Source organism: Rhodococcus sp. 11-3, assembly GCF_023704055.1.
Taxonomy (GTDB): domain Bacteria; phylum Actinomycetota; class Actinomycetes; order Mycobacteriales; family Mycobacteriaceae; genus Rhodococcus; species Rhodococcus aetherivorans.
Map to the genome: position 1 here is coordinate 5,976,737 of NZ_CP080406.1, position 113,326 is coordinate 6,090,062.

105 protein-coding genes (2 of these 105 cut by a window edge) are annotated in these 113,326 nt (G+C 69.7%); 50 read left to right on the plus strand and 55 right to left on the minus strand.

Features of this window, described 5'->3' with window-relative positions; translation table 11 throughout:
• On the plus strand, window positions 1-153 hold the 3' end of the coding sequence (locus KZJ41_RS27645; protein ID WP_065923284.1) for a DUF2786 domain-containing protein. Its footprint begins 657 nt before the window's first position; only the last 153 of its 810 coding nucleotides appear in the window; its start codon lies beyond the left edge, outside the window; the stop codon is at window positions 151-153.
• Window positions 150-665: a TIGR04338 family metallohydrolase gene (locus tag KZJ41_RS27650; RefSeq protein ID WP_006932256.1), complete on the plus strand. Its 516-nt coding sequence runs from the start codon at window positions 150-152 to the stop codon at window positions 663-665. The genes KZJ41_RS27645 and KZJ41_RS27650 overlap by 4 nt, the downstream gene beginning before the upstream one ends.
• Before the next feature lie 26 nt (window positions 666-691).
• On the opposite strand, the gene KZJ41_RS27655 is transcribed toward KZJ41_RS27650, so the two are convergent.
• A complete protein-coding gene (locus KZJ41_RS27655; RefSeq protein WP_029546723.1) occupies window positions 692-913 on the minus strand; it encodes a CsbD family protein in 222 nt (73 codons plus the stop codon).
• 292 nt (window positions 914-1,205) lie between these two features.
• Here KZJ41_RS27655 and KZJ41_RS27660 point away from each other — a divergent pair, with 292 nt between their 5' ends.
• From KZJ41_RS27660 to KZJ41_RS27705, 10 genes are read left to right on the plus strand one after another with little or no spacing between them, the layout of a single operon-like run.
• The gene (locus tag KZJ41_RS27660) at window positions 1,206-1,937 is read left to right on the plus strand and encodes a hypothetical protein (protein WP_029546724.1); all 732 of its coding nucleotides are present in this window, start codon (window positions 1,206-1,208) and stop codon (window positions 1,935-1,937) included.
• A 5-nt stretch (window positions 1,938-1,942) separates the two neighbouring features.
• Complete coding sequence (locus KZJ41_RS27665) at window positions 1,943-3,211, plus strand: SRPBCC family protein (RefSeq protein ID WP_006932243.1); 1,269 nt, start codon at window positions 1,943-1,945, stop codon at window positions 3,209-3,211.
• Window positions 3,208-3,618 (plus strand): gas vesicle protein GvpJ, encoded by a 411-nt coding sequence (gene gvpJ / locus KZJ41_RS27670; RefSeq protein ID WP_006932242.1) that lies wholly within the window; start codon window positions 3,208-3,210, stop codon window positions 3,616-3,618. Before KZJ41_RS27665 ends, gvpJ (KZJ41_RS27670) begins: the two co-directional genes overlap by 4 nt.
• Window positions 3,618-4,415 carry a GvpL/GvpF family gas vesicle protein gene (locus tag KZJ41_RS27675; protein ID WP_006932240.1) on the plus strand — a complete coding sequence of 266 codons (798 nt, stop codon included), beginning with the start codon at window positions 3,618-3,620 and terminating at the stop codon, window positions 4,413-4,415. Before gvpJ (KZJ41_RS27670) ends, KZJ41_RS27675 begins: the two co-directional genes overlap by 1 nt.
• A 3-nt stretch (window positions 4,416-4,418) precedes the next feature.
• The gene (locus tag KZJ41_RS27680) at window positions 4,419-4,682 is read left to right on the plus strand and encodes a gas vesicle protein GvpG (RefSeq protein WP_006932239.1); all 264 of its coding nucleotides are present in this window, start codon (window positions 4,419-4,421) and stop codon (window positions 4,680-4,682) included.
• Window positions 4,679-5,014 carry a gas vesicle protein gene (locus KZJ41_RS27685; RefSeq protein WP_006932231.1) on the plus strand — a complete coding sequence of 112 codons (336 nt, stop codon included), beginning with the start codon at window positions 4,679-4,681 and terminating at the stop codon, window positions 5,012-5,014. Before KZJ41_RS27680 ends, KZJ41_RS27685 begins: the two co-directional genes overlap by 4 nt.
• Window positions 5,011-5,397, plus strand: a complete 387-nt coding sequence (gene gvpJ / locus KZJ41_RS27690) for a gas vesicle protein GvpJ (protein WP_050036172.1) — start codon at window positions 5,011-5,013, stop codon at window positions 5,395-5,397. Before KZJ41_RS27685 ends, gvpJ (KZJ41_RS27690) begins: the two co-directional genes overlap by 4 nt.
• A complete protein-coding gene (locus tag KZJ41_RS27695) occupies window positions 5,390-6,178 on the plus strand; it encodes a GvpL/GvpF family gas vesicle protein (protein ID WP_065923283.1) in 789 nt (262 codons plus the stop codon). The genes gvpJ (KZJ41_RS27690) and KZJ41_RS27695 overlap by 8 nt, the downstream gene beginning before the upstream one ends.
• Entirely contained in the window at window positions 6,175-6,408 is a 234-nt protein-coding gene (locus tag KZJ41_RS27700; RefSeq protein ID WP_065923282.1) for a gas vesicle protein, read from the plus strand. Before KZJ41_RS27695 ends, KZJ41_RS27700 begins: the two co-directional genes overlap by 4 nt.
• Entirely contained in the window at window positions 6,401-6,694 is a 294-nt protein-coding gene (locus tag KZJ41_RS27705) for a gas vesicle protein K (RefSeq protein ID WP_065923281.1), read from the plus strand. The genes KZJ41_RS27700 and KZJ41_RS27705 overlap by 8 nt, the downstream gene beginning before the upstream one ends.
• Window positions 6,695-6,705: 11 nt before the next feature.
• Here the strand turns inward: KZJ41_RS27705 and KZJ41_RS27710 are convergent, their stop codons facing one another.
• Window positions 6,706-7,842, minus strand: coding sequence for an acyl-CoA dehydrogenase family protein (locus KZJ41_RS27710; protein ID WP_065923280.1), 1,137 nt, complete (start codon window positions 7,840-7,842; stop codon window positions 6,706-6,708).
• A gap of 9 nt (window positions 7,843-7,851) precedes the next feature.
• Entirely contained in the window at window positions 7,852-9,024 is a 1,173-nt protein-coding gene (locus KZJ41_RS27715; RefSeq protein ID WP_029546726.1) for an acyl-CoA dehydrogenase family protein, read from the minus strand.
• A gap of 204 nt (window positions 9,025-9,228) precedes the next feature.
• On the opposite strand from KZJ41_RS27715, the gene KZJ41_RS27720 reads away from it, so the two are divergent.
• On the plus strand, window positions 9,229-9,867 hold the full coding sequence (locus tag KZJ41_RS27720) for a TetR/AcrR family transcriptional regulator (protein WP_065923279.1): 639 nt from the start codon (window positions 9,229-9,231) through the stop codon (window positions 9,865-9,867).
• 6 nt (window positions 9,868-9,873) lie between these two features.
• Here KZJ41_RS27720 and KZJ41_RS27725 read toward each other — a convergent pair whose 3' ends face one another.
• A complete protein-coding gene (locus tag KZJ41_RS27725) occupies window positions 9,874-10,350 on the minus strand; it encodes a nitroreductase family deazaflavin-dependent oxidoreductase (protein ID WP_050036175.1) in 477 nt (158 codons plus the stop codon).
• Window positions 10,351-10,442: 92 nt separating this feature from the next.
• On the opposite strand from KZJ41_RS27725, the gene KZJ41_RS27730 reads away from it, so the two are divergent.
• From KZJ41_RS27730 to KZJ41_RS27755, 6 genes are all read left to right on the plus strand, one after another.
• The gene (locus KZJ41_RS27730; protein WP_029546728.1) at window positions 10,443-11,237 is read left to right on the plus strand and encodes an LLM class F420-dependent oxidoreductase; all 795 of its coding nucleotides are present in this window, start codon (window positions 10,443-10,445) and stop codon (window positions 11,235-11,237) included.
• A 138-nt stretch (window positions 11,238-11,375) separates the two neighbouring features.
• The gene (locus KZJ41_RS27735) at window positions 11,376-12,602 is read left to right on the plus strand and encodes an acetyl-CoA acetyltransferase (protein WP_084648699.1); all 1,227 of its coding nucleotides are present in this window, start codon (window positions 11,376-11,378) and stop codon (window positions 12,600-12,602) included.
• A 10-nt stretch (window positions 12,603-12,612) separates the two neighbouring features.
• Entirely contained in the window at window positions 12,613-14,130 is a 1,518-nt protein-coding gene (locus KZJ41_RS27740; protein WP_029546730.1) for a carotenoid oxygenase family protein, read from the plus strand.
• Window positions 14,131-14,140: 10 nt separating this feature from the next.
• Window positions 14,141-15,082 (plus strand): helix-turn-helix domain-containing protein, encoded by a 942-nt coding sequence (locus tag KZJ41_RS27745; RefSeq protein WP_029546731.1) that lies wholly within the window; start codon window positions 14,141-14,143, stop codon window positions 15,080-15,082.
• 50 nt (window positions 15,083-15,132) lie between these two features.
• Window positions 15,133-16,935, plus strand: a complete 1,803-nt coding sequence (locus KZJ41_RS27750; protein WP_050036180.1) for an ABC transporter substrate-binding protein/permease — start codon at window positions 15,133-15,135, stop codon at window positions 16,933-16,935.
• Between the two features lie 3 nt (window positions 16,936-16,938).
• Window positions 16,939-17,682: an amino acid ABC transporter ATP-binding protein gene (locus KZJ41_RS27755; RefSeq protein ID WP_065923277.1), complete on the plus strand. Its 744-nt coding sequence runs from the start codon at window positions 16,939-16,941 to the stop codon at window positions 17,680-17,682.
• 72 nt (window positions 17,683-17,754) lie between these two features.
• Here KZJ41_RS27755 and KZJ41_RS27760 read toward each other — a convergent pair whose 3' ends face one another.
• Window positions 17,755-18,381 carry a TetR/AcrR family transcriptional regulator gene (locus KZJ41_RS27760; protein ID WP_029546733.1) on the minus strand — a complete coding sequence of 209 codons (627 nt, stop codon included), beginning with the start codon at window positions 18,379-18,381 and terminating at the stop codon, window positions 17,755-17,757.
• Window positions 18,382-18,530: 149 nt separating this feature from the next.
• Here KZJ41_RS27760 and KZJ41_RS27765 point away from each other — a divergent pair, with 149 nt between their 5' ends.
• From KZJ41_RS27765 to KZJ41_RS27780, 4 genes are all read left to right on the plus strand, one after another.
• On the plus strand, window positions 18,531-20,129 hold the full coding sequence (locus KZJ41_RS27765; RefSeq protein WP_065923276.1) for a bifunctional 3-(3-hydroxy-phenyl)propionate/3-hydroxycinnamic acid hydroxylase: 1,599 nt from the start codon (window positions 18,531-18,533) through the stop codon (window positions 20,127-20,129).
• Window positions 20,126-20,989 (plus strand): alpha/beta fold hydrolase, encoded by an 864-nt coding sequence (locus tag KZJ41_RS27770; RefSeq protein WP_050036182.1) that lies wholly within the window; start codon window positions 20,126-20,128, stop codon window positions 20,987-20,989. Before KZJ41_RS27765 ends, KZJ41_RS27770 begins: the two co-directional genes overlap by 4 nt.
• Window positions 20,986-21,993 (plus strand): VOC family protein, encoded by a 1,008-nt coding sequence (locus KZJ41_RS27775; RefSeq protein WP_050036183.1) that lies wholly within the window; start codon window positions 20,986-20,988, stop codon window positions 21,991-21,993. The genes KZJ41_RS27770 and KZJ41_RS27775 overlap by 4 nt, the downstream gene beginning before the upstream one ends.
• A 193-nt stretch (window positions 21,994-22,186) precedes the next feature.
• A complete protein-coding gene (locus KZJ41_RS27780; RefSeq protein ID WP_050036184.1) occupies window positions 22,187-24,262 on the plus strand; it encodes a PhoX family phosphatase in 2,076 nt (691 codons plus the stop codon).
• A 52-nt stretch (window positions 24,263-24,314) separates the two neighbouring features.
• Here KZJ41_RS27780 and KZJ41_RS27785 read toward each other — a convergent pair whose 3' ends face one another.
• The 9 genes from KZJ41_RS27785 to KZJ41_RS27825 form a co-directional block, all read right to left on the minus strand.
• Window positions 24,315-25,034, minus strand: a complete 720-nt coding sequence (locus tag KZJ41_RS27785; protein WP_065923275.1) for a haloacid dehalogenase type II — start codon at window positions 25,032-25,034, stop codon at window positions 24,315-24,317.
• Between the two features lie 61 nt (window positions 25,035-25,095).
• A complete protein-coding gene (locus tag KZJ41_RS27790; protein ID WP_050036186.1) occupies window positions 25,096-26,391 on the minus strand; it encodes a CdaR family transcriptional regulator in 1,296 nt (431 codons plus the stop codon).
• A complete protein-coding gene (locus KZJ41_RS27795) occupies window positions 26,384-27,811 on the minus strand; it encodes an NAD(P)/FAD-dependent oxidoreductase (protein WP_065923274.1) in 1,428 nt (475 codons plus the stop codon). Before KZJ41_RS27795 ends, KZJ41_RS27790 begins: the two co-directional genes overlap by 8 nt.
• On the minus strand, window positions 27,808-29,607 hold the full coding sequence (locus tag KZJ41_RS27800) for a DUF3556 domain-containing protein (RefSeq protein ID WP_006932179.1): 1,800 nt from the start codon (window positions 29,605-29,607) through the stop codon (window positions 27,808-27,810). The genes KZJ41_RS27795 and KZJ41_RS27800 overlap by 4 nt, the downstream gene beginning before the upstream one ends.
• A gap of 87 nt (window positions 29,608-29,694) precedes the next feature.
• Window positions 29,695-31,155, minus strand: coding sequence for a class I adenylate-forming enzyme family protein (locus tag KZJ41_RS27805; RefSeq protein WP_102800241.1), 1,461 nt, complete (start codon window positions 31,153-31,155; stop codon window positions 29,695-29,697).
• A gap of 158 nt (window positions 31,156-31,313) precedes the next feature.
• Entirely contained in the window at window positions 31,314-32,798 is a 1,485-nt protein-coding gene (locus KZJ41_RS27810) for an amino acid permease (protein ID WP_029546736.1), read from the minus strand.
• A gap of 171 nt (window positions 32,799-32,969) precedes the next feature.
• Complete coding sequence (locus KZJ41_RS27815) at window positions 32,970-34,343, minus strand: cytosine permease (protein ID WP_065923272.1); 1,374 nt, start codon at window positions 34,341-34,343, stop codon at window positions 32,970-32,972.
• A gap of 155 nt (window positions 34,344-34,498) precedes the next feature.
• A complete protein-coding gene (locus tag KZJ41_RS27820) occupies window positions 34,499-36,460 on the minus strand; it encodes a hydantoinase B/oxoprolinase family protein (RefSeq protein WP_050036190.1) in 1,962 nt (653 codons plus the stop codon).
• Window positions 36,457-38,520 carry a hydantoinase/oxoprolinase family protein gene (locus KZJ41_RS27825; protein WP_050036191.1) on the minus strand — a complete coding sequence of 688 codons (2,064 nt, stop codon included), beginning with the start codon at window positions 38,518-38,520 and terminating at the stop codon, window positions 36,457-36,459. Before KZJ41_RS27825 ends, KZJ41_RS27820 begins: the two co-directional genes overlap by 4 nt.
• Before the next feature lie 111 nt (window positions 38,521-38,631).
• Here KZJ41_RS27825 and KZJ41_RS27830 point away from each other — a divergent pair, with 111 nt between their 5' ends.
• Both KZJ41_RS27830 and KZJ41_RS27835 read left to right on the plus strand, forming a co-directional pair.
• Complete coding sequence (locus KZJ41_RS27830) at window positions 38,632-40,191, plus strand: PucR family transcriptional regulator (RefSeq protein WP_006932166.1); 1,560 nt, start codon at window positions 38,632-38,634, stop codon at window positions 40,189-40,191.
• A 28-nt stretch (window positions 40,192-40,219) separates the two neighbouring features.
• Window positions 40,220-41,770, plus strand: coding sequence for a PucR family transcriptional regulator (locus KZJ41_RS27835; protein WP_050036192.1), 1,551 nt, complete (start codon window positions 40,220-40,222; stop codon window positions 41,768-41,770).
• Window positions 41,771-41,831: 61 nt separating this feature from the next.
• On the opposite strand, the gene KZJ41_RS27840 is transcribed toward KZJ41_RS27835, so the two are convergent.
• Window positions 41,832-42,113, minus strand: a complete 282-nt coding sequence (locus KZJ41_RS27840; protein ID WP_006932158.1) for a type II toxin-antitoxin system RelE/ParE family toxin — start codon at window positions 42,111-42,113, stop codon at window positions 41,832-41,834.
• The gene (locus tag KZJ41_RS27845; RefSeq protein WP_050036487.1) at window positions 42,110-42,334 is read right to left on the minus strand and encodes a type II toxin-antitoxin system Phd/YefM family antitoxin; all 225 of its coding nucleotides are present in this window, start codon (window positions 42,332-42,334) and stop codon (window positions 42,110-42,112) included. Before KZJ41_RS27845 ends, KZJ41_RS27840 begins: the two co-directional genes overlap by 4 nt.
• Before the next feature lie 354 nt (window positions 42,335-42,688).
• On the opposite strand from KZJ41_RS27845, the gene KZJ41_RS27850 reads away from it, so the two are divergent.
• Entirely contained in the window at window positions 42,689-43,843 is a 1,155-nt protein-coding gene (locus tag KZJ41_RS27850) for a hypothetical protein (protein ID WP_050036193.1), read from the plus strand.
• A gap of 112 nt (window positions 43,844-43,955) precedes the next feature.
• Here KZJ41_RS27850 and KZJ41_RS27855 read toward each other — a convergent pair whose 3' ends face one another.
• Genes KZJ41_RS27855 through gabT form a run of 4 tightly spaced genes read right to left on the minus strand, consistent with a single transcriptional unit; the run spans window position 43,956 to window position 49,153 of the window.
• Complete coding sequence (locus KZJ41_RS27855; protein WP_006932154.1) at window positions 43,956-45,071, minus strand: CaiB/BaiF CoA-transferase family protein; 1,116 nt, start codon at window positions 45,069-45,071, stop codon at window positions 43,956-43,958.
• A complete protein-coding gene (locus KZJ41_RS27860) occupies window positions 45,068-46,534 on the minus strand; it encodes an aldehyde dehydrogenase family protein (RefSeq protein ID WP_043801001.1) in 1,467 nt (488 codons plus the stop codon). Before KZJ41_RS27860 ends, KZJ41_RS27855 begins: the two co-directional genes overlap by 4 nt.
• Window positions 46,535-46,566: 32 nt before the next feature.
• Window positions 46,567-47,760 carry an acyl-CoA dehydrogenase family protein gene (locus KZJ41_RS27865; RefSeq protein ID WP_006932150.1) on the minus strand — a complete coding sequence of 398 codons (1,194 nt, stop codon included), beginning with the start codon at window positions 47,758-47,760 and terminating at the stop codon, window positions 46,567-46,569.
• A 34-nt stretch (window positions 47,761-47,794) separates the two neighbouring features.
• Window positions 47,795-49,153: a 4-aminobutyrate--2-oxoglutarate transaminase gene (gabT, locus tag KZJ41_RS27870; protein ID WP_050036194.1), complete on the minus strand. Its 1,359-nt coding sequence runs from the start codon at window positions 49,151-49,153 to the stop codon at window positions 47,795-47,797.
• Window positions 49,154-49,330: 177 nt separating this feature from the next.
• On the opposite strand from gabT, the gene KZJ41_RS27875 reads away from it, so the two are divergent.
• Entirely contained in the window at window positions 49,331-52,477 is a 3,147-nt protein-coding gene (locus tag KZJ41_RS27875; RefSeq protein WP_065923271.1) for an NAD-glutamate dehydrogenase domain-containing protein, read from the plus strand.
• Here KZJ41_RS27875 and KZJ41_RS27880 read toward each other — a convergent pair.
• The 10 genes from KZJ41_RS27880 to KZJ41_RS27925 form a co-directional block, all read right to left on the minus strand.
• Window positions 52,471-52,662 (minus strand): hypothetical protein, encoded by a 192-nt coding sequence (locus KZJ41_RS27880; RefSeq protein WP_251549947.1) that lies wholly within the window; start codon window positions 52,660-52,662, stop codon window positions 52,471-52,473. The two genes, KZJ41_RS27875 and KZJ41_RS27880, sit on opposite strands and share 7 nt — an antisense overlap.
• A 13-nt stretch (window positions 52,663-52,675) precedes the next feature.
• Window positions 52,676-52,996, minus strand: coding sequence for a putative quinol monooxygenase (locus tag KZJ41_RS27885; RefSeq protein ID WP_029546742.1), 321 nt, complete (start codon window positions 52,994-52,996; stop codon window positions 52,676-52,678).
• 106 nt (window positions 52,997-53,102) lie between these two features.
• Window positions 53,103-54,752: a chaperonin GroEL gene (groL, locus tag KZJ41_RS27890; protein WP_006932131.1), complete on the minus strand. Its 1,650-nt coding sequence runs from the start codon at window positions 54,750-54,752 to the stop codon at window positions 53,103-53,105.
• A gap of 39 nt (window positions 54,753-54,791) precedes the next feature.
• Window positions 54,792-55,817, minus strand: a complete 1,026-nt coding sequence (locus tag KZJ41_RS27895) for an NAD(P)-dependent alcohol dehydrogenase (RefSeq protein ID WP_029546743.1) — start codon at window positions 55,815-55,817, stop codon at window positions 54,792-54,794.
• On the minus strand, window positions 55,814-56,572 hold the full coding sequence (locus tag KZJ41_RS27900) for an iron-sulfur cluster assembly protein (RefSeq protein WP_006932129.1): 759 nt from the start codon (window positions 56,570-56,572) through the stop codon (window positions 55,814-55,816). The genes KZJ41_RS27895 and KZJ41_RS27900 overlap by 4 nt, the downstream gene beginning before the upstream one ends.
• Window positions 56,569-57,612 (minus strand): amidohydrolase family protein, encoded by a 1,044-nt coding sequence (locus KZJ41_RS27905; RefSeq protein WP_006932128.1) that lies wholly within the window; start codon window positions 57,610-57,612, stop codon window positions 56,569-56,571. Before KZJ41_RS27905 ends, KZJ41_RS27900 begins: the two co-directional genes overlap by 4 nt.
• A gap of 78 nt (window positions 57,613-57,690) precedes the next feature.
• Complete coding sequence (mimD, locus tag KZJ41_RS27910) at window positions 57,691-58,032, minus strand: propane 2-monooxygenase effector subunit MimD (protein ID WP_029546745.1); 342 nt, start codon at window positions 58,030-58,032, stop codon at window positions 57,691-57,693.
• Window positions 58,029-59,135 (minus strand): aromatic/alkene monooxygenase hydroxylase subunit beta, encoded by a 1,107-nt coding sequence (locus KZJ41_RS27915; RefSeq protein WP_065923270.1) that lies wholly within the window; start codon window positions 59,133-59,135, stop codon window positions 58,029-58,031. The genes mimD and KZJ41_RS27915 overlap by 4 nt, the downstream gene beginning before the upstream one ends.
• 50 nt (window positions 59,136-59,185) lie before the next feature.
• Entirely contained in the window at window positions 59,186-60,229 is a 1,044-nt protein-coding gene (locus tag KZJ41_RS27920; RefSeq protein ID WP_043801009.1) for an FAD-binding oxidoreductase, read from the minus strand.
• Between the two features lie 84 nt (window positions 60,230-60,313).
• Entirely contained in the window at window positions 60,314-61,945 is a 1,632-nt protein-coding gene (locus KZJ41_RS27925) for a methane monooxygenase (protein ID WP_029546748.1), read from the minus strand.
• Window positions 61,946-62,109: 164 nt separating this feature from the next.
• Between KZJ41_RS27925 and KZJ41_RS27930 the strand changes: the two genes are divergently transcribed.
• Together KZJ41_RS27930 and KZJ41_RS27935 are read left to right on the plus strand one after the other, a co-directional pair.
• Complete coding sequence (locus KZJ41_RS27930) at window positions 62,110-63,927, plus strand: sigma-54-dependent Fis family transcriptional regulator (protein ID WP_029546749.1); 1,818 nt, start codon at window positions 62,110-62,112, stop codon at window positions 63,925-63,927.
• A 118-nt stretch (window positions 63,928-64,045) separates the two neighbouring features.
• On the plus strand, window positions 64,046-65,503 hold the full coding sequence (locus tag KZJ41_RS27935; RefSeq protein ID WP_006932116.1) for a catalase: 1,458 nt from the start codon (window positions 64,046-64,048) through the stop codon (window positions 65,501-65,503).
• Between the two features lie 46 nt (window positions 65,504-65,549).
• On the opposite strand, the gene KZJ41_RS27940 is transcribed toward KZJ41_RS27935, so the two are convergent.
• On the minus strand, window positions 65,550-66,887 hold the full coding sequence (locus KZJ41_RS27940; RefSeq protein ID WP_006932115.1) for an amylo-alpha-1,6-glucosidase: 1,338 nt from the start codon (window positions 66,885-66,887) through the stop codon (window positions 65,550-65,552).
• Window positions 66,888-67,080: 193 nt separating this feature from the next.
• On the opposite strand from KZJ41_RS27940, the gene KZJ41_RS27945 reads away from it, so the two are divergent.
• On the plus strand, window positions 67,081-68,163 hold the full coding sequence (locus KZJ41_RS27945) for an ABC transporter ATP-binding protein (RefSeq protein ID WP_185713334.1): 1,083 nt from the start codon (window positions 67,081-67,083) through the stop codon (window positions 68,161-68,163).
• 46 nt (window positions 68,164-68,209) lie between these two features.
• Here KZJ41_RS27945 and KZJ41_RS27950 read toward each other — a convergent pair whose 3' ends face one another.
• Entirely contained in the window at window positions 68,210-68,890 is a 681-nt protein-coding gene (locus KZJ41_RS27950; RefSeq protein ID WP_100055566.1) for an HAD family phosphatase, read from the minus strand.
• 6 nt (window positions 68,891-68,896) lie between these two features.
• Complete coding sequence (locus KZJ41_RS27955; RefSeq protein WP_185713335.1) at window positions 68,897-69,700, minus strand: DeoR/GlpR family DNA-binding transcription regulator; 804 nt, start codon at window positions 69,698-69,700, stop codon at window positions 68,897-68,899.
• Window positions 69,701-70,014: 314 nt separating this feature from the next.
• Between KZJ41_RS27955 and KZJ41_RS27960 the strand changes: the two genes are divergently transcribed.
• From KZJ41_RS27960 to KZJ41_RS27995, 8 genes are all read left to right on the plus strand, one after another.
• Window positions 70,015-70,974 carry a carbohydrate ABC transporter permease gene (locus tag KZJ41_RS27960; protein WP_251549950.1) on the plus strand — a complete coding sequence of 320 codons (960 nt, stop codon included), beginning with the start codon at window positions 70,015-70,017 and terminating at the stop codon, window positions 70,972-70,974.
• The gene (locus tag KZJ41_RS27965) at window positions 70,974-71,810 is read left to right on the plus strand and encodes a carbohydrate ABC transporter permease (RefSeq protein ID WP_185713337.1); all 837 of its coding nucleotides are present in this window, start codon (window positions 70,974-70,976) and stop codon (window positions 71,808-71,810) included. Before KZJ41_RS27960 ends, KZJ41_RS27965 begins: the two co-directional genes overlap by 1 nt.
• 47 nt (window positions 71,811-71,857) lie before the next feature.
• Window positions 71,858-73,231 carry an ABC transporter substrate-binding protein gene (locus tag KZJ41_RS27970; RefSeq protein ID WP_251549952.1) on the plus strand — a complete coding sequence of 458 codons (1,374 nt, stop codon included), beginning with the start codon at window positions 71,858-71,860 and terminating at the stop codon, window positions 73,229-73,231.
• Window positions 73,231-73,980 carry a glycerophosphodiester phosphodiesterase family protein gene (locus KZJ41_RS27975; protein ID WP_185713339.1) on the plus strand — a complete coding sequence of 250 codons (750 nt, stop codon included), beginning with the start codon at window positions 73,231-73,233 and terminating at the stop codon, window positions 73,978-73,980. The genes KZJ41_RS27970 and KZJ41_RS27975 overlap by 1 nt, the downstream gene beginning before the upstream one ends.
• Window positions 73,981-74,144: 164 nt before the next feature.
• Entirely contained in the window at window positions 74,145-75,254 is a 1,110-nt protein-coding gene (locus KZJ41_RS27980; RefSeq protein ID WP_006932113.1) for an alcohol dehydrogenase catalytic domain-containing protein, read from the plus strand.
• 654 nt (window positions 75,255-75,908) lie between these two features.
• Window positions 75,909-77,639 carry a cytochrome c oxidase subunit I gene (gene ctaD / locus KZJ41_RS27985; protein ID WP_029546752.1) on the plus strand — a complete coding sequence of 577 codons (1,731 nt, stop codon included), beginning with the start codon at window positions 75,909-75,911 and terminating at the stop codon, window positions 77,637-77,639.
• 1 nt (window position 77,640) lies between these two features.
• On the plus strand, window positions 77,641-77,868 hold the full coding sequence (locus KZJ41_RS27990) for a hypothetical protein (RefSeq protein WP_006947519.1): 228 nt from the start codon (window positions 77,641-77,643) through the stop codon (window positions 77,866-77,868).
• Window positions 77,869-78,123: 255 nt separating this feature from the next.
• On the plus strand, window positions 78,124-79,359 hold the full coding sequence (locus KZJ41_RS27995; RefSeq protein WP_029546753.1) for a fatty acid desaturase: 1,236 nt from the start codon (window positions 78,124-78,126) through the stop codon (window positions 79,357-79,359).
• A 177-nt stretch (window positions 79,360-79,536) separates the two neighbouring features.
• On the opposite strand, the gene KZJ41_RS28000 is transcribed toward KZJ41_RS27995, so the two are convergent.
• The 3 genes from KZJ41_RS28000 to KZJ41_RS28010 all read right to left on the minus strand — a co-directional run bounded on the left by KZJ41_RS28000 (window position 79,537) and on the right by KZJ41_RS28010 (window position 80,734).
• Entirely contained in the window at window positions 79,537-79,824 is a 288-nt protein-coding gene (locus KZJ41_RS28000; protein WP_006947522.1) for a hypothetical protein, read from the minus strand.
• Window positions 79,825-79,961: 137 nt separating this feature from the next.
• The gene (locus tag KZJ41_RS28005) at window positions 79,962-80,252 is read right to left on the minus strand and encodes a hypothetical protein (protein ID WP_029546754.1); all 291 of its coding nucleotides are present in this window, start codon (window positions 80,250-80,252) and stop codon (window positions 79,962-79,964) included.
• The gene (locus tag KZJ41_RS28010; RefSeq protein WP_050036199.1) at window positions 80,249-80,734 is read right to left on the minus strand and encodes a hypothetical protein; all 486 of its coding nucleotides are present in this window, start codon (window positions 80,732-80,734) and stop codon (window positions 80,249-80,251) included. Before KZJ41_RS28010 ends, KZJ41_RS28005 begins: the two co-directional genes overlap by 4 nt.
• A 484-nt stretch (window positions 80,735-81,218) precedes the next feature.
• Between KZJ41_RS28010 and KZJ41_RS28015 the strand changes: the two genes are divergently transcribed.
• The gene (locus KZJ41_RS28015) at window positions 81,219-81,461 is read left to right on the plus strand and encodes a hypothetical protein (RefSeq protein ID WP_230304594.1); all 243 of its coding nucleotides are present in this window, start codon (window positions 81,219-81,221) and stop codon (window positions 81,459-81,461) included.
• A gap of 754 nt (window positions 81,462-82,215) precedes the next feature.
• Here the strand turns inward: KZJ41_RS28015 and KZJ41_RS28020 are convergent.
• From KZJ41_RS28020 to KZJ41_RS28040, 5 genes are read right to left on the minus strand one after another with little or no spacing between them, the layout of a single operon-like run.
• Complete coding sequence (locus KZJ41_RS28020; protein WP_102799878.1) at window positions 82,216-83,757, minus strand: bifunctional 3-(3-hydroxy-phenyl)propionate/3-hydroxycinnamic acid hydroxylase; 1,542 nt, start codon at window positions 83,755-83,757, stop codon at window positions 82,216-82,218.
• The gene (locus tag KZJ41_RS28025) at window positions 83,754-84,110 is read right to left on the minus strand and encodes a DoxX family protein (protein ID WP_050036201.1); all 357 of its coding nucleotides are present in this window, start codon (window positions 84,108-84,110) and stop codon (window positions 83,754-83,756) included. The genes KZJ41_RS28020 and KZJ41_RS28025 overlap by 4 nt, the downstream gene beginning before the upstream one ends.
• The gene (locus KZJ41_RS28030; protein ID WP_050036202.1) at window positions 84,107-85,996 is read right to left on the minus strand and encodes an acyl-CoA synthetase; all 1,890 of its coding nucleotides are present in this window, start codon (window positions 85,994-85,996) and stop codon (window positions 84,107-84,109) included. The genes KZJ41_RS28025 and KZJ41_RS28030 overlap by 4 nt, the downstream gene beginning before the upstream one ends.
• Window positions 85,993-86,931: a fumarylacetoacetate hydrolase family protein gene (locus tag KZJ41_RS28035; RefSeq protein ID WP_029546759.1), complete on the minus strand. Its 939-nt coding sequence runs from the start codon at window positions 86,929-86,931 to the stop codon at window positions 85,993-85,995. The genes KZJ41_RS28030 and KZJ41_RS28035 overlap by 4 nt, the downstream gene beginning before the upstream one ends.
• Window positions 86,928-88,061: a VOC family protein gene (locus KZJ41_RS28040; RefSeq protein WP_029546760.1), complete on the minus strand. Its 1,134-nt coding sequence runs from the start codon at window positions 88,059-88,061 to the stop codon at window positions 86,928-86,930. The genes KZJ41_RS28035 and KZJ41_RS28040 overlap by 4 nt, the downstream gene beginning before the upstream one ends.
• Before the next feature lie 141 nt (window positions 88,062-88,202).
• Between KZJ41_RS28040 and KZJ41_RS28045 the strand changes: the two genes are divergently transcribed.
• Window positions 88,203-88,865: a TetR/AcrR family transcriptional regulator gene (locus tag KZJ41_RS28045; RefSeq protein WP_029546761.1), complete on the plus strand. Its 663-nt coding sequence runs from the start codon at window positions 88,203-88,205 to the stop codon at window positions 88,863-88,865.
• A 107-nt stretch (window positions 88,866-88,972) separates the two neighbouring features.
• On the opposite strand, the gene KZJ41_RS28050 is transcribed toward KZJ41_RS28045, so the two are convergent.
• The 3 genes from KZJ41_RS28050 to KZJ41_RS28060 all read right to left on the minus strand — a co-directional run bounded on the left by KZJ41_RS28050 (window position 88,973) and on the right by KZJ41_RS28060 (window position 90,947).
• A complete protein-coding gene (locus KZJ41_RS28050) occupies window positions 88,973-89,347 on the minus strand; it encodes a helix-turn-helix domain-containing protein (protein ID WP_050036204.1) in 375 nt (124 codons plus the stop codon).
• 86 nt (window positions 89,348-89,433) lie between these two features.
• Window positions 89,434-90,261, minus strand: a complete 828-nt coding sequence (locus KZJ41_RS28055; RefSeq protein ID WP_050036205.1) for an alpha/beta fold hydrolase — start codon at window positions 90,259-90,261, stop codon at window positions 89,434-89,436.
• A gap of 425 nt (window positions 90,262-90,686) precedes the next feature.
• Window positions 90,687-90,947 (minus strand): four helix bundle protein, encoded by a 261-nt coding sequence (locus tag KZJ41_RS28060; RefSeq protein ID WP_043799142.1) that lies wholly within the window; start codon window positions 90,945-90,947, stop codon window positions 90,687-90,689.
• Between KZJ41_RS28060 and KZJ41_RS28065 the strand changes: the two genes are divergently transcribed.
• The gene (locus KZJ41_RS28065) at window positions 90,946-91,833 is read left to right on the plus strand and encodes a spermidine synthase (protein WP_050036206.1); all 888 of its coding nucleotides are present in this window, start codon (window positions 90,946-90,948) and stop codon (window positions 91,831-91,833) included. The two genes, KZJ41_RS28060 and KZJ41_RS28065, sit on opposite strands and share 2 nt — an antisense overlap.
• 4 nt (window positions 91,834-91,837) lie before the next feature.
• Here KZJ41_RS28065 and KZJ41_RS28070 read toward each other — a convergent pair whose 3' ends face one another.
• On the minus strand, window positions 91,838-92,866 hold the full coding sequence (locus KZJ41_RS28070) for a PHP domain-containing protein (RefSeq protein ID WP_006947543.1): 1,029 nt from the start codon (window positions 92,864-92,866) through the stop codon (window positions 91,838-91,840).
• Between the two features lie 69 nt (window positions 92,867-92,935).
• On the opposite strand from KZJ41_RS28070, the gene KZJ41_RS28075 reads away from it, so the two are divergent.
• Both KZJ41_RS28075 and KZJ41_RS28080 read left to right on the plus strand, forming a co-directional pair.
• Window positions 92,936-93,568 (plus strand): vancomycin high temperature exclusion protein, encoded by a 633-nt coding sequence (locus KZJ41_RS28075; RefSeq protein ID WP_373566456.1) that lies wholly within the window; start codon window positions 92,936-92,938, stop codon window positions 93,566-93,568.
• 9 nt (window positions 93,569-93,577) lie between these two features.
• A complete protein-coding gene (locus KZJ41_RS28080; RefSeq protein WP_050036207.1) occupies window positions 93,578-94,249 on the plus strand; it encodes an SDR family oxidoreductase in 672 nt (223 codons plus the stop codon).
• Window positions 94,250-94,256: 7 nt separating this feature from the next.
• Here KZJ41_RS28080 and KZJ41_RS28085 read toward each other — a convergent pair whose 3' ends face one another.
• The 5 genes from KZJ41_RS28085 to KZJ41_RS28105 all read right to left on the minus strand — a co-directional run bounded on the left by KZJ41_RS28085 (window position 94,257) and on the right by KZJ41_RS28105 (window position 99,664).
• Complete coding sequence (locus tag KZJ41_RS28085) at window positions 94,257-95,294, minus strand: DUF6777 domain-containing protein (RefSeq protein ID WP_082120301.1); 1,038 nt, start codon at window positions 95,292-95,294, stop codon at window positions 94,257-94,259.
• A gap of 51 nt (window positions 95,295-95,345) precedes the next feature.
• Window positions 95,346-96,632, minus strand: coding sequence for a hemolysin family protein (locus KZJ41_RS28090; RefSeq protein ID WP_231772244.1), 1,287 nt, complete (start codon window positions 96,630-96,632; stop codon window positions 95,346-95,348).
• Window positions 96,633-96,777: 145 nt separating this feature from the next.
• Window positions 96,778-97,161, minus strand: coding sequence for a nuclear transport factor 2 family protein (locus tag KZJ41_RS28095; protein WP_050036209.1), 384 nt, complete (start codon window positions 97,159-97,161; stop codon window positions 96,778-96,780).
• A gap of 126 nt (window positions 97,162-97,287) precedes the next feature.
• Window positions 97,288-98,301, minus strand: coding sequence for a hemolysin family protein (locus KZJ41_RS28100; protein ID WP_029546770.1), 1,014 nt, complete (start codon window positions 98,299-98,301; stop codon window positions 97,288-97,290).
• Entirely contained in the window at window positions 98,294-99,664 is a 1,371-nt protein-coding gene (locus tag KZJ41_RS28105; protein WP_006934382.1) for a hemolysin family protein, read from the minus strand. Before KZJ41_RS28105 ends, KZJ41_RS28100 begins: the two co-directional genes overlap by 8 nt.
• 292 nt (window positions 99,665-99,956) lie before the next feature.
• Between KZJ41_RS28105 and KZJ41_RS28110 the strand changes: the two genes are divergently transcribed.
• Window positions 99,957-100,772 (plus strand): alpha/beta hydrolase, encoded by an 816-nt coding sequence (locus tag KZJ41_RS28110; RefSeq protein WP_251549954.1) that lies wholly within the window; start codon window positions 99,957-99,959, stop codon window positions 100,770-100,772.
• Between the two features lie 30 nt (window positions 100,773-100,802).
• On the opposite strand, the gene leuS is transcribed toward KZJ41_RS28110, so the two are convergent.
• Window positions 100,803-103,682: a leucine--tRNA ligase gene (gene leuS, locus KZJ41_RS28115; RefSeq protein ID WP_251549956.1), complete on the minus strand. Its 2,880-nt coding sequence runs from the start codon at window positions 103,680-103,682 to the stop codon at window positions 100,803-100,805.
• 104 nt (window positions 103,683-103,786) lie between these two features.
• Between leuS and KZJ41_RS28120 the strand changes: the two genes are divergently transcribed.
• Together KZJ41_RS28120 and KZJ41_RS28125 are read left to right on the plus strand one after the other, a co-directional pair.
• The gene (locus KZJ41_RS28120) at window positions 103,787-104,191 is read left to right on the plus strand and encodes an SdpI family protein (RefSeq protein ID WP_006934385.1); all 405 of its coding nucleotides are present in this window, start codon (window positions 103,787-103,789) and stop codon (window positions 104,189-104,191) included.
• A gap of 121 nt (window positions 104,192-104,312) precedes the next feature.
• Window positions 104,313-105,458, plus strand: coding sequence for a response regulator transcription factor (locus tag KZJ41_RS28125; protein WP_161996586.1), 1,146 nt, complete (start codon window positions 104,313-104,315; stop codon window positions 105,456-105,458).
• 34 nt (window positions 105,459-105,492) lie between these two features.
• Here the strand turns inward: KZJ41_RS28125 and KZJ41_RS28130 are convergent, their stop codons facing one another.
• Window positions 105,493-106,146 carry a hemerythrin domain-containing protein gene (locus KZJ41_RS28130; protein WP_251549958.1) on the minus strand — a complete coding sequence of 218 codons (654 nt, stop codon included), beginning with the start codon at window positions 106,144-106,146 and terminating at the stop codon, window positions 105,493-105,495.
• Between the two features lie 134 nt (window positions 106,147-106,280).
• Between KZJ41_RS28130 and KZJ41_RS28135 the strand changes: the two genes are divergently transcribed.
• Window positions 106,281-107,234: a DUF1648 domain-containing protein gene (locus tag KZJ41_RS28135; RefSeq protein WP_072633788.1), complete on the plus strand. Its 954-nt coding sequence runs from the start codon at window positions 106,281-106,283 to the stop codon at window positions 107,232-107,234.
• Window positions 107,235-107,331: 97 nt separating this feature from the next.
• Window positions 107,332-108,720 (plus strand): glutamate decarboxylase, encoded by a 1,389-nt coding sequence (locus KZJ41_RS28140; RefSeq protein ID WP_050036213.1) that lies wholly within the window; start codon window positions 107,332-107,334, stop codon window positions 108,718-108,720.
• Window positions 108,721-108,732: 12 nt separating this feature from the next.
• Here the strand turns inward: KZJ41_RS28140 and KZJ41_RS28145 are convergent, their stop codons facing one another.
• Window positions 108,733-109,341, minus strand: a complete 609-nt coding sequence (locus KZJ41_RS28145; RefSeq protein WP_006934398.1) for a YqgE/AlgH family protein — start codon at window positions 109,339-109,341, stop codon at window positions 108,733-108,735.
• A gap of 55 nt (window positions 109,342-109,396) precedes the next feature.
• Window positions 109,397-110,092 carry a TetR/AcrR family transcriptional regulator gene (locus KZJ41_RS28150; protein ID WP_044475802.1) on the minus strand — a complete coding sequence of 232 codons (696 nt, stop codon included), beginning with the start codon at window positions 110,090-110,092 and terminating at the stop codon, window positions 109,397-109,399.
• Between the two features lie 129 nt (window positions 110,093-110,221).
• Between KZJ41_RS28150 and KZJ41_RS28155 the strand changes: the two genes are divergently transcribed.
• The gene (locus tag KZJ41_RS28155) at window positions 110,222-111,148 is read left to right on the plus strand and encodes an NAD-dependent epimerase/dehydratase family protein (RefSeq protein WP_251549960.1); all 927 of its coding nucleotides are present in this window, start codon (window positions 110,222-110,224) and stop codon (window positions 111,146-111,148) included.
• 3 nt (window positions 111,149-111,151) lie between these two features.
• Here the strand turns inward: KZJ41_RS28155 and KZJ41_RS28160 are convergent, their stop codons facing one another.
• Entirely contained in the window at window positions 111,152-112,021 is an 870-nt protein-coding gene (locus tag KZJ41_RS28160; RefSeq protein ID WP_006934404.1) for a class II glutamine amidotransferase, read from the minus strand.
• Between the two features lie 122 nt (window positions 112,022-112,143).
• Between KZJ41_RS28160 and KZJ41_RS28165 the strand changes: the two genes are divergently transcribed.
• A protein-coding gene (locus KZJ41_RS28165) for an MFS transporter (RefSeq protein WP_006934406.1) crosses the window boundary here: on the plus strand, window positions 112,144-113,326 show its 5' portion. The gene runs 95 nt beyond the window's last position; only the first 1,183 of its 1,278 coding nucleotides appear in the window; the start codon lies at window positions 112,144-112,146; the stop codon falls past the right edge of the window.

Here is a 113,326-nt window from a genome sequence, read left to right on the forward strand (position 1 = left end):
AGCACGTCCGAGGCGCGCGGCAGCTGGCGCGGGCCGGGGGTGGGGGTGGGGCACTCGTCCGACGCCCGTCGCGCGGGGGACCGGGCGGGACGGCAGGCGCGCCTGGGAACGACTCCGGAACTGCCGACTCCGGCCCGGCGGTTGCCGCGGTGACCCGGCTGCGCGACACCCAGAGGACCGCCGTCTACGAGGCGGAGTCCTTGGTACGCAAGATGTTCGACCGCGCCGACGAGCGCGGACTCCGGGTGGTGGAGCTGGCCGGGTCGCAGGTGACCCTGCCGGTGGAGCGGCGCTTCGCCTCCATTGATTCCGTCCAGGCGTACGTGGACTCGGTGCTGGCGTTGAACTGGGTGCGGGCGCGCTGGTCGCGGGCGTCGGTGCGGGTGCGCGTCCGCGCACGCGCCGGCCATGCCGCCGCTCACTACGAAAGCGATTGCGCCACAATCGCGCTCCCGGAGCACCGCGCGAACACCGCGTGGGCATTCCGCGAGCTGGTGGTGCTGCACGAGCTGGCGCACCATCTGGATGCGTCCGATCCGGACGATCCGGCGGAGCCGCCGCACGGGCCCGCGTTCGTCGACCGGTTCCTGACCCTGGTCGGCGAGATCATCGGGCCCGAGGCGGCGTTCGCCCTGCGCGCCTGCGGCTTCGCCGCCTGCGAATGACACCCGCCGGCGGCGCGCCGGGAGGCTCAGCGGAGATCGGAACGATGTGACCTGTTCTTGAATCGTCCTTGGGCATTCCTTACCGCGTGGGTGAGGTTGTCGCCGAACTGCTTGACGCGCCCGGAGACCTGGCCGCGCCTGCCCACGCTCTGCAGGTTCTTGTTTCCGGTCCGCTTGCCCAGGTTGTACCGGGTCTTGCCGACCACTTCCTCGGCCTTGTGCATCACCTTGTTGGCGAGGTGAGCCATGGTGCCCTCCTTAGCATTTCTGCGGGGACGGAGCCGCGCCCCGTCGAGGGTGGTCATACCCTCGGGGTGCCGCCGGGAAACACCTCCGGGACATACCGATCAGTCCTTTATCACACCCTGATGGTGCCGCACGCGCATTCCTGTTGATCGTCAGCGAACCGATGTTTGAAATGCGTAGTGTGGGCTACACCACATTCGAACCGCACCGCGGGCCCGACGCACCGGACCAGACATCGTGCGCAGCCGAGAACCTGCCCGCATCGCGGCCACTTGCAGGCGAAGGAGAATGGTCATGAAAGGTGGGGCACGAGTTGCCGCCGGGGTGAGTATCGGGTACTTCCTCGGTCGCACGCACAAGATGCGGCTGGCGTTGATGCTCGCGGGGGCAGGCCTGACGGGACGCCTGCCCAGCAACCCGCAGGACATCCTCAAGCGTGGGGCCTCGATGGTCGGGTCCTCACCGGAACTCGTCAAGATCACCGATTCGGTTCGTGGCGAACTGATGAGCGCCGCCCGCGCGGCCGCGGTCACCGCCGCGAGCAACCGGATCGATTCGCTCAACGATCGGCTCCAGCAGCGCGCCGCCGGACGTTCCAAGGCTGCCGAGGAGGAGCCGGAGGAAGAGGAGTACGCCGACGAGGGACCCGAAGACGAGTACGCCGAAGGCGAATACGAGGAGGAGCCGGCCGAGGAGTCCGCCGAGGAGGAGGAGTACCCGGAAGAGGAAGCCGAAGAGGAAGAGGCCGACGAGGAGGAAGAGGGCGCTCCGGAAGAGGCCGAGGAAGCCGAGGAGGAAGAAGCCGAGGAGGAGGAGGCCCCGAAGCCCGCGCGGCGGCGGCCCGCCGCCCGACGGCGTACCGCGGAATCCGCGAGCCGTCCCAAGGCATCCCGGGCCAAGTCGAAGCCACAGGAACCGGACGAGGCCGGCGACGAGGACGAGGAGCCGTCGAAGCCCCGGCGGCGCAGCACCCGCGCCGCGGCATCCGCCACCGGACGCGCTCCGGTCCGGCGGACGAGGAAGTGAGTCCGATGACGCGAACACTCGGAGAGGCCACCCGCCGGCTGGGCAAGACCGCCACGGAGACCGTGGGCAAGGCCGGCAAGACCGCCGCCGGCACCGCGGGACAGGCCGGTAAGACGGCCACCGGGGCGGCCGGCAGCGCCGGCAAGGCGGTGCAGGACCTCTCACCCACCAAGCACCTGCAGAAATCACTGCAGGGTCTGGCCGGAACGTTTGCCGAGCGTGCCCTGTCGGCGGTCTCCGACAAGGTGACCGGGACTGCCGGGCGCCTCAACGACTATGCCGAGGGCGGGGGCGGGAACCTGCTCGGAGCGGTGACCGGTGTGCAGAAGTCCGGCGAGGGCGAGTCGCGGTTCAGCGGAGCCATGGAGAACATCAAGCAGACCGCCAAGGACAAGTTCGAGGACGTGAAGGAATCCCTCGGCGGAGGCGGCAAGGGTAAGGGCGGCGGCGGCAAGAAGATCAAGCTCACCAATATCGTCGAACAGGTCGACGTCGGCGTTCCGATCCGGCTCGCCTACGACCAGTGGACCCTGTTCGCGGACTGGCCGAAGTTCATGAAGAAGGTCGAGCAGGTCGAGCAGGCCTCGGACGAGAAGCTGCAGTGGACCGGCAAGGTGTTCTGGTCCCGGCGCAACTGGGAGTCGACGATCCTCGAACAGGTTCCGTTCGATCGGATCGTGTGGCGCTCGAAGGGCGCCAAGGGCTACATCGACGGGGCGGTGACCTTCCACGAGATCACCGACAACCTGACCCGCATCATCATGGTGCTCGAGTACCACCCCAAGGGGCTGTTCGAGAAGACGGCCAACCTGTGGCGAGCCGTGGGACGACGAGCACGACTGGAGCTCAAGCACTTCGAACGCCATGTGATGACCGAGGCCGTCCTGCACGCCGAGGACATCCAGGGCTGGCACGGCGAGATCCGCGACAGCGAGGTCGTCAAGGACGACGAGACCGCCCGGCGCGAAGAGGAAGAACAGGAGCAGGAGGACCAGGAGCAGGACGTCGGGGACGAAGGCGCGGAGGACGAACTCGCCGAGGACGAGACCGAGGACGAACTCCCCGAGGACGAGACCGAGGACGAGGAGGAACTCCCCGAGGACGAACTCTCCGAAGAGGAGGACGAGGAGGAGCTCCCCGAGGATCAGGACGAGGAAGACGAGGGCCTGCAGGACGAAGCCGACGAGGAGCCGGAGGAGGAACCGGCACCCGCACGTCGACGGCGCGCGGGCACAAGCACCCGCAAGGGTGCCAGGCGAGGAGCACGCACATGACCATCCAACCCGCCGGCGGCGGCGGCGGAGGTGGCGGCGGCACGATGGCCCGCCCCAACTCCTCCGGTCTGGCCGACGTCATCGACACCATCCTGGACAAGGGACTCGTCATCGACGCGTTCGTGCGGGTGTCGCTGGTGGGCATCGAACTGCTGACCATCGACGCACGCATCGTGGTGGCCAGTGTCGATACCTATCTGCGGTTCGCCGAGGCGGTGAACCGGCTCGAGATCTCGCAGAACGAACCGAAGGGCCTGCCCGACCTCGTCGGTGACATCACCCAGGGCGGGGCGAAGCACAAGACCAAGGGCGCGCTCGAGGCCGCGGGCGAGAAGGTCATGGACTTCCTCGGCGACGTGGAAGACAAGCGGCAGACGGCCAGCCGACCGAAGAGAAGGGGGGATTGATGTCCACCGATCAGGCCGCAGAGGCACCCGAGAGCGAAGGCGGGCAGAGCACCGCGATGTACGTCTACGGCATCGTGCCGGCCGACGTGGAGCCCGAGGAGCACGCGAAGGGCGTGGGGAAGCCCCAGAGCGACGTTGCGGTGGTGCGCCACGGCGACATCGCCGCACTGGTCAGCGAGATCTCGGTCGACCGGCCGCTCGGCACGCCCGACGATCTGAAGGCGCACGCGGAACTGCTGGACGGTTCCGCGGCCGTCGCACCCGTGCTGCCGCTGCGGTTCGGGGCGGTGATGACGGATGCGGAGGCGGTGGAGCGGGAGCTGCTCGAGGAGAACCACGACGAGCTGAAGGCAGCACTGGACGAGCTCGAGGGGCGTGCGCAGTTCGTGATCAAGGGCCGCTACGTCGAGAACGCGGTCCTGCGCGAGGTGCTCGACGAGAACTCCGAGGCCGCCCGGCTGCGCGACGAGATCCGCGACAAGTCGGAGGACGCCACCCGCGACGCCCGCATGGCTCTCGGGGAGATCATCAGCCAGGCGATCGAGTCCAAACGCGCCGAGGACACCCGCCGGGTGATCGACGCCCTCGAGGCCCTCGAACCGATGGTCAACGAGCGGCAGCCCACCCACGAGGAGGACGCGGCCCACGTCGCCGTCCTCGTCGAACTCGACCGTCAGGGCGAGCTCGAGGAGGCGGTGGGTTCGCTCGCGCACGAGTGGGACGGCCGGGTCGAGATGACGCTGCTGGGCCCGATGGCGGCGTACGACTTCGTGATGAAGCGGGAACCGGAGGGCTGACACATGGGACTGATCTCGTCCATCCTCTTGTTGCCGCTCGCCCCGGTCAAAGGCGTGCTCTGGCTCGGCGAAGTCATCCAGGACCAGGTCGAGCAGACACTCCACGACCCGGCGACCATTCGGAGGGAACTCGAGGAGATCGACGAGGCGGCGGCGGCCGGTCGACTGTCGGAGGACGAGAAGGAGAAGGCGCAGCAGGCGGTCCTCGACCGCATGATCCGGCCTGGCGGCGGTACGGCACCCGCCGGGGGGAGTGAGAACCTGTGAGCGGCAGGGCGACGCCCGAGGATTCCGACGACGTCTACGACGACGACGAGCAGCCGCCGCCCCTGACGGCAGGGGAGGCCGCCGCGGCCGCCCTCGAGCACCTCGTGGAGCTGACCTCGAAGGAGCCCCAGGGGGCCACCTCGGTGGAGCCGGCCGATCACGGCTGGACCGTGGAGATCGAGGTGCTCGAGGATCGGCGCATCCCGTCGTCGGCGGACATGCTGGCCCTCTACGAGGTGGAGATCGACCTGGACGGAAACCTGCTGGCATACCGCCGAACCAAGCGCTACGGCCGCGGCAGCAGCGACATCGGCGAAAGGGCCCGGCGATGACCGTGATGGGGGGCAGCTCGTCGCCGCAGCCGTCCGGGGGCGGTCACCAGTCGACGAACCTCGGCGACATCCTCGAGCGGGTCCTCGACAAGGGCCTGGTGATCGCCGGCGACATCCAGGTCAATCTGCTCGACATCGAGTTGCTCACCATCAAACTGCGGTTGGTGATCGCCTCCCTCGAGACGGCGAAGGCCGTGGGCATCGACTGGTGGGAGTCGGATCCGTGGCTCAGCAGCAAGGCCCGCAACCGCGAGATCGATCGGGAGGACGACAAGCTGGAACTCGAGAACCGGCGGCTGCGCGAGCGGATCGCCGAACTCGAGTCCGGGCAGGGCCGCGAGGCCGTCGAGAGCGCTCGCGTGGAAGAGGAGGATCGTGACTGACGGAACCGGAGTGTGGTTGTACGCCGTGACGGACGACGGGCTCGCCGAGGAGGACCTCGGCGAGCTCACCGGCGTCGCGGGAGAAGCGGTGCGCGCCGTGACCGCCGGGGGGCACGCCGCCGTCGTTGGTTCGGTGCCGCTCGAGGTGTTCGGGGAGGAGCCGTTGCGGCACAACCTCGAGGACCTGCAGTGGCTCGAGGCGACGGCCCGGGCGCACGACGCCGTGGTGTCCGCCCTCGTGCGGCGGGGTGCGGTGATCCCGCTGCGCCTGGCCACCGTCTATCTCGACGACGCCCGCGTGCGCGATCTGCTGGACGAGCGGCGTGCGAACTTCGAGTCGGCGCTGGCCCTGGTGACCGGCCGCACGGAGTGGGGGGTCAAGGCGTACGGCGACCGGCGGGCCCTCGCCGACGCGGTGGCGGAGGCGCAGATCGCGGGCAGCGCCAAGGGCTCCGGCACCGCCTACCTGCTCCGTCGCCGCGCCCAGCTGTCGGCGCAGGAGTCCGTCGAGCGCGACGCCGCGGCCCGTGCCGACGAGATCCACTCCCGGTTGGTGCGGCAGGCCGCCGCCGGCCGGCGTCAGGCCGCGACGGATCCGGCGCTGAGCGGCCGGCGGGACTGGATGGTGCTCAACGGCACGTATCTGGTGGACGACGACCGCGCGGACGAGTTCGCGGCGACGGTCGAGGAACTCGGCAAGGAGTTTCCCGGGATCCGGCTCGAGCTGACCGGGCCGTGGCCGCCGTATTCGTTCGCCGGTGTGGAGCGGACATCCACATGAATCACGTCAGCGAGAGCGCCGACGGCGAGCGCCGCATCGCCCTCATCGACCTGCTGGACCGGGTGCTCGCCGGCGGGGTCGTCATCACCGGCGACATCAAGCTGTCCATCGCGGACGTCGACATGGTGCAGATCTCGCTGCGTGCCCTGATCTCGTCCATCAGTACGCTGTCGGTCACCGGGATCGAACCGCCCGTCCCCCGCGACGCCCTGGAGGCGCCGGATGAGTGAATTCGACGGCATTTCACCGCGTATCGACTCGGATCCCGAGTCGGTCGAGCGTGGGCTGGTCACGCTCGTCCTCACCCTCGTGGAGCTGCTGCGGCAGCTGATGGAGCGGCAGGCGCTGCGGCGCGTGGAGGAGGGGGACCTGAGCGACGAGCAGATCGAGCGCATCGGCACCACCCTCATGCTGCTCGAGGAACGCATGGGGGAGTTGCGTGACCACTTCGGGCTCACCCCCGAGGATCTCAACATCGACCTCGGACCGCTGGGGACACTGCTGCCCCGGGAGTGAGCCCGCGCCGCTCACATGCCGGCGACCTCGATGCGGTCGTGATCCGCGACGGCCCCGGCGAGGATCCGCACGTGATCCTCCACGGTGCCGAGCGTGTGCTCGATCGCGGTCAGCCGGCTCACGTAGTGGCCGACCGGGTATTCGGCGGTGATGCCGATACCGCCGTGCATCTGGATCGCCTCCTGCCCGACCTTCCGTGCCGACCGGCCCACCTGCAGCTTGGCCCGCGACCCGATGGTCGGGTCGACGATGCCGTCGGCGAGGGCCATGGTGGCGTACAGGCTCATGCTCGACGCCAGTTCGAGCAGCACGTACATGTCGGCCGCGCGGTGGGTCAGGGCCTGGAAGCGGGCGAGCGGGGCGCCGAACTGCTTGCGCTGCTTGAGGTAATCGGTCGTCAGGCGCAGCGTCTCGGCCAGCGCACCGACCGCCTCCGCGCACAGGGCGGCCTGGGCCCGTACCTGGGCGGCGGTGATCGCCGCCGTGGCGTCCACGGCCTCGCCGAGCGGCACGGCGACGGCCGAGTCGAGGACGAGTTGCGCGGCGCGGCGCTCGTCGTGGGTGCGGTACGCGGTGCGGGTGACGCCGGCCGCGTCGGCGTCGACGAGGAACAGCCCGGCACCTCCCTCGGGAAGGCGGGCGGACACGACGAACGTCTCGGCGCAATCCCCGTGCAGCACAGGGTTCTTGCGGCCGGTGAGGGACCAGGCGTCGCCGGTGCGGGCGGCGGTCGTGGCGATCTCGGTGGCGGGCCACCGGCTGCCGGGCTCGTCGTGGGCGAACGCGAGCAGCAGCGCGCCCTCGGACAGCCGCGGCAGGAGGTCCGCGCGCTGCTCGTCGGTGCCGACCTCGGCGACGAGGCCGCCCGGCAGGAACACCGCATTCAGCAGCGGTTCGGGGGCCAGGGCTCGGCCGATCTCGCCCATGACGGCCATGACCTCCACCGGTCCGGCGCCCATTCCGCCGTGCTCCTCGGCGAACGGCAGGCCGAGCACGCCGAGTTCGGCGAGCTGGCGCCACACCTCGTCGCTCCAGCCGCGGTCGGTGTCGGCGACCTTGTTACGGGTCTCGGTGTCGTAGGTGCCCGAGAGCACGTCGCGGACGGTCTTGCGGAGCAGGTCCTGTTCGGTATCGAGTTCGAAGTTCATGACAGTGGCTCACAATCCGAGGATGGAGGAGGCAATGATCGAGCGCTGCACCTCGCTCGACCCGCCGTAGATGGACACCTTGCGGTAGTTCAGGTAGGTCGGGGCGGTGTGCTGCGCCCACTCCGGCGAGTCGATGCCCGCGGCGCCGACGGGCAGCGAGTCGGGTCCGGCGATGTCGGTGAGCAGTTCGGTGACCGCCTGCTGCAACTCCGAGCCGCGCAGCTTCAGCAGCGACGACGCCGGATTGGGCTTGCCGTCGGCGGACCCGGCGACCACCCGCAGCTGCGTGAGCTCGAGCGTGAGCAGTTCGTTCTCGAGCTCGGCGAGGCGCGCGGCGAACAGCGGATCGTCGATCAGGGTGCCGGATCCGGTCCGGGTCTGCGCGGCGAGCTGCTTGGCGCGGGCGAGCCGCACCTTGGTGGCGCCGACGCGGGCGATGCCGGTGCGTTCGTTGCCGAGCAGGAACTTCGCGTAGCTCCAGCCCGCGTTCTCCTCGCCGACCAGGTTCTCGGCGGGGACCCGCACGTTCTCGAAGAAGACCTCGTTGACCTCGTAGCTGCCGTCGACGAGCTTGATCGGGCGGACGGTCACGCCGGGCGTGGTCATGTCGATGAGCAGCATCGAGATGCCGGCCTGCTTCTTCGGTGCATCCGGGTCGGTGCGCACCAGGCAGAAGATCCAGTCGGCGTGCTGGGCGAGGGTGGTCCACGTCTTCTGGCCGTTGACGATGTAGTCGTCGCCGTCGCGCACCGCGCGGGTCTTCAGGGAGGCCAGGTCGGAGCCGGCCTCGGGCTCCGAGAATCCCTGGCACCACCAGATGTCGAGGTTCGCGGTGGCGGGCAGGAAGCGCTCCTTCATCTCCTGCGAGCCGAACTGCGCGATCACGGGACCGATCATGGACGCGTTGAACGGCAGCGGATCGGGCACCGAGGCGAGCTGCATCTCGTTGAGCCAGATGTTTCGCTGCACGGGGGTCCAGTCCTTGCCGCCCCACTCGACGGGCCAGTTCGGCACCGCCAGACCCTTGGCGTTGAGGATCTGCTGGCTCCGGACGACCTCGTCGCGGTCCAGGTGCCGGCCGGCAGCCACTTTCTCTCGGATCTCGGCGGGGAACTCGGTGGTGAAGAACGTGCGCAGTTCGTCGCGGAACGCGAGCTCTTCGTCGGTGAGCTTCAGGTTCATGGGGGCCTTCCGTCACGGTTGTGCCTGTGCGAGCGCAGCATGGGACCACGGCCCGATCCCGTTTTCACGCTGCATGATTCGCGGAGGGATGGGGGCTCGTTCGCCCTGGTGCTGCGTACACCCGTACTGTAACTTGACACTGTTAGGTTGTCCAGGCCGACCCCCGGGACCGACCCCCGGACCGACGCCGAGGAAGGAGCGCCGATGGCACGACCCCGTACCCCGCTGCTCAGCCGCCCGCTCATCCGCGAGACCGCCCTGCGCCTCGTCGACGCGCACGGACTCGACGAACTGTCCATGCGCAAGATCGCCGCCGAGCTCCATGTCAGCGCGCCGTCGCTGTACAGCCACTACTCGAACAAGGACGAGCTGCTCGACGACATCGCCGACCAGGTCGGCGAGTCCGTCGACATCAGCGGATTCGACACCGAAGACTGGCAGGAGGCGCTGCGCGTCTGGGCGAGGTCCTACCGCGCCGCTCTCGCCGAGCACCCGAACCTCGTACCGTTCCTCGCGCGCAGCCCGGGCCGGCGCGAGGTCGCCCTCGATCAGGCCAACGCCGTGCACGGCGGCCTGACCCGGGCCGGGTGGCCGCCACGGACCGCGACACTGATCGGCGCGTCGATCAAGTACATCGTCGTCGGCTCGGCCATCGCCTCGTTCTCGGGCGGCTTCCTCGACGACCTCACCATCTACCGGGAGCGCTATCCCCATCTGTCCCAGGCACACCGGCTGCGCGAGCACGCGGACGAGATCGACCGCGACGGCTTCGAGCTGGCGCTCGAGTCGTTCCTGCAGGGCCTGGCGCAGCGGTTCGCGAGCCTCACCGGCGCGGACCGCTGACCGGTCTCAGGTACGGCGCAACCGCACGAACCGCAGATGCCGGCCCGCCGCCCGGTAGTCGGCCTCGCTGCCGTCGACGTCGAAGCCCATCGCCGCGCACAACCGCGGCGCGACCTTCGGGTGCCGGCGCCCGTACCGCGCCATGAACTCCGCCGCCTCCTCCGGATCGAGGAACTCCGCGGCCACCGCGACCCGTTCGCGGCCCGACTCGATCCGCGCCGCGGGATGCGCCCGCAGGTTGCGGTACCAGTCGGTCTGCTTCCCGAAGCCGACGGCCACGACGAATCCACCGGACGTGTCCTCGTGGTTCACCACCTCGAGCACCGTCTGCCGCGGCAGTCCGCTGCGCCGGCCGACGTGGTGCAGCAGCAGGAACCGGCGGCCCAGCACCCGCCCCAGCCCGATCCGGTAGAGGTGGATCGGAGCGCGCAGGAATCGGCGGCGCAGTCCGGTCGGTGGTGCGGCAGGCTCGGTGATGCGCATTCCTTCACTGTGCGCCCGATCCGTCCGCTGCACCACCGGGACGCCCACACGGATCGGCTGCGGGACCGGCGCGACGGCCCTACCGTTGACTCATGCACCGTCCCATTCGCATCGGTCTTCAACTGCAGCCCCAGCATCAGCCCGACTACGGGAAGATCCGCGACACCGTGCTCCGCGCCGAGGACGCCGGCGCCGACATCGTCTTCAACTGGGACCACTTCTATCCCCTCTCCGGGGACCCGGACGGCGCCCACTTCGAATGCTGGACGATGCTCGGCGCGTGGGCCGAACAGACCGAGCGCGTCGAGATCGGAGCGCTCGTCACCGGCGGCGGCTACCGCAATCCCGATCTGCTCGCCGACATGGCCCGCACCGTCGACCACATCAGCGGCGGCCGGCTCATCCTCGGCATCGGCGCGGGCTGGTTCGAGAAGGACTACGTCGAGTACGGCTACGACTTCGGCACCAAGGGTTCCCGGCTGAAACTGCTCGGCGAATACCTGCCCCGGATCACCGCGCGGCTCGCGAAGCTCAACCCCCCGCCGACCCGGCACATCCCGCTGCTCATCGGCGGCGGCGGACCCCGCAAGACCATCCCGCTGGTGGCGCAGTACGCCGACATCTGGCACAGCTTCGGGGACCTCGACACCCACACGGAGAAGGCGGAGATCCTCGCGGCGCGCTGCGCCGACGCCGGCCGCTCACCGAACGAGGTCGAGCGGTCCGTGCCGTGGCCCGGAACCGCGCACGCGGCCGCCTTCGTCGATGCGGGCGTCACCCTGTTCACCGTCGGTGTCGGCGGTCCCGACTACGACCTGAGCGGCCTCCTCGAGGCGATCGGGTGGCGGGACGAGAACTCCGCACCGCCGCTGTCCGGGCTGGCCTGACCGGGCGGCTCCAGGGCCGGGATGCGGCAACCGGGCGGTCCGGTTCCCGGCTGCCTGCGCGCACATCGTCGTTGCGTCCGCCTGGTCACTCTGTTTACTGTAGTTGAAGCCACGTATGGTCGACCCCCGCGGAAGGCGGTGAGCGGCGTGAACCCTGAAGGCGTGTGGATCGCCGGTGGATACCAGTCCGACTTCGCGCGGAACCTGACCCGGGAGGACCGGAACATCGCGGACCTCGTCGCGGAGACGGTGACGGAAACGCTGCGCGACGCCCGCATCGACGTCGCCGACGTCGGGGTGATCCACGTCGGCAATGCCTTCGGACAGCTCTACACCGGCCAGGGACACCTCGGCGGCATGCCGGCCTCCGTGCTGCCCGAGCTGTGGGGGATCCCGGCCACCCGGCACGAGGGGGCCTGCGCGTCCGGCTCCCTTGCCGTGCTCGCCGCGATGGCCGATCTCGAGGCCGGGCGCTACGACTGCGCCCTCGTGCTCGGCGTCGAACTCGAACGGTGCGTCCCCGGCGACGCCGGCACCCGGGTCATGAACGCCGCGGCCTGGGTGGGACAGGAAGGCGCCGACGCGAAGTACATGTGGCCGTACATGTTCGACAAGATCGCCGACGAATACGACCGCCGCTACGGCCTCGACGACGAGCACCTGAGGGCGATCGCGGAACTGAACATCCGCAACGCCCGCGCCAATCCGAATGCGCAGACCCGCAACCGGACCTACGGACCCGGCAGTTTCGGCCCGGACGAGGCCGCCAATCCGGTGGTCGAGGGACGCCTCCGCAGGACCGACTGCAGTCCGCTGACGGACGGCGCCGCGGGCATGGTGCTGCTGAGCAACCGCTACCTGAGCCGGCACCCACGCACCGTCGACGACATGTCCCGCATCCTCGGCTGGGGCCACCGCACGGTCGGACTGTCCTTGTCCGGCAAGCTCGCCCGCGACGGCGACGATCCCCTCGTCATGCCCCACGTGCGCGCCACGATCGTCGACGCGTTCGAGCGGAGCGGCATCGGCGGCGTCCGGGACCTCGACCTGATCGAAACACACGACTGCTTCACCGTCAGCGAATACCTGGCCGTCGACCACTTCGGGATCACCGCCCCCGGCCGGAGCTGGCAGGCGATCGAGAACGGCGACCTCGAAATCGGCGGCCGCATCCCCATGAACCCCAGCGGGGGCCTTCTCGGCGGCGGGCATCCGGTCGGCGCCACCGGAGTCCGGATGCTGCTGGACTGCCACCGCCAGATCACCGGCCGCGCCGGCGACTACCAGGTCCCCGGCGCCACGCGAGCCGCGACCCTGAACATCGGCGGAAGTACGACCACCACGGTCAGTTTCGTCGTCGGCTGAAAGGACATCCATGGAACTCGAGATTCTGGGACGGGCACTGTCCACCCTGCCCGCGGACGACGACCACCCGTACCGCACCGGTCCGTGGCGCCCGCAACACACGGAGCGGCGTGCCGACGACCTCGAGGTGATCGGCGACCTGCCGGCCGACCTCGACGGCGTGTACCTGCGCAACACCGAGAACCCGGCGCACCCGGCACTCGAAGGTCTCTATCATCCCTTCGACGGTGACGGCATGATTCACGTCGTCGGATTTCGCGACGGAAAAGCCTTCTACCGTAACAGATTCGTGAAGACCGACGGCTTCCTGGCCGAGCAGGAGGCCGGTGGCCCGTTGTGGGCGGGCATCGCCGAACGGCCGCAGAACTCGATCCGCCAGGACGGCTGGGGCGCCCGCGGCCGCATGAAGGATGCCTCCAGTACGGACGTCACCGTGCATCGCGGCGTCGCCCTGACCAGCTTCTGGCAGTGCGGGGACCTCTACCGCCTCGACCCGACCACGCTCGAGACCCTCGGCAAGGCGACGTGGGACGGCCGATTCCCCTCCGACTGGGGCGTTTCCGCGCATCCCAAGGTCGACGTCCGCACCGGCGAACTGCTGTTCTTCAACTACGGCACCGACGCCCCGTACCTGCACTACGGCGTGGTCGACGCCGACGATCGGCTGGTGCACTACGTCGACATCCCCCTGCCCGGCCCCCGCCTGCCCCACGACATGGCGTTCACCGAGAACTACGCGATTCTCAACGACTGCCCCCTGTTCTGGATCCCGGAGGCCCTCGCGCGCGGCAGGTACGTGCCGCGCTACCACCCCGACCTGCCGATGCGGCTCGGCGTGATTCCCCGGCGCGGCCGTCCCGACCAGATCACCTGGTTCGACGCCGACCCGACCTACGTGCTGCACTGGACCAACGCCTACGAAGACGGCGACGAGATCGTGCTCGAGGGATTCCATCAGGAGACACCGGAACCGCCGGACGACGGCACCGGACCGATCTACCGGCGGCTGTTCCGTTCGCTGGCGCTCGACCGCATGGGCACCCACCTGCACCGCTGGCGGCTGAACCTGCGCACCGGCTCGCTCACCGAGGAACGGCTGTCCGAGTCCGTCACCGAATTCGGGATGATCAATCCGCATCACGGCGGCGTCCGCCACCGCTACACCTACGCCGCGACGGGGGTGCCGGGCTGGTTCCTCTTCGACGGCCTCGTCAAACACGACGTGCAGACGGGGGCGGAGGAGCACTACTCGTTCGGCGAGGGCGTCTTCGGCAGCGAGACCGTGATGGCGCCCCGCACCGGGTCGGCCGCCGAGGACGACGGCTACCTGATCACGATCACCACCGACATGAACCGGGACCGGTCCGAATGCCTGGTCTTCGACGCGCGGCAACCGGGGGACGGACCGCTCGCGCGGATCGGACTCCCCGAACGGGTCTCGAGCGGCACCCACTCGACCTGGGCGGCGGGTTCGGACCTCCCGGGGTGGCGGGACGCGGACCGGGCAGGCGACGTCCTGAACCTATGATCAGCTGTCGATGGCAGGTTCCGGCACGGTCACCGAACTCGAGCCGGGCGGTGACAACGCGATCGCGGTCACCCTCGGCATCCTCGGCGACGAGTGGAACCTGTGGATTCTGCGGTACGCGTTGCAGGGCGACCGCCGCTACCGGGACTGGATCGAGCGGGGGGAGATCTCCAACGCGGTGCTGACCGCGCGCCTGGCCCGCCTCACCGACGCGGAACTCCTCGAGCGGGTGCAGTACCAGGAGCGGCCGGCTCGGCACGAGTACCGGTTGACGGCCCGCGGCCACGGCGTGTGGCCGGTTCTGCTCACCATGTGGGCGTGGGAACAGCAGTGGGCGCCCGATCACCGGGGACAGCTCCCGGCCAGGCGGCACGCGGTCTGCGGCGCCCGGTTCACACCGGTGCTCGTCTGCGGCCACTGCGACCGGCCCGCCGGCGCACCCGACGTGGACGCGCAGCTCGGCCCCAGCGGACAGTGGCCGCGCAGCGTGCCGGCCGCGACCGGTCGCCGACGGTCCGGCCGTGCTCGCGCGCCGGAGATCCTGCCGCACACGATGGAACTGCTCGGCGACCGGTGGTCGGCGGCGCTGCTCGGGGCGGCGTTCCTCGGCGCCACCCGCTACGGGCAGTTCGCCGAGCGCATGGGGGCACCTCCGACGGTGGTGGCCGACCGGCTCCGGCGCTTCACCGAGCTGGGCGTCCTGCAGGAACTGCCCAATCCCGACCGCCCGGCGTGGGTGACCTACCACCTCACCGACAAGGGGCGGGCGTTCTTCCCCGTCGTCGCCTGCATGATCGACTGGGGGCTGCGCTGGTTCCGCGCACCGGAGGGACCGGCGATCGTCCTGCGTCACCGCCTCTGCGGCCACACCTTCGCACCCGCACTGACGTGCAGTCACTGCAGGGAGCGGCTGCGGGCCTCCACCGTCTCGATCGAACCCACCGGCGGCTGACCCGCCCCGGCACATCCGTCGGACGGCGCGATTCGGATTAGGCTCCCACCATGCCCGAATCCGTGATGGCGAAACGGAGCACCGTGGCGGCGCTGCTCCTGGCGGTGCTCCTGGCGCTGACTGCGACGGCCTGTTCCTCAGGCGGTGGTCGACCGTCGGCTCCCCAGGACCTGTGTTCCCCGCCCGGGGTCGGCGGGGCCTCCGCCGCACCGACCAATCTCGACACGTCGGCCGCCGCCGCGGAGGACCGCTACACCACCCCGGGCGTGGTGCCGCTCGAGTCGATCGACGTTTCCGGGCTGAACCTCATCACCCCCGGTGTGCTCACCGTAGGCACGCTCTCCGACGCGCCACCGAGCATCTGCGTGAACTCCCAGGGCGAGTTCACCGGCTACGACAACGAACTGCTGAAGGCCATCGCCGAGAAACTCGGTCTCCGCGTGGAGTTCGTCGGCACCGAGTTCGCGGGCCTGCTCGCCCAGGTGGCCGGCCGGCGCTTCGACGTCGGCTCGTCGTCGATCACCACCACGGACGAACGTCGCCGGCTGGTCGGCTTCACCAACGGCTACGACTTCGGCTACTTCTCGCTGGTCGTGCAGAACGGCAGTCCCATCCGCGGCTTCGGGGACCTGAACGCGTCCACCCGCATCGGGGTCGTGCAGGGAACCGTCCAGGACGACTACGTCGTCAACACCCTCGGTCTCGATCCGGTGAAGTTCCCGGACTACAACACCGCGTACGCGAACCTGAAGACCGGCCAGATCGACGCGTGGGTGGCGCCGTCGCAGCAGGCCGAGGGCGCGATCGCGCCGGGTGATCCGACGTCGATCGTGCAGAACACGTTCAGCCTCAACAACTACGTCGGCTGGGCCGTGTCCCGGGAGAACCAGGCGCTGATCGACGCGCTCAACTCCGGGCTCGACGCCGTGATCGCCGACGGCACCTGGGCCGAGCTCTACACCGAATGGGTCCCCCGGGAACTGCCCGAGGGCTGGAAGCCCGGCAGCAAGGCCGCGCCGGAACCCGACCTGCCGGACTTCGCGGCGCTGGCCGCCGAAAACACCGCCAGCGGCGAGGAGCCGGCGGCCACGGCCCCGAAGTCCACGCTCGAACAGCTGCGCGAGACGTTCTTCTCGTGGGAGCTGTACCGGCACGCCTTCCCGGATCTGCTGAAGACCGGTCTGCCGAACACCCTGATCCTGGCGCTGACCTCCGGGCTCGCCGGCACGGTCCTCGGCATGCTGCTCGCCATGGCGGGGATATCGCGCACCCGCTGGCTGCGCTGGCCCGCCCGCGTCTACACCGACATCTTCCGCGGCCTGCCCGCGGTGGTGATCATCCTGCTCGTCGGCCTCGGCCTCGGCCCGGTGGTGCAGGGCGCCACGGGCAACAACCCGTACTGGCTGGGCGCGGCGGCGCTGGCGCTGCTCGCGGCCGCATACATCGGGGAGATCTTCCGCTCCGGCATCCAGTCGGTCGAACCGGGGCAGATGGAGGCGGCCCGGGCCCTGGGCTTCAGCTACCGCCGGGCGCTGACACTGGTGGTGATCCCGCAGGGCGTGCGGCGCGTGCTGCCCGCGCTGATGAACCAGTTCATCTCGCTCATCAAGGACTCGTCGCTCATCTACTTCCTCGGTCTGCTGGCCACCCAGCGCGAACTGTTCGCCGTCGGCCGCGACCTGAACGCGCAGACCGGCAACCTCTCGCCGCTCGTCGCGGCGGGCCTGTTCTACCTCATCCTCACCGTGCCGTTGACTCATCTCGTGAACTACATCGACCACCGCCTGCGCACCGGCCGGCCCGAGGCCACCCTCGACCCGCTCGAGCAGGAACTCGTCGTGGAGAGGGGCTGACCGATGCCGACCACCATCCGGGACAGCGTGTCCCTCACCGGGACCGGACTGCACCTGGCCTTCGGCACCAACAAGGTGCTGCGCGGCGTCGACATCCACGTCGACGCCGGCAAGACCGTCACCGTCATCGGCCCGTCCGGCTCGGGCAAGTCGACCCTGCTGCGCGTGCTCAACCGGCTGCACGAACCCGACGCCGGCGACATCCTCCTCGACGACCGCTCGGTGCTGAAGGACAACCCCGACGAGCTGCGGCAGCGGATCGGGATGGTGTTCCAGCACTTCAACCTCTTCCCGCACAAGACGGTGGCCGAGAACATCGCGCTCGGCCCCCGCAAGCTCAAGGGGCTGTCGAAGGAGCAGGCCCGCGCGCTCGCCCTCGAACAACTCGATCTCGTCGGCCTGAAGCACAAGGCCGACTCCCGTCCCGGCAACCTGTCCGGCGGGCAGCAGCAGCGCGTCGCGATCGCCCGCGCGCTCGCGATGGCCCCGCAGGTGATGTTCTTCGACGAGGCCACCTCGGCGCTCGACCCGGAACTGGTCAAGGGGGTCCTCGCCCTGATGGCCGATCTCGCGTCCGGCGGCATGACGATGGTGGTCGTCACCCACGAGATGGGCTTCGCCCGCTCGGCGTCGGACACGGTGGTGTTCATGGACCACGGCGCGGTCGTGGAAACCGGTCCCCCCGACGAACTGTTCGACGCCCCGAAGACCGAACGACTGCAGCAGTTCCTGTCGCAGGTGCTGTAGGCCGCTCCGCGGCCGGTGCGTCCTTCGGGTTGCCCCAGCCGCCCAAAGGACGCACCGGCGCGGTGCGCGAGGTCAGCCTCCTTCGGAAGTGCTCAACCGCTGCGCCGCGTCGTAGAGCGAATGGGCGTGTAGTTCGAACAGGGCGACGAGATCGACGCTGTCGCCGCCGATCTCCTTGGCGATGAACAGCCCGTCGGCGCCGGCCATCGCGTACGTGGTCAGCAGGGCGACCGAGCCGTCCGACAGGCCGGGCGCGAGGTCGCGGATTGCGTCGACGAGGCGGAGGCGTGCTTGCTCACGCACCTGCAGGAACATTGTGCGGGCGCTCGGTTCGACCGGGCGCCGCTCGAGGGTGAGCATCAGCCCCAGCCGCAGGAAGTCCGGTGAATCCAACAGCGTCTTCGCGACCTGCATCGCCAGGGCCACGATGCGTTCGCGTGGGTTGTCGCCGTCCGGTACGGTCCACCCGGACAGCCAGGTGTCGAAACTGCGCTCGATCACCGCGGCGATCAGCTCGTCCTTGTCCTTGAAATGCCAGTAGATCGAGCTCGCGGGCAGACCGCACTTCTTGCTCACCAGCGCAATGCTGGTGCCCTCGTAGCCTCGCTCGGCGGCGACCTCCACGGCGGCGTCCAGAATCCGGCGACGGGACTCCTCGCCGTTCGCGCGGCGCTGCCGGGTCCTCTTCTGCTCGTCCACGAGCGCTCCTCAGGTTGCGACGGTGTGTATTGACTCACACTGCACGCCAGCTTACTGTAGTGACCACTACAGGAACAATCCCTGATCTTCGGCGGCCGGATTCCACCCCGCCGATCGACACCCTTCCCCGCTCGACGAGAGGTCTCGACGTGACCGACATCCCGCACTACGACGTCGCCGTCATCGGCTACGGCCCCACCGGCGTGACCGCCGCGAACATCCTCGGCCAGATCGGATTGAAAGTGCTTGTGATCGAGCGCAATCCGGATATCTACGGCAGGGCGAGGGCAATCTCCACCGACGAGGAGGTGCTGCGAATCTGGCAGCAGGTCGGCCTGGCGGACCGCCTGCAGGAGGACATGCTCGCCGGCAACGCCGCTACCTTCGTCGACGCGAACGGCGCACCGTTCACGGAGATCGCACCGGTGTCCCACGGATCCGGTCACCCGCCTCAGCAGTTCATCTACCAGCCCGCACTCGAGAAAGTGCTGCGCGGCGGGGTCGAACGATTCCCCAACGTGGATGTCCTGCTCGAGCACGAGTGCCTGCGGGTCCTCCAGGACGCGACCGGGGTCGAGCTGATGCTGGCCGACCTACGGAACGACGCCTTCGAACGCGTGCGTGCGTCCTACGTGATCGCCGCCGACGGTGGCGCGAGCCCCACCCGTGCTCAGCTCGGGATCGGCTACGAGGGCCGGACCTACGCCGAACGGTGGGTGGTCATCGATACGAAGGTGCTGCAGGAGTGGCCGGGCCACGATCGGCTCCGGTTCCACTGCAACCCCGACCGTCCGACCGTGGACTGCCCGACACCGCTCGGACACCACCGGTGGGAATTCCCGGTCCGCGACGACGAGGACGAGGACGAACTGGTCACCGACGCAGCGATCTGGCGCGTACTCAACAACCAGGGCATCACCGACACGCAGGTGAAGATTCTCCGCGCAGTCGTCTACAGCCACCACGTGCGCTTCGCCGACCGCTGGCGCGTCGGCCGGGTCTTCCTCGCCGGCGACGCCGCCCACGCGATGCCGCCGTGGATCGGCCAGGGCATGTCCGCCGGGGTGCGCGACGTGGCAAACCTGTGCTGGAAGCTCGCCGCAGTGCTCGACGGCACCCTGCCCGAATCGATCCTCGACAGCTATCAACTGGAACGCCTGCCCCATGTGCGGGAGGTGACCGACCGCGCGGTCAAGGTGGGCCGGCTCATCACCCAGCGGCACGCTGTACTCGCGGCCGTGCGTGATCGGTTCTTCCGGATTGCCATGCGGGTACCGGGGATTCCCGAATGGCTACGCGACAATCGGTGGATCCCGGACGCCTTCTACCCCCGAGGCCTGCTGGCCGGCCCGAAGGCGGTCGCGTCGGCGGCGGTGGGATGGCTCGTACCGCAGCCGTGGGTGCTGGACGAGAAGGGCAGCCTCGAACGCCTCGACGACGTGCTCGGTGGGCGATGGACGATCCTGCATGTCGGCTCGCCGGACTCGTGGCCCGGCTGGCGCACCGCCGGCGTACCGACCGTGCGCCTGGCCGGTCCCGGCGCCGCCCCGGCCGCCGACACCGTCGTCGACACGAACGGCACCCTGATCCGGTGGATGCGCGCCAAGGGTGCCACCGTCCTGGCCCTGCGGCCGGACGGGGTCGTCTACGCCGCCGCCGGACCCGACACCAACCTGGCGCCGCCCCCGCCGGGAATGAAAGCCGCCCCATCCATTCGCCTTTCCGAGGAAACGGAGACCCTCGCATGACCCGCACAGCGCTGACCGAACGCACCGTGACCGTCGCCGGCAAGGACATCTTCTTCGCCGAAACCGGAGAAGGGCCGGCGGTACTGCTGCTGCACGGCGGCGGGCCCGGCGCCTCCGGGGTGTCCAACTATTCCCGCAACATCGACGAGCTCGCCCGGAAGTTCCGGGTGATCGTGCCGGACCTGCCCGGTTACGGACGCTCGAGCAAGGGCGTCGACCGGTCCGATCCGTTCGGCTACCTCGCCGACAACATCCGCGGAATGCTCGACGCCCTGAACCTCGGCCGTGCCCACCTGGTCGGCAACTCCTACGGCGGTGCCTGCGCCCTCCGCCTGGCTCTCGACACCCCGGAACGGGTCGAGAAGATGGTGCTCATGGGCCCCGGTGGCATCGGCACCACGCGCGGGCTGCCCACTCCCGGCCTGCAATCGCTGCTGTCGTACTACACCGGCGACGGTCCCTCACGCGACAAGCTCGAAGGCTTCATTCGCAAGTACCTGGTCTTCGACGGGGCCACCGTACCCGACGAGGTGATCGACGAACGCTACCGGTCGAGCATCGATCCGGCCGTGGTGGCCGATCCGCCGCTGCGCCGTCCCTCCGGGCCCTGCGCCCTGCGCACGCTGTGGGGCATGGACTTCACCCGCGACCGGCGACTGCGCCGGCTCGCCACCCCCACGCTGGTGATCTGGGGCGCCGACGACAAGGTCAATCGTCCGAGTGGTGGCCGCATGCTGGCACACACCATGCCCAACTGCGACCTGCTGCTCGCCGCGAACACCGGCCACTGGGTGCAGTGGGAACGCGCCGACTTCTTCAACGCCGTCACCACGGCCTTCCTCACCGTGAGCACCCGATGACCACCGCGGACTCGCTGTTCGGCTCCGTCCACCTCGGTTACGTCGTCATCGAGACGAACAAGTTCGCCGACTGGCACCGCTTCGGCCGCGACGCGATCGGCCTGCACGCCGACCGGCTTTCCGCCCAGGCCATGCGATTTCGGCTCGACGACCACGAATGCCGGTTCCTGCTGCAACGCGGCGACGCGGAGGACGTCACCGCCCTGGGCTGGGAGATCGACGATCACGGATCGTTCGACCGAATCGTCGCCCGGGTGCGCGACCGCGGCGTCCCGGTCACCGAAGGCACCGACGAGGAGGCGGCCCTGCGCGGCGTCGAACGCCTGCTGCGCTTCCCCGGGCCGAAGGGCATCGACCAGGAGATCTTCACCCGTGCCCGCACCACCACCACGCCGCTGGCGATGAGCAACGTCGGATTCGTCACCGGCGCATCGGGAATGGGACACGTCGCGATCACCTCGACCCAGCCGCACACGCTGCACGGCTACTACGGCACCGTCTTCGACGCCCGGCTGTCCGACTACATCGACGAAACCATCAGCGGTGCCAAACTCAAGATCCGCTTCCTGCGCGTCAACGAACGCCACCACTCGGTGGCGATCGCCGCGGTCCGCGGTCTTCCCGTCGACCCGGTCCGCACCCGGATCCAGCACCTGAACATCCAGGTCACCGAGCTCGACGACATGACCCGGTCCTACCAGCGTGTCAAGGAACTCGGCTTCGACATGGCCCTCGGCGTCGGCCAGCATACAAACGATCGCGAGCTGTCCTACTACGCTCGCACTCCGTCCGGGTTCGAGTGGGAGGTCGGCTGGAATCCCATCGTGGTCGACGAATCCACCTGGGAGCCGACCACGCACCGCGGCATCAGCATCTGGGGCCACACCCCGGAGGGGCAGACCGTCGTCGACAAGCTGGCCCAGTTCAAGACGGCCGCATTGTCGCTGCGCCGCCCCGAGCAGACCGTCCCCGCGCTCAGCGGAACCGGAATCGCCGACGACTGATCGCTCCTCGGTGGGGGTTCCGCATCCGCACGATTCCCGGTCGGTCGCGACAGCAGTCCGATGTCGCGGCTGACCGGGCGGGGCGCGGATGTGCCGAGGGGCGGGCTCACCGCCCGTTCACCTTCTCGTTCCCTTTACCTGGTTTCGGTCTCCTACGGTGCCCGCGTTGAACCGATTCGACGAGGGAGTACCTGTGAGTCCGAAGCCCCTGCCGCTGATCGTCACGCACGACGGCACATCGTCGCGCGCCGCCGTCACCTGCCGCTACAAGTGCGGCAACGCGTGTTCCCACGCGGTGCCCAACACCTCCGGGGGCGAGTACTTCGGCGACATCGTGCGCACCGCCCTGACCCGGCGCGGCGTGCTGCGCGGCGGAGCGATGGCGGTTCTCGCGGTCGGTGCGGGCGGCGTGCTCGCCGCGTGTTCCGACGACGCGGGCAGCACCGGCGGCGCCACGACGGCGGGCCCGGCGGACCTCGGCCCCGTGCCCACCGGCACCGACTTCACCGCCGTCGCGCCGAACACCGACGACGCCGTGACCGTCCCCGAGGGCTACGACCAGGCCGTCGTGATCCGCTGGGGTGACCCGGTGCTGCCCGACGCGCCGGCCTTCGACATCGGCAACCAGACCGCGGCCGCGCAGGAGAAGCAGTTCGGTTACAACAACGACTTCGCCGGGCTGCTGCCCGTCGACGGCGTGCCGAACACCTACCTGCTGGTGGTCAACCACGAGTACACGTCCGAGCCGTTCATGTTCGCCGGCTACGACGCCGAGAACCCCACCGAGGAGCAGGTGCGCATCGGCTGGGCCAACCACGGGCTGTCCGTCGTGCAGGTCAAGGGCGAGGCCGGATCCGGGCGCCTCACACCCGAATTCGGCCCGTACAACCGCCGGATCACCGGCCTGACCGAGTTCGCCCTCACCGGCCCCGCCGCCGGAAGCGACCTGGTCAAGACCGCCGCCGACCCGACCGGAACCCGCGTGCTCGGCACCCTGAACAACTGCGCCGGCGGGCTCACCCCGTGGGGCACGGTGCTCTCCGGCGAGGAGAACTTCAACCAGTACTTCGCGAACGCCGAGAACGTCACCGATCCCGTGGCTGCCGAGCGACTGGCCCGGTACGGCCTCGAGGGCGGCGCCTCGGAACGGCTGTGGGAGCGCTTCGACCCGCGCTTCGACATCGTCGCTACCCCCAACGAGGTCAACCGGTTCGGCTGGGTCGTCGAGGTGAACCCGTGGGACGCGACGTCCGTGCCGGTCAAGCACACCGCGCTCGGCCGGTTCAAGCACGAGGCCGCGACGATCCACGTCACCGGCGACGGCACCGTCGTCTCCTACAGCGGCGACGACGAACGCTTCGACTACATGTACAAGTTCGTCTCCTCCCGGACGATGCAGAGCGGCACGTCGCAGGCCGCGATGCGGCACAACATGACGCTGCTCGACGCCGGAACCCTGTACGTGGCCAAGCTGACCGGTGATGCGCCGGACGAGATCGACGGCAGCGGTACGCTTCCCGCCTCCGGCACGTTCACCGGCACGGGGGAGTGGATCCCGCTGCTGCGCACCGCCGAGGACGGCCGCGGCGAGTCCCTGGTCGACGGCATGACCGCCGAGGAGGTCGCCGTGTTCACCCGTCTGGCCGCGGACAAGGTCGGGGCCACCAAGATGGACCGGCCCGAGGACTTCGAACCGAACCCGGTCACCGGCAAGATCTACGTGGCGCTGACCAACAACTCCAAGCGCGGCGAGGAGGGCAAGGCCGCGGCCGACGTGGCGAACCCCCGCAACAACAACAAGAACGGGCAGGTGCTCGAGCTCGACGACGACCACGCGGGCACGTCGTTCACGTGGAACCTGCTGCTGGTCTGCGGCGACCCGGAGGCCGCCGACACCTACTTCGGCGGCTTCGACAAGGCTCAGGTCAGCCCGATCTCGTGCCCGGACAACCTGGCGTTCGACCCGCACGGCAACCTGTGGATCTCCACCGACGGCAACGCGCTGAAGTCCAACGACGGGCTGTTCAGCGTCGTGCTCGACGGTCCGCGCCGCGGCGAGACCCGGCAGTTCCTCACCGTCCCCGTCGGCGCGGAGACGTGCGGGCCGATCGTGCAGGAGAACCGCGTCGTGGTGTGCGTGCAGCACCCGGGCGAGACCGACGACGCCACGTGGGACAACCCGTCGTCGCACTGGCCCGACGGGGGCACCGCCCAACCGCGCCCGGCCGTCGTCGCGGCCTGGAAGTCCGACGGCCTGATCGGCGCCTGACCCCGTGCGCGCTTCTGGTAGTAGCCGCTACCAGAAGCGCGCACGGGCGCCGTCAGGCGTCGAGGCGGCGCGCGAGGTCGACGAGGTCGTCGGCGATCACGTCCCAGTCGTGTTCGGCGTGCAGGTCCGTGGTCTGGGCCGGGCCGTGTTCGGTGGGTCGCGCGAAGAACGCGGTCTTCAGGCCGCAGGCACGCGCGGCCGCCAGGTCCTCGTTGTGGGCGGCGCACATGCACACCTCGCCCGGCTCCAGGCCCAGGATGGCTGCCGTGCGCAGATAGGCCTCGGGCATGGGTTTGTAGGCCCGGGCGACCTCCGCACCGAGGACGGCATCCCAGGGCAGACCCGCGCGCTTGGCGATATCGACCATCATGCTGATGTTGCCGTTCGACAGCGGCGCGACGACGAATCGCTGCTTCAGCCGCGTGAGCCCCTCGACGGCGTCCGGCCACGGATCCAGTTCGTGCCAGGCACGGTTGAGCTGATCGAGTTCGTGCCCCGGTATGCCCGCCGGGTCGATGCCGAAGCGGCGCAGGGCGTCGTCCAGGTTCTCCCGGTGCAGCACGTCGAGACGCACGAAGGACCGCCTGCCCTCGCGTACCGCCTGCATGGCCGGTTGGTAGCGCGCGCGCCAGGCATCCGCGAACTCCGCGGGTTCGGCACTGCTCCCGTGACGAGCCAGGAACGGTGCCGCCGCGCGCGCGATGCTGGTGCGCCAATCCACCACACTGCCGAACACGTCGAAGACGAGTGCCTTCACGCCGGGCATGCTCATACGGTGCCTCCTGGAATCGACCGACCGTGCCGATGTTGTCACAGTCGGGATAACCGGCGCGTCAGCGCAACACCGCCTCCCCGAGGAACTCGCACGCCTGCAACGCCAGCGCGATGTCCAGCTTGTCGTGCACCGCGGGCGCGCGGGTCGGGTCGCCGAGGGCCTTGTTGATCCGGTACTTGACGGTGTTGCGGTGCAGGTTCAGCCGTTCGGCGGTGTGCAGGTGGCTCTCACCGGTGGCGAAGTAGGTGCCGAGCGTGACCCGCAGCATCGCGGCCTGCTCGGTGTCGTCGGCGAGCGGGCCGAGGATCTCGCCCACCCACGCCCGCGCGGCGTCGAGGTTGCGGGCGAGCAGCGACACCACGGCGACGCCGCGATCCCCGAACCCGATGACCCGCCGGGTGCACGTGGCCTGGGCCACCGCGATCGAATACGCGGCCTCGGCCTGTTCGTGCGAGCGCCGGAAACCGGCGAGGCCGGAGCCGGGCAGGCCCAGCGCGAGGCGGCCGGCGGGATGGGATCGGACGACGGAATCGAGTGCTGCCGTGTCGATCGTCGGCCGGTGCCGATCGAACGGCAGCCAGGCCCACACCGTGCGCCGGTCGATGGCGGTGAGGATCGGCGGGGCATCCGACCCGAGGTGCACCGCCACCGCGCGCACCAGCCGGTCCAGGGGATTGATCGCGCCGTCCGCGGATTCGGTTGTCGTCCAGACGATCACCCCGACATGACAGCGGTCGAGCCGGTACCGGGTCTCCGCCTCGAACGCCGCGACGTCGGTTTCGGATCCGTCGACGAGGCCGTGGATGAGGGCGGAGTGCACGTTGCCGCGCACGGCCGACCACCGGCGCCGTTCCTTCTCGTACGCGTCGAACACGTACAGGGTGATCCAGTCGATGTACCGGTAGACCACCGCGGAGATGTGCTCGATGACGTCGAGTGTCACCTGCGGCGGGAGGTTCATCGACCGCACCTCGTCGAAGCACAGCCGCATGAGGTCGTTCTGTCCCATGTGGTACGCACGGACGAGCGAGTGCGACGGCACGTCGCGCTGCGCCAGCCGCAACGCATATTCCACTGCCGCCGTGGTGGGTTGGAGGTGTTCGGCGGGGATCTCGTTGGTGAGCACGTGGATGATCGTCGCGATGTTGCCGTGCACGCTCGCCTCGAGCAGCTCGACGAGATGCGGATCCTCGTCGAGGTGAGCGATCTCCCGCGCCATCATCGCGGTCATGGAACGGGTGATCTCCCGCTGGCGGGCGTCGAACCGGCGCGCGACCTCGGCGACGACGCGCTGAACCTCGTCGGCGGCCGACGGTGCGCCCGTCGACCGCCCCGAGACCACCGGCTCAGCCACGGCCGGCGCTCCGCAGGTGCCGCAGCGCCGATTCCGCGGCGTTGTAGCCGCACATCCCGTGCGCGCCCGCCCCGGGCGGGGTCGAGGCCGAGCACAGGTAGACCCCGGGAACCCCGGTGCTGTAGGGGTCCAGCGCAATTCGCGGCCGGAACACCACCTGCAGGTCGGCGTTGGCGCCGCCGATGATGTCACCGCCGACCTGGTTGGGGTTCTGTCGCGCGAGGTCGGCGGGCGCGGTGACCGCGGTGGCGACGATGCGGTCCCGGAACCCCGGGGCGAACCGCTCGATCTGGGCGACGATCGCGTCCGTCGCGTCGCCGGTGTAGCCGGCCGGGACGTGGGCGTACGCGTAGAGCGGATGCACGGAGCCGCGGGAGCGGGTCGGGTCGGCGACGTACTGCTGGCCGAGCAGTACGAACGGCCGCTCCGGCATGCGTCCCGTCGCGACGTCCCGTTCGGCCCGGGCGATCTCGGCGAACTCGCCGCCGAGGTGGACGGTGCCGGCCTTCCCGCATTCCGGGTCGGCCCACGGAACGGGACCGTCGATCGCGAAGTCGACCTTGAAGGCGCCGGGAGCGTGGCGGAACCTGCGGTAGGCCTTGGCGATCCGCGCGGGTACCGCGTCGCCCAGGATGCCGAGGGCGGCCTCGGGGGCGACGTCGAGGAGCACGACGTCCGCGGGCGGCAGATCCGCGGCACGGCGGACCCGGACCCCGGTGTGCACCTTGCCGCCGTGCTCCGCGAGCTGCGCGGTCAGTGCCCGCGCGATCGCGGCGGAGCCGCCCTCCGCCACCGGCCACCCGTAGCGATGGCCGGCGGCGGTGATCATCAGACCCACGGCGGACGTGGCGGGCCGGTCCAGCCGGTGGTAGGCGTGAGCGGCGACCCCGCCGAACAGGGCACGTCCCTTGGGGGTGCGGAACCAGCGGGCCGAGGCCGTGGCGGGCAGCAGGGCCCGGGGCCCGAACGCCGCCAGCCGCAGCGGGTGCCGCGGGACGTTGAGCACCGGCCGCATCAGGTCCGCGGCGAGCCCGTCGAACCCGGTTGCGAGGTCGGCGAACATCCGCCGCCACCGCGGACCGTCCTCGCCGAGGCCGGCCGCGGTGACGTCGAGGGATCGGTGCAGCAGGGCGGCCTCGCTCCCGTCGAGGGGATGGGCGCAGTCGATCTCCGGCCACCGCCACCGCAGCCCGTAGCGATCGAGGCCGAGGGTCTGCAGGTAGGGGGAGCCGGCGCCCATGGGGTGGAAGGCGGAGCAGTGGTCGTGGACCAGGCCGGGGACGGTGAGCTCGCCGGAGCGGGTGCCGCCACCGATCTCGTCGGCTGCCTCGAGAACCTGGACGTCCACGCCGCTGCGGGCGAGGTGGACGGCGGCAGCGAGCCCGTTGGGTCCGCTACCGACCACGACCGCCGTACTCACGCTGTGACCTCCCGCTGTGCGGCTGCCCGGTGGGCGCCCTCGCGGTCCATTGTCCACTGCACGTCGAACGGGATGGGCCCGTTGGGCAACCAGGGCTGCTCGGCGACGGCATCGGCGACCCTGTAGGTGCCGCGTTCGATCACGCCGAGGGCCGCGTCGATCACCTTGTATTCCTGGGTGCCCTTGTGGATCGGCTGGGATTCGATCCAGGCGACGACGAACTCGCCGGGCGCGAAGTTGCAGCGCCGCTGGATCGCGGCGATCAGGTGCTCGTTGTGCAGGTGCCCGTCACCGAAGTTGAAGGCGACGATCGAGTTGCAGGAGAACTCGGCCTCGCGCAGGTCGTAGGTGTCGATGTCGTCCCCGAGGTGGCGCATCATCAGGGAGATCAGCGCCCGGCCCTGGCTGTGCATGGACCGCCAGCCCAGGAGCTGGTGCATCACGACGTCCGCGACGTCGGCGGGGTAGGTCGCGAGCAGCTGGGTGCGGGTGTTCTCGGCGGCCCGCACGATGTGCCGGTTCAGCTTCTCCTCCGCACCCGGGGCGAACGCCCAAGTGGCCGAGGCCCAGTTGCCGGCGTACTGCCGCATCGACGGCAGGAACGAGACCAGGTCGGGGCGCAGGTTGCCGAGGACCGGGAAGAAGCACAGCGCGGCGGTGATCGCGCCCGCCAGCCACAGCGACGACATGTCGGTCACGGCGTAGCCGTCCCAGGCGGGGAAGCCCCAGAACAGGAAGACCGTGGCGTAGGCGAACAGCAGGTTCCATTCCAGCGGCACCGCGAGCGGGAACGTCGAGGCGATGAAGAAGTGGAACGCCACCATCAGCAGCACCGCGAGCAGCGTGAGCGTGCGGTTGGTGGAGAACAGCAGCACCAGCGGGGTGACGATCTCGACGAACGTGCCGAGGACGTGGGCGACGCCGCTGCCGAGGTGCGAGGGCCGCAGGTCGTTCGGGAAGCTGCGGTAGTGCATGCGCTTGACCCGCTTGGACAGCATCCACGGGGTGTTGCTGATCATCGGGGGGACCACCATGGCGAAGTGGCGGCCGAACTTGGAGACGCCGGCGCCGACCCAGACGGTGACGATGAGCAGCTTGAGGGCCACGATCATGTCGACGAAGGGCAGGAAGGTGAAGAACACCATCGCCGGCAGGTACTGCTCGCTGCGGGCGGCGATGAAGATGACCTTGTCCCGCAGGCCGATCACGATCAGCAGCACGATCAGCGGCGCCACGACCGCGGGGCGGACGAGGCCGGCGTTGTCGGCGACGAGCGCGTCGACGGAGGCGGAATGCACACCCGGAAGAACGACGGCGACAATCAGATTGGCGAGCAAAAGGGCGTAGAGCGCCACGTCGCCGACGGTGCGGCGGTCACCGGACGTGCCGGGCACCTTGCCCGGCCACGGTGGGAGCCGGATCGTCTCGGGCTTGAGCCAGTACCGGAAGCCACCGGTCATCGGCTTGAAGTGCCCGGCGAGCGGACCCCACGACCCGGCGAGACCGAGCGCCTCGAGCAGCACGGTCCACAGGATCAGCTTCTGGTAGACGATCGGCTGGTTCCACCACGACGAGACGTCGAGCCACGACAGGCCCGAGGTCAGCGTCGCCAGGGCGGTGCCGGCGCCGATGTAGAGGAACAGCAGCTTGAGGATGTAGACGGTGTGCACCATTTTCGGCGTGCCGAATCCGTAGTCGACCCAGTGGGTCGACATGGCCCGCAACCGATCCCGGAACGGGAGGTCGCGGAACGTGGCGGGGTCCACTTCCGGGAAGTGGCCGGTCTTGAAACCCATGGGAATTCGCCTTTCGGGTAGGGGTTGCCGCCCCACCGGCCCGGGGCCGGCGAGTCGGGGTGGAGCTTGTGGTGTCCTCGGGAGCGGTCAGGCGTGCACGGGAGCACCGTGGCTGCGCCGCAGGCCGGGTTTGTCGATCTTGCCGACGGGGTTGCGCGGCAGGGCGGCGACGACGTGCACCTCGGCGGGCACCTTGACCCTCGTCAGCCGCTCGGAGAGGTGGGCGAGCAGTTCGGAGTCGGTGACGGTCCGCTCGGGATAGGTCACGACGTACGCGACGGGAACCTCGCCGTACACCTCGTGCGGCGCGCCGATCACGGCGGACTCGAGGACCGCGGGGTGCGTGGCCAGGGCGTTCTCGATCTCCTTGGGATACAGGTTCTCCCCGCCGCGGATGATCATGTCCTTGATGCGGTCGACGAGGGTGAGGTATCCGTCCTCGTCGAGCCGGCCGACGTCGCCGGTGTGCAACCAGCCGTCGACGACGGTGCGGGCGGTCTCCTCGGGTCGGCCGAGATAGCCGCGCATCACGTTGGGCCCCTTGATGAGCACCTCGCCGGTGGCCCCGGCCGGCAGGTGCCGCCCGTCGGGTCCGGCGATGGCGATCTGCTGGCCGGGCAGCGCGGGGCCGACGGTGCCGAGCTTGCGGGGGCCGTCGATCGGGTTGCACGCCGACGCGCAGGTGCCCTCGGTGAGCCCGTAGCCCTCGACCACGACCAGGCCGAAGCGCTGCTCGACCCGATCGAGAAGTTCCTTCGAGATCGGGGCCGCGCCGCAGATCGCGAAGCGCAGCGACGAGGTGTCCACCGGGGTGTCCAGCGGCTGGGAGACTAGCAGGGCGTAGATGGTGGGCACGGCCGAGAAGTAGGTCGGCCGCAGCCGTGCCACGTCGTCGAAGAACCGGGCCGGGGAGAACCTGCCGGTGATGCTGAGCTGCGCCCCGGCCAGGATCGGCGCCAGGAAGCTGACCGCGATCGCGTTGACGTGGAACAGCGGCAGGATCAGTAGGCAGTGGTCGGCCTCGGTCAGCTGCAGGTGCGTGCGGAACGAGTCGGCCATGAACTGCAGGTTCGCGTGGGCGAGCTGCACGCCCTTCGGGCGGCCGGTCGAGCCGGAGGTGTAGATCAGCAGGGCGGTGTCGTCGGGACGGGGATCGGCGCCGGCCGACCATCCGGCCGGCGGGGCGGTAGCCATGTCGTCCACGTGGATCAGCGGGCGGCCGCCCGACGGAGTGTCGGGACCGGCGCCCAGGACGAGTACGGCTCCCGCATCGTCGATCTGGTACTCGGCCTCGGTCGCGGTGAACGCGGGATTGACGGGGGTGGCCGTCGCACCCAGCCGCCACGCCGCCATGAGGGCGACGAGGAGTTCGGCCCGGTTCGGCAGCATCACCGCGACGACGTCACCCGCAGCGATCCCGTGCTGCTGGAGTTGCGCCGCGAAACCGTCGACTCTGCGGGCAAATTCGGCGTAGGTGAGTTCCCGGTCGTCGTCCCGCACGCAGGGCCGGTCCGATTCGCGGTGCCACACCAGATATTCGATCGTCACTACCGTCGGTCCTTTTCTCTTCGGCTGACCACAACGGTAGTGACGGGGATCACGTCCCGACTACGGCCTCGCGGGCTCGAGTTCCGACGGGGTGTTGTCCTCCGAGCACAACACCGCGCCGCCGGCTGTCGTTGCAGCCGGCGGCGCGGAGCGGATCGTCAGTGGGCCGGATTGCCCGAGGGCGCGGGCTGCGGCCCGCCGGGTCGCGGCTCCGCGTCGACGTGCATCGCCCGGGCCAGCGCCCTCTCCTCCGGCGGGGTGGCCCGTTCGCCGCCGCGCCGGCGCAGGTACCGGGTCTTGAGGTGGTACGCGGCGACGATGACCGCGAGCGCGATCAGCGACTGCACCAGTTCGGCGCGGGCGCCGGTGAACCACATGCCGACGAGGATCGCGACGATGACGGCCGTGACGACGACCGGCAGGACCGGGTAGAGCCACACCCGGAACTGCAGGATCTCCGGCGACGTGCGTTCCCAGCGGCGGCGCAGCACCAGCTCCGACAGGCAGATCATGATGTACACGAACAGGCAGATCGCACCGGACGACGTGACCAGGTACAGGAAGATCGTGTCGGGCCAGACGTAGGCCGCAACGATGCACACGTATCCGACGAACGTGCACGACAGCACGCCCTTCAGCGGGACACCGCGGGAGTTGACGGCCGTCATCCACGCGGGTGCGTCGCGGTGGGCACCGAGCACGAACAGCATGCGCGAGGCGGTGTAGAGCCCGGAGTTCAGGCACGAGAGCACGGCGACCAGCACCACGAAGTTGAGGATCTCGGCGGCCCCGGGGATGCCCAGGACGTCGAGGGCGGCCACGAACGGGGATTCGCCGACGACATAGCTGTCCCACGGCAGCATGGTCACGAGCAGGAACGTCGCGCCGACGAAGAACGCCAGGATCCGGAACACGACGGTGCTGGTGGCGCGGCGGATCGCCGCGGCCGGCTCCTTCGACTCGGCCGCGGCGATCGTGACGAGCTCGGCCCCTGTCATCGAGAAGATGACGGCGACCACCCCGACCATGACGGGGGTGAAGCCGTGGGGCAGGAAGCCGCCGTGTGCGGTCAGGTTGCCGAAGGACAGCTCGGCCCCGGGCCAGACGCCCAGCACGTAGAGACCGGCCAGGACGAGGAACGCGATGATCACCGCGACCTTGATCCCGGCGAACCAGTACTCGGCCTCGCCGAAGTTGCCGACCGACAACAGGTTCACGACGGTCATGATCAGCAGCAGGCCGGCGGCCATCAGCCACAGCGGCACGCCGGGGAGCCAGCGGCCGAGCAGGGTGGCCCCGACCACGGCCTCGATCCCGACGACGACCACCCAGAAGTACCAGAACAGCCAGCCGGTGGCGAAGCCTGCCCAGTTGCCCATGGCGTCGCGGGCGTATTCGGTGAACGAGCCGGTGCAGGGCTTGGCGACGGCCATCTCCCCGAGCATGCGCATGACCAGGAAGACGATCAGCCCACAGATCAGGCAGGTGAGGATGGCGCCGGGGCCGGCCTGACCGATGATCGCGCTGATCCCCACGAAGAACCCGGCCCCGATCACCCCTCCCATGGACAGCATGGTGAGATGGCGCTTCTTCAGCGCGTGGCCCAGGGTGTCGGACCTTTCGGCCGGTGGATCGGTATGCACGGCACTCCCTTCGAGACCTGATGTGCGGCCGCCGTCGTGTGCCGGTTCCGGCGTTACGGCGGCGCTGTCGCTCGGATGGGAGAACACTATGGCCGTGATGTGACCCACGACATGTCCGTGATGTACACAATCGTGGGTCACACCCGCCGTCGGGGCGATTGTCCGCCGGATTCAGACCGGCTGCGCCTCATCCGGCGCCGCCTCGGGTGCCTGCGACGTTTCGGGTCCCTGCGCCGCCTCGGGTTCCGAGGGCGCACGATCCGTCACCCGCGGGGTGAGCAGCACGTAGCTGCCCGCGGCCAGCAGCACCGTCACCACCGGGGCGAGCTGCGCCCACGTCGCGCTGACCTCCTGCACGGTGAGCGCGATGCCGGCGACCGAGGAGATCAGCCACGCCAGCGCCCCACCGGACGCGGTGCGGGGCATGGCGTGGCCCCGATCCCGCAGCACGTAGACCACCGCGATCGCCACCCAGGCGGTGATCAGCACGCCCTGCCAGGCGAGGGCCTGCAGCAGGTACCCCAGCACGTCGGTGAGCATGAGCAGGTATGCGAGCACGGCGGTGACCACCACCCACACCGCTCGGGGCACGTCGATGCGCAGTGCCCGGTGGACGAACACCTGGAGGTTGGTGGAGGCGAGATAGAAATTGGCCGAGTTGATGCGGGTCTGGGACACGATGATCAGCAGCACCCCCGCGAAGCCGAGGGAGCCGACGACCGCCTCGACCACGCCGGTCTCGGTTCCGGCGATGTCCCAGGCGCCGAGGAGATAGAGGCCGACGAGCCCGTTCACACCGAAGGTCAGCGCATAGAACACCCAGCCGAAGGTGACGGTGCCGTGGAAGGCGGCGTCGGTGCGGCGACCGAGCCTCGCGTAGTCGAAGGTGTACATCATCAGCACCCAGACGCCCATGTAGACGAGGTAGGCGGTGAGCCAGCCCGGAAGCGGACCCGATGCCACCGTGGCGGTGAGCCATCCGGTGGGGTAGCCCTGGCGCACGGTCGCGGCCACCACGACGGCGACCATGCCGACGAGATAGAACGGCAGCAGGATCCCGTTGAGCTTGTCGAGCCACGCGGCGACACCCCCGATCACCACGGGAATCATGTACACCGTGCAGAGCAGGTACCACAGCCTGATGTCGCCGCCGAAGTACTCCTGCAGAGCCACGGCGACGATGGAACCCTCGAAGACCCCGTAGTAGAGCGCGGTGGCCGCGAACAGCACCGGGGCGAGCAGTGAGCCGACGGCGCCGAACATGCGCCGGGACAGCAGCTCGACCGACAGGCCGGTGTGGATCGCATAGCGGGAGAGCACCAGATTGACGACGCCGAAGGTGGCGATCGAGGCAGCCATCCCGGCGAGGGTGGCCGGTACCCCGACCGCGCCGGCCGAGGCAACCGCGATGTAGAGCCAGAACATGGCGCTGAACATGGCCCACCATGCCATCGTCAGCGACCAGCGGGACAGACGCCCGGATTCGGGCACGATTTCCCGCTCCGCGGGGGATCCGGGAGCAGATTCGGTGAGGTGATCGGACATGGGGTCGCCTCTCGGGGGGAGGGAATCCGAACCGGCGCAGGGGCGCACGACCGCCCGCAGCACCGGGGGCGGGAGGTTCGGCAGGGGAGCTTCGAGGGAGGGTGGAGAGCGCGAAACCCGTTGCGGGGCAGCGGTGAAACTGCCCCGCACGGGCTTCAGGACCAGTGCGCGACGGAGCGGGTCCGCAGCAGATCGCGGAACTGGGCGGTGGTCGTGGGCAGCAGCTCGCCGGTACCCCAGTCGACGATCACGCCGTAGCGGCGCACGAGGTCGAGCATGGACAGCTCACCGCTGCGGTAGCGGGCGGCGACGGTTTCGGGGTCCTCGTCGAGCCAGCCCTTGCGCGACACGCGGATCTCCTCGCGGACGCGCTCGGTGGCGTCGTGGTCGAGCTCGTAGCGGTCGATCTCGGGGTCCACCGGCACGACGACGACGCCGTAGTCCAGGGCGGCGCGCTCGACGGAGACATATCCGTCGATCACGTCCTCGAGCACGGCGTCCGGGTCCCGCTGCAGCGGATCCCCGTAGCCACCACCGCCCGCCGACGGCCGCTCGAACGAATCTCCGGACTGGACGGGCACATTCGAGAACACGGACCCGAGGAAGCGCTCCTCGGGGGTGCCGCGGTTGAGCCACACACCGTGCGGGATGGACGGCAGGCCGCCCTCGATGCCCCAGGTGACCGAGCGGGAACGGTCACAGCAGTACGACATCACGCTGCTGTCGCTGTCGGTGAGGATGCCGCCCTTGGACAGGCCGCACCCGCCGCGGTATTCCCCGGGTCCACCGGAATCGGTGATGATGGCGTGCTCGCTGGTCAGCACGGGGGTGAGGCGTTCCTGCCCCTCGCACGGCTGCACGGCCAGGCCGATACCGAACACCGGTGCGGTGGCGCTCGATCCGTCCTTCGAGCTGCGTCCGCCCCAGCCGCCGGCCATCCAGTCGTACCACATGAAGAACGGCCGGTCGTCGGTGCGGGCGTCGCGGCCGCCGACGAGCAGGTACTCGAGGTTGAACGAGCACGCGATGGCGCGGGAGGGCACGACCTTCGACCACAGTTCGAAGATCGCGTTCATGATCTTCTCGTAGGGACCGGAGCAGAACCCGGTCACCGCGTGCGGCCAGCCCGCGTTGACGACGGTGCCCTCCGGTCCGAGGTCGGTGCGGATCGCGTTGTACAGGCCCGAGTTCAGCGGCACGTCGGGGAAGAACGACTTGGTGCCCGCCACGATCCCGGAGAACGCGGTGCCGTAGCCGCTGTTGAGGAAGCTGGCGACCGCCGGTGCGCTGCCGGTCAGGTCGTAGCTGAGCTGGTCGCCCTCGATCGTCATGGTGACGCGGATCGGGACGAGCCCCTCGGGCCGGGCGGGATCGGAGTCGAGGTAGTCCTCGGTGGTCCACGTGCCGTCCGGCAGGTCGGCGACCCGGCTGCGCACGATGCGCTCGACGTAGTCCTGGACCTCGCGCATCGCGTCGGTGACGGTGCCGCGCCCGTATTTGTCGACGAGTCGGTGGATTTCACGTTCACACACGCCCGTGGCCTCCGCCTGGGCGTGCAGGTCGCCCATGCTGATCTCCGGCGACCGGGTGTTCGCAACGAGCAGTTTCGCGACGTCCGCCAGGAATCGGCCCTCGTGCCACACCCGGACCGGGGTGATCCGCAGGCCCTCACCGAAATGCTCGGTGGCGGTCACGTCGAACGACCCGGGGACGCTGCCGCCGATGTCGGCCCAGTGACCCTTGTTCTGCGCGAAGGCGATGAGGACGCCGTCGGCGAAGATGGGCCGGACGAAGCTGACGTCGTTGAGGTGGGTGCCGCCCCGGTAGGGGTCGTTGACCATGAAGATGTCGCCGGGGTTGATGTCGGAGCCGAATTCCTCGAGCACGGCCTTGCACTGGAAGTGGAGGGTGCCCACGTGGACCGCGATGTCCTGGCTGCCCTGCATCACGGTGTTGCCCTCGGCGTCGCAGAGCGCGGAGGAGAAGTCCCGCGAGTAGATGACGAACGAGTAGCAGGTGCGCAGGATCTGCTCGGACATCAGGTCGACCGAGGTGGCGAACGCGTTCTTGAGGACCTCGAAGGTGACCGGATCGAGGGTGGGGGACGTGGTGGTCATCGGGTCTCCTGGATGTCGATGCGGATGTTCGCCCACTCGTCGATCGTGGCGGTGGTCCCCGGGGGGACGACGGTGGTGGAGTCGAGCTGGGTGATCACGGCCGGGCCGGGGATGCGCGTACCGAATTCCAGTGTGTCGCGGTCGAAGACGGGGGTGTCGAGCCGGCCGCGCGCCTCGTCGAAGTAGACGTTGCGCCGCTCGACGGGCGCCGGCTCCGCGGTGGTGGGTTCGGAGGTGCGCGGGAAGTTCGGCTTCGGCGTGGTGCCCACCGCGCGCAGCCCGATCTGGTAGATCTCCACGGGTGTGTCGTCGCGCCGGAACGAGTAGTCCCGTTCGTGCTCCTCGTGGAACCGCTCGACGGCCTCCGCGAGGAAGCCGGGGCCGCTGCCGGCCGCGACGGTGAGCGAACGCCACTGCCCCGCGTAGCGCATGCTGATATGACGATCGAGGACCATCCGTTCGGGTTCGACCCCCTCGTGGCGGAGACGCTGCGTGCCCTCCTGCTCGAGCCGCAGGAATTCGCGCTCGAGCGCGGTGGTGTCGACCTCGTCGACGCGGCCCTGGAACATGGCCGACAGGTCGTGCCGGATGTCGACGAGCAGGCACCCCTGCGCCGAGGTGATGCCCGGATGGGGCGGCACCACGACGGTCGGAATGGACAGTTCCTTCGCGAGGGCCGCGCCGTGCAGGGCGCCCGCGCCGCCGCAGACGACGAGGACGAAGTCGCGCGGATCGTAGCCGCGCCGAATGGACAACAGCCGCACCGCATCCGCCATGTTGGCGTTGGCCACCTGGATGATGTTGCCGGCCGCGGTGTCGGCGTCGAGACCGAGCGGTCCGGCCACGCTCTGCTTGATCGCGTTCTCCGCGGCCGCCACGTCCAGAGTGAGGCCGCCGCCGATGAGGGCGGTGCCCAGGCGGCCGAGCAGCACGTTGGCGTCGGTGTTCGTCGGCTCGGTGCCGCCGCGCAGGTAGCAGGCGGGTCCGGGGGAGGCGCCGGCCGACTGCGGCCCGTTGCGCAGCGAGCCTGCCTCGTCGAGCCAGGCCAGCGATCCGCCGCCGGCGCCGATGGTGAGCACCTCGATGCTGGGGAAGGAGATGGGGAAGCCGTACTCGACCTGCCACTGCTTGGTGGTGCGGACCTCGCCGTCGTAGACGAGCGAGATGTCGGTGCTGGTACCGCCCATGTCCAGGCCGATCGCGTTGGGGTATCCGCAGCGGGTGGCGATGTCGGCCACGGCGATCGCGCCGGCGGCGATGCCGGAGGCGGCGAGCCGGACGGGATACTTCTCCACCATCGCGGGGGTCATCGAGCCCCCGCCGGAATGGAGCAGGAGCAGGTCGCCGTCGTATCCGTCGGTGCGCAGCTGCGCTTCGAGCCGGTTGACGTACCCGCTGACCAGGGGTGCGAGCACGGCGTTGGCGACGGTGGTGGAGGCGCGGTCGTACTCGAAGATCTCGGGGAGGATCTCGCTGGAGGTGGAGACGGTGACGTCGGGCAGCTCGGCCTCGAGCAGTGCCCGCACGCGCTGCTCGTGTGCGCTGTTGACGTAGCTGTTGATCAGGCACACCGCGACGGTCTTGATGTTCTTGCGGCGCAGGATGCGGGCGATCTCCCGGACCTCCGACTCGTCGAGCGGGGTGACGACCTCGCCGGCGTAGTCGATGCGTTCGGTGACCTCGTACCGATCACGGCGGCGGATGTAGGGGGTGCCGACGTCGACGTACGTGTCCCACAACTCGTCCTTGGTGCCGTCGCGGATCTCGAGCACGTCGCGGAACCCGCGGGTGGTGACGAGGGCCGCGGGCGGGAAGTTGCGGGTGATGAGCGCGTTGGTCGCGACGGTGGTGCCGTGGGAGAACAGGGTCACCTCGGTCAGGTCGATGCCCGCGGTGCGCACACCGTCGATCACGGCGCGCATGGGATCGTCCGGGGTCGAGGGAACCTTCGCGATGCGGGTGGTCGATGCGCTCTCGTCGAAGATGCACACGTCCGTGAAGGTGCCTCCGACGTCCACGGCGACGCGCAGGTGGGGATTGCGGGATGTGATCATCGTCATACTCCTGGGTCGGGTGGAACCCAGTATTCGGCCTGGTCGCGGGGCCATCAATTGGAGAAAGTGAATCGAGTTCCCCGAATCGTTGGAGATCTTCACACCCATGGGAGAAAGATGTCGGGCATGCTTCCGGACCGTTTCCGGCTCGTCGACCTGCTGCTCGAACCCGACCTCGGGCTCCGGCTGGCGACCGATGCCGACCCCAACGTGGGAATCACCGGCGCGCACCCGATCGAGATCGAGAACCCGACCCGGTGGCTGCGGCCGGGGTCGATGATGCTCACCACCGGCTCGCGCTTCCCCGGCCACGAGCACCCGCAGCAGGCCTATCGCGAACTGATCCGCGAGCTCGTGGGGTCCGGCATCGCCGCGCTCGGGTACGGCGTCGGGGTGATCACCGACGACGTCCCCCGGCCCCTGCTCGACGAGGCCGAGCGCCATCGGTTCGCCGTGGTGGCGATCCCGCCGGAACTGCCGTTCATGGAGGTGGTCGGACGTGTCAATGCCGCGGCGCAGGCGCAGGACTCGATGCTGCTGCGCCGCACGCTGCAGATGCAGAACCACCTGCTCGAGGCGATGACGGCCGAGTCCCCGGAGGCCGACCTCGTGGCCCGGCTCGCCGGGCTGCTCCGCAGCAGCGTCGTCCTCTACAACGAGGTCGGCGACGTCGTGGCCTCGGCGGGTGGCGCACCGGTGCACCTGATCCGCAATCAGCTGCGCGGCCGGGACGGCCGGCTGCTGTTCCGGGTGGGCCGATGGTCGGTGAGCGCGCACTCGATCTCGCCGGGCGGCCAGCACTACTGGTTCGCCCTCGCGTCCAAGAGCAACGAACTCACCGATCCGCTCACCGCGCCCGCCGTCGAGGTGTCGCTGAGGCTGCTCAACACGATCGAACGCACCCGCCAGCGCGCCACCATCGAAAACCGCGCGCGGCACGCCGCACTGGTGCGGGCGCTGGCGTCGGGCGATCCGGCCGATTCCGACACCGTCCTGGACCAGCTCGAGATGCTGCGGTTCGGCCCCGAGCCCGATATGCGGATGCTGGCCTTGTCCGCCGCACCCGACTACGACAACCGCCGATGGGTGTTCCGGGCGAACTCGCTGCTCGATGCCGTCGAAACGGACGTGTCCGGGCTGGCCCGCGACATCGGGCTGACCCTGCTGCTCGCCCGGGGCGAGGGGGGCCTCGTCGGAGTGGTCCCCGCCCGGGCGGAGGCTCTCGACTCCTGGTCGAACAACCTTCCACAGGGGTTGACGTGCGGCTCGAGCGAGCCGTTCACCGATCCCGCGCGCGGGCCCGACAAACTGCGCGAGGCGCGCTGGGCGCGACGGGCCGCCGAGCGGCTCGGCCGCAGCACCCAGCGCTTCGAGGACGTGAGCCTCGCGGACTGGTTGCTGGCGGGCCGCGACCCGGGGCCCGCTCTCGCGCGCGCCACCGCGGTCCTGGCCCCACTGCTCGACGGCCACGACGACCTGGTCGATTTCCTCGTGCTCCACCTGGCCCGGGACCTGGACGTGGGGCGGACGGCGCGGGAGCTGAACCTGCATCCGAATACCGTGCGGCACCGGGTGAAACGAGTCGAGGACCTGCTGGGCCGGTCCCTGCGTTCCCCCCGGGACGTCACCGACGTGCATCTGGCCCTCGAAGTCCTCGCCGAACACCCCACCTCCTAGCCGCCCGGTGGGGGGAAGGATCGTCATCATGGCCATCACCGTGCGTCGGCTCACGACGCTGCCGGAGCTCGGGCTCACTCTCGTGGCGGGTCGCGACGGAGCCGACCGTGTCATCGAGTGGGCGCATCCGATCGAGCTTCCCGACCCCACCCCGTGGCTCTCGGGTGGAGAGCTCGTGATGACCACCGGACTGGAGATCGGCGCCGGCGCCGACGAGCAGTTCGCGTACCTCCAGGGCCTGGTGGGGGCCGGCTGCGCGGCCTTGGCGTTCGACACCGGAACCCGGTTCGACCGCGTGCCCGACGGTCTGCGCGCCGCGGGTGACGCGCTGGGGTTCCCGGTGCTCGCCGTGCCCGCCTCGACGCCCTTCATCGCCATCACCCGGGCGGTCATCGACGAACTGACCGCCGACCAGGTCCGCGCGGTGCAGCGGGTCGTCGATCAGCAGGAGCGGCTGGCCCGGGCCACACTGCGCGGGGGTGTGCCCGCGGTCGTGACCGCGCTCGGTCAGGCCCTCGCCGGAGCCGTCGCCGTCGTCGACGCCGACGATCGCGTACTCGCCGAATACGGGTCCGACACGACGCGGGCGGTCCGGCATGCGCGCGGGGTGGCGGAGTCGGCGTCCCGATCTCCGCGGCGACGGCAGATGAGCAAGGTGCTGGTCGACGCCGCCGGGCACTACACCGTTCAGAGCATCGCGGCGGCCCAGGACCTCTACGGATACCTCGCCGTCGGCACCGCGGAGCCGCTCCCGCCGGCCGACCGTCTGCTCCTCGCCCACGCCGTGTCGCTGATCTCCATCGAGCTCGGCAAGCCCGCGAAGGTGCAGAGCGCAGAACAGCGGCTGCGGGCCGTCGTCACCCGGACACTCTTCGACGCACCCGAACGCATGGACGCCGGCCTGCTCCGCTATTTCGGGTTCGAACCGACCGACACCGTCGCCGTCGCCGTGCTGACGGAGGTCGGCCCGCTGCTGCCGGCGGAACGGCAGGTCGGCGCAGTCCTCGCCGCGGAGGGCGTACCCCATCTGGCGGCCTCGGTCGGCACGGATGTCGCCGTGGTTCTGCCGGCCGACCGGGCCCGCGAGATCGCGACCCGGGTCCAGGACCGGGTCCGCGCGCAGCTCGGCCGGCCGGTCCGGTGCGGGCTGGGCGGTCCGTGCGGCGTGAAGGACGCGAACACCAGTGTGCAGCAGGCTCTCTCGGCGGTCAGGGCAGCGCGGAACGGGGGCCGGACACCGGTGGAGTTCGCCGAGCTCGGTACCTTCTCGGTGTTGCTGGGCATGCAGGACCCGGACGCGCTGCAGGCCATCGCCCGCACCGGACTCGAAGCACTCGATGCCTACGACGCGAAGCACGGATCGAGCGGAAGACTGGTCGAGACCCTCGCCGCGTACCTCGAGCACAACGGCCAGGCCGAGAGCACCGCCGCCGCGCTGGGCATCCACCGGCACACCCTGCGGAACCGGCTCGCCCGCATCACCGAACTCACCGGCCGCGACCTCGACTCGATCCACACCCGGGTGGAGTGGTGGCTGGCCGTCAAGGCCCGGGAGATGCTGGACGGCCGTGGCGGATAGGTGCCGACGTCCGGTCGCAGCGCCTCGACGAGATCCTCACCCCGGCCGCGCCCCGGACGATTCAGGTGCGGTACGCGTCGGCGCGGTGGGAGATCGCGGTGACTCGGACCTGGCGGGTGTTCTCGTCGATCAGGTACAGCACCCGGTAGGAGCCGCGGCGGGCGGAGCAGGCCGGTGCCAACGGTGGGGCGAGTTCGTTGCCGACCCGGTGCGGGTTTTCGAGGAGGGGTCCGGTGAGGAACTCGTACACCGCGGCGGCGACCTTCTCGGGCAGGGTCCGCTCGAGCGCACGGGCAGCGGTACGGGCCACGATCAGGGTGTAGGGCTCGCCGGGGACGCTCACTCGTCGTCGGGCTTGCCCGCCGACATGATCTCGGCGAGGGCTGCGGCATCGAGACTGCCCCCGGCCTCGATCTCGGCCCTTCCCGTGAGGTGGTCGGCAAGCAGGGACTTCTCGGCCAGCACGGCAATGGTCTCGCGCAGCGCGTCGTAGTCGTCGGCGCCGAGCAGCACCGCGGCCCGGTGCCCATTTCGGGTGACCGCTGCGACCTCGACTCGATCCACACCCGGCCGGAGTGGTGAGCGGCCGTCGAGGTCCGGGAGATGCCGGGCGGCCGTGGCGGACGATCCGGACCCGAGCGGGGGATGCAACGCGGCGCAACAGTTGTGACGCGCGATCGTTTCGAGTGTGCTCCGAGTCACATTCTCACGAGTCGCATTCTCACGGGAAGGACACTCCGATGCTCCACGCTCCCACGGCCGGTCCCGAACTGCGCCGGCGGAGCTGACGAAGAACCCTCGAGGACACGGTCCGCGATCCGGCAGCCGACTCCGGCCACCACACCACTCACCGATCTCCTCGGCCGACGTTCCCCTCGCCCCTCGTTTCGAGGGCATCACAGAAGGTTTCGGTACCCCATGCCCGAACGCTCGCACGCCGACACGTCCCCGGGGTGGCTCGGATTCGGTGTCGCCAACACCGCCGTGATCACCACCGCCTCCGTCGCGGCGTGGTATCTGCTCGCCGACCCGCGGCTCAGCCCGTTCGACCTGTATCCGTTGCCGTTCAACGCCGCCCTGTTCTGGGCCCTGCTGTTCGTCGTGTGGGCCGGATTCAACCTCGAACTCTGGGGATTCGACCGGCTACGGCAACCCTGGCGCGGCATTGCGTTCCTCGGCGCCGCATCGGCTTTCGCCGTCGTTGTCACGTATGCCCTGGCGAGCGGAATCGGCCACCTGTATCCCGACTACGCGGCCGCGCGTCCCGACGGCCTGGGCTACTTCACGGGCGCGTTGTTCGTCCTGTTCGGCTTCTCCACGTGGGTCCTGGTGGTGCTCAACTGGGGACACTGGCCGTGGACCGATCTGGGCCTGAAACAGCCGTGGGTCGGCGCCTGCGAGATCGTCTCCCTCCTCGTCCCCACCGCACTGCTCTATCTCGTGTTGGGTGTACCCGCGGTCTCGGAGACGGTTCGGGAAGGCACAGCACTGCTCGGCATCGACACACTGCTCGGCTGGTACTACTCGATCATCGTCGCGATCGTGCTCACCGGACAGACCTGGGAGAACTGGCCGTGGCGGCTCGCCGGCAGCCGCATGCGGGTCGCACTGGTCTCGACGGTCGGCAACATCGTGCTCGGCACCGTGTTGTTCGTGGCGCTGCGTGCGGTGTGTGCGGTGCTCGTCGGACCCGGCACGGCAGCCGAACCGGGCTTCCCGCTCGATCAGTTCCCGGCCCAGCTGGGCGTGTGCTGGGTCGCATGGATGATTCTGTGGGCCAACGCCTTCGGTAACAGGCCGACGGGCGGCGGGGCCGTGGTGAACCTGCTGTCCCGCGTGGTGATCACGTTCGCCCTCGCCGTGACCACGTTCGTCCTGTACTACTACGTGATCGCCGAGATCGTGCTCCACGAGCCGGCCGTCGCCGGCGGCCTGCACGGCAACGCCCTCGGATTCATGGACCTGTTCGCGTTGGTGACGCTCCTGTACGTCGTCGGCTTCGAGTCCTTCGGTCTGCGACGGCCCGCAGCCACCGTTCCCGCCCCCGAGGATCGCGCCGTCGCGCATCCCTGATCGAGGGAGGGGACGGACGACGGAGGCGCCCGCCGTTCGGTTCGGTGCGGCACGACGCCCGTCCCGCCGCGGCCGGACGCGACGGGACGGGCACTCCTCCGGTTCCTGCCGGTCAGTCCGCGGCTCCACCCAGGGGTGGCGGGGCCGAACGGTACCGGACCGGAGTCCTGGAGAAGCTCAACGGATTTCCGACCTGCGGCGTGGCGCTTCCCGGCACGGACACCACGGCATCGAGGCCGAGACGCCGCGCGAACTCGAATGCCTCGGCGACGTCGTTGATGGGTCCGGCCGGAACACCCACGCGGGAGAGTTCGTCGTACCAGTGGTCGGCCCCGGCCGTGACGAGGATCGAGGTGATCTCGGCGCACAGTTCCTCGCGGTGTGCGACGCGCAGCGGGTTGCTGCGGAAGCGCGGATCGGTGGCCAGCTCCGGCGCGCCGATCGTCTCGGCGAGCCGCGTGAACTGCTTGTCGTTGCCCACCGCCAGCGCCAGCGGCCGGTCCTTGGTCGTGAACACCTCGTACGGGGCGATGCTGGGGTGCCGGTTTCCGAGGATGCCGGGCACCACCCCGGCACCGAGGTACGCCGACGCCTGATTGACGAGCGACGACAGGAGCGCGGAAAGAAGATTGGTTTCGACGCGCTGCCCCTCGCCGGTGCGCTCCCGATGATGCAGAGCGGCGAGGATGCCGGCGAGGGCGTGCAGGCCGGTGAGCACGTCGACGACCGCGACACCCACCTTCGTCGGCGTACCGGCCTCGGGTCCGGTGATGCTCATGAGCCCACCGACGGCCTGCACGAGCAGGTCGTAGCCCGGCAGGGCCGCTCCGTCCCCGCTCCCGAACCCGGTGACGGAGCAGTAGATCAGCCCCGGGTTCACGTCGAGCAGCTCGTCGTAGCCCAGGCCGAGCCGCTCCATGGTGCCCGCCCGGAAGTTCTCGACCACGATGTCCGCGCGCGCCACGAGCCGGCGGGCCTCGGCGCGGCCGTCCTCCGACGCGAGGTCCAGGACCACGGAGGTCTTGTTGCGGTTCACCGAGTTGAAGTACGTGGCCGAGCCCTCGTCGTCGTAGGGCGGTCCCCACGCGCGGGTGTCGTCGCCGGTGCCGGGACGTTCGATCTTGACGACCTCGGCACCCATGTCCGCGAGCATCATCGTGGCGTAGGGGCCGGCGAGGACCCGGGTGAAGTCGGCGACGACGATGCCGTCGAGTGCGCCCCTGCTCATGCGATCGGCCTCCCGCCGCGAAGGTAGACGGTCGTGGTGTGGGTGAAGAACTCCCGTGCGGCGCGGCCCTGTTCCTTCGGGCCGTACCCGCTCTTCTTCGCGCCGCCGAACGGGACGTGCGGGTCGGCGCCGGCGGATTCGGAGTTGATGTGCAGGATGCCCACGTCCAGGTCGTCGAGTGCCCCGAGGGCGCGGGTGAGGTCCTGGGTGAACACCGCCGCCGACAAGCCGTACTCGCTGTCGTCGGCGAGCGCGAACGCCGTCTCGGCGTCGGCCGCCCGGCACACGGCCAGTACGGGCCCGAACAGTTCCTCGCGCCACACGTCGAGCCGGGTGCCGGGCAGCTCGAGCACGGTGGGCGGCACGTAGAACCCGGCCGCCAGTTCACCGTCCTCGTAGGGCCGGCCCCCGCACAACACTCGGGCACCCTGGCGTACCGCCTCGTCGACCCCCGCCCGGATCGACGCCCGCGCCGCGGCGTCGACCACCGGACCCATGTGGACGTCCTCGTCCAGGGGATTGCCGACGGTCCACTTCCCGATCCGGGCGACGAGTTCACCGACGAACTCGTCGGCGACGTCGTCGGTGACGATGAGCCGGGAGGTCGCCGTGCACTTCTGCCCCGACGACCGGAACGCGCCGAGCAGCACCTGTTCGGCGGCGAGATCGAGGTCCGCGTCGCCGAGCACCACCGCCGCGTTCTTGCCGCCCATCTCCGCCTGCACCGGCACCCCCCGGGCGGCTCCCGCCGCCGCGAGGCTCCGGCCCACCGCCGTGGAACCGGTGAAGGTCAGCGCGTCGACACCCGGATGGTCGGCGATGCCGGCGCCGACCGCCCGGCCACCGATGACGAGGTTGAGCACCCCCGGCGGCAGGCCGGCGTCGGCGAGGGCCTGCATCAGCCGCATGGCCAGCAGCGGCACGGTGCCCGCCGGCTTCCACACCACGGTGTTGCCGTAGGTCAGTGCCGGGGCGATCTTCCAGGCGGGGATCGCGATGGGGAAGTTGAAGGGGGTGATGACCCCGACCACGCCGACGGGCTTGCGCGCGACCAGGATCTGCTCACCGCGGCGGGGGGAGGCGAACATCTCGCCGGCCTCCCGGTCGCCCTCGCCGCCGTAGAAGCGCAGGATCTGGGCCGCGCGGAGCACCTCGGCGACGCCTTCGCCCCGCGTCTTGCCCTCCTCCCGGGCAAGTTCCGCGCCCCACTGCGACGCGGACGATTCGACGACGGCAGCCGCCCGGGCGAGGACGGCACCGCGCTCGTGCGCCGGGGTTCTCGCCCATGGCCGGGCCGCGGCGCGCGCGGCGGCCACGGCCCGGTCGACGTCGTCGCCCGTGGCCGCACGACCGCGGGCCACGGTGACGTCCGGCTCGGCGGGGCTGATGCTCGCCAGGGCCTCGGCCCCGCCGTCGAACCACTCGCCGTCGATGTAGTGCTGCAGCAGAACGGGTGTCGTCATCGTGTGTCCCTTCGACGCTTCGACGGTGCGGGTCAGCGGAATGCGGCGTGACCGGTCAGGGCGCGGCCGATCGAGAGCAGGTGCATCTCGCTGGTGCCCTCGTAGGTCAGCACCGACTCGAGGTTGTTGGCGTGCCGCAGCGGCGAGTACTCGAGGGTGATGCCGCTGGCGCCGAGAATGGTCCGGCATTCGCGGGCAATGGCCAATGCCTCGCGCACGTTGTTGAGCTTGCCGAGGCTGATCTGCTCGGGGGTGACACCGGACTCGTCCTTGAGGCGGCCGAGGTGCAGTGCGAGCAGGAAGCCCTTGCCGAGCTCGAGCGTCATGTCGGCCAGCTTCTCCTGGGTGAGCTGGTAGGCGGCGAGCGGGCGGTCGAAGACCTCCCGGGAGGCGGCGTAGTCCAACGCGGTCTCGAGGCTGTTCCGGGCCGCGCCGAGCGCGCCGAACACGATGCCGAACCGGGCCTCGTTGAGGCACGACAGGGGAGCCCCGAGGCCGCGGGCGAGGGGAAGCTCGGCCGAGCCCGGCAGGCGCACGTTGTCGAGGACCAGCTCGGAGGTCACCGAGGCCCGCAGCGACAGCTTGCGGTGAATCCTGTTGGCGGTGAAGCCGGGTGTGTCGGTGGGAACCAGGAACCCGCGGACACCCTCGTCGGTCTGGGCCCACACCGTGGCGACGTCCGCGAGATTGCCGTTGGTGATCCACATCTTGGTGCCGGTGAGGATCCAGTCCGAACCGTCCCGGCGGGCGCGGGTGCGCATTCCCGAAGGGTTGGACCCGAAGTCGGGTTCCGTCAGTCCGAAGCATCCGATGGCGTCTCCGGAGGCCAGGCGGGGCAGCCATTCCTGCTTCTGTTCGTCGGATCCGTAGCGGTGGATGGAGAACATCGACAGCGAACCCTGCACCGAGACGAAGCTGCGGAATCCGCTGTCGCCGGCCTCGAGTTCCAGGCAGGCCAGGCCGTAGCTGACGGCGTTGGTGCCGGCGCAGCCGTACCCGTCCAGGTGCATGCCGAGGACGCCGAGGGCGCCGAACTCCTTCGCCACTTCCTTGGGCAGCGTCGCGGATTCGAACCAGTCGCCGACCTCGGGGACGAGCCGCGTCTCGACGAAGCGGCGGACGGTGGCGGCGATGTCGCGTTCGTCGGCGTCGAGCAGTGTGTCGGCGCCGAGGAGTTCGAGCGGTCGCAGCGGACCGGTCGTGCGGGCGGGTGCGGTGGTGGTCATGTGCTGGTCCTCGCGGAGTAGGGAGCGGTGGTGGTCAGAGGGCGGCGAACGCGTCGCGCAGCACCGAGAACGCCTCGGTGAGCAGCTCGTCGGAGATCGACAGCGGCGGCAGGAAACGGAGCACGTTCCCGAACGTGCCGGCGGTCAGGGTGAGGACCCCGTGGGCCTGGCAGTACCGGACGATCTCCGCGACGGCCTCGCGGTTGGGAGTGGTCGTACCGGGCTCGACGAGTTCGACGGCGATCATGGCGCCGCGTCCGCGGACGTCGCCGACGACGGGGTGGTGGGTGCCGATGTCGCGCAGTTCCCGCAGCATCAGCGCGCCGATTTCCTGAGCCCGGTCGAGCAGATGCTCCGCTTCGATCGTCTCGAACACCCCGAGGGCCGCCGCGCACGCCGCGGGGTTGCCACTGTAGGTGCCGCCGATGCCGCCCGGGTGGGCGCGATCCATGATCTCGACCCGGCCGGTGACGGCCGCGAGCGGAAGCCCGCCGGCGAGTCCCTTCGCCGTGACGATCAGATCCGGCACCAGGCCTTCGTGCTCGCAGGCGAACCATGCTCCGGTGCGGGCGATGCCGGTCTGCACCTCGTCGGCGACGACGAGGATGCCGCGGTCCCGGCAGAAATCTGCGACGCGGCGGAGGAATCCGTCGGCGGGGACGATGAACCCGCCTTCGCCCTGGATGGGTTCGACGACGACGCACGCCACCTGGTCCGCGCCGATCTGGGCGTCGACGAGCAGCCGGAACTGCTCGAACGCCTCGTCCGCGGCACGGTCGGGCCCGCTCGGCCACCGGTAGGGGTAGGCCATCGGCGCGCGGTAGACCTCCGGGGCGAACGGACCGAAGGAGTGCTTGTAGGGCTGGTTCTTCGCCGTCATGGTCATCGTCATCAGCGTCCGGCCGTGGAAGGCGTGGTCGAACGTGACCACGGCGGAACGACCGGTCGCCGCGCGGGCGTACTTCACGGCGTTCTCGACGGCCTCGCTGCCGGTGTTGAACAGTGCCGTGCGCTTGGCGTGGGTTCCGGGGGTCAGCCGGTTGAGGACCTCGGCAACCTCGATGTACGGCTCGTACGGCGTGGCGAGGAAGCAGGTGTGGGTGAACTGCTGCAGCTGCGCGGTGGCGCGTTCGACGACGCGCGGGGCGGAGTTGCCGACGGTGGTGACGGCGATGCCGGAACCGAGGTCGATGAAGGAGTTCCCGTCCACGTCGACGAGCACACCCCCGCCGCCCGCCGCCGCGTAAATCTCGGCGCCACTGGCCAGGCCCGCCGGCAGCGCGGCGGCGCGGCGCTGCGCCAGCTCGCGGGACCGGGGGCCCGGGATTTCCGTCACGATGCGGCGTGCCTGCTCGAGTCCGGGCCCGCCCCGTACGAGTTCCACTGCGGTCATGTCCTTCTCCCTCCGTCGGTTTCCTCGAACTGTAGGGGCGAGAACGCCGGTCACTCATGGACCGGAAGTACAAGTTCCGCCGCATACATGGACATCGAGTACATGTCCGTCTCCAGGGGTCACCCGCAGACTGGCGGCACACCACGGCCCACACCGGGTGATCGAAAGGACACGCCGATGACCACCGATACCGCCACCACGCATCGACACGAACCGCTGCCCACCGACGTCGCCGGGGCCGCGCGGCACCTCGCCGGGTCACGCGGGGAGCATCCGGCCCTCCTGTTCGTCGAGCGCGCTGCCCGCGACGGCGTCGCCGACGCCGTCATGAGGTGGCCGGGCCGCGATCCGTCGCTGTCCGACTCCGTCCACACCTTCGAACACTTCGGGCTGCGGATCGACGATCACGAACACCTGACGGGGGACGGCGAGGATCGCCGGGTGCATCGGTTCGCGTTCGTCACGCCCCCGGAGTGGGGGCCGGGTTCGCCTTGCCGGGTAGCGGCGGTCGTCGACGCCCATGCGCAGGGCCGCACCGTCGTCGACCGGTACGCCCGCCTCGCCGTCGTCGCCGATGTGGACGTGCGGGACATCGCCCTGGTCCGGGCCGCCGGCCGCTTCGCCCGCCAGGCCGGTCTGATCATGTCGGAGCGGTACATCGTCGATACCCTCTGCCGGCATCCAGGATTCGTCGAGGCCCTCGTCGCCTGCTTCGCCGCGCGCTTCGACCCGGACCGGCGCGACCGGGACGTCGCCGCCGAGCGGGCGGAGCGGGCGCTCGCCGCGCGGCGCGGCGCGGCGGAAAGCCTCGACGAGGACCGCATCCTGCGCAGCCTGGAGTCGTTCGTCACCGCCACCGTGCGCACCAACTGGTACCAGCGCGACGAACACGGCGCACCGAAATCGTACGGCGCATTCATGCTCGATTCCGGACGTCTCGCCGATCCAGGGCTCGTCGTCCCCCACCGCGAGATCTTCGTCCACTCGGACGACATGGAGGGCATCCACGTGCGGAGCGGCACCGTCGCCCGCGGCGGTGTGCGATTCTCGGACCGCCCGGAGGACTACCGCACCGAGGTACTCGGCCTGATGAAGACCCAGGTGGTGAAGAACGCTCCCATCGTCCCCGTCGGCGCCAAGGGCGCGTTCGTGCGGCGAAACCCGGATATCTCTCCGGCCCAGGCCTATTCGACGTTCATCCGGGGAATGCTCGATCTCGTCGACAATATCGTCGACGGGAAGATCGTGCACCCGGACCGTACGGTCGTCCACGGTGGGGACGACGGATATCTGGTGGTGGCCGCGGACAAGGGCACCGCCGCGTTCTCCGACCTGGCGAACTCCATCGCAGCGGAGTACGACTACTGGCTCGGCGACGCCTTCGCCTCCGGCGGATCCAGCGGATACGACCACAAGGCCATGGGCATCACCGCGCGCGGCGCGTGGGTCGCGGTTCGCGAGCACTTCGCCGACCTCGGTGTCGACGTGGACACCACCGAGGTGACGGCGGTGGGGATCGGAGACATGTCCGGCGACGTCTTCGGCAACGGGATGCTGCTCTCCCCGCACCTGCGCCTCGTCGGCGCGTTCGACCACCGCCACATCTTCCTCGACCCGGACCCGGACCCGGCCCGCGCCTACGCGGAGCGCCGCCGGCTGTTCGAGCGTCCCGGATCGAGCTGGGACGATGTCGACCGCGACGTCCTCTCGCCCGGCGGAGGGGTGTGGCCTCGCTCCGCGAAGTCCGTCACCGTCCCGGAACCCGCACGGCGCCTGCTCGGTCTGCCGCACCCCACCACCACCCCGAGCGAATTGATCAAGGCGCTGCTGACCGCACCGGTGGATCTGCTCTGGAACGGCGGCGTCGGCACCTACGTCAAGGCCACCTCCGAAAGTCACACGGATGCAGCCGATCCGGGTAACGACGACGTCCGCGTCGATGCCTCACAGCTCCGCTGCCGCGTCGTCGGCGAGGGCGGCAACCTCGGTTTCACGCAGCGGGCACGCATCGAGTTCTCGGCGGCGGGCGGCCGCATCAACGCGGACTTCATCGACAACGCGGCCGGCGTCGCCACCTCCGACGCCGAGGTGAACCTGAAGATCGCCCTCGAATCCGCCCGGCGCAGCGGACGTCTGACACTCGAGGAACGCAACCGCCTGCTCGGCGACGCCCGTGACGAGGTGGCCCGCACGGTGTTGCGCACGAGCCGGGACCAGTCGGTGGCGCTCGGGCTCGCCGTCTCGCGCGCGGCCCGGCTCCTCGGCCGGCACGAGCGGCTCATCAGCCACCTCGAGACCGGTGACGGGATCCGCCGCAGCACCGAGGTACTGCCCACGGTGCAGGAGCTGGCCGCGCGGGCCGGGGCCGGCCGCGGGCTGACCAGGCCGGAGATCGCGGTGCTGCTCGCGCGGTCGAAGAACGTCGTGTGCCGGGACCTGCTCGAGTCGGATGTGCCCGACGACCCCGTCTTCGCCGACGTCGCCCAGGCGTACTTCCCCGAACGCATGCGCGGACTGCTGCAGGACGAGATCCGGGATCATCCCCTGCGCCGCGAGATCGTCGCGACCCGGATCGCCTCCGACCTCGTCGACCACGTCGGACCGGGGATGATCTATCAGCTCGAGGAACGACTCGGGGTGCGCACGCCGGCGGTCGCACGGGCGTACGCGGTGATCCGGGCGGTGTTCGACACCGACCGGTTGTGGGCCGAGGCGCGGGACCGCCCCGGTTCCGGCGCCGAACGCTGGGCGCGGCTCGGCACCGTGCAGAATTTCGTCGAGCATGCGGCCTCGTGGATCCTGCGGCTGCGGCCGTCGCCGCTCGACGTGAGCGCCGAGATCACCCGGCTGCGTGCCGGAGTGGAGGACCTGCTGAGCGACACCGGGGCGGACGGGGGGCCGGACTTCCGGCTACTCGGCGAGTACCCGGCCCTGGTCGACACGGCGTACACGCTGAACTGCCCGGCGCGCACCGTCGCCCGGGTGCACGCCGGCACGGGTTCGCTGCTGGGGCTCGACGGGACGTCGCCGGACCTGTCCGCCGGATCCCACACCTGGTGGGACAGCACGGCGATCGCCACGGTGCGGGACGAGCTCGCCGAACGCCACCACGCCCTCGTCGCCGCGATCCTGCGCCGGGACGGCACCCCGATCGTTCCGGCCGACGTCGACGAGGTCCTGGCGCGGTGGCAGCGGCGGGTCCCGGACGCGATCGCCCGGGTGACGCGCCTGACCACCGAACTGCGCGAGGACGGGCTCGTCGATCTGCCGCGGGCGTGCACGCTCGGCGCGGAACTGCGCCTGCTCGTGCGCGAGAGTCATTGAGTGTGGTGCCCTTTCGGACCGGGGGAGATCCGAAAGGGCACCACGGCGGCGAGCCACCAGAGTGTCACGGCGGCGAGCCGCCACAGTGTCACGGCGGCGAGCCGCCACAGTGTCACGGCGGCGAGCCGCCACAGTGTCACGGCGGCGAGCCGCCACAGTGTCACGGCGAGCCGCCACAGTGTCACGGCGGCGAGCCGCCTATATTTCGAGTTCGCCCATGCGGGACCACTCGACGCCGGGGATCTCGGTGTGGAGGATCCGCGGGGTCTCGCTCAGCGCCGGGCGCATGGCGTCGAGCCCCTTGCGGAAGTGGTCGGCACCGACGTGGGCGGCACCGGCCTCACCGTCGCGGAACGCCTCGACGAGCACGTACTCGGACGGGTCGTCCACGCTGCGCGACCACTCGAACCACAGATTGCCCGGTTCGGCCCGCGTCGACTCGGTGAATTCCTTTGTGAGGGCGACCCAGTCGTCCCGGTATTCGCGACGGACCCGGAACCTGACCACGATGAAGATCATTGCGCACTCCCTTCCTGTCGAGCCGTGGTGGGCACGGCGGCGGCCGGTTGCCTCGGAGGGAAGCGACCGACGAGGCCCGGCCGCCGCCGAGACGATCCCCCGGCGATCAGTAGATGTTGGACGGGCGGACCATGCCCTCGGCCAGGTCCCCGAAGCCGGGCGCGTGGATCGCCCCGGGGTTGCCGAAGACCTCCTCCACGATCGCGGTCTCGGTGGTGATGAGCAGCGCCGCGATGGACGCGGCGCTCTCGAGCGCGGCGCGGGTGACCTTGAACGGGTCGACGACGCCCTCGTCGAACATGTCGCCGTACTTGCCGGAGAGCGCGTTGAACCCGTGTCCCGACGGCAGCCCCGCGACGACCTCCACGACCTCGTCGCCGTCGAAGCCGGCGTTGACCGCGATCCACCGGAGCGGCTCGGGCAGGGCACGCCGCACCACGTCGCGGCCGATGCCTTCGTCGCCGGGCAGGTCGAGCTCGGCCAGCGCCCGGTGCGCCTGCCCCAGGGCGGTGCCGCCCCCGGCGACGATGCCGTCCTCGAGGGCGGCCCGGGTGGCGGCCAGGGCGTCCTCGACGCGCAGCATGCGTTCCTTGAGTTCGACGCTGGTGGCGCCGCCGACGCGGATGACGGCGACCCGCCCGGTGAGCCGGGCGATGCGCAGCTGGAGGCTGTCCTGGTCGGCGTCGATCCGGGCCCGTCCGAGCTGCGCCTCGAGCTGCGCGATCCGCGCATCGAGGAGACTCTGATCGCCGTGGCCGCCGACGATCGTCGTCTCGTTCTCGGTGACGGTGATGCGGTCGCAGGAACCGAGGTGCTCGGCCGTCACCTCGGACAGTTCGACGCCGGTGTCCTTGGCGACGACGTGCCCGCCCAGCGCGACCGCGAGGTCCTGCAGCTCGGCGACGCGCCGGTGCCCGAAGCCGGGCGCCCGCACGACGACGGACTGCATGGTGTTGTGCATGTTGCCGCCGACGAGGAGCTGCAGGGCGGGGCCGTCGACGTCCTCGGCCAGCACGACGAGGGGCCGATCGGCGCGCTTGGCCGCCTCGATGCTCGGCATGATCTCCTGCACCTGGGTGATCTTCTTGTTGGTCAACAGGATCAGCGGATTCTCGTGGACCGCTTCCATGCGTTCGGGGTTGGTCACCATGTAGCCGGAGATGTAGCCGTGGTCGAATTCGATGCCGTCGACGACGCTCACCGACATCCCGAGGGTCTCGCTCTCCTCGGTGGTGACGATGCCGGACCTGCCCACGTGGGAGACCGCCTCGGCGATGGCCTCGCCGATGGCCTCGTCGTCGCTCGCGGCGAGGGTCGCGATGCGCTCGAGATCCTTGCGTCCGTCGACCTGCACCGACCGGTCCCGCAGTGCCTCGACGACGACGGGAACGGTGCGTTCGATGCCGCGCCGCACCCGCATGGGATTGGCACCGGCGTCGACGGCCCGCATCCCCTCGCGGACCATGGCCTGCGCCAGCACGGTCGCGGTCGTGGTGCCGTCACCGACGACGCCGTTGGTCTTCATTGCCACTTCCTTGACCAGCTGCGCGCCCATGTTGGCGAACGGGTCCCGCAGCTGGATCTCGCGGGCGATCGTGACACCGTCGTTGGTGATGGTGGGTGGGCCGGTCAGCTTCTCGAGCACCGCGTTTCGGCCCTTGGGGCCGAGGGTCACCTTGACCGCGTCGGCGAGCGCGTTGACCCCGTACTCGAGAAGGAGGCGTGCCTCCTGGTTGAACCGCAGATCCTTGGCCATGGCTGGGTTTCCTTTCGTGCTGACTGTGCGGGGTGCGGTTCAGGGGACGAGGATCGCGCGGCCGCGGACCCGTCCCGCGTCGAGGTCGTCGATCGCCTGCTGGAACTGCTCGAGCGGATATTTCGTGGTGTGCAGCGTGACTTTTCCCTGGGCGGCGAGGGCCATGAGCTCCTGCAGGTCGTTGTAGGAGCCGACGAGATTGCCGATGAAGTTGATCTCGGTGGAGATCACGTCGATCGTGGGGACGTCGATGTTCTCGCCGTATCCGACCACGTAGTAGTTGCCGGCGCGGCGCAGCATCGCGACGCCGTCCCTCGTGGCGCCGCCCTCGCCGACGAAGTCCACGACGGCCTCGGCGCCGCGGCCGCCGGTCAGCTCGAGGACCTGCTGCACGTGGGTGCCGTCGGCGACGATGCCGTGGTCGGCACCGATCCCGACGGCCAGCGCGACGGCGGCCGGGTTGCGGTCCACCACGATCAGGGTCGCCGCGGAGACCGCCTTCAGGACCTGGATGCCGATGTGGCCGAGGCCGCCCGCGCCGATCATGACGCACACGTCGCCCGGTCGCGTCGCCCGCGCGGCCTTGGCGACCGCGTGGTAGGCCGTGAGCCCGGCGTCGGCGAGGGCTGCGACGTCGGACGGCTCGAGCGAGTCGTCGATCCGGACCACGCTGCGCGCGGTGGTGCGCAGGTACTCGGCGTAGCCACCGTTGGTGTCGATGCCGGGGAACCGGCTGTTCTCGCAGTGCACGTCGTCGCCGAACCGGCACGCGCGGCAGAGTCCGCACGTGATGAGGGGGTGGAGGATGACCTTGTCGCCGACGGCGACGTTGGTGACGGCGTCGCCGACGGCGTGGACCCAGCCGGCGTTCTCGTGGCCGATCGTGTACGGCAGGACGACGCCGCTCTTCTCGGCCCACTGCCCCTCGAGGATGTGGATGTCGGTGCGGCACACGCCCGCTCCGCCGATGCGGACGACGACGTCGAGCGGGCCCTCGATCTTCGGCTCGGGGATCTCCTCGAGCTGGAGCTTGGTGTGGTACCCCACCACCTGCACGGCCTTCATGACACTCTCCTGACGATTGCGGAACAACTGGTTCGGACGTCGGCGACCCGGGGTGTTGCCGATCCGCCGTCGCTGTCGGCGTACCGGGTCGCGAGCAGCCCGCGGCAGAAGTGTGCGTTCCCCTCCATGGAGATCCGCACGGACTTGGCGAACCGCAGCCGCATCGGTACCGCCTCACGGGGGATCGGCCGCCCGTCGTCGTCGACGAACACCCGGCTGGCCGGGCACAGGCTCAGGCCGATGTCGAGCCGCCGGCGTATCAGGGCCGCCTTCTGCCGGCCGGGCGGGATGTCGCTCAGCGTCAGCGACGGGATGTCGTCGACGGTGAGCTCCGAGTGCTTCAGCAGGTTCTCGAGGCAGCGTTCCAGGGCGGCGAGGTGCGCCTTGCGCCGGAACGTGCGGCGCAACTCGTCGAGGTTCTCCTCCGCCTCGGAGCCGAAGGTGCCCCGGTAGCCGGCGTCGGCGGCGAGCCCGCGGTTGATCTTGCCGCTGTCGTGGTGGTCGTCGAGGAGGATCCGCACGTGCCCGATGTCCTCGATCGCCCGCAGGGCGTCCTGCGCGTCGGATGCCATGAGGTAGGCGAAGTTCGGCGAACAGAACGCGGTGGGCAGCCGCAGGTGCACGGTCACCCCGTCGTCGTCGAGGACCACCGACCGCACGAAGCCGAGATCGGTGATCGGTTCGTCCAGTTCGGGATCGACCACGGTGCCGAGCGCGGCGAGCACGTCGCTGCCCGACACCGGAGCCGCGGTCACGACGACACCGCCTGCTGGGCTCCCGCGGCGACCTCGACCCCCTCCTGTCCGGCCGGCTCGGGCAGCCGCAGGTGTTCCGGGACGTCGATGTCGTAGAGCGCCGCGGCGTTGAGGCCGAGGATCTTCTTCTTCTGTTCGACGGTGATCGGCGCGTATTCGGTCATGTCCTCCGGGATCTGGAAGTCCACGAACTTCTCGATCAGCCACTTCGGGGTCCACAGCGCGTAGTCGCTGGCGAACAGGATCTTGTCCTCGCCGATCCAGTAGAGCAATTCGCCGATGATCTGGGCGAAGTACCGGGGACGGGTGTGGATGAACGGCATCGCCACGGCCAGACCGCCGTACACGTTGGACTCCTGGGTGGCGATCCAGCAGAAGTCCTCGAGCCGGGGCAGGCCCACGTGTTCGACGACGAAGCGCAGATCGAGGTAGTCGGTGGCGACCTTGTCCACGTCGGCGACGTCGAAGGCGTCACGGTCCAGCGGCCGGATGGTGGGGCCCTTGTGCACGTGGATGTTCTTGATCCCCAGCTCGATGCACTCCTCGAGGTAGCGCCTCGACCACGGGTCGTCGAGCTTGTATCCGCGGGAGTCGCCGTGCCATTCGGCGGTGTAGAGCTTGACGCCCTGGAGGTTCATCCGTTCGGCGTCCCGGCGCAGCTGTTCGAGGCCGGCCTCCCCGTGGCGGGGATCGTAGGCATGGTTGTACGTGAGCTTGTCGGGGTGCTTGCGGGTGAGCCCGAACGCCTCCTCGGTCTGCCCGAACCCGTTGCGGTAGAAGTCGCTCAACAGGGTGGCCTGGAAGATCGCGTGGTCCACGTGACCGTCCACGAACAGGTCCTTCATGAGGCGTTCGCCGCCGTAGTAGGTGTAGGTGTCGTAGTCCCACACCTCCTCCTCGGGGCTGAGGTTCTTGTGGTAGTCGTAGAAGCAGTCGATGAACTGCCGCCCGTGCACGTTCTTCTGGTTCGACTCGCGGCCGTCCCAGATGTGCACGTGCCCGTCCACGATGAAGTACTGCTGCCCGTCCTTCTCGTACATCGCTTCCCTCGTTCTGTCGTGTGCCGGTGGTGGATCGGGAGCCGTCCGGGCCCGGTCTGCGGGCCCGGACGGCCGCGGTCAGTGCGCCGTGAGATCGAATCCGATGTACTCGGCGGCGTCCTCGGGACTGGCGAAGAGCATGGTCTTGTCATCGAGGTGCACCATGCGCCCGTAGTGGGTGGAGCTGATCTCCTCGAAGACGGAGCCGTCGAAGTCGGAGCCGAGAGCGTCGGTGAGTTCCTCGTAGTCGAACTCGAGGCGGTTGACGCCGTCGACGCGGATCATCGACGGGTACTCCGTCAGCTGCACGCCGTCCTTGGCGCCCATGACCTCGGCGACCACGCGACCGATCGGGGTGTTCATCAGGGTGACGCCACACATGTTGGAGAACTCGGTGGCCGATCCGAATTGCATGCTCACTTGTCCAGCTCCTTCGCGATGTCGAGCCCGATGTCCTCGAGCAGGGAACGGAACTTCGCCTCGGCCGCCTCGAGGCTGGAGGCGAAGGTGACCGCCTTGTCGGCCGGCTGCGACCAGATCGGCTGCAGGGCGCGCGCGGCGTCGATGCAGCGCGGCACCCAGGTCGCCAGCCAGGTCCCGAACAGCTCCCTGTTCGATTCGCCGAACTGCTCGTCGCGGGTGAGCAGCCGGAAGAGGTTGCGCGTGTACGCGAGATCCCGGTCGTAGTCGTGCTCACCGGTGCCGACGATCGTCGGCGTGATGTAGTCGCCGTTGCGGGCGGCGATCTGCATGACCAGCTCGCTGCGGAACAGCGAGCCGACGAGCTGCTCGAAGACGATGTTGGTGGCGAAGAGCAGCTCGCACCAGTCCGGCACCGCGGTGAGCCGTTCGACGACCTCGCGGGTGGGCTGCCATTCGGGCGCCGACTGCCAGACCTCCTTGTGGGCGGCCCCGTCGAACGGTATCCCGGCCTCGGACAGGTCGAGGTTGAACAGCGCGAGGTCCTGCGCGAACCGCATCTTGTGTGCCGCGTTGACCGCCACCGCGGTGTTGATCATGTTCGTGGGCCCGGACCGCTGGATGGAGGTGAACACGTGCAGCGCCAGGCCGTTCTCGGCGTGCATCCAGGCGCCGAGGTTGCGTTCGATGAACTTCAGCCACGGCGTGTTCCAGCCGTCGTAGGCGCGGGCGCGCTTGGCGTTCTGCAGGCACAGATCGACCTGGCGCACGACCGCCGCGTTGTTGCGGTAGATCGTCTGGTCCCACTCCTCGTTCGGGTCGAGGAAGGCGTGCCAGTTCGACGACTTCGCGGCCGTCCATTCCTTCGGGTATCCGCCCGGTCCGTCGCCGAAGCCGTAGATCCAGCCCTGCGACAGGTGCCGCTCGGGATCGGGCTGCACGTCGACGGTGACGTCCTCGTACATCGTCGACCGCTTCTTGGCCGGCGTGTAGTAGGTGAAGGTGCGGCTGCGGGAGCTGGGAAAGTCCAGCGCGCCGGCCTCGGAGTCGGTGAACTCGATCTTCGGGAAGCTACGGTGCTTGGAGTCGGTAGATGCGGTCATCTCGTTTCTCACTTCTGTCGGTGAAGGAGCAGGGTGGTTTCCTATGGCGCCTACTCGAAGGCGGGGCTGGTGAACTTGTCGTAGAAGATCTGGTCTTTCGGGGTGTTGTGCACCTCGAGCAATTCCAGGGCTGCATCGACCATGGGGGGTGGCCCGCACAGGTAGACCTCGCTCCGGTGGATGTCCGGCTCGCGGCGGTCCACGATGTCGGTGACGTTGCCTTCCTCGACCTCCGGGAGTCCGGACGGCACCGGCTCCGCCGACTCCGAGAGGCAGGGCACGAACACGAAGTCCGTCAGGGTCTTTCCCAGTTCGAGGATCTCTTCGAGGTAGAACAGATCCGCCGGCGTGCGGGCACCGTAGTAGAACCGGACGGGCCGGGTGCTGCCGGTCTCGCTCATGTGCCGCAGGAGCGAGAGGATCGGGGCCATGCCGGCGCCGCCGCCGATGAAGACCACCGGCAGGACGTGACCGTCCTTGAGGGTGAAGGATCCGTACGGTCCGGTCAGCGTGATCTCGTCGCCCACCGAGATGCCGTCCTCGAGCAAGCCGGCGAACTTGCCACCGGGGTACTTCTTGATGAGGAACTCGACATGTCCCGGCGTCGATCGGGTCGTCGCCATGGAGAAGGACCGATGTTCCTCGGTTCCCGGTATCTGCAGGTCGGAGTACTGACCGGGTTTGAACTCGTACTCCGTGGGTTCGACGGGCTGCAGTTGCAGCGACACAATGTCCTTGGTCATCGGCTCGATCGCGGTGATCCGGGTGCGCACTTCTTGAATGGGGATACCACCCAGGAGTTCGTCCTCGTCGAAATTGAGCAGTTCGATGGTGCAGTCGCTGTATGCAGTCGAGCGGCAGAGCAGTACGTGCCCCTCGTCGGTCTCGGCGTCGTTGCAGGCGAACGTCGAATAGTCCTCCATCTGGATGTCGCCGTCGAGGACAAAGGATTTGCAGGCCGAGCAACGCCCCTCGCGGCAGCCGTGCATCAGATGGATGCCCTGCCGGAAGGCGGCGTCGAGGATGTACTCGTCCTCGCCGACTTCCATCTCGATGTCGACGGGCTCGAAATTGATGCGGTGCTTGTCGGCCACGGGGGTGTCTCCTGGGCTCGTGGAATGAATGGTGAGGCGGTGGGTGGCGCCGGAGTGGCCGCGGCGCCACCCACCGAGCCTGAATCAGGCAGGAACTGCGCCGCCGGCGCGGTACGCGGCGATGTGGGCGTCGCGTTCTGCGTCGGACATCTGGTTCAGCAACACGTTCGGGCTCTGGAAGGTGTTGCCCCGCACGTCGTCGAGGGTCCACATCTTCTTCGGGTCGAGGTCGAGGTGCGGCTGACCGACGAGGGTCTTGCCGTCGTCGCGCACGTACCCGAGGTCCTGCACGATGTCGGCGAGATCCTTGTCGTGGTGCAGGGTCTCCCATTCACGGAAACCGGTGAGGCGGCCCATGTTCGGGGTGGGACGTCCCTCGTACTCGCTGCGGAACGCGACGGCGTCGGTCCAGTAGCAGGTCTCCGAGCAGTAGGTCCGCCACTGGTCGTCCACCTTCTCCACGACCATGTCCTCGCGGATGAGGGCGGGCACCATGCACGTCCAGCAGCGGTGCGGGTACTGGTATCCCACCTCCTCGAACGCGATCGGCTTGTTGCGGCCGGGGTAGGCGAGGCGGTTGTAGTTCTCCCACCACTTGCCGTACTTGGAATACCAGCCCGGGTACTTGTGCTCGAACCACTCGAAGTCCGCGTCGGTCATGGCGTCGATCCGCCAGTAGTTCACCGGCCAGCCCGTCGCGAAGAACCGGGCCACCTCGTGGACGTAGCCCTTCTCGGTGATGCGCTTCCACGCCTCCTCGACGAGGTCGTGCGGAATGGTCAGCCCGTACTTCTCGAGCGGGATGAGGTAGCTGCGGTAGTAGTCGTCGTAGATCCACCGCCGCCACATCTCGGCGTAGCTCTCGCGATCCTTGCGGCGGTCCTTGGTGCCGTACTCGATGAAGGTGCCGATCGCGGCGTCGACCACGCAGTGGTTGTTCCACCACGCGTAGCGCAGGTCCCGCTCGAGCAGCGGCCGGTTCCGCTCGTCGGCCAGCGCCATGAGCAGGATCGAGTAGCCGTTGGAGATGTGCCGCGACTCGTCGGACTGCACCGAATGGAACACGGTGGGCAGCAGGTAGTCGCCGTTGGCGGCCGCCTCGTCGGGCATCGCCACGAACAGGGTGTTCGTGAAGGCCGTCTCCGCGACCACGGTCAGGTAGATGTTGGCCGCGGTGATCGCGTCACCGGTGATGAAGCCCTCCCCGAACTGCCGGCCGATGGTGCCCGCGTAGTTGTTCGCGAACGCCTTCTCGGTCATGTCGAACCCGGCGGGGTCGATGTAGTTGTTCATGTAGAGCTTCTTGAGGTTCATCTGGATCGTCGAGTGACGAACCTCGTCGATCATCTGCACGGCGAGCCCGTTGTGGATCTCGGGGTTGGGCACCGCGTCGATGGCCATCGGCATCGCGCGGGCCGCCGAGATCTCCGGGAACGGGATGATCGAGAGGAACAGCTTCTGCCACTCCAGCCAGCGCTGCTGGACCTGCCGGAACATGTTCCCGCGGATGGCGCCGTCCATCGCGCCGTAGACCCGGTTGTCCTTCTCCTCCTCCATGGGGAAGTAGGACCGCATGATCTGCTTGAGAGGGTCCTTCTTGGGGGCCTTCTCGAACGTGTAGTCGGTGCCGAAGCGGGTGGCCGGCGTCGCGAACGTCGGTTCCCACGACAGCTCGGTGATCTTCGCATGGGCCTTGGTCAGGCTCTGCCTACTCAATGTGCGCCTCCTGGATCGGGAGCCGGCTCGGTGCCAGCCGTGGACGGTGGGGTGTGGATGCAGATACAACCCGCGGGCGCCACCCCGATCTGTCTCAATGTGAGACGCAGGTCACATTCGGCACAATTACCCTTGTGGACGCAGGGCCCGATGAGAATGTCCCCGTGACAACTCCAGACGACCGGGAGACCGAGGTGGGTGAATTCAGCCGAAGCAGTTCCCAGGACCACACGTCACTCCGGGAGGCACGCGAGGCGTTCCACTCGGCCGATCAGGCCGCGGACGATCCCGGCGACCGCCGGGTCCGGAACTGGCTGCGGGTCTCGTGGCTGCGGTCTCGGGCGGCGAAGGTCGACGTGGACCGCCCGAGCGCCGGCTACGTCGAACCGCTCCCGGTCGACACCGTCCTCACCCGCGCGGCCCGCCCGGTGCTGTCCGCGCTGTCGGCGGAGATCGAGAACGAGCCGGTGTCCCTGATCCTCACCGACGCCAAGGGCACCGTGCTCAGCCGCTACGGCGGCGACCGCGGGCTGCTGACCGCCCTGGACCGGGTCGACCTCGCTCCCGGCTTCCGCTACGCCGAGTCCCAGGTGGGGACCAACGGCATCGGGACCGCGCTCGAGGTCGGTGCACCCCTGCTGATCCGGGGGGACGAGCACTACAGCGGGCACCTGCGGTTGTTCTCCTGCGCCGGGGCCCTGGTAACGCACCCGATCACCGGGACACTCCTCGGCGTCGTGGACCTGACCACCAAGACCGAGAACACGAACTCGCTGCTGTTGTCCTTCGCCAAGCTGGCCGCCACCCGCATCAGGGAACGGATCCTCGAGGAGGCCAACGAACTGGACCGGGCCCTCCTGCACGACTACCACGCGGCCTGCCAGCATTCGGGTCGCCCGGTCATCGCCGTCGGCGACGAGGTCCTGATGATGAACGCCCAGACCCAGCAGCAGTTCGACTCACGCGACCAGGCCGCGATCATCGACCGGACCCGCGACGCCCGCGGGCGGGCCGAACCGTTCACGATGCTCGCCGACCTGCCGAGCGGGATCACGGCGCGGCTGTCCTACCAGCCGACCTTCGTCGAGGACAGGCTCGCGGGCGGGGTCGTGCGGATCAAGGAGCAACTCGCCCGGACCCGGAGCCCGCGCGCCGCGAAGCAGCCGGCGTTGCGCGCGCTGGCCGGTCGCAGCGCGCAGTGGCAGCACACTGTCCACGGCGTCGTCGAGGCCTGCCGGCGACGGGAATGGCTCGTGCTCGACGGCGAGCCCGGGGTCGGCAAGACCGCGCTGATCCGGGCCGCGCACGAGCACGTCCGGAGCGACCGCGGCCTCGCGGTGCTCGACGCGGCCGCGGTCGACGGCGGGGAGCTGCTGGAGCAGGCGTCGGCCACGCTCGAGGGCGGCTCCGACCTGGCGGTGCTGCACGCCCATGCGCTCGGCGACGACGATCTCGCCGGTCTCGGCCAGCTCCTGCAGACCGTCACGCCGGACACCCTTCCGGACGACCCGTGGGTGGCGCTGACCATGCAACCCCCGCAGGAGGAGAGCGACACCCACTCCCTGCTCCGACTCTTTCCGAAGACGCTCTCCGTTCCCCCGCTGCGCCATCATCTCGAGGACGTCCCCGAGCTGGTGCGCTTCCTCCTCGACGCCGCCGGCGCCACCGACCTCACGCTCTCGCCGGCCGCGGCGAACCAGCTCATGCGACTGTCGTGGCAGGGGAACGTGACCCACCTGCGCAGCGTCCTCGAGGAGACCTGCCGGCGCCGCCGCTCGGGGACCGTCGAGATCGGCGACCTGCCCGCCGAGTGCCGGGCGACGACCCGCCGGAACCTGACCCGGCTCGAGTCCCTCGAGCGGGACGCGATCGTGGACGCACTGGCCCTGCACGGAGGCGACAAGGCGGCGGCCGCGAAGGCGCTCGGCATGTCGCGGGCGACGATCTACCGCAAGATCCGCGAGTTCGGCATCACCCTCTGATTCCGAATATCAAGTGCCCGTGTCAAATTGAGACACCGGGACACCGCTCCTCAGGAAACACTGCTGAGCGCAGAGACGTTCGCCCCGCCAGCCTGGGGTGACCAGACAGGAGTGATCGATGACCGACCACAACGGACTCACCACCGCCGCCGGCGCGCCGGTGCCGGACAACCAGAACAGTCTCACGGCCGGGGCGCGCGGACCCATGCTGCTCCAGGACGTGTGGTTCCTCGAGAAGCTCGCGCACTTCGACCGCGAGGTCATCCCCGAACGACGGATGCATGCAAAGGGTTCCGGAGCATTCGGCACCTTCCGCGTCACGCACGACATCACCCGGCACACCAGGGCCGCAGTGTTCTCCGCCGTGGGCAAGCAGACCGAGGTGTTCGTCCGGTTCTCCACGGTCGCGGGGGAGCGCGGTGCCGCCGACGCCGAACGCGACATCCGCGGCTTCGCCGTCCGCTTCTACACCGAGGAGGGCAACTGGGACGTCGTCGGCAACAACACGCCGGTGTTCTTCTTCCGCGACCCGCTCAAGTTCCCCGACCTCAATCACGCCGTGAAGCGGGACCCCCGGACCAATCTTCGCGATCCCGAGAACAACTGGGACTTCTGGACCAACCTGCCGGAGGCACTGCACCAGGTCACGATCGTCATGTCCGACCGCGGCATCCCCGACGGGTACCGGCACATGCACGGATTCGGCTCGCACACCTTCTCGTTCGTCGATGCCGAGGGCACCCGTTCGTGGGTGAAGTTCCACTTCCGCACCCAGCAGGGCATCAGGAACCTCACCGACGAGGAGGCCGCGGCCGTGATCGCCGGCGACCGCGAATCCGCCCAGCGGGACCTGTACGAGGCGATCGAATCCGGCAACCACCCGAAGTGGACACTGTACGTGCAGATCATGCCCGAGGCCGACGCGGCGACGTACCGGTACCACCCCTTCGACCTGACCAAGGTGTGGTCCAAGAAGGACTACCCGCTCATCGAGGTCGGCGAGCTGGAACTGAACCGCAATCCGGACAACTACCACGCCGACGTCGAACAGGCCGCCTTCTCCCCGGCGAACATCGTTCCCGGCATCGGGTTCTCACCCGACCGGATGCTCCAGGGCCGGCTGTTCTCGTACGGGGACGCCGCGCGCTACCGGCTCGGCGTGAACCACCACCAGATCCCGGTGAACTGCCCCCGGGCCGCCGCGCACGTGAACTCCTTCCACCGCGACGGCGCGATGCGCGTGGACGGCAACCAGGGCAGCGTCCCGAGCATCGAACCGAACTCGTACGGCCGCTTCCGGGAGCAGCCCGAGTACGCCGAACCACCGCTCGCAGTGGGCGCGGTCGCGGACCGGTTCGACCATCGGGCGGACGACGAGAACTATTTCGAGCAGCCGGGAATCCTGTTCCGCGGCATGTCCGCCGAGCAGCAGACCGTGCTGTTCGAGAACACCGCGCGTGCCATCACAGGGGCATCGGCGGCGACGATCGAGCGGCACATCGCCAACTGCACCCAGGCCGATCCGGCCTACGGCGAGGGAGTTCGCAAGGCCTGCGAGGCACTCGGCGCGCTGTGAGTCCCGTGGTGTCCCCCGGCCCCGTGCGGGTGCGGGGGACACCGCCTCACCCCAGCCAGTCCAGTACCGCGGCGGCGGTCCACGACTGCTGCATGCTGCCGAGCGGCTCGCCGGTGAACGGCTCGTAGTACTCGGCGAACGAGCCGTCGCTGGCCTGCCGCAGACCCTCCGCTCGCAGCAGGTGAGCGCGCTCCGCCCACCCGCGGCGGGCGAACGTCCACGAGAACAGCCACGTCATCACCGGCCACACCGGCCCGCGCCAGTACTCGCGCGGACGGAAATCCCGGGAGACGGGGGAGGTGGACGGCGGCACCGCGTAGCGCAGGTCGGGGTGGCCGCAGAACTTCGGGCCCTCGAAGGTGCGCAGCAGGGCCCGTTCGGTGCCGCGGGGCAGGCCACCGCACAACAACGGCGCGAACATCGCGAGCGTGTCGGTGGCCATCCAGCGGCCGCTGCGCAGGTCGAAGTCCTTGGCGGCGCCGGTGCGCGGATCGGTGGTGTCGAGCACGCCGCGGCGGAACCGGTCGGCGTACTCGTGCAGCTCGCGGACGTCGGCGTTCGGACGCGAATGCTCCTCCCCGATGACGGCGAGCACGTCGCACGCGAGCGCGAACACGGCACTGACGAACACGTCCTCGACGGCGAAGCTCATGGCCGTGGCCAGGGCGTCGTCGTCGTAGCGCACTTCCTTCATCTCCTCGAGCAGCCACAGGTAGCGGGCGTACTCGGCGTCCGTCGGCCGCTGACTCGGGTCGCCGACGTGGGCGAGGTCCTCGCGCCGGAACGTCGGCACCGCCCCGGCGACGACGTTCGCGTAGGCCGCGTCCCACCGGGGCGAGTTGTCCATGCCCGATTCCCAGCCGTGGTAGAGCGCGATGCGACCGTTGCCGTCGAGGTCCCGGGCGCGGGCCAGCCACCGGTGCCAGCGCACCAGGTCGGGCCAGCGGCGGTCGAGGAACTCCTCGGCGACGGCGCGGGTGCTGCGGCCGTGCCGGCGGCTGTGGTCGAGGATGCGCTGCACCGCGATGGCGTGCACGGGCGGCTGGGTGATGCCCGACGTCTGCGGGCCCAGTGGCGCGGCGGCGGCGAGATCGGTACAGGCCCAGCGCGCCGGACCCGGAAAGTAACCGTCCACCCCGCTCGCGAACACGATGTGCGGGATCATGCCGTTGCGCCACTGTGCCGAGAGCAGGGTGTCGAGTTCGACGACGGCCCGCTCGACACTCAACGGGGCCAGCCCCACCGCGACGAACGCCGCGTCCCAGCTCCACATGTGCGGATACAGCTTCGGGGCGGCACTGGTCATCGTGCCGAGGTCGTTACCGCGCAGCAGGTAGGCAGCCCGCGCGGCGAGCTGGGTGTGGGTGAATCCGCGGTCCGGCATCGCATCATTGTGCGACCGTCCCGGCGTGGGCGCGCGCCGAGGGGCAGGTGGACGGACCCCGGCCCGACACCTGCCGTTCGGCTCGGCGGTGTCGCAACGTCACGTGCGCGGGGTGGACTGACCGGGTCTGGACGTTCGTCCACTCACCACGGATCGTCGGGCACGTTCCTGCCCGTGAAGGGATTTCGAGACAATGGCTTCAGTGACCTTCGACCACGCCACCCGGCACTACGCGGGGGCCGCGTCCCCGGCGGTGGACGCGCTGGATCTGAGCATCGCGGACGGCGAGTTCCTCGTCCTGGTCGGCCCCTCCGGATGCGGCAAGTCAACCTCGCTGCGGATGCTCGCCGGGCTCGAGGACGTCGACTCCGGGCGGCTGTTCATCGGCTCCAGCGACGTCACCGACGTCGAACCCCGCAATCGCGACATCGCGATGGTGTTCCAGAGCTATGCGCTGTACCCGCACATGACCGTCGCGGACAACATGGGCTTCGCCCTGAAGATCGCCGGGGTGCCGAAGGACGAGCGGGTCGCGCGCGTGCAGGAGGCCGCCGCGATGCTGGACCTCACGCCGTACCTGAACCGCAAACCGAAGGCACTGTCCGGTGGCCAGCGGCAGCGGGTCGCGATGGGCCGGGCCATTGTGCGCAGCCCGCAGGTGTTCCTGATGGACGAGCCCCTGTCCAACCTCGACGCCAAGCTGCGGGTGCAGACCCGCAACCAGATCGCGCAGCTGACGCGCCGGCTCGGCGTGACGACGGTGTACGTCACGCACGACCAGGTGGAGGCGATGACGATGGGGGACCGGGTCGCGGTGCTGGACGGCGGCAGGCTCCAGCAGGTGGACACGCCACGGGCGCTGTACGAGCGGCCGGTGAACGCGTTCGTCGCCGGGTTCATCGGCTCCCCGGCGATGAGCCTGTTCGAGGCGCCGGTCACCGACGGCGGCGTGCGGATCGGCGGGCACGTCGCGCCCGTGCCCCGCCACGTGCTCGCGGCCGCCCGGGGGACCACGGTGACGATCGGCGTCCGGCCCGAGCACCTGACGATGTCCACTGACGGATCCGGGTTCGATGTGGCCGTCGAGAGTGTGGAGGAACTGGGCGCGGACGCCTACGTCTACGGTGGCACGACGGTGGACGGCCACCGCCGCGACGTGGTGTTCCGCACCGGCGGGCACAACCCGCCGTCGGCGGGCGCGGTGGTGCGGCTGCTGCCCGACCCCGAACGGGTGCACGTGTTCGACGCCGGGACCGGGGTGCGGCTGAGCGACTGAAGCGCGGCGGCGGGGCGCGGCCGCGTGGCCTCGCCCCGACCCGGCGTCACTGCACGCAGAGCAGGTCGTTCAGATCCGCGATCGAGCGGCCCGCGAGGGTGGGCCACAGGGTGTGCCCCGGATGCTCGGGCAGCGCCACGACGTTGGGTACGCCGACGGTTACGACGCCGGCAGCACGAGCCGAGGCCAGGCCCGGCAGGGAGTCCTCGATCGCGACGATGCGCGCGGGGTCGAGGGGAGCGCCCAGGTCGCGGCCGAGCGCCTCGACGGCCCGCAGGTACGGCTCCGGGTGGGGTTTGCCGTTGCCGACCATGTCGCCGGTGACGAGGAACCGGAACGTGCCCGCGGGCAGCATGCGGTCGATCACGTCGGCGAGGGGCCGCTCGCTCATCGTCACGAGCGCGCACGGCACGTCGGCGGCGGCGAGTTCGCCGAGCAGTTCCCGGGCGCCGGGCCGCCACGGGACCGCTTGCCGCACCTGGGCCACGACGGAGTCGACGAGCGTGTCCACGATGGTGCGGACGGGCAGGTCCGCGCCGGCGCGCTGCAGCACCCGGGCGGTCTCGGGCAGGGCGCTGCCGACGAGGCCGGCGGCCTGCCCGTCGCTCCACGGAACCGAGAACGCCTCCAGCAGTTCGCGTTCGGCCCGGAACCAGTACGGTTCGGTGTCGACGAGCGTGCCGTCCATGTCCCAGAGCACGGCGTGGACGGCGGGGGGCGTGTGCATTCGGGGCTACTCCTGATCGGTGGCGGGGGGTACGGGCACGACCTGGACGCGGACCCCACGGGTGCGCAGGCCGTCGACGAAGTCGGCCGGCGCGCCGTCGTCGACGAGCACGTCGTCGATCGCACGCCAATCGGCGACGAGGTGGAAGGACCGGCGGCCGATCTTCCCGGAATCGAGCAGCAGGACACGCCGGGCGGCGACGCGCAGCATCTCGGTTTTGAGGGCGACGATCGAGTCCTCCTGGTGGTACAGCCCGTCCGTGTCGGCGGTGGTGGTGGACAGGAACAGGGTGTCCACCCGCACGCCGCGGACCGCAGCGAGGGCGCCGGCCCCCAGGAACGACTCGTGACCGACGTCGAATGTGCCTCCCAGAGCCACGGTTTCGATGCCGGTATGGTGCGTGAGGGCCGCGAGGCCGGGCAGGTAGTTGGTGACCACCCGCAGGTCCTCGACGTCGGCCAGGCGCTCGATCACCGTCGCGACGGTGGTCGAGTCGTCGAGCATGATCGACGTGCCGGGGGCGACGATCCGTGCCGCTGCGGCGCCGAGCGCCCGCTTCTGGGACAGCGCGAGCCGCCGCCGGACCGCCGCGGCGATCTCGTACGTGCCGGTGCGTTCGACACTGACACCACCGCGAAACTTGCGGACCACGCCGCGGCGCTGCAGTTCGTCGAGATCGCGGTGCACCGTCATCAACGACACCCCGAACCGCTCGGCGAGCCCCTGGGCCGTGGCGTGATCGTCCGCCAGCAACGATTCCAGGATCGCGTCGAGCCTTTCCTGGCGGGGGTTGCGGTTCGCTCTGGACATCGCGCATCGCCTCCTCACGTTCGAATGTTTCGACACCGGACTTTATATCACTCTATTTGTTATGAACGCCGCGTGAACGGACCGGGAAATGATGGTCTACGGACCGCCAACCGAGATCGACCGGCGTCCCGAACCGCGGCGACAAATACTCGTATTCTTGTTTATAACAATGAAATTAGAGACGAGCGCCGGTCGCGATCGCGAGTCCGGGCACGGACCCGGCCGTGTTGACCGAACGACGCGGGCGGTGCCACCATCGTCCCGGCCGCTTCGGTTCTTAACTATTCGCTGTTATTTCGACAAGGACGGTGGACGTGTCCGTGACACTGACCCGGCGCGAGACGGACCCGGTCGTCCGCGCCCCGGGCAACCCGGCCCCGGCACCTCGGCCGGGCCGCAGCCGGCGCAGGCGCCGCGAACGTGCGCTGTTCGCGCTGTTCGCACTCCCCAACCTCGCGCTGATCGTCGTCTTCGCGTACTGGCCGGTCGTCGGCAACGCCTACCTGAGCCTGACGCGGTGGGACATGATCGCCCCGCAACCGCTGTTCGTCGGCTTCGACAACTACGCGGCCCTGTTCACCGATCCCGCGTTCCTGCGGGTACTGCGGTTGACCGGCATCTGGGTCGTCAGTGTGGTCGGCATCAGCCTGGGAGGGGGGCTGGCCCTCGCCCTGTTGTTCAACCTGAGGCTGCCCGGCCGCGGCGCCGTCACCGCGATGGCCTTCTCCCCGCACATCCTCTCCGGTGCCGCCGTAGCAGCGATCTGGCTGTTCATGTTCGACCCCAACTACGGCCTGTCCCGGGCCCTGTTCTCCGCCGTCGGCGCGGACTCGCCCCACTGGACGACGTCCGGACAGTGGGCCCTGCCGGCACTGATCATCGTCGCGGTGTGGAAGGGCGTGGGATTCGTCGCTCTCGTGTATCTCGCAGCACTGCAGTCGATTCCGCCGGACGTACTCGAGGCGGCCCGGCTGGACGGCGCCGGCCGGTGGCAATCGTTCCGGTACATCGTCCTTCCGCTGCTCTCGCCCACCACATTCTTCCTGCTCGTCACCCAGGTCATCGCCGCGTTCCAGTCGTTCGACCTCATCGCGATGATGACCGGCGGCGGACCGGCCGGTGCCACGACGACCCTCAGCTGGTTCATCTACCAGCAGGGCTTCCGCGAGTTCGACACCGGATCCGCCGCGGCCGGCTCGATGATCATGTTCCTGGTCCTCATGGCGATGACGGTCGTCCAGATGCGCTACATCGAGAAGAAGGTGCACTACTGATGGCCACCCTCATCCCCCGTCGTGGGGCGCGCCTGAAGGCGCTGCCCGCGCTCGTCGTGACGGCCCTGGTGTTCGCCGTCCCCTTCTTGTGGATGCTCACCTCCGCTTTCAAACCGGAGGCCGAGATCTACCGGTGGCCGCTGCAGTGGCTGCCGAGCGAGGTCGTCCTCGACAACTTCGTCCATGCCTGGGAGGCGGCCCCGTTCGACCGGTTCCTGGTCAACTCGCTCGTCGTCACCGCCGTCGGGGCGACGCTCAAGGTGGTGCTCGCCGTCTTCAGCGCCTACGCCTTCGCGTTCCTGTCCTTCCCCGGCCGGAACCTGCTGTTCGTGGCCGTGCTCGGCGCATTGATGGTCCCCGGACACGTGACCCTGCTGATCAACTACATCACCATCGGCAACCTCGGCTTGATCAACACCTATGCCGGTATCGTATTGCCGGGACTGGCCAGCGCATTCGGCACCTTCTTGCTACGGCAGCACTTCCTCGGTCTCGCCCCGGAGGTCCTCGAGGCCGCCGAACTGGACGGCGCCGGGCACCTGCGCCGACTGGTGCACTTCGTGCTGCCCATGTCGCTGCCGGCGGTGATCACCGTGGCGCTGATCGCCGTCATCGACGAATGGAACGACTTCATCTGGCCACTGCTGGTGACCAACTCCGTGCAGATGCGCACGTTGCCGATCGGCCTGATGTACCTGAAGGAGACCGAAGGCGTCGACCAGTGGGGCTCGATCATGGCCGGCACCACGTTCGTCGTGGCGCCGATGCTGCTGCTGTTCCTGCTCGCCCAGCGCTACATCATCAGCGGCATGGCCGGCGCCGCCGCTCGCCGATGACCCCGACCACTTCCGCTTCCGCTCCGTACCCCTCTCCAGGAGAAGCCATGTCCCCGCTTTCCCGCACCTCGTCGATCACCTCGGCGCGCCTGAGCCGGCGCCGGTTCCTCACCCTCGCCGCGATGGTCTCCGCCACCGTCCCCGTCCTGTCCGCCTGCGGCAGCCCCACCGCCGGGTCCTCCTCGTTCGCCCAGCCCGACGTCGCGCCGCCCGCCGAGTACGCGGGCCGAACCAACGTCGTCGTGTGGAGCCCGTGGACGGGCAACAACGGCGACCGACTCGCCGCGATCATCAAGGGATTCAACGATTCCCAGTCCGAGGTCTACGCCGAGATCCAGACGTTCAACGGCTACGACGGCGTCTCCGAGAAGCTCGCCGCGGGCCTGCAGGCCCGGCAGATCCCCGAGATCGCCGTATTCTCCGACGTGCACTGGAACATCTTCTTCCTCAACGGCAGCCTCGAGCCGCTCGACGGCTACTTCACCGGCGAGTTCGGCCCCGCCACATTCCACAAGCGGCTGTTCGACGAGGGCGTCGTGCGCGGACAGTCGTTCTGGGTGCCCTACGGCCGCTCGACCCCGCTGTTCTACTACAACAAGGAAGTCTTCGCCGCAGCCGGCCTGCCGGACCGGGCGCCCGCCACATGGGAGGAGTTCCGCGGCTGGGGCAAGGAGATCACCGGCCGCGACTACCGCGGCAACAAGCTTCAGATGCGCGCCTACACCGGCACCGACGACTGGTACTTCCAGGGCCTGCTGTGGAACTTCGGCGGCGGCATCTCCGACGGCCTCGACGTGGTGCTGGACACCCCGGAGAGCATCGCGGCAGCGGAGTTCGACCGCGCGGTCGTCAACGACGACCGGATCGGCTACCTCGCGCAGAGCATGAACAACGACTTCACCAACGGTCTCGTCGCGACCATCACCAACTCCACCGGCTCGCTCACCGGCCTGATCTCCGGCGCCGACTTCGAGGTCGGCGCCGGCTTCCTGCCCACGGCTACCACCACCGGGGTGCCCACCGGTGGCGGCGGACTGTCGATCATGAAACACGCGGCGACGGAAAGGAAGGATGCCGCGGCGAAGGTCCTGGCGTACCTGTCGCAGCCGCAGCCGTCGGCCGACTGGACCGTCGGTACCGGCTACCTCCCGGCGACGATCGGCGCGGCCGAATCCGCCACCGTGCAGCAGCGCATGATCGAGAACCCGTACTACCGGCTGGCCGTCGAACAGCTCGGCATCGCCCGGCAACCGGACGCCGTGCGCCGCTACGTCTCGAGCACGATCGTCGAGATGCGCACCGCCATCCAGAAGCTCTACACCGAGGACGCCGACGCGGCCACGACGCTGCGGCAGACCGCGGAGAAGCTCCGCGCCGAAGCCGACATCCTCCGCCCCCGCTACGAAGAGATGGTCGCCTGATGAGCACACCGACCCCCATCCGCTCGCTCACCCTCGTCGGACACCGCGGCGCCATGGCGCACGCCCCCGAGAACAGCGTCGAATCCTTCCTCCTGGCGGAGGCACTCGGGGCCGACGAGATCGAGCTCGACGTCCGTCTCACCGCCGACGGTGCCGCGATCGTGCTGCACGACCCCACACTGGACCGCGTCGCCGCGGACGAGTCGGGGCGCCGGCTCGGCCCGGTCGCCGACCTGTCCCTCGAGCGGCTGCGCCGCGTCCGGCTCGACTCCGGGCATCCGGTGCTGACGTTCGACGAGGCGCTCGACGCCACGACGGTGACCCTGCAGGTCGAGATCAAGGCGCCCGCCGTGGTGCCCGAGCTCGCTCGCATCGTCGCCGCACGACCCGCCGACGTCGACCGTATCCGGTTCACGAGCTTCCAGCCGGAGGCCCTGCGCCTGCTCGCCCAGCACGCCCCGGCCGTGCCGCGTGGCCTGATCACGCTCGGCCACCCCGACGCGCGGCGGCATCCGGAAGGTGTCGAGGCCGTGCTGACAGCGACCGGCTGCAGCGCCTTCTACTGCGGTTGGGACGGCCTGACGACCGAGGTCGTCGACCGCATCCGCGGTCTCGGGTACGAGATGCACGGCTGGCCGCTGCGGGGGCCGGAAGACGTGCGCCGCGCCCTCGCGTTCGGCCTGGACGGCGGCACCGCCGACGACCCGGGCGCCGCCCGCACGTGGCTCGAGGAGGCGCTCGGCCACTGAGTCCGCCCGTCGCGGGGTGCCGGAAATCGGACATCTTCACGCGTCCCGACCGTTGTTTCTGTCCGAAACGGCGCATCGATCGGTGCCGACGCCCACCAACCTTCCCGCACGAGACCTACGGTGGGATCCGGAAACCGTCCCGCGGACCCGAGGAGTATCGGCAGATGAGGATCACCGGCGCAGTCCTGGAGGAGATCGGCCGGCCGCGGCCGTTCGCCGAGTCGAAACCGATCAGCGTGTCCGAACTCGAGCTCGACGCGCCGGGACCGACCGAGCTGCTGGTAAAGATCGAGGCGGCCGGGGTGTGCCACTCCGATCTGAGCGTCGTGGACGGCAACCGGGTCCGCCCCGTACCGATGCTGCTCGGGCACGAGGCGGCCGGCCGCATCGTCGAGGTGGGCTCCTCCGTCGACGACTTCCGGGTGGGGCAGCGGGTGGTCATGTCGTTCCTGCCGAGATGCGAGGCGTGCGACAGCTGCGCGGAGGACGGCCGGCTGCCCTGCACGACCGGGTCCGCCACCAACAACGCCGGGGAACTGCTGCACGGCGGCCGTCGCCTGCACCGCGACGGCCACCCGGTGCACCACCACCTCGGGGTCTCGGGTTTCGCGACGCACGCGGTGATCGACCGCGCGTCGGCCGTCGCGGTCGACGACGACGTGCCGCCCGACGTCGCCGCGGTGCTCGGCTGTGCCGTGCTCACCGGCGGGGGCGCCGTTCTCAATGCGGCCCGGCCGCGGCCGCAGGACAGCGTCGCGATCGTCGGCCTCGGCGGGGTCGGCATGGCCGCCCTCCTCACGGCCGTCGCGCAGGGCGTCTCGCGCATCGTCGCGATCGACACCCTCGACGACAAGCTCACCCGCGCCCGCGAGCTGGGAGCACACGAAACCTACACGCCGGCCGAGGCGGTCGAGCGGGGTGTCAAGGCCCGGTACGTCATCGAGTGTGCCGGCAGTGCACGGGCGTTCGAGACCGCGTTCGGTCTCACGGCGCCCGGCGGCACGACCGTGACGGTCGGCCTGCCCGCGCCGGCCGCGACGGCGGCGATCTCCCCGTTGACGGTGACCGCGGAGGCACGCACGATCGTCGGCAGCTACCTCGGTTCGGCCGTGCCGCGCCGCGACATCCCCCAGTACGCGCGGATGTGGCGGGAGGGCCGGCTCCCGGTGGAGGAACTGATCTCCGCACGGATCCCCCTGTCGCGCATCAACGAGGCCATGGACCAGCTCGCCGACGGGCTGGCCGTGCGTCAGGTCATCATGTTCGACGACTGACGGTAAGAGGCCGGGTGCCGGTCGGTCCGGGACCAAGGTCCCGGACCGGATATCTTGCGGGAAGTGGTTTTCCGGACGGCCGAGCGACCCGTCGAGCGGCACGGGACGAGGTGCCCGGCCGACCCGGCCACTCGGTCCCTCGCTGGGCGCCGGAGTGCTCCGGCCGATGGGCACAGTCGGCGGGAGACTTTGGGCCCTTTCTCCGAGTCCTCGGTCCCGCCGACGGCGACAGAGTCGAGGGAGCGCTCCCGGTCCCGCCGGTGTGCGGTCGGTGCCCGCACCGCCCGGCTCGCCTGCGCGCGAGCATGTCCACACCTGTGGAACAACCTGTTGATCAGTACCTTTCGACCCGATCGACTACCGCCTCGGCTCCCGCGCCCGTCCCGTCTGTCCGGGCACAGCGGCCGTTGCCGACACCCGCCGCCGGGCCTTCGCCGCCCCGCGGACGTGCTCCACGTCTCATTGCCGATGCCGATGCCACGGTGCAAGAGTCAGCGCGCCGACGGTCGACGGCTCCGCTCCGTTCGGGACGAACGCCTGCGCCGCCGTCTCGTCGGCCGAACGGGAGGACGCGGATCCACCCTCTCGCGGCAGCAGGTCGGAGCTCGATGCCCCACCCGGACGACGGTGGGGCCGAAGTCAGGAGTCGTGGTCATGGTTGATGTCGCGCCGATACTGAGGAGGCCGGACGCGCAGCGGCCGTATCCTCCGACCCGCCGCCCGAAGGGCTCGACGATCCTCACGGTCGTCACCTCCACCGACCACAAGGTCATCGGCGTGATGTACATCGTGGCGGCCTTCGCGTGGTTCCTCATCGGCGGCCTCATGGCGCTGCTCATCCGTGGTGAGCTCGCCGTGCCCGGCCTGCAGTTCCTGTCCAACGAGCAGTACAACCAGCTGTTCACCATGCACGGCACGATCATGTTGCTGCTGTACGCGACTCCGGTGTTCTTCGGCTTCGCCAACTATCTGCTGCCGCTGCAGATCGGCGCTCCGGACGTGGCCTTTCCCCGACTCAATGCGGTGGGCTTCTGGCTCTACGTCTTCGGCGGGCTCATGGCCGCCACCGGCTTCCTCACCCCCGGAGGCGCGGCCGACTTCGGGTGGACGGCGTATGTGCCGCTGACGAACTCGCTGCACTCGCCCGGCGTCGGTGCCGACCTGTGGATCCTCGGACTCACCGTCGGCGGTCTCGGCACGATCCTCGGTGCGGTCAACCTCATCACCACCATCGTGTGCCTGCGCGCCCCCGGCATGACCATGTTCCGGATGCCGATCTTCACCTGGAACACCTTCATCGCCTCGCTGCTGATCCTGCTGATCTTCCCGCTGCTCGCGGCGGCGCTGATCGCCCTGTTCGTCGACCGCCAGTTCGGCGCTCACATCTTCGACCCCGGAACGGGCGGAGTCATGTTGTGGCAGCACCTGTTCTGGTTCTTCGGTCACCCAGAGGTGTATGTGCTGGCGCTGCCGTTCTTCGGCATCGTCTCGGAGATCTTCCCGGTGTTCTCGCGCAAGCCGATCTTCGGTTACTCGGGTCTGGTCTACGCGACCCTGGCCATCGCGGCGCTCTCGATCGCGGTGTGGGCGCACCACATGTACGCCACCGGCGCCGTGCTGCTGCCGTACTTCTCCTTCATGACGTTCCTGATCGCGGTGCCCACCGGCGTGAAGTTCTTCAACTGGATCGGCACCATGTGGAAGGGCCAGCTGACGTTCGAGTCGCCGATGCTGTTCTCGGTCGGCTTCATCGTCACCTTCCTGTTCGGCGGCCTGTCCGGCGTCATCCTCGCCAGCCCGCCGCTCGACTTCCAGCTGCACGAGTCCTATTTCGTCGTGGCGCACTTCCACTACGTGCTGTTCGGCACCATCGCCTTCGCCACCTACGCCGGCGTCTACTTCTGGTTCCCGAAGATGACCGGGCGCATGCTCGACGAGCGTCTCGCCAAGTGGCACTTCTGGCTGACCTTCCTCGGCTTCCACACCACGTTCCTGGTGCAGCACTGGCTGGGCAACGAGGGCATGCCGCGCCGCTACGCCGACTACCTGCCCTCGGACGGGTTCACCACCCTGAACATCATCTCGACCGTCGGTGCCTTCGTGCTCGGCGCCTCGACCCTGCCGTTCCTGTGGAACGTGTTCAAGAGCTACCGGTACGGCCAGGTCGTGACCGTCGACGACCCGTGGGGTTACGGCAACTCCCTCGAGTGGGCGACGAGCTGCCCGCCGCCGCGGCACAACTTCACCGAGCTGCCGCGCATCCGCTCCGAACGCCCGGCGTTCGAGCTGCACTACCCGCACATGAGCGAAAAAATGCGGTCCGAGGCGCACGTGGGCTGGGGTTCGCACGCCCAGACCGCTCGCGCGATCGAGGGGAAGCACTGACATGGAGGACGGACGCCGGTTCCGCCGGTACACGACACTCGGCGAGACCCGCACCCGCCCCGACCCGACGGCCCTACTGATCGCGATGCTGGTGCTGGCGGTGCTGCTCGCGTCCCCGTGGTGGCTGGCCCCGGCCCCGGCCGTGCTGCTGATCGTCGCGGCCCTCGCCGGCACGGTCGCGGTCGGTGCCACCAGCCGGAGGACGATCGTGCCGACCCGGTGGTCTTGACGTCCCGCCCGGGCTGAGTACTGCATCGACGGTGTCTGATGTGGGGGTGTGTGGTGGCGCGCGGGCACTGGTCCGGCCGGCGCTGCGCCAGTTCGACCAGTGCCGGCACCAGGCGGAGATTCCGTGGAGCATGTCGTCGCGCCCCTGCGGAAGGGTGGGTACGGCGCCATGGCGTGTGCACGCGAGGCTCCGGCCGCCACCACATCCTTACGGTGCCGTAACTTACGGTGTCGTAACTTACGCTAGGGTAGTCGCATGGCCATCTCAGATCTTCAGGAATTCGCGCATCTGACGGACGCGGATGTCGAGGCCCTCGGCCGAGAGCTCGATGCCCTCCGTCGCGACATCGAGGACTCCCGCGGCGAACGCGACGCCCGATACATCCGCAACACCATCAGGTTGCAGCGCAGCCTCGAGCTCGCCGGGCGGGTGACCCTGTTCGGCAGCCGGCGCCGTCCGCTGTGGTTGCTCGGCACGGGTCTGCTCGGCGTGTCGAAGATCATCGACAACATGGAACTCGGGCACAACGTGATGCACGGGCAATGGGACTGGATGAACGATCCCGAGATCCACTCCGCGAGTTGGGAATGGGACAACGCCGACCCGTCGGCGCACTGGAAGCAGACCCACAACTATCTGCACCACAAGTACACCAACATCCTGGGCATGGACGACGACGTGGGATTCGGCCTGATCCGGGTCACCCGGGACCAACGGTGGAAGCCGTTCAACGCCGGCAACCTCGTCTACAACGCGTTGCTCGCGCTGCTGTTCCAATACGGCGTCGCCATCCAACACCTCGAACTCGGCAAGGTCGCCAGGGGCCGGGACGACCGTGCCGAAACCAGCCGTAAGCTGCGTGAGGTGGGCCGGAAGGTGGGCCGACAGATCGGCAAGGACTACGTGTTGTACCCGGCCCTCACCGGGAGGGCGTGGAAGTCCACCCTGACAGCCGACATCACTGCCAACGTGATCCGTAATCTGTGGACCAACGCGGTGATCTTCTGTGGGCACTTTCCCGACGGCGCGGAGAAGTTCACCAGGGCGGACGTCGACAACGAGAGCCAGGCCCGCTGGTATCTGCGACAGATGCTCGGCAGCGCCAACATCTCCGGTGGTCCGTTGATGGATTTCATGACGGGCAACCTCAGCTATCAGATCGAGCACCACCTGTTCCCGGACCTACCGTCGAACCGGTATGCCGAGATCGCCGTGCGGGTGCGCGCATTGTGCGGCAAGTACGATCTGCCCTACACCAGCGGTCCGCTCGCGGTGCAGTACCTCAAGACGTGGCGCACCATCGCGAAACTGTCGCTGCCGAACAAGTACCTCAAAGACACTTCGGACGCCGCTCCCGAGACCGCGTCCGAACGCGGCTTCGGCGGGATGCCGGTTGTCGATCCCGTCACCGGCCGGCGGCGCGGACTGGCCACCACGATCCGCGCGAACCGCCGGATTCGTGGCGTGCGCCGACTTCTGGGGATGCGCTGATCGACGCGTAGGTGTTTCGAAGTGCCGTCGTGCGGACTCACAGCCGGGCACGGCCGACGAGATGATCGCCGCGGACCCGCCGAACCAGTGGCGCCGTTTCCCCGCCTGCACCGGACCCCGGCGCACCCCGCGCACCGAACTCACCACGGTCGGCGGGTCCCGGGGGCGGGCCGATGGTCATCCGCCGGCGCTGTGAGTTGCGGCGAAGACGACGAACACCACGAACAGTGCCGCGGTACCGAGGACGGCACCGGTGAGGGCCTCCCGATGGTTCGTTGCCAGGCCCTTGTCGACCCGGTCCAGGCCGACCCAGCCGCAGACCACCGCGGCCAGCCCGGCGGGAATCGTGATCAGGTCACCGATGAGGGGAACGAAGGCGAACACCGCGGCGGTGATTCCCGCGACAAGCGCGGTGCTACCCGCACCGTTGCGGAACGGCGACTCGGTGGAACGGTGTGGCGGCATATCAGCTCCCCATCCAGGACAAGGCGATCATGTCCGTCCATGGTGCCTCGCACCGCTGGATCTCGCCGCACTACTCGTGCGCCGGGCAGGGGCGTCTCGGCTCGGCCGCGGCGCATGCTGTGACCGGCGTCCGTGCGTCAAGGCCGGGTCTGCCGGGCACGCAGGGCGGCGATCATACGGTGGAGTTCACCGAGGGTGACCCACAGTCTGCGTGCTTCGTCCTCGAATCGTTGGGCACTGACCGCGAAGCCGTGCCGTTGTTCATCGGCGGCGCAGTGCTCAGCAAAGTTGATCCGCACTGTGACCTGCTCGAACTCTCGCTCGAGCACGCCGAGAAAGAGCTGAGCCTGTGCCCGGTCGGCACGGCGGGCCGCAGCCTCGGCATCGGCTGGCCCCACCGGGCCGGGGCGGACGGATGCGATGATCATGAGAGTTCGAGGGTCGCGTCGCGGACCATGTCGAGTGTGCTGGCGTGCGAGGAGCCGGTCGGAGTGCCCCCAACAGTGTGGAGCAGCAGGGTCACGGTCGGGCGCGGGTAACGGTAGCGGGCGCAGGCCGCATCAAGGCAGTCCTCGATCACGGCACTCACCTCGCGTTGCTCCAATGCCGCAGCCGCAGGAATTCTCGTGTCCGCGATGGTGATCGCCAGTTGACTCAGTAGCACACCGTGGCGGCGCCGGATGTGTTCCATCGCGGCGACCGCACGGTCGATACACGCGTCCAGGCAGCGTTCCGCGGCCCCGGGAGTCTCGAGTGCGCAGCACATCCCCGCCAGGCGCAGGTGCTGTCGGTGCAACACCCGCTCGACGCCGGCATCGATCGTGCCGACGTCCGCGGCGCACTCGGACACGTGGATCCAGACGTTCTGCTTCGGCCGTGATCGGGCGAACAGGTGCCAATGGGCGAGCATTGCGGACCTTCTCCTTGATCAGGTGGCCCGCGCCGTTGCGGGTCCTTCCACCCATACCGCCGCCGAGGATCGAAACGGATGCGTCTTGACGCTTTCCTTATGCTCTGGACCGAAAGTTTGATGCGGTGCTTACTCATCACCCAGCTTCGCGGGGCCCGTGGCGCCCTCGCTCGGAATGGGGGCGACTGTCGGAGGCTCGGAGCGTTCGGCATGCAGATCGGAATACTCGAGCATCGGAGCGCATCCCGTGCCGGCGGTCGGGTTCGATCGAGCGATTCAGGAGAAGCGAATCGGGGGCGCAGGCCACAACGCGGTGTGCTGTTGCCCGCCGTGACGGGCACAGGGCGGCGGCTCCTCGGTCCGGAGGCGTAGAGATTTCGCAAGGATCCGACGGCGAGTCTTCCCTGCCGGGTCGGGACGGGCCGATGCTCGTTGGTGGTCGAAACCCGTCGACGCGAAGGAAGGATACGTGCGCGTGAGCGACATGCTGACCACGTGGATGCTCCTCGGGGCGTTCGTGACAGCCGCCTTGGTCATCCGCTACCTCAACACCGCTTCGGACCGGCCGACGGCCCGGGCACCGCTGCGCTATGTCCGTCGCCCGCCGGTGCCGCCTTCTGGGATCCCGGTGGTCCGCTACTGCTCGCCGGCTCCGGCCGCAGAGCGGACTCGACTGCAATTCCCGCCGGCCGACGACGATGTGCTGCTGCTGATCGCGGTCGAATGACCACCCCCGTGCCGCTGTGCGCGATCGGCGTGTTCGTCGATTTCACCCTTGCCCAAACGGCGATGGTGCGGCACTGATGGGTGCACGCGTGGGCCCGGGTGGCGCAGACGGATACTGCTCAGTGGGGTATGGGTACGGTCCTGGCCGGCACCGCCGGTGCCTGGCTCCTCGTGGTTGCTTTGCCGCTGCTGGTGGCCGGGATGTGCGCGGTCCGCCGGACGTTCCTGCATCGCCGGTACGTATGCCGGTGGCCGACGCCGTCGTCTGCCACACCCGCAACCGTCTCGCCTCGGTCCACGCCACCCCGTGCGAGCGTGACCTCTCACTCCGATCGGAGAATCCCGATGTTCGACGCTCTTGCCCCCGTCCTGTTGCTGATCGGCGTCCCCACCCTCGTCCTGCTGACAGTTCGCCGCCTCAACCTCCGCGACTGCCGGCACGAGCCACCTGCCGACAGCCCGCATACCGGAGGCCGCACCGTAGGGTCGGAACCGCCGCACGGCCCTGCCGACCCACATCCGCCGGGGTCTCGACGGACCCGCCACACGCCCCCGCGCGGGTGCGGTCCGTCGGTCGCCGATGGGGGAGTGTCCTTATCGGACACTCCCTGTCGCGACAACCACACCACCGGTCCGAGTCGGCGAAGCGCGGGGGAATCGGGCCGGAATCGAGGATGACGTGGCGCGAGCACTCGGCGGACCAATAGCTCGGAGCATCCGCACCCGTGCGCAGTGGAGATTCCGTCAGGGGTGGCTCACCGTGTGAGGATCGTTGGCGAGTGGTCGGTGTGGAAGCGGGGCAGGGCGGCGCAGAGGGCGGACAGTTCGTTGCCGCTACGAAGGACGGTGCCGTCGGGCCGGACGATGACAGCGCGCGCCCGGCCGCGGCGTAGCCAGCGGTGCAGATCGGTGTCCGGCCGAGCCAGCAGGACTGTGCCACCCCGTTGTTCGATGGCGGTGCGTTGTTCCGTGGTCGGGGAGACGGAGGTGACCACCGCGAACCGGCCGGCGACGACCTCGGCGAATCGGCGACCCTCGTCGAGGACCGGATTCGGGATCAGGCGGCCCGCTCGGCTTCTGCGTAGTCGGGATCGCTCGATGAGACTGGAGCGGCGGAGAGCCGGGGTCTCGTTGTCCATGATCTTGTCGCTGAGGCCCGGCACGCGGTGCAACAGCGGTAGGGCGACGCGGCGGATGAGATTACCGAGTTCGCCGCCCTCGGTCATGGCCATTCCGACGAACTTGGCCCGCCGGATCAGCGCCCGTGCGTGGGGCTTGCGTTCGATCTCGTAGGTGTCCAGTGCGCTCTCAGGCAGATCCCCGCGGAGGACGCCTGCAAGTTTCCAGGCGAGGTTCATCGCGTCCCGCATCCCCGCCCCCATCCCCTGTCCGATGAACGGCGGTGTGAGATGGGCGGCGTCGCCCAGCAGAAACACGTGCCGGTCGCGCCATCGGTCCGCGACTCGGGCTCGAAAGGTGTACTCGGCCAGACGGACCAGCTCCAGGTCTTCGGCCGGTGTGTTCCTTGTCCATGGCGAGATGAGGGGATGCAGTCGGGCCATTTCGCGATAGTCCTCGGCGCTCTCACCTGGCTTCAGACGGAACTCCCAGCGGTAGCGCGTTTTTCCGATCCGCATGTACGTTGCCGCGCGCACGGGGTCACACACCTGGTGCACGCCCTCCCACTCGCCGAGGTCTGCGGTGGTGGCGACGTCGACAACCAGCCAGCGTTGTTCGAACTTCAGATCCCGCATCGTTGCCTGAATCTGTTCTCTGACCATGCTGTTGGCGCCGTCGCAGCCCAACACGTATCTGGTCCGTACCGATTCGTGCACGCCGGTGCTTCGGTCGGTGAAGTCGACGCGAATGCCGCCGGTCTTGTCGTGGGCCAGCCCGGTTACTTCGATGTCGCCGCGCAGAGAGGCCCCTGGGTACCGTTCAAGATTGGCGCGCAGGATCTCCTCGAACTGCGGCTGATCGAACATGTTGGCCTCGGGGTAGCCGTGTACGCCCGGACCGGGGTCTCGGTGGAACTCGGTGAGAATTCGCATGTTCCGGTCGAGGAGCCGCAACCCGAGGCACGGCCGGGAGATCGCCGCGAACTCGTCGGCGATCCCGAGGTGCGCCACGATCCGGTGAATCTCACCGTCGAGGTGGACCGCCCGCGGCTGCGCATAGACGCCCTCCCAGCGCTCGAGTACCAGGCACTCGACCCCGTGCTGAGCAAGCAGCGTGGCGGCGGTCAGTCCGGTGGGTCCGGCACCGACGATGACGACCGGGACAACCCGCTCGCTCATCGGATCGATCCGAACAGGACGGCGAGGTAGGCGAGGATCAGCGCGCTGACGAGGATGGCGGGCGTCATCTCACGCAATCCATCTCCGTTGCGTACGTGCGTAACGACGGCCCCTGCCATCAGGAGCAGGAGCCCGACGCCGGCCGCGGCGCCGAGCGCCGGTACGAGTCCGCCGATCAGGAGACCGGCTGCACCGGCGACCTCGAGCGCACCGATACCCCGATACGTGCTGACGGAAATACCGACGTGGGCTGCCCGTTCCCGCATCGGCGAGGTTGCCGCCATCTTGCTCACGCCGAGCAGGAGGTAGAGGACTGCGAGCGAGACCGCCAGAACTAGGGATGCGGTAATCATTTGCGCACCATTACCTTCCAATTGATCGCATATCGGTCCAAGATCGCCTTGACCGCCGGTTCGCCGGCAGATCCGTCGATCTCGACAGTGGCAAGAATCGAGCCGTCCGCTACGGACGCATGGATGCTGTCGACCCCTGCGGTGGTGGCGAGGGCCTGCTCGAGCTCGCGCCGTGTCGCGTCGGCGCGCAGTGCGAGCTTGTAGGGCTTGCCTACCGCCGTGACAGGCAAGGCGTGGAGGATGGTCACCGTTCTGGGGGCCGCGGCCCGTTCGGGGACACGCTCACCCGCCCAGGCTTGCAGCTCATCCTCGGTGATGCCGGCGTCTGCGGCAACGGTGACGTACGCGACGGGCACTTCGCCCGCGTGGGCATCGGGTCGTCCCACCGCGCTGACCGCGGTGACCTGCGGATGGTCCAGTAGGGCGTCTTCGATGACCGCTGGATCGATGTTGTGCCCGCCCCGGATGATGACGTCCTTCGCGCGTCCGACCAGGTAGATGAAACCGTCGCTGTCGACGCGCGCCAGGTCGCCGGTATCGAGCCACCCGTCGACCAGTTTGCCCATACCGTCGAGCACGTGTCCGTGTTCGTCGTGGGCGACAGCGTAGCCGGCGAACACCGTCGGACCGCTGATGGCCAGCACGCCGGTCGTTCCGGTGGGCAGGTCTTCCCAGCTGCCGTCTTCGCGGACGCGTACCACTTTGACCTGCTGATAGGGCATCCGTAGGCCCACCGCGCCGGGTCGCGGCGCGTCGGTGAAGCTGCGTGCACTCGCGCAGGTTGCCTCCGTCAGGCCGTAGCCTTCGAGAAGGGGCACACTCGTGTGTTCCCGGAACTTCTCGACGACCGCAGTCGGCAGAGGCGACGCTCCGACCATGGCGAATCGCAGACTACTGATATCGGCGTCGACCGGGCGCTCCGCAAGGGCCGCGTATATGGTGGGCACCGCGCTCATCGACGCGATGCGGTAGTGCTCGACGATCTTCCAGAATTCGCTGAGCAGTACCGGGTCGCGGTAGCCGAGCGGGCCGGCCCACACCACACCCTGGCCCTTGAACAGCGGTGCCAACAGCGTGACCATCAAGGCATTGACATGGAACAGCGGCAGGGCGGCGAATACCACGGAGTCCTGGTCCCACAACGAGTTCGCGGCCAGCATCCAGGAATTGGCGACCTCGTTGTCGTGGGTGTGGGCGGCCAGCTTCGGAACACCGGTGGTACCACCGGTGTGAAACAGTGCCGCCATGTCGAACCCACGAGGGGGATCACCGGCGAAGCCGGAGGAGTCGATGTCGGCCGACAGCGCACCGAAATAGCCGATCCGCACTCCGTCGACTTCGGGCAGGTCCGCAGGGACGCCGGCGGCACCGGTGGGCCTGAGGGCCAGCACTGCATCCACCCCTCCGCTCACGGCAATCTCGTGCGCGACCTCCCATGTGTCGGCCGCAAGTTCCGGACCGGCCGCGACGAGTACCCGGGCACCTGAGCGGCGTAACAGTTCAGCGATGTGCTGCTGCGACTGTGCCGCGTTGATGGGGGCAGCGATGCCGGCAAGCTGCGCGGCGAGAGTCGCGGGGATCAGTTCGGCGCAGTTGGGCGCCATCAAGGCGACCGGGTCGTGGCGCCGCACGCCCAGACGATGGAGCAGGTTCGCGTAGCGGTGAACATCGTCGAGCAGTTCGGAGAAACTGCGCTGCAACGGCTCCCGCCACCGTGCGGCGTCCGGGAGGACGGTGAGCGCGAGGCGGTCCGGCCACATGCGGGCCGCTCGGGTGAGCAAGGCATAGGTGGACTCCGGAAGCCCCCGATCTCTCAGCGGCACGGCCTCGATCGCCGTCACATCCGTGGGCGCTGCGTACCGCGGCCACAGCAGGTCGGTGGTCATCGCGCGTACCTCACCACCGTGCGCTGCCGCCCCAAGTCGATCGTCCCGTCGTCTGTGGCGACGGTGGCTTCGATGACGTCGCCGTCCTGCAGATAGTTCGAATTCCGGGCCTGGCCCGCAAAGAAGAGCTTCCATTTGACGGCCGGCGGCAGCAGAGAGGAGAGGATTTCGATCGGCTTCGGTGGGGCGCTCAGCGCCGTCCCGACCGGTGTTCCGGTCAGCAGCAGGTCTCCGGCATCGAGGCGTTGGAACCGGGTCAGCGCCTGCAGAGTCTCGGCCGGCTGGTAGATCATGTCGGCAACGGTCATGTTCTGGCGAGGCTCACCGTTGACCCAGAGCCGCAGGCGCAGGTCGGTGAACCGCTTCAGTTCGTCGGCATCGAGCAGTACGAGCGCGGGGCCGACCGGGGTGAACGTCGGGTACGACTTGGCCTCGTAGAACTGCGTTTTGGGAAGCTGGACGTCGCGCGCGGAGATGTCGTTGGTGACAACCAGGCCGGCGACGTGATCGGCGAGAGTGTCTGCGGTGATCGTGGTGCCGACGGGGAGTTCACGCCCGAAGACGAGCCCGATCTCCACCTCGTAGTCCAGTAGCCGGACATGGGCAGGACGGATCACGTCGTCGTGGGGACCGCCGATCGAACCGGATGCCTTTCGGAAGAAGGTCAACGGAATGGTGTCGGGGTTCATCCCCGCGTCCTTGACGTGCGAGGCGAAGTTCGTCATCTGTGCGACCACACGGCAGGGGGCGGTGACCGGGGAGAGCAACGAGAGGGTCTCGACGGGCACGGTGCCCTCGCTGGACGCCGCTGCCTCGACGGCTGGTCGGTCGGCCAGCAGTTGAGCGGTGGTGGTGGCCTCGGTGTCTACCCGGGCAGCACCCGTCGGTGTGACGACCCACCAGGCGTCGGCGGTGCGGAGGACAGAGATGGTCATGAGCTGGCAACTTTCAGAAGGCCGCGTAGGCGGTGGAGGTCGAATTCGTTGTCGGCGCGCAGCGCGAGGGCGATGGCGCGCAGTTCCTGGAGTGAGTCCCGACCGGGGCTCAGTCCGAGGAAGTCCTTGGTGGCGGGCGGCCCCCACTGGGCCAGTCCGGACGCGGTCATCGGTGCCCAGCCCGCCTCGAGCGTGTTGTCGAAGAGATCGCCGTCGCTGAAGTGCTCGACCATGAATCCGTCGGGGTCGCGCCAGTAGTCGAAGATCTGGCTGCCCTGGATGTGCCGGCCGATGCCCCAGGACCGGCGGTAGCCCCGGTCGAGCAGGTACTCGCCTCCCGCCGCGAGGGAGTCCAGGTCGGCGACCTGATATGCCGAATGCACATAGCGGTTGGCCGGGCCGAGAACCATCGCGAGAGTGTGATGGTCGGTGGGCGTGGCACCCCGGTCGCAGCGGATGAAGCTCATGATCGGGCCCCGGGCCCGTTGCCCCGGGTAGTAGAGGAAGTCGCTGACGATCAGTCCGAGGTGCTCGAGGTACCAGTTGAGCGTTTCGAGGTACTTCGTCGTCTGGAGCACGACGTGACCGAGCCGTTGCACGGTGGCCGGCGCGCGGGGTGGCCGCTGGGTGGCGTTCACCCGCCCGCGGTCGTGTCCGAAATTGAAGTGGAGCGGAGCCTGGGCGGCCAGCGCCGGCAACTCGAACGTGTCGGACACCACGCGGACTCCGAGAGCGCTTGGATCCACGAGATCGACAGCGATCCCGCCGAGGCTCTCGGGGAGGGGCACGACCGCACCTCCGACTGCGTCCGCGAGTCGCAGCACGTCGGTCGAGTCGGCTGCCCGGAAGGCGGGACCGACGAACCGCGAACGCGGGCCTCGGCGGATGAGCACGCAGGGCGAACCGGGGTCTGTGCCGCGCAACTGTAGTTCGTGCGCCGTTCGGAGCGCCGTCGCAAAACCGAAGGCATGGGCGAACGCCTCCGCCCGATCGAGGTCGGGCTTCTCGAACTCCAGCCACGCGAGGTCGAACACCTTGATGATCGGCTCGGCGGCCTTCCCCCGGTGCTCGCCCGCCAGCGCGCCCTGCTCACTGTGCAGTCCGGAATGCGGGTCATGGTGGACACTCATGGACCACTCCCTTCAAGTTATGACGATATCGTCACTTACGAAGATATCGTCAGTCAAGAGTTTTTGAGGAATTCGTCACAATTGATGACGCGCCGTAGGGTAAGGCCAGGTCGGACGGATCAGAGAGAAGGGCACGCAGGCATGACCGAGCAGAACACCGATGCACCGAACCGTCTGGACCGGCGCAAGGCGCGCACCCGCGCCGCACTCGTACGCGCAGCCCAGTCGTTCATGGCGGCAGGGAAACCGACCGCCCCGATTCTCGAGATCACCCAAGCCGCAGATGTCGGGATGGGGTCCTTCTACAACCACTTCCAGACCAAAGAGGAGCTCTTCCACGCTGCCGTGGAGGAGGCCCTCGACCGCCATGGGGCGGTGCTCGACGAACTGACCGCAGATCTGGACGACCCCGCCCAGGTCTTTGCGCAGAGCTTCCGTCTGACCGGACGCCTCCATCGCAGGAATCCCGAGCTGAGCAAGGTTCTGCTCAGCAACGGTCTGAGTCTGATCGGCTCGGACAAGGGCCTGGCGCCGAGAGCTCGCCGGGACATCGAGGCAGCTGCCCGGTCGGGCCGGTTCAGCGTGCGCGATCCCGAACTGGCCATGACAATCGCAGCAGGCGCCGCGCTATGCCTGGGTCAACTGCTGCACGACCACCCCGAACGTGACGACGCGGAGGCCACCGACCAGGTCACCGAGGACCTGTTGCGCATGTTCGGCGTCTCGGCCGACGAAGCCCACGAAATCTGCCGACGCCCCTTACCCGACGCCGACTATCAGCCCCCAGCCGCAACCGCCACATAGCTCGTCTGCTTCGTCAGGATCGTCGGCAGGCGCGGCATCCCACCCGCCGTGATCTGGAACCTCGAATCCTTGGTGCGGATCGACTGCCGAGCATCACGCGGCGAGGACTAACTGCGGCGGCGCGGGCGAGGAACCGGACCCGCCATCACCATGGCGTCGTAGATCTCCATCAGGGCGCGTCGCTGTCGAGGCGCGAGGGCCGGGTCGGCCTCGAGGGCGGCTTCGATTCGTGCACGTGCGTCGTCGCCCTCGCGGTCGCCCACGGGAAAGCCGGCCTGCTCGTAGAGAATGTCGGCGCTGATGTTCAGCGAGCGTGCGATGGCATCGATGACGGTTGCCGAGGGGGCGCGCAGTCCGCGCTCGATCTGCGAGAGGTACGGATTCGAGATCCCGGCCATCTCGGCGAACTGCCGCAGGGTGAACTTGTTGAATTCTCGCTGCCGTCGGATGATTTCCCCGAGCTGTGCCGACGGTCTCCTCATACTCGCGAGTTTACTGACACGCTCGGGGCTGAACACACGCTCGAAGCCCGTGGAACACGTGCGCAGTATCGCAGGGCGCGGCCGGCTCAGTCCTCATCGAGGAAGTCCCCGATGAGCTGCGCCGCCCGGGCGGTCTCCTGGAGCACGCACAGGTGGCTGCCCCCGTCGATGATCTCCAGGCGGCCGTGAGGGACGGCCTTGGCGATGATCCGGCCGTTGACGGTCGGCACGAGCCGATCGTCGCTCCCCGCGATCACGAGCACGGGCATCGGCAGGTGGCGCAGCCACGGTCGACTGGTCCACTCGAAGGCCGCGCGGAGCTGGACGACATGGCCCCGCAACGACGGCCGGCAGTCCCGGCGGATCTCGAGGTGCTCGTCGAGGAGCGCGGGATCATCGACGATCCCCTCGCCGTAGATCAGCGGGGCGACCTTGCGGAAATACGCCGGGGAGTAGAAGCTCACCGGGTTGAAGACGGCGGTCAGCGCCCTCGGCGGGCTGGGCATGCCGCCCAGGCCGCAGTTCGTCGAGGCAAGCGCGAGCCTCTCGACGCGTCCGGGACTCCGGCGCGCCAGCTCCTGCGCCACCATCCCGCCGAACGCCAGGCCGAGCACGCCGGCCGAGTCGATCCCGAGGTGCTCGAGGAGATCATCTATGACGCCCGCATGCTCGCGGACGCCGAAGCGGCCGCGGGGGACCGAGGAATGCCCCGAGCCCGGCGGGTCGACCGTGATGGTCCGAAACCGCCCGAGCCGGGCCTCGAGTGGACGCCAGAACTCCAGGGGGAGGCCGATACCGTTGATCATCAGCAGGGCCGGCCCGTCGCCCCGGACTCGGTAGCGGACACGCAGCCCCGCCGTCTTCATGAACTGTGGTTCTTCCAGCGTCGAAGCGCTCGGCGTCTTCTTCTGCATGGGATGACCGCCTCTCGGTTGACCCCGCGCCTGGAGTGCAACGCGACTGTGAGACAGTCGCCCCTCGGAGTGCTTGCTTGCAAGCTTCACATCAGCTAGAGAGCTACCAGGCTCGCCGGACGGGGGGCGGTCGGCGAGCCGCAGCCCTGCTGCGCAGAGATATTGTCGGACAACATATCCGACATTCCGTGCGCTCACGTAGGCCCTCACGCGCGACACCGGCGATGCACCATGAACCCGATGACACAGAGCGGGACACGCCGTGGGCGGCGGGAGGGGGCGTTCCCTTTCGCCGATCACCCGGATCGGGTCCTCACGCGACGGTCGAGGCGGTCCTCCCACGCCGTCCGGTGGCAGCGGTCCCCCACCTCCATACAGCTGTAAACCACTGTCGCACAACAAATCCCGTGCTTGAACACAGACAACTACCGCGCCCATGTGCTGCCGCCGATGCGGCGCGAGTTGTCCACCGACCGCCGACGCCACAACTCGTCGTCGTAGATCTCCTCGTAATCGGTCTCGTCCCAGTACTTCTCGCGCCGATACAGCAACCCGAAGAACAGTCGGTAGTCCTTCGCGTAGGCGCGCTCGGTTCCCTCGGCCAGGAACCCTCGGAGCGCGCCGACCGAGCGCGCCCGGAGACCGGATCCCGACGGCCCTCGCGGCCCGGCTACCCTCGATGTCATGGGCAGGCAGCGGGAGCGTCGGGCCGCGCCGGGGTCCGGTCGCGGTCCGGCCGAGGGCATCTACGACATCGACACCGGCACCTGCGAGCTCGTCAAGGACCGGTACCTGCCGGACGGCTGGGTGCTCGAGGTCAACGGGGTGCCCAGCTCCCACATCGATCTCGCCGATCCCACGCTGCTCGAATTCGAGTATATGCGGTGGATCGCGCAACTGCTCGAATCACAGCGGCCCCGGGACGAGCGGCTGCGCGTGCTGCACCTCGGCGGAGGGGCCTGTTCCATGGCCCGCTACCTCGCCGCCACCTATCCGAACGCGCGGCAGGTGGTGGTCGAGATCGACGGCCGGCTCGCCGAACTCGTCCGGGACTGGTTCGACCTGCCCCGTGCCCCGCTGCTGCGGATCCGGGTGGGGGAGGCGCGGGCGGTCCTCGCCTCGCTGACCGACGCGACCCGCGACGTGATCGTCCGCGACGTCTTCGCGATCAACCGGACGCCCGTCGCGCTGACCACGGTCGAGTTCACCCGGCACGCCCGCCGGGTGCTCGATGCGGGCGGCGTCTACGTCGTCAACTGTGGTGACACCCGGGATCTGACCACCGCCCGGCGGGAGGCGGCCACCATCGGCAGCATCTTCGAGCACACCGCGATCATCGCGGATCCGGCGATGCTCAAGGGCCGCCGCTACGGCAACATCGTCATCGCCGGCAGCGACGCACCGCTCGGGCAGTCCCCGATCCTGGCCAGGGACCTGCTCGGCGGGGGAGTGCCCGCCCAGGTGTGGACCGACCCACAGGTCCGCCGGTTCGCCGCCGACGCCCGCGTCCTCCTCGACGCCGAGTGCCGACCGCCGGCCACGGTCCCGGCCGACGAGGTGGCCACCGGCTGACCCGTCAACCCGTCCGGCCGGCGGTCCAGGCGAGCAGGTCCTCGACCGGCCACGTGTTGATCACGTCCCCGGCTTCGACCCCGCGTTCGGCGGCCCGTTCGCAGCCGTACCCGATCCAGTCCAGCTGTCCAGGCGCGTGCGCGTCGGTGTCGATCGCGAAGCGGCAACCGAGATTCAGTGCGAGGTCGATCAGCCGCTCGGGCGGGTCCTGCCGCTCGGGGCGCGCGTTGATCTCCACCGCGGTGCTGTGGTCGCGGCACGCCGAGAACACCGCCTCGGCGTCGAACCGCGACTCCGGGCGGGTGCCGCGCCCACCCTGCACCAGCCGGCCCGTGCAGTGCCCGAGCACGTCGACGTGCGGGTTCTGCACCGCCTTCAGCATCCGCTTCGTCATGACCGCCCGGTCGGCCCGCAGATTCGAGTGCACGCTCGCCACCACGACGTCGAGTTCGGCGAGCAGACCCTCGTCCTGGTCGAGGGTGCCGTCGTCGAGGATGTCCACCTCGATCCCGGTGAGAATGCGAAAGGGGCGGCCGCTGTCCGCGAGGACGCGGTTGAGGTCGGCGACGACCCCCAACTGGGTGCGCAACCGCTCGGCCGTGAGCCCGTTGGCCACCTTCAGCCGGGGGGAATGGTCGGTGAGCGCGCAGTATCGGCGCCCGAGTGCCGCGGCGGTCCGCATCATCTCGGCGATCGGGCTGCCACCGTCCGACCAGTCCGAATGCACGTGGAGATCGCCCTGCAGGGCCTCCAGCAGTTCCGCGCCGCCGCGGCCGATCGGCTCGGCCTCCGCGCGCAGCTGCTGCAGGTACGCGGGCACCCCGTCGAAGGCTTCCCGGATCACGGTGGCGGTCTTCGGGCCGACGCCGGCGAGGGCGGTCCAGCTGTCCGTACGGCGCCGGGCGGCGCGCTGCTCGGGGCTCAACCGGGCGACGACGTCGGCGGCGTGGCGGTAGGCCTTCACGCGGTAGCTCTCGGCCCGGTCGCGTTCGAGCCAGAACGCGACCTCCCGCAGGGCGTCCACCGGGTCCATGCGTCCATTCTCGCCACGGCGGTCCGTAGCGTGGGGCGCATGCGCACAAATGCGAGGTGGCGGCGGACGGTGACCGGAACCGCGATCGGGGTGGCCGGAGGGACGCTGGCGCTGGCCGGGGTCTCGGCCCGGGTTGCGGCGCCCGCGGCGGGGCGGCTGTACACCCTCGCCGACGCGCCGACGGCGCCGGTGGTGATCGTGCCGGGTGCCCGGGTCCGGAACGGATGGCCCATGCCGATGCTGCGCGGGCGCCTCGACGTCGCCGTCGCTCTGCTCGCGGACGGCCGCGCCCGCAGCGTGCTCGTCTCGGGCGACGCGGGGGGCCGGTCCGGGGACGAGATCGCGGCGATGACCGGCTATCTGGTGGCGCACGGCGTGCGACGGGAAGTGATCGCCACCGACCCCTACGGGCTCGACACATACGACACCTGCCATCGCGCCGCACAGGTCTACGGCGTGACGACGGCCCTGATCGCCACCCAGGACTTCCATCTTCCGCGGGCCGTCGCGCTGGGGCGGCGCGCGGGGATCGACATGGCCGGCGTGGTGGCCGGGTGCGACTGCCGGCTGCGCACCCGGGTGCGCAACGTGCTGCGCGAGTATCTGCTGTCGCGGCCGAAAGCGCTTGTGGAGATGCACTTTCCGCGGCCGCCGCGCGTGGGGTCGGTCGCGGACGGCGCGTCGACCGGGATCCTCACCTAGGGTCGTCGCATGCGACCTTCAGCCCTGATCACCGGTGGCGGCCGCGGCGTCGGCGCCGCCATCGCCCGGGAACTCGCCTCCAGCCACGACCTGCTGCTCGGGGGCCGGCGCGCGGAGTCGCTCCGGGCGATCTGCGAGGAGATCCCGGAGGCGGCGCCGTGGCCGGTCGACCTGCTCGACCACGAGGCGGTGGCCACGGCCTGCTCGGGCATCGACCGGTTGGACGTGCTGGTGCACAACGCGGGCCTCGCCGAGCTCGGGACGATCGCCGACGGCGGAATCGCGCAGTGGCGGGAGATGTTCGAGTCGAACGTGGTGGCGGTGGTGGAGCTGACGCGTCTGCTCCTGCCGGCGCTGCGGGCCGCGAACGGCCATGTCGTGCTGCTCAACTCGGGGGCCGGGCTGAACGCGAAGGCCGGCTGGGGTGCGTACGCCGCCAGCAAGTTCGCGTTGCGCGCGTTCTCCGACGTCCTGCGGCAGGAGGAGCCGGCGCTGCGAGTGACATCGGTGCATCCTGGCCGGATCGACACCGACATGCAGCGTGCGATCGTCGCGAGCGAGGGCCGGATCTACGAACCGGAACGCTTCCTGAAGGCGTCGACCGTGGCGCGCGCAGTGCGCCAGGCGGTCCAGACACCGGCCGACGCGCACCCGACGGAGATCGTGCTGCGGCCCCGCTGAGCCGTCGTCAGAACGGCAGCGGAATCACGACCGGCGCCCCGTTCGGCAGCTGGATGCGGATCTGCGGTGGTGGCGGCGGGGCAGGCGCCGGGGCAGGCGCCGGAGCCGGAGCCGGTGCCGGTGCCGGGGGAAGCGGCTCCGGCGCAGGCGGCGGGGGAGGCGGCGGTGGTGGTGGCGGTGGCGGTGGCGGCGGTGGTGGCGGCGGCTCCGGGGGTGGCGCCGGGGCCCGCGGCGCGGGCGCCGCAATGTCCACGTCCGGCACCAACGCGGGAGACGGTTCCGGTGCGGGCGGCGGTACCGGGTCGATCGCCCCGGGTGCCGGTTGTTTGGGGCCGGCACCGATGGGCACCGCCAGCAGATTGCCGGTGGTGACGTCGACGACGGTCAATTCACCGACGGGCGCCGCACCCGGCTGCACCACGAACAGCCGTTCCTCGTCGAGGCCCGACCAGCCCTCGCCTTCGAGATCCTGACCCGAGGACAGGACGGGGGAGAGCAGCGGGCTCCCCGGTGCACACCGCACGCGGGGGACGCCCCGGTCGTCGACGAGAACGACGGTTCCGGCCTCGAGGACGGACTGCACGGGCACCGCGCGCCCGCCGCGATACTCGTGATCGGTGACCCGGGTGTCCGCACGCAGCAGCACCGGCGTCAGTGTGCGCAGGTATCCCCGGGCGTCGGCGACGTCGAATACGTCGAGCCAGGCCTCCTGCTTGGCCGGGTCCTGCTCGAGCGTGCCGGCGAGCCGCTCGCGGTCGCACAGCTCGCGCTCCAGGCTGCCGCCGTAGAGCCCGGTCCGGTCTCCGGACACCGTCACCGGGCCGTCGTCGGGAACGGGAAGCTCGGCCTGCGGTGCCGGTGGAACGGCGACCGGTACCTGGTCGGGCAGGAGCAGGACGCTCCACGGATGCTCACCGCGCGACGTCGCGAGGTCCAGGCGTACCGGCTCGGTTCGCGACGGACCGTCCGTGGAGCATCCCCCCACGGCGAGCGCAGTCAGCGCGAGTACCATCCCGAATCCGCGCGCAGCGGTGCCGGCGGCCACCCGCCCATGGTAGGCGGAACCCCTCCGCATCTCGGGCGGTTTCGGTCGGCTTCAGCCCTCGGGCGTCAGGCGGAGGCGGGCGATCCGACGGCCGTCCAACTCGCTCACGGTGAGGCGATGGCCGTCGACGGTGATGCTGTCGCCGAGTCGTGGAAGGCGCTGGAGGCGGTGCAGCATGCACCCCGCGACGGTCTCGTAGGGGCCGTCGGGCAGCCCGATCCCGGTGGCGCGTTCGAAGTCCTCGACGATCAGCAGACCGTCCACCTGCTGTGTATCGGGCTGCGCCGGAGCGGGCGTGACCGAGGCCTGCTCGGTCGGTTCGAACTCGTCGCCGATCTCGCCGACGATCTCCTCGACGATGTCCTCGAGCGTCGCGATCCCGGCGGTGCCGCCGTACTCGTCGACGACGAGGGCGATCTGGTCGTTGTTCCGGCGCATCAGCGACAGTGTCGCGAGTGCCGGTTTGGAGCCGGGCAACGAGAGGATGGGCCGGCACACGTCGGCGACGGTCGAGGCGTTCGCCGGATCGGCGAGCAGCAGGTCGCGCAGGTGCACGAAGCCCACGACGTCGTCGAGCGACGATCCGACGACGGGGTACCGGCTGTGCGTACCCGCCAGCGCCTGTTCGCGCGCCGCCGGGATCGCGGTGTCGGCGGGCAGGAAGTCGACCTCGGTGCGCGGGCGCATCACCTCGAGCAGCGATCGCTGTCCGGCGTCGAACACCTCCGCGAGCACCGTGCGCTCGTCCTCCGGCACTGCCGAATGGCCGAGCAGCAGTTCGCGCAGCTCCTCGTGGGTGATCTCCTCGCTCCGGCGCGCCGGGTCGGCTCCGAGCAGCCGGACGAGTCCGTCGGTGGAGACCGACAGCAGCCGGATCACCGGTCGCATCAGGGTGGCGAACCGGTCCAGGGCCGGTGCGGTCAGCAGCGACACCCCGGTGGCCCGCTGCAGGGCGATGCGCTTGGGGACGAGTTCGCCGAGCACCAGGGAGAGGTAGGCGATCACGAGTGTGGTGCCGATGAGGGCGGCGGCGCTCGCCGCCGCGGCGGGCAGCCCCCACGACTCGAGGGCCGGGGCGAGGTTCGGTGCGATGGTCGAGGCGCCGTAGGCAGCGGAGAAGAACCCGGCCACCGTGACGCCGATCTGCACCGCGGACAGGAAACGGTTGGGATCCTTCGCCAGCGCGGCCGTCCGGCGGCCGCGCCGGCCGCGTTCCTCGAGTGCACGAATCTGACTCTCGCGCAGCGACACCAGGGCCAGCTCGGTGCCGGCGAAGACGCCGCCGATCAGGACGAACACCAGGACCAGCAGGATGTCGACGAGCGCCGACCCGGTCATGGCGGCCACCCGGGACCGTCGGCCATGTCGTGTCTCCTCACCGGGAAGACGCGGGATACGGCTCCCAGTCTAGGAACGCGGCGGCGGTTCGGATACCGATCGCACGGCCTCCGGAGGGGGATGTTCCACGTGAAACAGTTCGGGTTCAGGAGGCGGGGAGGGTCTGCATGTCCTCCTGGCTCCAGTAGGCCTTCATGCTCGTGATCCGCGCGTCGTCGTCGAAGGTCATGACGTCGATGACCTCCATGACGAGATCCTGCTCACCGAGGTGGGTGGTGAGCCGGAACAGGAAGGCCGCGTTGCCGGCGGCGATCTTCAGGGTGAGCAACTCGCCGGTCTGGGTGAGCGGCTCGATCATCGAGTAGAACTCACGCAGGGACGCCTCGGTGGTGCGAACGTCCGTGCCGATCGGGTCCTCGACCGTGGCACCGGGGGCGTAGAGGGCGAGCACCTCGTCGGTGGTCCCTTTCGCGACCGACCGGATGTAGGACTCGACGGTGGCGCGGATCGCGGCGGGAGTCGGGGCCATGCGAAAACCTCCGTTGCTAGAACGTGTTCTAGCAACGGAGGTTAGCAGCGCGCGCCGGGACTGGGAATGCCCGGCGTTGCCGCCGCTGCGCCTCGGCCCGCGCACCGGGACCCCCACGCCGGGGGATCAGGCCCCCGCGTCGGCCGTCGGGAGCAGGCGTTCGAGGACGTCGGCGAGGGTGATCAACCCGACCACCCGGCCGTTGTCGGTGACGGTGGCCAGGTGGTTGCGGGTCTCGCGCATGGTGCGCAGCGCCTCGTACACCGGCACCGCCGTCTCGAGGGTCAGCGCCGGGCGCATCAACTCGGCGGCGGTCACCCCGTCGGCGGCGTGCAGGCTGTCGCGCACGTGCACCACCCCGTCGACGTGCCCGTTGCCCCGCACGAGCAACCGCAGGTGCCCGGTGCGCCGGGCGGTGTCCCGGATCTGCGCGGCGTCCGCGTCAGGGGTGACACTGCTCGGGCGGGCGTTGGGGCGGACGATGTCGCCGACGGTGAGGGCCTCGAGTTCGAGCGCGCTGGTCAGGTGCCCGTGGTAGCGCTCGTCGAGGGTGCCGACGGTGGCCGAGTGCTCGACCAGGTGCCGCAACGCATCCGGGTCCTGTCCGGCGCCGACCTGGTCGACCGGGACGACACCGACCCGCCGCAGGCACCAGTTGGCCAGGTGGTTGAGCTGCACGATCACCGGCCGGGTCAACCACATGAACGCGCGCATCGGGAGCGCGAGCATGGTCGCCGACTTCTCCGGGTGCGCGATCGCCCAGGACTTCGGGGCCATCTCCCCGACCACCAGATGCAGGAACGTCACGATGATCAGCGCCAGGACGAAGCCGGCGACGTCGGCCAGCCAGAGCGGAGCGCCCCAGTCCTCGAACACGGGAGTGAGCCAGTGGTGCACGGCGGGCTTGGTCACCGCACCGAGGGCCAGGGTGCACACGGTGATGCCGAGCTGGGACCCGGCGAGCAGGACCGACAGCTCCGAGGCGCTGCGCAGCGCCGCGCGGGCGGCACGGCTGTGCGGGGCGGCGTCCTCGAGGCGGTGCCGGCGGGCGGCGATGAGCGCGAACTCGACCGCGACGAAGAAGGCGCTCGCCGCGATCAGTCCGACGGTCACGGCGAGCACGATCCAGGGATTACTCATCGCCGGTCACCTCGCCGTCGGTGCGCACGGTCACCAGCACCGAGGACGGCACGCGCCGGTCGATCTCGCGGACCTCGGCGATCAGCGTCCGCGCCGGGGGTGCGCTCTCGTGCACCAGATCGGCCGGGTCGGGCTCCAGCGGGATCGCGACGGTGTCGCCGACGGCGGGCAGGCCGCCGAACTCGGCGATGACCAGGCCGGCGAGGGTTTCGTAGTCGCCCTCGGGCAGCTCCTGGTCGAGGGTGCGGGCGACCTCGTCGAGGTGCACGTCGCCGCGGATGACCCAGCCCGCACCCTGGCGGGTGATCACCTGCGTCTCGACGGCGGTGTCGTGTTCGTCGGCGATCTCCCCGACGAGTTCCTCGGCCATGTCCTCGACGGTGACGACGCCGGCGAAGCCGCCGTACTCGTCGACCACCAACGCCATCTCCTCCTGCCCCTCGGTCAACCGGGCCAGCACATCGGGCAGCGGCAGCGTCGTGGGCACGATCACCGCGGGCCGGCACACCGTCCCGGCCGTCCCGGTCGTCGCGTCCAGGGCGAGCAGATCGTGCAGATGTACCACCCCGCGCAGGTCGTCGGCGGAGAAGCCGACGACCGGGTACCGGGTGTGGCCCTCGCTCATCCTCGCCAGCACCCGCGTCACGGGTTCCCCCGCGCGGACGTAGTCCACGCGGGCACGCGGAATCATGGCGTGCTCGGCGGTGCGGGTCGGGAAGTCGAGGATCCGGTCGAGCAGGGTCGACAACTCCGTGGGCAGATCGCCGGCGTCGCGCGATTCGGCCACGATGTGCTCGAGGTCGCGGACGGTGGCCGAGTGCTCCACGTCGTGCACGGGTTCGATCCGCAGCGCGCGCAGCAGCAGGTTCGACGAGGCGTCGAACAACCTGATCAACCAGCCGAACAGCTTCAGGTAGAGCGTGGTCGACAGCGCCAGCCATCGAGCGACCGGCTCGGGCCGCGCGATCGCGAGGTTCTTCGGGAACAGCTCCCCGAAGACCATCTGCACCACGGTGGAGAACAACACCGCCAGCACCGTGCCGACCGCCACCCCGACCGCGGTCGGGATGCCGACACCACCGAGGAGCTCCCCGAGGCCGCTGCCGATGAGCGGTTCGGCGACATAGCCGACGAGCAGGCCGGTCACGGTGATGCCGAGCTGAGCGCCGGAGAGCATGAACGAGGTGCGGCGGGTGACCGACAGGGCGCGGGCCGCGGCGGCGTCGCCGGCTTCGGCACGCGCCTTGAGCCGGGACCGGTCCACCGCCATGTAGGCGAATTCCTGGGCCACGAAATAGCCGGTCAGGGCCGTGATGGCCAGGACCACGAGGATGCCGAGTGCGATACCGAGGACGGTCAGCACGGTCGGCTCCGAGGGGCGGTGACGGACGGGGCGTCACTCGGGGGCGGGGAGGGTCTTCGAGGTTTGCGCTTGGCGCGTCTCATGGCTCTCTCTGCAATAGACGACGACTTCCTGTCACAGAATACGACGAATCGGGCCGCCGACGAGTTCCCTCGTGCGGTGCCGACCCGGTCACAGGGGTCCGGCACCGCACGACGACGCGACACCCGGGCGACGACGGCGCGAATACCGCGCCGGAGCCGTCGGCAGTGCTTGGCTGTTCTGGCAGACGGCCACATCGTGAGGAGCCTCGATGAGCGACACCACCGCTTTCCCCCTGCCCGGGCACGCCGGCACCCTGTCCGCCCGGTGCTGGGTCCACGACGACCCGCGGTACGTCGTGCTGCTGTGCCACGGCTACGGCGAGCACGCCGGCCGCTACGAATACGTGGCCACCCGACTGGTCGCCGACGGTGCCGTGGTCTACGCCGTCGACCACGCCGGGCACGGGCTCAGCGAGGGGGAACGCGTCCTGATCGAGGACTTCGAGAAGGTCGTGGACGACTTCCGTCTGCTCGACGTCAAGGCCCGCAGCGAGCACCCCGGCCTGCCGGTGGTGCTCGTCGGGCACTCCATGGGCGGGCTGATCGCCGCCCGCTACGCGCAGCGCTACGGTTCCGAACTGACCGCGGTGGTGCTGTCCGGCCCGGTGCTGGGCCGCTGGCCCGCCCTCGAGGCGATGCTCGCGGCGGAGCAGATCCCCGACGCACCCATCGACCCCGCGACGCTGTCGCGCAACCCGGAGGTGGGCCGCGCGTACGTGGACGATCCACTCGTCTGGCACGGCCCCTTCAAGCGGCCCACCGTCGAGGCACTGCAGCGTTGCCTCGACGCCGTCACCGGGGCAGGCACCGTCGGCGACGTGCCCGTCCTGTGGCTGCACGGCGAGGACGACCAGCTCGTCCCGCTCCCGGGCAGCCGCGAGGGCTGGGCCACGTTTGCCGGACCACGGTCGACGTCGAAGGTGTATCCCGGGGCACGGCACGAGATCTTCAACGAGACCAACCGTGACGACGTGCTCGACGACGTCGTCGATTTCGTGCGTGGGGTCCTTCCGGATCGGGGGTGATCCGAAAGGACACCACGGCGGCGCAGCCGCCTACTTGACCACGTTCACCATCTTGCCCGGTACGACGATCACCTTTCGCGGCGCGGCACCCTCGAGGAGGGCGGCGATCTTCTCGTCCGCGAGCGCCGCGGCCTCGATCGCCTCCCGGTCCGCGTCGGCCGGCACGGTGATACGGCTGCGCACCTTGCCGTTGACCTGGATCGGGTACTCGACCGTGTCCTCGACGAGCCAGTTCTCGTCCGCCACCGGGAACGGACCGTGGGCCAGCGACTCGGTGCGCCCGAGCCGCGACCACAGCTCCTCGGCGAGGTGCGGGGCCACCGGGGCCAGCATGAGCACGAGCGGCTCCACCGCCGTCCGCGGCGCACCGTCCGGGTACGCCTTGGTGAGGTGGTTGGTGTACTCGATCAGCTTGGCGATGGCGGTGTTGTCGCGCAGGCCCGCGTAGTCGTCGGACACGCCCGCGATCGCCTTGTTGAGGGCGCGCAGCGTCTCGTCGGTCGGCTCGGCGTCGGTGACCCGCAGCGCGCCGGTCTCCTCGTCGATCGCGGCCCGCCACACCCGCTGCAGGAACCGCTGCGCCCCGACGACGTCCTTCGTCGCCCACGGCCGGGACTGGTCCAGCGGGCCCATCGACATCTCGTACACACGCAGCGTATCGGCGCCGTAGTCGTCACAGATCTGGTCCGGCCCAACGGAATTCTTCAGGGACTTGCCCATCTTCCCGTACTCGCGGTGGACTTCCTCACCCCGGTGGAAGAACTTCCCGTCGCGCTCCTCGACCTCGTCGGCGGGCACGTACACGCCGCGCGAATCGGTGTACGCGTACGCCTGGATGTAGCCCTGGTTGAACAGGCGCCGGTACGGCTCGGACGAGGTGACGTAGCCGAGGTCGAACAGCACCTTGTGCCAGAACCGCGCGTACAGCAGGTGCAGCACGGCGTGCTCGACACCGCCGACGTACAGGTCGACCCCGCCGGGGTCGTGCGGGCCGTGGATCTGCGGGCGCGGACCGGTCCAGTACGCCTCGTTCTCCTTGGCGCAGAACTCGTCCGGGTTCGTCGGGTCGATGTAGCGAAGCTGGTACCACGAGCTGCCGGCCCACTGCGGCATGACGTTGGTGTCGCGGGTGTAGTGCTGCAGCCCGTCGCCGAGGTCGAGTTCGACGTTCACCCACTCGTCGGCCTTGGCCAGCGGGGGCGACGGCTCCGAGCTCGCGTCCTCGGGATCGAACGACACCGGCGCATAGTCCTCGACGTCCGGAAGTTCCACCGGCAGAGCAGATTCCGGCAGAGCGTGCGGGTTTCCGTCGGTGTCGTAGACGATGGGGAACGGCTCTCCCCAGTACCGCTGCCGGGCGAACAGCCAGTCCCGCAGCTTGTACTGGATGGTGCCGGTGCCCGCACCCGACTCCTCGAGCTTCGCGACGACCGCCTTCTTCGCGTCGGCGACGCTCAGCCCGTTCAGGTAGCCGGAGTTCACGAGCGCCCCCTCGCCGGTGTACGCCTCCTCCGAGATATCTCCGCCCGCAATCACTTCCACGATCGGCAGGCCGAACGCGGTGGCGAACTCCCAGTCGCGCTGATCGTGGCCGGGCACGGCCATGATCGCGCCCGTGCCGTACCCGGTGAGCACGTAGTCCGCGATGAACACGGGCAGCGACTGCCCATTCACCGGGTTGACGGCGTAGGCGCCGAGGAAGACGCCGGTCTTCTCCTTGCTCTCCTGCCGCTCGAGATCGGACTTCGCGGCGATCGACGCCCGGTAGGCGGCGACGGCCTCGGCCGGGGTGGCGGCGCCACCGGTCCAGCGCTCGTCGACATCCTCCGGCCATGCAGAGGCGACGATCTCGTCGACGAGTGCGTGCTCGGGCGCCAGCGTGACGTAGGTCGCGCCGAACAGCGTGTCGGGGCGCGTGGTGAACACCTCGATCGTGGCATCCGGACGGCCGGCGGCGGATTCCGCGGCGCCTGGCTCGCCCCGGACGGCGAACGTCACCTGCGCCCCGTGCGAGCGCCCGATCCAGTTGCGCTGCATGGTCTTGACCTTCTCGGGCCAGTCCAGGTACTCGAGGTCGTCGATGAGGCGGTCGGAATAGGCGGTGATCCGCATCATCCACTGCTGCAGGTGCTTGCGGAACACCGGGAAATTGCCGCGCTCGGAGCGGCCCTCGGCGGTGACCTCCTCGTTGGCCAGCACCGTGCCCAGACCCGGGCACCAGTTGACGAGGGAGTCCGAGCGGTACACCAGCCGGTACTCGTCGAGGGCGGCGAGCCGCTCCGCCTTCGACAGCGACGCCCAGTCGCGTCCGTCCGCGAGCGCGCGGGTGCCGGCGTCGAGCTCGGCGGCGAGCTCGTCGATGCGGCGCGCCTTGTTCTGCTCCGGGTCGTACCAGGCGTTGTAGATCGTCAGGAAGATCCACTGGGTCCAGTGGTAGAAGTCGACGTCCGTCGTCGCGACCGAGCGGCGCTCGTCGTGGCCCAGCCCCAGCCGGCGCAGCTGCCGCTGCATGTTCTCGATGTTCGCCTCGGTCGTGGTGCGCGGGTGCGTGCCCGTCTGCACCGCGTACTGCTCGGCCGGCAGCCCGAACGCGTCGTAGCCCAGCGTGTGCAGGACGTTGTGGCCCAGCATGCGGTGGTACCGGGCGTACACGTCGGTGGCGATGTAGCCGAGGGGGTGACCCACGTGCAGGCCCGACCCGGACGGGTAGGGGAACATGTCCTGCACGAACAGCTTGTCCTCGGGAACGTCGCCGGCGAGCGGGCCGACCGGGTTCGGCGCGTTGAACGTGCCGCGCTCACGCCACAGATCCTGCCAACGCCGCTCGATCCGGCCGGCGAGATCGGCGGTGTATCGGTGTTGCGGGGTGGCGTCGGACGACGGTGTGGAGGGCTGCGCAGGACGAGTCACGGTGGTCGCTATCTACTTGGCTGACGTCATTTACCTCCGACCAGGGTAGAGCCTGGCCCGACCCGGCCCGACCAGCGGCTGTGCCTCCCACGTATCCTCGAGGGGTGCTGATCGTCGCCATCGTCTTGTTCGTGCTCGCTCTCGCCGTCGGCGGGATCGCCGTCGCCGGACTGACCGGGCGGCTGCCGCGTAACCGGTGGGCGGGCGTGCGCACCGCCGACGCCCTGCGCGACGAGACGACGTTTGCCCTGGCCAACAAGGTCGCCGCCCCCAGTCAGCTCGGTGCGGCAGGCCTGCTCGTCCTCGGCGGCGTGGGCGCGCTCGCGCTCGATACGGTCCCGGGTCTGATCGCCGTCGTGGGTGCCGTGATCGCGGCCTTCTTCACCGCCGGTGTGGGCGGCTCCATCGGCGCCCGCGTCGCGGCGGCCAGCGCACCGGCCGAGACCGCCGGGTGCGGCACGTCGTGCGGGGCGTGCAGCCTGCGCGGCGCCTGCGAGCCGACCGCCTGAGCGCAGCGCACGGCGCAGGGTGGCCGCCTGAGCGCAGCGCACGGCGCAGGGTGACCGCCTGAGCGCGGTTCCCTCCGGTCGAGAGGTTCTCAACCCCGCGTCCGGGGGAGATACTGACAGGGTGACTCCGGCACTGGCCGGTGCCCGGCTGAAGTCGACGATCCGCGACGCGGCCGCCGCGGCGACGGACTCCGCCGAGTTCCGGGAGGTGGTCCTGGACGCGATCCGCGCCCGGGTGCCGTACGACGGGGTCTGTCTGGCCACCATCGATCCCGCGGCTCTCGTCCCGACCACACTGACGACCCGCGGATACGAGGTTCCGCGGGCCTATGCGTCCGCCCTCGAGTTCGAGTACGGCGAGGATCCCCAACCGGGCCGGTTCGACTCGCTGCTGCACCGGGAGGTCCCCATCCGGACGCTCCGCGAGGTGACCGGCAACCGCGTCAGGAGCAGCCGGCAGTATGCCGAACTGCTCGCGCCCTACGGGATGCAGGACGAGGTACGCATGCTCTTCCGCGGCCGCGACGGAGCCTGCTGGGGCGCGTGCACGATGAGCAGGCGGCCCGGCCCGGAGTTCGCCGACGAGGAGCTCGAGACCCTGGGCACGGTGCTCACCGACATCGGGGAGGGGTTGCGCACCACCCTGTTCCGCGACGGCACCCGCACCCCCCACCCCGGCTCCGAGGGACCTGCCGTCGCGATCGTCGGCCCCGACGACGAGTTCGAGTCGATCACCGTCCCCGCACTCGAGTACTTCGAACGGCTCGGCTGGGGGCCGCCCGGCAGGCCCGTGCCCACCGCGCCCGCGGTGTCGGCAGCACTGTGGCTGCGGCGATCCGGGACGGATTCCGCGGTCTTGCGGGCCCGCACCCTCGACGGTGAGTGGGTCGTGATCCGCGTCGGGCGGTTCGACGGCGAGCACCCGCCACGGCGCGTGCTGATGACCGTGGAGCGGGCGCAACTCCCGGAGATCGTGAGCCTGGCCGCGGCAGCGCACGGGCTGACCCGGCGCGAGTCGGAGGTACTCACGCAGGTTCTCGCCGGCAGGACCCGTCACGAGATGGCCCGTGTCCTGGGCATCAGCCCGTACACGGTGCAGGATCACCTCAAGGCCGTGTTCGCCAAGACCGGCGTCAACAGCCGCGCGAGTCTCGTCGCCAAGCTGGCCCACACCGAGTACGTACCGCGCCTCGGTCAGCGCATCGGCCCCGACGGCTTCTTCACCGAACGACGTTCCCCGGAGCCGGCTTCGGCCCCGAAGAGCTGAACCGCGCGCCCCTCGGCGACTCGGCCTGCGAAGCTCATTCCCAGCGCCGCACGCGCCGGTAGCGCGGGTTCCACCAGAACCGGTGCACGAGCCGCAGCGGCACGGGCAGCTCGCTCAGCACGCGGCGGGCCTGCTCGGGGGTGGCCCCCTCGACGACGTACGGACCCAGCTGCGCGATGTCGCTGTAGGCCAGTTCCTTGACGGCGGCCTTGGACAGCGCCTGCCATTCCTGCGCGGTGATCACCTCCTTGATGAGCGGGAACGCGTCGCGCTCCTCGTGCGCGAGGTGCGACTGCAGCATCGCCACGAGGTCGTCGATCCGATGCGGCACCTGCCGCGGGCCGTGCTCCCGGTCGTCGAACGCGTCCTCCAGTGCGGCGAGCGTGGGATCGATGAGGGAGTGCTGGGCCTCCATGTCGTCGAGCACCGCGAGGTCGTCGGGGCGGTCCGCGAGCTTGCGGCGCATCAGCGGCCAGATGTGGGTGTCCTCGATCCGGTGATGGTGGTGCAGTTCCCGGCTGAAGCCGCGCCACCCGACGAGCAGGGCGTCGTGCGTCTCGTCGTTCTCGGTGCCGTAGGTCTGGGCCACGTGCGCCAGGCGCGTGGCGTCGCGGCGGAACGCGGCGTGCAGCAGCGTCATCACGTCCATGTCGTCGTCGGTCAATGCAGTGGACTTGGTGGTGGTCATGTCGTCGACCTCGATCCCGTCGTGCTCGAACCCTTGCTTTCGAGCGTGCGACCGGCGAGGGCGGCGCTCAATCCCACATTCGGGGGAGATCGGGAGGCGGGCGGCGGCGGTTCGCCGTTCCCTACGCTGGGCCCGTGACCACCCGCCGCGTGATCGACCCCGCCGGGGCCCTGTTCGGGCTGGGGCTGCCCCTCGTCGCCGCCGGGGCGGCGCTGCTGCTGCCGCGACTGTGGGAGTCGCGCCTGCCCCCGCGGATCGCCACGCACTGGTCCGGGTCGGCACCGGACGGATTCTCGGACCCGGCGTCGTTCTCGTGGACGATGGCGCTGGTGATCCTGCTGGTCGGCGGCGGCTGCAGCGCGATCGCGGCGCTGGCCCCCGCAATGCTGATGATGCGGCGCTACATGCTGGTGCTCGGTCTCGGGGTGACCGGCCTGCTGTTCACCCTGTGCGCGACGGTGCTCGTGGGCCAACTGGACGCGCCGGCCGAGCAGGCGCAGCTGCCGATGTGGAGCATCGGCGCGGGCGTCGCGCTCGGCGTCGCCGTCGGGATACTCGGGGCGTCGCTGCTGCGGGACCACCGGGTCCGGCGATCCGCCGTCGCCCGCCCCGATCCGGCGCTGCCGCGCGGCCCGGTCGAGCTGCCGATCGTCGAGCAGGTCGGCACCGGAACGCGCACCACCCTCGTGCTCGCGGCGCTGGTCCTGGCCCCCGCGGTCCTCGTGTGCGGCGCGGCGCGCAGCTGGTGGCCGCTGGCGATCTTCCTGCCGGTCGCCGTGCTCGTGCTGAGCCTGCTGCGGTTCCGCGTCGTCGTCGACGACACGGGCGTGCGGGTGCAGAACCTCGGGATGACCGCGGTGGACTACGGTCTCGACGAGATCGTCGGCGCGAAGGTCGCTCACGTGCGTCCCTTCCAGGACTGGGGCGGGTGGGGACTGCGCGCCAAGGGCCGGGGCCGGTACGGCCTCGTCACGATCACCGGTCCCGCGCTGGTGGTCACCGTCGCCGGAGGGCAGGAGTTCACCGTCACCGCGTCGCAGGCCGAGCGCATGGCCGGCGCGCTCAACACCCTCGCCGATCGTCGCTGACCGGTGCGATCCGAGGACGCGGGCTACGCGAACAGCCCGCGCGTACGCGGCTGATCCGGTCTAATGGGAGCGATTGCCGACGAGTACGGAGGCCGACGTGAGCCATCGGAAGCAGTTGCACCCAGACGGAGTCCTCGAACCGGCGTACACCGGGCGCATCGACAGTGAGCCGGTTCCGGCGCTGCGGCTGCCGAAGCACTCGATGGATCCGGGGGAGGCGTACCGGTACATCCACGACGAGCTGATGCTCGACGGCAGTTCGCGGCTGAATCTCGCCACCTTCGTCACCACGTGGATGGAGCCGCAGGCCGATGTGCTCATGGCCGAGACGTTCGACAAGAATCTCATCGACAAGGACGAGTACCCGGCGACCTCGGCGATCGAGGAACGCTGCGTGGCGATGGTCGCCGACCTGTTCCACGCGCCGGGACTGTCCGACGTCGATCCGGCGTCCGCGACGGGTGTGTCCACGATCGGCTCGAGCGAAGCGGTGATGCTCGCGGGCCTGGCGCTCAAGTGGCGCTGGCGGGCCCGGCGGCAGGCGGCGGGCGAGGACACCTCACGCCCGAATCTGGTGCTGGGCAGCAATGTTCAGGTGGTGTGGGAGAAGTTCTGCCGCTACTTCGACGTGGAGGCGAGGTACCTGCCGATGGAACCCGGCCGCTACGTGATCACCCCCGAGCAGGTGCGGGAGGCGTTGGACGAGAACACGATCGGTGTCGTCGCGATCCTCGGCACCACGTACACCGGTGAGCTCGAACCGGTGGCCGAGATCGCCGGGATGCTCGACGACGTGGCCGACGAGGGCGGTCCCGACGTGCCGCTGCACGTCGACGCGGCGAGCGGCGGATTCGTCGTGCCGTTCCTGCATCCGGAACTGGAGTGGGACTTCCGGGTGCCGCGGGTGGTGTCGATCAACGTCAGCGGGCACAAGTACGGCCTGACCTACCCCGGTATCGGGTTCGTGGTGTGGCGCGACAAGGAGTACCTGCCCGAGGATCTGGTCTTCCGGGTCAACTACCTCGGCGGGGACATGCCGACCTTCACCCTGAACTTCTCCCGGCCCGGGAACCAGATCGTCGGCCAGTACTACAACTTCCTGCGGCTCGGCCGCGACGGGTACCGCCGGGTGATGAAGACGCTACGGTCCACCGCGAGCCGGCTGGCCGGGCAGATCGCCGGGATCGAGGGGATGCGCCTGATCTCCGACGGCACCGCCATCCCGGTGATCGCGTTCGAGCTCACCGGGGATCCGGGCTTCACCGTCTTCGACGTCTCGCACGAGCTGCGGACGCACGGCTGGCAGGTGCCGGCCTACACGATGCCGGCCGATGCCCAGGATGTGGCAGTCCTGCGGATCGTGGTCCGGGAGGGGTTCAGCGCCGACCTCGCGCGGCAGCTGTTCGCCGACCTCGAGCGGGTGTGCGCCGAGTTGCGCAAGGAGGGACCGCTCCGGCACTCCAGCGAGCAGCACTTCGCGCACTGACCGCCGGGTCGCTCAGTTCCGTTCGACCTCGATGGGGTGGGTGGCCAGCAATGCGAGCGGTAGCGGCTGCCGGCGCAGCACCCGCGCCCACAGGTCGACTCGCGGCGGTCCGAGGATGTCCTGGGGGAGGGCGGAGATGACCATCCAGTCGTCGTTGCGGAGCTCGCCATCGAGCTGGCCGGCGCTCCACCCGGCGTAGCCGGCGAAGATGCGGATGCCTTCCACGAGCGGGCCGATGACGGCCGGGTCGGAGTCGAGGTCGATCATGACCACCCGCCCGTCGATCCGGCGCACCCCCGGCACGCCCTCGACGGAGACGCCGACGCGCAGCGTGCCCAGGCACAGGGCCGAGTCGCGCCGGACGGGGCCGCCGACGTAGAGCGCCTTCGGATCGGCGCTCAGCGCCGTCCATTGCGGCAGCACGGCCTGGACCGCGGTGTCGCTGGTGCGGTTGAGCACCACGCCGAGGCTGCCCACGTCGCCGTGCTCGATGATGTAGACGACCGTTCGCCGGAAGGTCGGCTCGACGAGGTCGGTGGCCGACACGAGCAGGGTTCCGGGCCGGACGGCCGGTGTCGCCGGTGCCGTGCGGTCCTCGGGTTCGTCCTGATGCTGCGCCACCCCGACATCATCCCACCGTCGCCGACGGCGCGTGGCGGCAAGGCGGGGGAGTTGTTCAGGACAGCCCGACGGTCTCGGCGAGCACCGCGAGGTGATGGTCGAACAGCTGCCCGGGGTCGGTGAAGGTGTCGGTGCCGTACTGGCCGAAGACCTCGAAGTTCACGGCCCCGAACAGGGCGGCCCAGACCAGTACGCCGCGCGCGAGGACGGCGTCGGGAACGCCGGTGCCGAGTTCGGCGCGGATCCGGCCCAGGTCGGCGGTGAGGGTGTCCGGCACGGCGACGGTGGTGGGGATGCGGAGGGTGCCGGCGGCGTGGGCGTCGTCGAGGATGCGGACGAGCCGGACGACGACGCGGGTGCCCGGACCCGTGGTCCGCTCGGCGGGGGCGTGGTAGCCGGGGACCGGGCTGCCGAACAGCAGGGCGTAGCGCGCGGGGTCGCGCAGCGCCCAGGCGCGCACCGCGTGGCCGAGCACGCGGAACTGCTCGGCGTGGGCGTCCGCGGCGACGTCGGCGAGCGCCTCGTCGACCGTGTCGGCGAGTTCGGTGTAGCCGTCGACGACGAGGAGGGTGAGCAGTTCGTCGCGGCTGGCGACGTAGCGGTACACCGCCGAGGAGACGACGCCGAGGTCGCGGGCGACGGCGCGCAGGGACAGCGCGGCGGCTCCGTGGGTGGCGAGGTGTTCGCGGCCGATCCGCAGGATGTCGGCCATCGTCTGCTGCCGGGCGCGGGCGCGGGGGGTTCCGGTCATGTCCCTCACCCTGCCAGATGTGCGAGCACCGTCAACAACAGTGAGCACTGCTCTTGACTTTGCGCACCCGAGGGCGCATCGTGATGTCAGACAGAGAGCAGTGCTCACATTTCGAAGGAGCTGACCACCATGTCGAATCTGCAGGTCGTCACCGGAGCCGGGCCGGTCGGCTGGACCGTCGCCGAACAACTCGCCGACCGGGGCCACCGCGTCCGCGTCCTCACCCGGTCCGGCAACGGCCCCGAGCACCCGCTCGTCGAACGCCGCCGGGTCGACGTCTCCGATCCCGCCCGGCTCGGCCCCGCGCTCGAGGGTGCCGGTGCCGTGTACCACTGCATCCACGGCTCGGCCTACCGCGCCGACACCTGGGAGCGCGAACTGCCGGCGGCGGAGAGCACGGTCCTCGAGGCGGCCGGGCGCACGGGCGCGGTGGTGGTCTTCCCCGAGAGCCTGTACTCCTACAGCGAACCGGACCGGGTCATGACCGAGGACTCGCCGCGCGCGAGCACCACCGGCAAGCGGGGCGTGCGGGCCCGGCTGCTGGACCGCCGCGCCGAAAGCGCCACCCCGACCGTGAGCGTGGTCGCGTCCGACTTCTTCGGCCCCCACGCCCGCACCGCCCACGCGGGCGAGCGGATGGTGCCGGCCATCCTGGCCGGGCGCAGCCCCCGCGTGCTCGGCTCACCCGACGTGCCGCACTCGTTCACGTACGTGCCGGACCTGGCCGCCGCCATGATCGCGGCCGCGGCGAATCCCGCGGTGTGGAACCGGGTCCTGCACGCTCCCACCGGTCCGGCCGGCACGCAGCGCGACCTCGTCGCCGCGTTCGCCGCGGCCGCGCAGGTGCCGGCTCCGAAGGTCGGCACGATTCCCACCTGGATGCTGCGCGGCGCCGCGCTGGTCAACCACGACGCCCGCGAACTGACCGAGATGCTCTACCAGTTCACCGATCCGTTCGTCATGGACTCCGCGTACAGCGAGGAACTCCTCGGCCTGCGCCCGACGCCGCTGCCCGAGGCCGCGGCCACGACGGTGCGATGGTGGCGCGAGCGGTGACACTCACTTCCCGGTCTGGGAGGCGGCCGCCCGCTCGTCGAGGTCCGCGAGCGTGATCGGGTGCCGCGGGGGCTCGTCGACGACGACGGTGCGGGTGACCCGGAGCTCGCCGTCGACGTGCAGCAGCTCCCCGCAGCGCAGGTCCGACCAGCCCGGATCCTCGTCCATGCGCTCGCTGGCGACCACGACCGCCGGGTGCCGTGCCAGGTGGCCCGAGCGCACCCGGACCGTGCCGGCCTCGCTGGCATGCTCGAGATGGCGGCCGCCGTGCGGGCCGCCGGCGGGACGCTCGAGGACGAACAGGTCGTGGGTGTCCGGATAACGCAGCGCCCACAACTGCGTCGCGGTCGTGAGCACGACGTTCAACGCGTAGACGGGCAGATTCTCGGCGGCCCACCGGACCGCGGCGGTCAGCCCCGCGCCGACGTCGCCGCCGTGCTCGTCGATGCGACGGGTGACGAGCGCGAAGAAGCGCTCCGAGTCCGTCTCGCCCGTCACCAGGTCGCGGTACGGGCCGAGCTCGGCCTCGAGCCGCGGCAGATCGCCGAGGACGCCGTTGTGGGCGAACAGCCGCCCGCGCTGCTCGAACGGGTGCGTGTTGCCCACGTCCAGCCCTCCCGTCGAGGCGAACCGGATGTGTGCGAGGAACGTCTGTGACCGCCGCTCCTTCGCCTCCGTGGCGAACGCGCGGTCCTCGTACGCCGCCAGCGGCTGCTTCTCCACCACCGGGCGGCCGTCGTCGGTGAACGTCCCGAGCCCGGTGCCGTCCGGTTCACGCCGGCTCTGCCGGGCGAGCGAATCCGATGCGTCGAGCAGCCAGAAGGTGGCGTGCACCCGGTGCGGCGCGGCGGTCAACCCGAACAGTCGGCACATGACGGGACGTCCCCTCTTCCGGAAGTTGCCGGTTGCGCCGAGGGTAGGCCGGAAAACCTCGCCGGGGAGGCGGAACCGTCGTCGCGGGGCGACCCCGCACCGGACGGATAGTGTCGGACACTGTGCGGGAGTCGAGACGGCAGGCGTGGCGATCCACGGCGACGGCTCTGCGCCGATCGCCGGGACTGGCGCGGCTGACGGTCGTCCGCTTCGCCAGCCAGTTCGGGGACGGACTGTTCCAGGCCGCCCTCGGTGGGGCGATCCTGTTCAATCCGGAGCGCCAGACCGATCCCACCGCGATCGCCGCGGGATTCGCGGTGTTGCTGCTGCCCTACTCGGTGGTCGGGCCGTTCGCCGGCGCGCTGCTCGACCGCTGGGACCGCCGGCTGGTGCTGCTCGCCGCCAATGCCCTGCGCGGCGTGCTCATCCTCGCCATGTCGGCGCTGCTCCTCACCGGCGGCGGATCCACCGCGCTGCTGCTGCTCGCGCTCGCCGCCGTCGGCGTCAGTCGCTTCGTGCTCGCCGGGGTGTCGGCGTCCCTCCCGCACGTCGTGCGCCAATCATGGCTCGTACCGGTCAATTCCGTGCTCGCGACGGTAGGATCGGGGATCTCTGCCCTCGGGGCGGGCATCGCGGTCACCACGATCGGCCTCGTCGGGGAAGGCGACTTCGGCTCCGGGGTGGCGGTGGCGCTCGGCGTCTCCGGCTCCGTGGTCGCCGCGCTCGCCGCCGGCGGCTTCGCCCGTCATGCGCTCGGTCCCGACCGTGCCGTGCTGCGCCACCCGATCCGGGCCGTCGCCGCCGGTCTGCACACCGGTGCCACGGCGGTGTGGGAGGCACCGGGGGTCACGGTCGCGATGATCGGTATCGGTGCGCACCGCATCGTGTTCGGCATCGACACACTCATCATGGTGCTGGTGCTGCGCGACGCCGACGGGGCCACGCTGCCGGGCGGGCTCGTCGGGTTCGGCGTCGCCGTGGGCGCCACCGCCACCGGGATGCTCGTCGCGGCGGTCGCCGCCCCGCTCGTCATCCCGCGCCTCGGCCGGCCCCGCACCGTCGTCACGGCACTGATCTGCGCGGGCGTCGTCCAGCTCGTCCTCGTCACCGGGTTCGACGAGACGGGACTGCTCGTCGCCGCGTTCCTGCTGGGTCTCGTCGGTCAGACCATCAAGCTCACCGGGGACGCCGCGATGCAGATCGAGATCGACGACGCCCGTCGCGGGCAGGTCTTCGCCCTGCAGGACACCGTGTTCAACATGGCGTTCCTCGCGGCGATCGTCGCGGGCGCCCTGGTCGTCGCGC

Bases quoted from the DNA above. Each gene is read 5' to 3' on its own strand.
- KZJ41_RS27655 (WP_029546723.1), bottom strand. From the start codon at position 913: ATGGCTCACCTCGCCAACAAGGTGATGCACAAGGCCGAGGAAGTGGTC.
- KZJ41_RS27660 (WP_029546724.1), top strand. From the start codon at position 1,206: ATGAAAGGTGGGGCACGAGTTGCCGCCGGGGTGAGTATCGGGTACTTC.
- KZJ41_RS27665 (WP_006932243.1), top strand. From the start codon at position 1,943: ATGACGCGAACACTCGGAGAGGCCACCCGCCGGCTGGGCAAGACCGCC.
- gvpJ (WP_006932242.1), top strand. From the start codon at position 3,208: ATGACCATCCAACCCGCCGGCGGCGGCGGCGGAGGTGGCGGCGGCACG.
- KZJ41_RS27675 (WP_006932240.1), top strand. From the start codon at position 3,618: ATGTCCACCGATCAGGCCGCAGAGGCACCCGAGAGCGAAGGCGGGCAG.
- KZJ41_RS27680 (WP_006932239.1), top strand. From the start codon at position 4,419: ATGGGACTGATCTCGTCCATCCTCTTGTTGCCGCTCGCCCCGGTCAAA.
- gvpJ (WP_050036172.1), top strand. From the start codon at position 5,011: ATGACCGTGATGGGGGGCAGCTCGTCGCCGCAGCCGTCCGGGGGCGGT.
- KZJ41_RS27700 (WP_065923282.1), top strand. From the start codon at position 6,175: ATGAATCACGTCAGCGAGAGCGCCGACGGCGAGCGCCGCATCGCCCTC.
- KZJ41_RS27705 (WP_065923281.1), top strand. From the start codon at position 6,401: ATGAGTGAATTCGACGGCATTTCACCGCGTATCGACTCGGATCCCGAG.
- KZJ41_RS27710 (WP_065923280.1), bottom strand. From the start codon at position 7,842: ATGAACTTCGAACTCGATACCGAACAGGACCTGCTCCGCAAGACCGTC.
- KZJ41_RS27715 (WP_029546726.1), bottom strand. From the start codon at position 9,024: ATGAACCTGAAGCTCACCGACGAAGAGCTCGCGTTCCGCGACGAACTG.
- KZJ41_RS27720 (WP_065923279.1), top strand. From the start codon at position 9,229: ATGGCACGACCCCGTACCCCGCTGCTCAGCCGCCCGCTCATCCGCGAG.
- KZJ41_RS27725 (WP_050036175.1), bottom strand. From the start codon at position 10,350: ATGCGCATCACCGAGCCTGCCGCACCACCGACCGGACTGCGCCGCCGA.
- KZJ41_RS27730 (WP_029546728.1), top strand. From the start codon at position 10,443: ATGCACCGTCCCATTCGCATCGGTCTTCAACTGCAGCCCCAGCATCAG.
- KZJ41_RS27740 (WP_029546730.1), top strand. From the start codon at position 12,613: ATGGAACTCGAGATTCTGGGACGGGCACTGTCCACCCTGCCCGCGGAC.
- KZJ41_RS27745 (WP_029546731.1), top strand. From the start codon at position 14,141: ATGGCAGGTTCCGGCACGGTCACCGAACTCGAGCCGGGCGGTGACAAC.
- KZJ41_RS27750 (WP_050036180.1), top strand. From the start codon at position 15,133: ATGCCCGAATCCGTGATGGCGAAACGGAGCACCGTGGCGGCGCTGCTC.
- KZJ41_RS27755 (WP_065923277.1), top strand. From the start codon at position 16,939: ATGCCGACCACCATCCGGGACAGCGTGTCCCTCACCGGGACCGGACTG.
- KZJ41_RS27770 (WP_050036182.1), top strand. From the start codon at position 20,126: ATGACCCGCACAGCGCTGACCGAACGCACCGTGACCGTCGCCGGCAAG.
- KZJ41_RS27775 (WP_050036183.1), top strand. From the start codon at position 20,986: ATGACCACCGCGGACTCGCTGTTCGGCTCCGTCCACCTCGGTTACGTC.
- KZJ41_RS27785 (WP_065923275.1), bottom strand. From the start codon at position 25,034: ATGAGCATGCCCGGCGTGAAGGCACTCGTCTTCGACGTGTTCGGCAGT.
- KZJ41_RS27800 (WP_006932179.1), bottom strand. From the start codon at position 29,607: ATGGGTTTCAAGACCGGCCACTTCCCGGAAGTGGACCCCGCCACGTTC.
- KZJ41_RS27815 (WP_065923272.1), bottom strand. From the start codon at position 34,343: ATGTCCGATCACCTCACCGAATCTGCTCCCGGATCCCCCGCGGAGCGG.
- KZJ41_RS27820 (WP_050036190.1), bottom strand. From the start codon at position 36,460: ATGACCACCACGTCCCCCACCCTCGATCCGGTCACCTTCGAGGTCCTC.
- KZJ41_RS27825 (WP_050036191.1), bottom strand. From the start codon at position 38,520: ATGACGATGATCACATCCCGCAATCCCCACCTGCGCGTCGCCGTGGAC.
- KZJ41_RS27830 (WP_006932166.1), top strand. From the start codon at position 38,632: ATGTCGGGCATGCTTCCGGACCGTTTCCGGCTCGTCGACCTGCTGCTC.
- KZJ41_RS27835 (WP_050036192.1), top strand. From the start codon at position 40,220: ATGGCCATCACCGTGCGTCGGCTCACGACGCTGCCGGAGCTCGGGCTC.
- KZJ41_RS27850 (WP_050036193.1), top strand. From the start codon at position 42,689: ATGCCCGAACGCTCGCACGCCGACACGTCCCCGGGGTGGCTCGGATTC.
- KZJ41_RS27855 (WP_006932154.1), bottom strand. From the start codon at position 45,071: ATGAGCAGGGGCGCACTCGACGGCATCGTCGTCGCCGACTTCACCCGG.
- KZJ41_RS27860 (WP_043801001.1), bottom strand. From the start codon at position 46,534: ATGACGACACCCGTTCTGCTGCAGCACTACATCGACGGCGAGTGGTTC.
- KZJ41_RS27865 (WP_006932150.1), bottom strand. From the start codon at position 47,760: ATGACCACCACCGCACCCGCCCGCACGACCGGTCCGCTGCGACCGCTC.
- gabT (WP_050036194.1), bottom strand. From the start codon at position 49,153: ATGACCGCAGTGGAACTCGTACGGGGCGGGCCCGGACTCGAGCAGGCA.
- KZJ41_RS27875 (WP_065923271.1), top strand. From the start codon at position 49,331: ATGACCACCGATACCGCCACCACGCATCGACACGAACCGCTGCCCACC.
- KZJ41_RS27885 (WP_029546742.1), bottom strand. From the start codon at position 52,996: ATGATCTTCATCGTGGTCAGGTTCCGGGTCCGTCGCGAATACCGGGAC.
- groL (WP_006932131.1), bottom strand. From the start codon at position 54,752: ATGGCCAAGGATCTGCGGTTCAACCAGGAGGCACGCCTCCTTCTCGAG.
- KZJ41_RS27895 (WP_029546743.1), bottom strand. From the start codon at position 55,817: ATGAAGGCCGTGCAGGTGGTGGGGTACCACACCAAGCTCCAGCTCGAG.
- KZJ41_RS27905 (WP_006932128.1), bottom strand. From the start codon at position 57,612: ATGTACGAGAAGGACGGGCAGCAGTACTTCATCGTGGACGGGCACGTG.
- KZJ41_RS27915 (WP_065923270.1), bottom strand. From the start codon at position 59,135: ATGACCGCATCTACCGACTCCAAGCACCGTAGCTTCCCGAAGATCGAG.
- KZJ41_RS27935 (WP_006932116.1), top strand. From the start codon at position 64,046: ATGACCGACCACAACGGACTCACCACCGCCGCCGGCGCGCCGGTGCCG.
- KZJ41_RS27940 (WP_006932115.1), bottom strand. From the start codon at position 66,887: ATGCCGGACCGCGGATTCACCCACACCCAGCTCGCCGCGCGGGCTGCC.
- KZJ41_RS27945 (WP_185713334.1), top strand. From the start codon at position 67,081: ATGGCTTCAGTGACCTTCGACCACGCCACCCGGCACTACGCGGGGGCC.
- KZJ41_RS27950 (WP_100055566.1), bottom strand. From the start codon at position 68,890: ATGCACACGCCCCCCGCCGTCCACGCCGTGCTCTGGGACATGGACGGC.
- KZJ41_RS27955 (WP_185713335.1), bottom strand. From the start codon at position 69,700: ATGTCCAGAGCGAACCGCAACCCCCGCCAGGAAAGGCTCGACGCGATC.
- KZJ41_RS27965 (WP_185713337.1), top strand. From the start codon at position 70,974: ATGGCCACCCTCATCCCCCGTCGTGGGGCGCGCCTGAAGGCGCTGCCC.
- KZJ41_RS27970 (WP_251549952.1), top strand. From the start codon at position 71,858: ATGTCCCCGCTTTCCCGCACCTCGTCGATCACCTCGGCGCGCCTGAGC.
- KZJ41_RS27975 (WP_185713339.1), top strand. From the start codon at position 73,231: ATGAGCACACCGACCCCCATCCGCTCGCTCACCCTCGTCGGACACCGC.
- KZJ41_RS27980 (WP_006932113.1), top strand. From the start codon at position 74,145: ATGAGGATCACCGGCGCAGTCCTGGAGGAGATCGGCCGGCCGCGGCCG.
- ctaD (WP_029546752.1), top strand. From the start codon at position 75,909: ATGGTTGATGTCGCGCCGATACTGAGGAGGCCGGACGCGCAGCGGCCG.
- KZJ41_RS27990 (WP_006947519.1), top strand. From the start codon at position 77,641: ATGGAGGACGGACGCCGGTTCCGCCGGTACACGACACTCGGCGAGACC.
- KZJ41_RS27995 (WP_029546753.1), top strand. From the start codon at position 78,124: ATGGCCATCTCAGATCTTCAGGAATTCGCGCATCTGACGGACGCGGAT.
- KZJ41_RS28000 (WP_006947522.1), bottom strand. From the start codon at position 79,824: ATGCCGCCACACCGTTCCACCGAGTCGCCGTTCCGCAACGGTGCGGGT.
- KZJ41_RS28005 (WP_029546754.1), bottom strand. From the start codon at position 80,252: ATGATCATCGCATCCGTCCGCCCCGGCCCGGTGGGGCCAGCCGATGCC.
- KZJ41_RS28010 (WP_050036199.1), bottom strand. From the start codon at position 80,734: ATGCTCGCCCATTGGCACCTGTTCGCCCGATCACGGCCGAAGCAGAAC.
- KZJ41_RS28015 (WP_230304594.1), top strand. From the start codon at position 81,219: ATGCTGACCACGTGGATGCTCCTCGGGGCGTTCGTGACAGCCGCCTTG.
- KZJ41_RS28020 (WP_102799878.1), bottom strand. From the start codon at position 83,757: ATGAGCGAGCGGGTTGTCCCGGTCGTCATCGTCGGTGCCGGACCCACC.
- KZJ41_RS28025 (WP_050036201.1), bottom strand. From the start codon at position 84,110: ATGATTACCGCATCCCTAGTTCTGGCGGTCTCGCTCGCAGTCCTCTAC.
- KZJ41_RS28030 (WP_050036202.1), bottom strand. From the start codon at position 85,996: ATGACCACCGACCTGCTGTGGCCGCGGTACGCAGCGCCCACGGATGTG.
- KZJ41_RS28035 (WP_029546759.1), bottom strand. From the start codon at position 86,931: ATGACCATCTCTGTCCTCCGCACCGCCGACGCCTGGTGGGTCGTCACA.
- KZJ41_RS28040 (WP_029546760.1), bottom strand. From the start codon at position 88,061: ATGAGTGTCCACCATGACCCGCATTCCGGACTGCACAGTGAGCAGGGC.
- KZJ41_RS28045 (WP_029546761.1), top strand. From the start codon at position 88,203: ATGACCGAGCAGAACACCGATGCACCGAACCGTCTGGACCGGCGCAAG.
- KZJ41_RS28050 (WP_050036204.1), bottom strand. From the start codon at position 89,347: ATGAGGAGACCGTCGGCACAGCTCGGGGAAATCATCCGACGGCAGCGA.
- KZJ41_RS28055 (WP_050036205.1), bottom strand. From the start codon at position 90,261: ATGCAGAAGAAGACGCCGAGCGCTTCGACGCTGGAAGAACCACAGTTC.
- KZJ41_RS28065 (WP_050036206.1), top strand. From the start codon at position 90,946: ATGGGCAGGCAGCGGGAGCGTCGGGCCGCGCCGGGGTCCGGTCGCGGT.
- KZJ41_RS28060 (WP_043799142.1), bottom strand. From the start codon at position 90,947: ATGACATCGAGGGTAGCCGGGCCGCGAGGGCCGTCGGGATCCGGTCTC.
- KZJ41_RS28070 (WP_006947543.1), bottom strand. From the start codon at position 92,866: ATGGACCCGGTGGACGCCCTGCGGGAGGTCGCGTTCTGGCTCGAACGC.
- KZJ41_RS28080 (WP_050036207.1), top strand. From the start codon at position 93,578: ATGCGACCTTCAGCCCTGATCACCGGTGGCGGCCGCGGCGTCGGCGCC.
- KZJ41_RS28090 (WP_231772244.1), bottom strand. From the start codon at position 96,632: ATGACCGGGTCGGCGCTCGTCGACATCCTGCTGGTCCTGGTGTTCGTC.
- KZJ41_RS28095 (WP_050036209.1), bottom strand. From the start codon at position 97,161: ATGGCCCCGACTCCCGCCGCGATCCGCGCCACCGTCGAGTCCTACATC.
- KZJ41_RS28100 (WP_029546770.1), bottom strand. From the start codon at position 98,301: ATGAGTAATCCCTGGATCGTGCTCGCCGTGACCGTCGGACTGATCGCG.
- KZJ41_RS28110 (WP_251549954.1), top strand. From the start codon at position 99,957: ATGAGCGACACCACCGCTTTCCCCCTGCCCGGGCACGCCGGCACCCTG.
- KZJ41_RS28130 (WP_251549958.1), bottom strand. From the start codon at position 106,146: ATGACCACCACCAAGTCCACTGCATTGACCGACGACGACATGGACGTG.
- KZJ41_RS28150 (WP_044475802.1), bottom strand. From the start codon at position 110,092: ATGACCGGAACCCCCCGCGCCCGCGCCCGGCAGCAGACGATGGCCGAC.
- KZJ41_RS28155 (WP_251549960.1), top strand. From the start codon at position 110,222: ATGTCGAATCTGCAGGTCGTCACCGGAGCCGGGCCGGTCGGCTGGACC.
- KZJ41_RS28160 (WP_006934404.1), bottom strand. From the start codon at position 112,021: ATGTGCCGACTGTTCGGGTTGACCGCCGCGCCGCACCGGGTGCACGCC.